We start from the raw sequence: 113,635 nt of genomic DNA on the forward strand, positions 1-113,635 counted from the left end.
GCTCGGTCGGAGCGTCACCGTCCCCGTCATCGACGGCGAACTCGACCTCGGGACCTGGCAGGCAGTGTTGCTCGTCGAGTGTGACGGGCCGCGGACTCGCACCGTGACCGTCGTCGTCGAGTGACCCCCGGTTTGATGTGGCTCGCGACCAAGGGATGGTAGACCGGTTCGCCGGTCGGTCGACCGATGACAGGAGACACCGCACTCGTCTGGTTCAGGAGCGATCGCCGGCTACACGACAACCCCGTGCTTTCCCGAGCAGTCGACGCCGCGAGCGCCGTCGTTCCCGTCTACGTCTTCGATCCGAGAGCGTTCGGCACGACCGAGTTCGGCTTCCCGAAGACCGGTCCTCGACGCGCCCAGTTCTGCCGCGAGAGCGTCCAGGACCTGCGTGACTCGCTGCGGGACCGTGGAGGCGAACTCGTGGTCAGGGAGGGACGACCAGAGGACGTGCTCCCCGACCTGGCGGCCGCGCACGACGCGGATACCGTCCACTGCCAGACGCTCCCAGCACCCGACGAACAGGGTGTCGAAGACGCCCTGGCGACCGCGCTGCGGGACGCGGGACGAGCGCTTCGAACGCGGTGGACGCATACGCTCGTCCATCCGGCCGATCTGCCGACGCCGATACCGAATATCGAGGACACGTTCACGCCGTGGCGCGAGGCGGTCGAAGCGACCATCGAACCGCGCGATCCGATCCCTGCGCCCGACAGCGTCCGGACACCGCCCGTCGAGGCCGGTAGCGTCCCATCGCTCGCGGAGCTCGGGTACGACACCGAGCCGACGACCGACGACCGGGCGGCCTATCGGTTCGCAGGCGGCGAATCCGCCGGCCTGGCACGCATCGAGGAGTACGTCTGGAAACGCGACCGCCTGCGGGAGTACAAGGAGACCAGAAACGGGTTGCTCGGGCCGGACTACTCCTCGAAGTTCTCCCCTTGGCTGGCGGGCGGCGGCCTCTCGCCGCGTCGGATCTACGCCGAAGTGACCCGGTACGAACACGAACGCGTCGAGAACGACTCGACGTACTGGCTCGGGTTCGAGCTCCTGTGGAGGGACTTCTTCCAGTTCCAGTTCGCGAAACACGGGGCCGCGTTCTTCCAACAGGGCGGCATCCGGGACCGCGACATCGACTGGCGGACCGACGAGACGGCATTCCGGCGCTGGGCGGACGGTCGCACCGGCGTCCCGTTCGTCGACGCCAATATGCGGGAGCTAAACGCGACGGGGTACCTGTCGAACCGCGGGCGACAGAACGTCGCGAGCTTTCTCGCGAACGACCTGGGACTCGACTGGCGGCGCGGTGCGTCGTACTTCGAGTCCCGGCTGATCGATTACGACGCCCCCAACAACTGGGGCAACTGGGCGTACGTCGCTGGCACGGGCAACGACTCCCGTGACCGGAGTTTCGACGTGCTGTGGCAGGCTCAGCGGTACGACCCGGACGCAGAGTTCGTCACCCACTGGCTACCGGAACTCGACGGGCTCCCCGCGGCGTACGCCCACGAGCCCTGGACGATGGACGACACGGCCCGGCAGGACCACGGCATCGAACTCGGTGTCGACTATCCGCGGCCGATGGTCGAACTCGACGGGGAAAAAGAGCGGGACGCTGACTCCTGAGACGGCCCGCCAGGGGTGGTGCCGCATCGCTGGCGGCAAGCGAGATGTGTGCCGAAACACATAATGTGACGGGTGTGAAAGCATCCGAGACACTCAATCGCAAGGGGGCTACATGAGGTATTTCGATTTCACGATCACACCGGAAGAGGGGGCCATTCATCCCGCGGGGAAGATCATCGCCGGGCACCCGGGGGTTTCTCGCGTATCGCTGATGCACGTCAACGGACTCGGCGACGGGACCGGTGTGCTCCTCTACCGACTCCGCGGTGACCACGAGTCACTGACCGACGAGATCGAGGAGAGCAACACCGTCCTCGCCTGGGACGTACTGGACGTCAAAGACGAGGTGTTCCATCTCTACCTCCACGTCCCGCCGGGCCAACCCGCCGGCAGTCTCATGGCGCTCGCCCAGAAGTACGCGCTCATCATCGACACGCCGCTGAAATACACCGACCAGGGCGGCCTCCGGACCACCGTCGTCGGGACCCACGACATGCTCCGGCAGGCCCTGGGGGAAACGCCCGACAGCGTTCGCTTCGCGGTCGAACAGGCCGGGCAGTACTCGCCCGACCGGGAGGACATCCTCTCGATCCTCACCGAGCGCCAGCACGAGGTGTTCGAGACGGCGATCCAGGAGGGGTACTACGAGATTCCACGCGAGGCGACCCACGAGGACATCGCCGACTCGCTTGGCTGTGCGCCAAGCACCGTCGACGAACACCTCAGAAAAGCCGAATCGCGCGTGTTGTCGGCGCTAATGCGGTAATAGAACCGGACCCGCTCAGTCGTCGGCAGTCGCCGCTTCACTCTGTTCGTCGTAGATCCGCTCGACTTTCTCCGCGAACTCGTCGGTGATGTTGCGACGTTTCTTCTTGAGCGAGGGCGTCAGCATGTCGTTTTCGGGCGTCCACTCCATGTGAACGAGTTCGAAGCGTTTGATCGTCTCGTGTTTCTCCAGGTTCCGGTTGACCAGTTCGACGTCCTCTTCGACCCACTCGTGAACCTGGTCGTTCTCACAGACTTCTTCTTTGGTCCCCGGAAGCGAGATATTGCGGTTCTCGGCCCAGCGACGGATCGCGTTGAAGTTCGGGACGATGAGCGCGCTGACGAACTTCTCGTTGTCGCCCATCACCATGATCTGCTCGATGCGTGAGGACGTGGAGAACTCGCTTTCGATCGGTTCCGGTGCGACGTTCTTCCCGGTCGAGAGCACGAGCAGGTTCTTCAAGCGGTCGTGGTAGACGAGGTAGCCGTCGTCACGCTGTTCGACGATGTCGCCCGTCTTGAACCAGCCGTCCGGCGTGAACGCCTCCTCGGTCTTTTCGGGCATCTCCCAGTACCCCTCGGTGACGTTGGGGCCTTTGATGTGGAGTTCACCGACGTCTCCCTTCGCCTCTTCGAACTGATCTTGCGACACCATCGAGTCGTCGATTTTCGTCTCGACGTCCGGAACCGGCGTCCCGAGCGTCCCAGGTCGCATGTCCTCCGGTGCCGCCGCGGAGACGACCGGCGACGCCTCGGTCAGGCCGTACCCCTCGTAGATCGGGATGCCCATCCCCTTGAACAGTTCCGAGAGCCGCTTGTCGAGGCTCCCGCCGCCACTGAGGAGGTACTCCGTGTTCCCCCCGAGCTGTTGTTTGACCTGTTTGTACACCAGTTGGTTCGCGACCCCGTGTTTGAGTTTGAGCGTCAGGCTCGGGTCGTTTGTCTTCCCGTACTCGCGGGCGATATCGACGGCCCACTCGAAGATGCGCTCTTTGAGGTCGGAGCCGCTCGCCTGGTCGCGCATCTGGTCGAAGATGCGCTCGTACACCCGCGGGACGCTCGCGGCCCCGTACGGTTCGATCTTCTTGATGTCCTCGCTGACGGTGTCCGGGCTCTCGGCGTACCCCACTGTCGCCCCCGAAGCGAACATGTAGAAGTGACCGACCGTCCGCTCGAAGACGTGAGCCAGCGGCAGGAACGATATCGACCGCTTGCCCGCGTCCATCACCGGAATGTCGTCTCCCCTGTCCGGTCGTGGACCTGCACGCTTGCGGATCTGGTTGACGTTCGCCCGGAAGTTGTGATGAGTCAACTTCACGCCCTTCGGTTTCCCCGTCGTCCCCGAGGTGTAGATGAGACTCGCCAGGTCGTGGACGTTCCGGGAGTCGACCATCGAGTAGTAGTCCGCCTCGTCGTAGTGCTGTTGCCCGAGTTCGTACACCTCGTCCAGCGTGTGGATCTGGTCGACGTCCTCGTACTTCGTGAGGTTGTCAAGTACGACGACGAACTCCAGGCTCAGGTCGTCCTGAACCTTGATGATACGATCCAGCAGGCTCTCGTTCTCCACCACGACGCCGATGGCTCCGGGATCGTTCAGCAGGTACTTGATCTGTTTCGGCGAGGACTCGGTGTAGACGGTCGTGACGACGCCCCCCGCGGCCAGCAGTCCGAAGTCACACAGCGCCCACTCCATGCGCGTGTTCGAGAACATCCCCACTCTGTCGTCGGGATCCATCCCCAGTTCCCGGAACCCGATCGCCAACCGCCGGACGATCTCGGACATCTTCTCGTAACTGATCGTCGTGTACTCGCCCGGTTTCGGCTCCGGGAGGATCTCCGGCGTGATCGCCCGCGGATAGATACCACCCTTGTACATCTGGGCGTCGAGATCGGCGTTTCGCTCCGCGCTCTCCTCGAACAACTGCGAGATCGTCGTGTTCCCGATGACTTCGTCCGTGTACTCCTTCTCGGCCTCCCGCCAATGTTGTGCAGTGTCGGGTGGTGACATGCTATCTGTTTTCGTATCTGTCGTTAAATATACCAGGGTTGGTACCCGCTCTCGAACACCCGCTCTCGCGGCCGCGATGAACGCTATACCACAGACATAGAGTTTATCGAGCGGTAGTGACCGGAACGGTAGCGGACCAGTTCGTCGGGACGATGTTCAGACCCCACAGTCGACGGTAGCAGTCACGACTCACGAGCAGTCACCACAGAAGGATGCACCGTCTGGGATTTGAACCCAGGTCCTCGGCTTTCTTCCAAAGGCGAGCCGAATGTCGCATCTTTGCCGAAAGGCCAAGATGATTGGCCGGACTACACCAACGGTGCGCACTTCGTTCTCCGAGTGGGTTGTTAATAAACCCTGTTTTTCGTCGCCGGATTGTGTGCCGTTGACAGTGTCGTTCTCCAGATGATTCGATGCCCGATTCGAGATCGATACGGCCGTAATCAAGCTATTGAGGACACCGACTACAGAGCGGTTCGGGATACGCAACCGGAGAGAGGTCCGCGCCATCGGCTAGATCAGTCCAGACATCCGCGATATACCCGTTCGTTTCGCTCTCCAAATCCACACTCTCACTGATCTTCGTGACGGTCGTGGTGACGTGGGACTGGTCTGCGGGCCGTATCAATCACAGTACTAAAAGAGAAAAAGGGCACACACCGGAACCGTCGTCTTCGGAGGCCCGGGTCGTGATCGTAACTCAGCAGCGTTCGACAACAACCCGTACAGTGTCAGCGGGAATCACGCAGCGGGTTCCGCCTGCAGGTTGCGCAGTTGGTCTCGCTCGAGAACGTCGAAGAAGTCCTGATACCGGTTCCTGATCGTGACTGCACTGATATCCGCCACCTCGCTCACGCTCTGTTGGGTGAGTTCTTCCTCGACCAGCAGACCAGCGGCGTAGATGGCGGCAGCTGCAAGTCCGACCGGACTCTTGCCGCTGTGGACCATCCGTTCTTTCGATTGCTCGAGCAGTTTCCGGGCCGTTCGCTCGACTTCCGCACTCGCCTCCAGTGCAGAGACGAATCGTGGCAGATACTGTGCCGGGTCTGCCGGCTGGATTTCCAGGTTCAGTTCCCGAACGATGTACCGGTAGGTCCGTGTAAGTTCCAGTTTCTCCACGCGCGAGACGCGCTGGAACTCGTCCAGAGACCGGGGAACGTTTGCCTGTTTCGCTGCCCCGTACAGCGCGGCTGTCGCCACGCCTTCGATGGAGCGCCCGGGCAACAGGTTTTCGTCCAGTGCGCGCCGGTAGATGACACTCCCGGTTTCACGGACGGTCTCGGGGAGGCCGAGCGCGGAGGCCATCCGATCGATCTCCCCGAGGGCCTGTTTCAGGTTGCGCCCTCTGGAGTCACGAGTCCGAAAGCGCTCGTCCCAGGTGCGCAACCGCTGCATCTTCTGGCGCTGTGCAGTGTCCAGCGTGTTACCGTAGCCGTCTCTGTCTTTCCACCCGATGTTCGTCGAAAGCCCCTGATCGTGCATCATATTCGTGACCGGGGCTCCGACGCGTGATTTCTCCTCGCGGTCGGCGGTATTGTACGCTCGCCACTCCGGGCCGCGGTCGATCTCCTCGTCGCGTACGACTTCCCCCGTTTCGGTGTTGATCCACTCACCGTGTTGCTCGTCGTATACGATCTCCTCGTCCGATCGCGTGGACGCTTCGGTTCTCGATTCCGCCGCCTCGTTGCTGGCGACGTCGTCGTCTCGGGTGTTCAGACGCCCGCGGGTTCGAGTCGATTCAGACATGTGCTGCGTGATAATAGAGAAGGGAGTCGGGACAATGGGAGTTCGTTTGGTACATCACGAACGGCCACGTCGGCCCGCTCTCGCGTCCGGCCCCACGTCGTTTACAGACCGCCCCGGTCCTACGCTTCCACCGGAACGTCGTCCGCGTCTCGCTGGTCTTCCGGGCGTGCGCTGAGCGAATTGGAGACGAACTCCGTGGCGAGCCACGCTTCGGCTCGCGTGATTCGGTACTGGAGGGTCGACGTCGGGACGTTGATCGCGTCCGCGATCGATTGCAGCGAGTTGCGTCGTGGCGTCTCGTAGTACCCGTACTCGACTGCGGCTTCGAGTGCGGCCTGCTGTTCCGGCGGCAGATCGTCGTCGTCCAACCCGTTGTCGGTCAAACACTCGGGATCACTCAACCGCTGGACGGTGATACTGAGCCCGTCACAGAGCCCGTTGCGGACCTCGTCGTAGATCGCCCCCACCGTGTCCTCGTCGTCGACGAGGAGTCGCCACTGGTACTGGTTTCCGCGGCGCTCCGCTTGCATCAGCAAGCCGTCACCGATGTGTTTGGCAGCCACGTGTGGAATCGAGCGAACGCCGCCACCCTCTTTCTGACAGGTGTAGACGACACGGTCGTTCGGGGCACTGGCCAGGATTTCGTAGTCCCACTCCACGACTGGCGAGCCGCACATCCCGGTGGTCTCCCTGCAGAACGTAATGCGGTCGAGCAAGTCGTCGAACTCGTCGAGCACTTCCTTCGGACCGGTGATGTGGTTGAGACGCCACATCGCCTCACTCGTCGCGTGGACCGCCGTCGTTTGGCCGTGGAGTTCCGGGTTCTCGATGAAGAGGTCCATCACCTCGTCGACCCCTTTCTCGTATTCGATCGTGAAGACGAATTCGCGCATAGAGGACGGTTGCGAACTGCACCCGTATAGCTTCGGTTGGTATGTACCAACTGCGACTCGAAACGCGCACGGTCCGGTGCGGCAGCGAAAGAAAAATCGACTGTCGGCGGGGGCGTTACGGAAAATCAAGGAGAAAGCCCCGTGCTTTAGCGCGGGGATGAGTCCGACACTCCACGACACAAACCAACGACGATAGCACGGCCTGATATTCCAACAGATACGTAATACAGCCCATCTAATTACCACTGTAATGGTCACGGTGACTGTCACCGCGAAGTTCCACAATCCATCCCTCTCACGACGGAAAGAGTGGCAACACGCCACCCGACTCTACCGTGATACCAAGCAGTTTTGTATCGACGGATGGGAGAGTGGCGACTTCGACAAGTCCGTGACCACGGCCAGCATCGACAACGACCTCTACTCGGCCATCCAGAACCAAGCCATCCGAGAGGCCAAATCTGACCACAGCAAGGATGGAGCGGTTCGCTACCGAGAGAGTCAACCGTTCGCCGTCAACAACCAGAACTGGGAACTCGACACGACCGAGAACGGCACGGTCGTTGTTGGATTCCCATGTGTCTCTCAATGGTGGTACACTCCAATAGAAGTGTACGACGACATTGCTGACCCCGTAGACAAGCTGGTTGATGGAGACGTTGACAAGACCCGCCTACAGGTCTACCGTCGCGGAGACGACTGGTACTGTACCTTCAACATCGAGTACGACACCGACACGTCGGGTGAAACGCCCATCGGTGTCGATATTGGGGAACGGCACATCCTCGCTGTGACGGCCTACGGCAAAGACGAGTCGATGCTGGTGTCGGGTGGTGAGGCGAAGTATGTTCGGCGCAAATATCGTTCCCTACGCGATTCGCTTTCACAAGCGGGTGCGCTTCGCGCACGAAACCGTGTGGGTGACAAAGAACAGCGTCGAATCAAAGACCTGAATCATAAACTCTCCCGTCGCCTCATCACGTTCGCGGACCAGTTCGAGAACCCCGTCATTCGGATGGAAGACCTCGAAGGTATCCGCGAGAACAGTTCGTGGGCGGGCGTTCATTCGTGGCATTTCCACCAACTCCAACAGTTCATCACGTACAAGGCCGAACGCGCTGGTATTCGCGTCGAAAAGGTCGATGCGTACCATACCAGCCAGCGGTGTTCGGCGTGTGGTTCGATGGGAACCCGTGATGGCGACCACTTCTCATGCTCGGAGTGTGACCGTGGACGCCACGCCGACCTGAACGCTTCGGAGAATATCGCACAACGAGAGGGAGAACCATGCACGGCCTAACACTTCGGGTGAGGCGAACCGTGCTACCTCGCTGGCTGAACAACCAGTCGTCGTCATCGGGTGGTTCGAGAGAGCAAAGCTCTCTCGTCATCACGAAAGGCGCTCCGCACCTTTCGAACGACTACGCCCGATTGCTCGTGGAACGTTGTTCCACGCTGTTGACGCCTGCTGTATGCAGGGAGGCAGGCCCCATTGACAGGGCTGTACGCGCTGTAACGCACGTCCCTGGTCACAACTGGACGGCTACCTCTGACGTTCCACGCGAAAGCGTACTTGAGAACCGAGGAAACGCGCAACCTGAATATCCCCTTCGGGGAATCCTCGCCCTTTAACGCGGGGAGGATGTCAATCGCCCTGGAAGTCCGGCTCGCTTCCGTCAGACCTCCGGTCTGACGACGTTCGCCCGATTATTTACCTTCGAAATCGGGCTCGCCGTCACCCATGAAGGCGGTCATGCCCTCCATGATGTCGTCGGTGCCGATGAGGTGGCCGAAGGCCTGGGCCTCGACTTCGAGACCGGCTTCCGTGTCGTCGCGACCCTTGAGCATCGCTTTCTTCGAGAACTCGTTGGCCAGCGGCGGGCCCTGCCCGAGTTCCGAGGCCAGCTCGAAGGCGCGGTCGTAGAGGTCGTCCTTGTCGACGACCTCGCTGACGAAGCCGTAGTCCTGCATCGTCTCGGCGTCGTAATCCTGGTCCGCGGTCAGGATGATCTCCTTGGCGCGGCCCTCGCCGATGATGTTGGAGAGGCGCTGCGTGCCGCCCCAGCCGGGGATCAGGCCGAGGTTGTGCTCGGGCTGTCCGAAGGAAGACCGCGGCGTCGCGATGCGGATGTCCGTACACATCGAGAGTTCCATGCCGCCGCCGTAACAGTAGCCGTCGATACCGGCGACAACAGGTGCAGAGCACGCTTCGAGTTTGCCGAAGGTCTCCTGACCCGTCCGTGAGAGGTCGATGGCGTCGATCGGGTCCGCGCTGGTCGCCATCGCCTGAACGTCCGCACCGGCGGAGAACGCCTTCTCGCCGTCGCCCGTGATGAGGACCGACCGAATCTGGTCCTCTTCCTCGACGATGTCGACTGCGTCCTGCAGTTCCTCGAGGATTTCGAGGCTGATGGTGTTCATCCGGTGGGCGCGGTCGATCTCGATGTGCGCGACCTGCTTTTCGCTGTGGCCTTCGGGGACGTCGATGTCCTTGCGCTCGAAGGTGATGACCTCGAAGTTCTCGCCGTCCTCGTCCTCGTCGCTACCGTAGAAGCCGCCCGCCTCTGCGGCCTCGTAGAGGTAGTCGTGGGCGTCGTAGCGTTCCTCGCCCGTCTCCTCGTAGAGTTCGTCGATCGTGTCGGCGAGGTTCTGCAGGCCGGCATCGTCACACAGGTTGGCCGGGCCGTCCGGGAAGCCCGCGCCGAGCATCGTCGCTTCGTCGACGTCTTCGGCCGGCGCGACGTCGTCCCCGACGAGGTAGGCGACTTCCTTGGCCATCGTGGCCATCAGGCGCTCCTTGACGTCCTCGCGGATCTCGTCGGTCGGCACGTCGGCACCGTCGCCGTCCTCGTAGTCGTAGAAGCCTTTGCCGGTCTTCTTCCCGAGGTTCTCGTTCTCGACGGTCTCCTCGAGCATCGGGCACGGCTCGTAGGCCTCGCCCTCGACCTCGTGCATGTACTCGAGGACGTGGTAGGTGATGTCGTTGCCGACCTGGTCGCCCAGCTCGAAGGCGCCCATCGGCAGGCCGATGTCGTACTTGGTGGTGGAGTCGACCTCCTCGATGGTGGCCGTGCCGTCCTCGACGATCCAGCAGGCCTCGTTCATCAGGGGAACGAGGATGCGGTTGACGATGAACCCGGGCGAGTCCTTGCGGACGCGGACGGGGGACTTCCCGAAGTCATCTGCGAGGTCCTCGATGACCTCGATGGTTTCCTCGGCGGTGTGTTCCCCGTTGATGACCTCGACGAGCTGCATGCGGATCGGCGGGTTGAAGAAGTGCATCCCGCAGAACTGCTCGGGACGCTCGGTGACCTCCGAGAGGTCCGTGATCGAAAGCGACGAGGTGTTCGTCGCGAAGATGGCGTGGTCGGGGGCGTACTCCTCGACCTCGCCGTAGACGTCTTTCTTGATCTCCATCTTCTCGGGAACGGCCTCGATGATGACGTCGGCGCTGCCGACGGCCTCCTCCATGTCGACCAGCGGTGTCACACGGTCTTCGGCCGCCTGGGCCTCTTCCTCGGAGATCTGCTCTTTCTCGGCGAGCTTTTCGAGGCTCCAGACGAGGTCCTCGTAGCCGTTCTGGACGAACTCCTCTTTGATGTCACGCAGTCGAACTTCGTACCCCGCGAGTGCAGCGACCTCTGCGATTCCGTGGCCCATGTTGCCAGCGCCAAGAACCGCGATGGTCTCGATGTCGTCGAGTTGCATAAGTCGAACATTGTTATTCTCTCTGTCGGGGGCTTTCAACGTTTTCGTTCTATATGCCAACGCTTGACACTGAGCTGCCTGTTTAAACGCAAATTCCTGTATTTAACATTGTTTAGCCGGTGGCCGACAACGACTTCCAAGTTTGGATACGATTACAAACTGTTATATGTCACGTTCCCTCATACCCGTGCATGGATTTCGAACTCCCCGACGAGCTGACCCAGATCCGCAAGGAGATCCGGAAGTTCGGCGAAAACGAGATCGAGCCGGTCGCTAGCAAGTACGACCGCGAGGAGAAGTACCCCCAGGAGGTCATGGACGAGGCCGCGAAGATGGGGCTGCTCGGCTCCCAGATTCCCGTCGAGTACGGCGGTGCCGGCTACTCGACGCTCGAAACCATCGTCATCTCCGAGGAACTGTTCTCGATCGACCCGGGTATCGGCTTCTGTATTTCGGCAGCCTCCTTCGGCTGTGAGGCCATCATGGAGTTCGGGACCGAGGAACAGAAAGAGGAGTACCTCGAACCCGTCGCGGCCGGCGACGCCGTCTCCGGTGCCGCCATCTCCGAACCCGACACCGGTTCGGACGTCTCGTCGGTATCGACCCAGGCCGAGAAAGACGGCGACGAGTGGGTCATCAACGGCAACAAGATGTGGATCTCGAACGGGACCGTCGGCGACTTCTTCGTCGTCCTCTGTCAGACCGATCCCGATGCTGACGGCCGGTACAACGGCTTCTCCCAGATCATCGTCGAGTCCGACCGCGACGGCTTCAAAGCGGACAAGATCACGGGCAAGCTGGGCATCCGGGCCTCCGACACGGCCGAACTCATCTTCGACGACGTGCGCGTCCCCGAGGAGAACCTCGTGGGTAACCGCGGGATGGGTTTCCTCCAGCAGATGCAGTTCTTCGACGAAACCCGGACCGGCGTCGCCGCACAGGGCGTCGGGATCGCGAAGGGCGCCGCCGATGCAGCCCTGGAGTACGCCCAGGAACGCGAGCAGTTCGGCCAGCCCATCGCCGAGTTCCAGGCCATCCAGCACAAACTCGCCGACATGTACACGAAGATCGAGGCGGCCCGCAACCTGACGTACAAGGCCGCCTGGCAGGTCGACCAGGGCGAAGACATCACCAAGCTCGCCTCCATGGCCAAGGAATACGGCTCCCGCATCGCCGTCGACGTGGCCAACGAGGCCGTCCAGATCCACGGCGGCGCCGGCTACGTCGACGACTTCCCGGTCGAGCGGTTCTACCGGGACTCGAAGATCACCCAGATCTACGAGGGGACCACCGAGATCCAGAAGAACATCATCGCCCGCGAACTCCTCGGCAAAGGCTTCTAAACGGAACGGTCCTCGACCGGATTCTGTTTTCTCGTTTATGCGTTTTTTGAGATAGCTAACGGAACCGAGATAGGGGCGTGCAGTCCGGCGATTCCTGTCCACAACATTATAAACAGTTTTTAACTCGCTAGTGCGAGATTGCAAAGAAGTATTATACTAATATTCCGAAGGGACGTACATGGATTTCGAGATCACGGAGGAACAAGAGCAGCTCCGCAGTGAGGTCAAGCGGTTCGCCGAGAACGAGATCAAACCGGTCGCCACGGAGTACGACGTCGACGAGAAGTATCCCCACGAGGTCATGGACAAGGCCGCCGAGATGGGGATGCTCGGCGCGAACATTCCGATCGAGTACGGTGGCGCGGGCTACTCGACGCTGGACGTCGCGATCCTCTCGGAGGAACTGTTCGCGGCCGATCCCGGTATCGCCCTGTGTATCCAGTCGGCGACGTTCGGCAGCGACGCCCTCACCGGCTTCGGGACCGAAGAGCAAAAAGAGCGGTTCCTCGAACCCGTCGCGGCAGGCGACGCCATCATGGGCGCGGCGATTTCCGAGCCCGACACCGGTTCGGACGTGTCCTCGGTGTCGACCCAGGCCGAGAAGGACGGCGACGAGTGGGTCATCAACGGCAACAAGATGTGGATCACCAACGGGTCCGTCGGTGACTACTTCGTCGTCCTCTGTCAGACCGATCCCGAGGCCGAGGGCCGATACAACGGCTTCTCCCAGATCGTCGTCGAGTCCGACCGCGACGGCTTCAAAGCGGACAAGATCACGGGCAAGCTGGGCATTCGCGCCTCCGACACGGCCGAACTCATCTTCGATGACGTGCGCGTCCCCGAGGAGAACCTCGTGGGTAACCGCGGGATGGGCTTCCTCCAGCAGATGCAGTTCTTCGACGAAACCCGGACTGGCGTCGCCGCGCAGGGTATCGGTACCGCCCGCGGTGCCGCCGAGCGCGCCCTGGAGTACGCCCAGGAACGCGAGCAGTTCGGCCAGCCCATCGCCGAGTTCCAGGCCATCCAGCACAAACTCTCGGACATGTTCACCGACATCGAGGCGGCGCGCAACCTGACCTACAAGTCCGCCTGGCAGGTCGATCAGGGCGAAGACATCACCAAACTCGCCTCCATGGCCAAGGAGTATTCCTCTCGGGTCGCCGTCGACGTGGCCAACGAGGCCGTCCAGATCCACGGCGGCTCCGGCTACGTCAACGACTTCGACGTCGAGCGGTTCTACCGCGACTCGAAGATCCTCCAGATCTACGAGGGGACCACCGAGATCCAGAAGAACATCATCGCCCGCGAACTCCTCGGCAAAGGCTTCTAACGTCGGCACACCACGCTTTTCTTTCGCGACTCGACCGGGAGCCGTGCGACCCGGCCACCTCGTTTCAGACACACTGTTAAGTTAACTCTCGAATTGCCGAACGTCGTTAGCAAGACCGAAAATTATGAATGGGTTTGGAAAGTAGTGGTGGGTACGGGATCACATCACATGAACTTCGAGATCACGGACGAGCAACAACAGATCCGCGACGAGGTGCGTCGGTTCGCCGAAAACGAGATCAAGCCGGTCGCCAAGGAGTACGACCGCGAGGAGAAGACGCCACACGACCTCATCGAGAAGGGGGCGGAGATGGGGTTGACCGGGGCGCAGATCCCCATCGAGTACGGCGGGGCGGGATACGACGCCCTCGACGTGGCGATCATCATCGAGGAGATGTACGCCGCCGATCCCGGGGTCGGCGGGGCGATCCTCGGAACGGCGTTCGGAAGCGAAGCAATCGTCGGCTTCGGGACCGAGGAGCAAAAGGAAAAGTACCTGCCACCGCTTGCCAACGGCGAGAAGATCATGGGGTCGGCGATCTCCGAGCCCGATACCGGCTCGGACGTCTCCTCCGTGAGCACGCGCGCGGAGAAAGACGGCGACGAGTGGGTCGTCAACGGCAACAAGATGTGGATCACCAACGGTTCCGTCGGTGATTTCTTCGTGGTGCTCTGTGAGACCGACCCCGACGCCGACGGCCGGTACAACGGCTTCTCCCAGATCATCGTCGAATCCGACCGCGACGGCTTCGAGGCCGACAAGATCACGGGCAAACTGGGTATCCGTGCCTCCGACACGGCCGAACTCATCTTCGACGACGTGCGCGTCCCCGAGGAGAACCTCGTGGGCAACCGCGGCATGGGCTTTTTACAGCAGATGCAGTTCTTCGACGAGACGCGGACGCAGGTGGCGGCCCAGGGCGTCGGGATCGCGAAGGGTGCTGCGGAGCGCGCCCTGGAGTACGCCCAGGAGCGCGAGCAGTTCGGCCAACCGATCGGGGAGTTCCAGGCCATCCAGCACAAGCTCTCCGATATGTTCACCCGGACCGAGGCAGCGCGGAACCTGACCTACAAGTCGGCGTGGTCGGTCGACCACGAGGAAGAACAGCTGACCCAGTTGGCGTCGATGGCCAAGGAGTACGCCTCCCGCGTGGCCGTCGACGTGGCCAACGAGACCGTCCAGATCCACGGCGGTGCCGGCTACGTCGACGACTTCGACGCGGAACGGTTCTACCGCGACTCGAAGATCACCCAGATCTACGAGGGGACCACCGAGATCCAGAAGAACATCATCGCCCGCGAGCTCCTCGGCAAGGGCTTCTGAGTCGGGCGTTCCCGATAGCTTTTAAGCACCAGGAGCCGCGAGTATTCAGTATCATGGGCCGTGGCCCCTCACGTTCGGTGCGCTGGAACGCGGGACAGTTGCTCGTCCGGCCGGGACGGCGCTGTCGGTGTCGCTGATTCTCTCCGCCACAGCCGAACTGGCTGGGGCTCGTGAAGGGCTCGAAATCGACCGAAAACACCACCGAACCGGCGACTACACTCACCAATGTTTGAACGACTCGACGCGATACGCACACACATCATCGAAGACGTCCGTACAGCACTCGCCAAAGATCCCGCGGCCAAAAGCGCCCCGGAGGTCGCACTGTTGTATCCGGGGATCCACGCCGTGTGGTGCTACCGTCTCGCCCACGTGCTCTGGCAGTGGGACCACCGCCTGCTCGCCCGCGGGCTCTCGGAACTGGCCAGTGCGGTCACCGGCGTCGAAATCCACCCGGCGGCGACCATCGGCAAGCGACTGTTCATCGATCACGGTACCGGCGTCGTCATCGGCGAGACGGCCGACATCGGCGACGACGTGCTCCTGTATCACGGCGTCACGCTCGGCGGCAAGTCGATGCGGCGGGAGAAACGACACCCGACCGTCGAGGACTGTGCGACGATCGGGGCGAACGCGACGCTGATCGGGCCGATCACCGTCGGCGAGGGGGCGACGATCGGGGCGGGAGCGGTCGTCTCCGAGGACGTGCCCAAGGGCGTCACGGTCGCGGGGAACCCGGCGAAGGTCATCGAAGGGGATACCGAGAACGTCGACGTGACCGAGGACGCGCCCGGCGACGAGTCGGTCGAACCGGAACAACCCCACTGGCTCGCCGACTGCTAGCGGAACCCCTTTTTCGATTCGGTCCCTGCCGTCGTTCGTGTCGGACCCACACGAGACGCTCGCTGCTGACGACTACCTGGGACCGCTCGTCGAGCGCCACGGCACGTTGACCATCGAACCAGCCGCGGACTTCTTCCAGCGGTTCGTCGTGTCGGTGCTGCGCCAGCAGGTGTCGATGGCGTCGGCCGCCGCGACGAGAGAGCGGCTGTTCGAGGCCGTCGAGGTGACGCCCGAGGGCGTTCTGGCGGCCGACGAGGCGGTACTGCGGGACGCCGGCCTCTCCCGCCAGAAGACGCGGTACGTCGAGAACATCGCCGAGGCGTTCGTCGACGGCAGGGCGAGTCGCGATCGCTTCGCGAGCATGAGCGACGACGCGGTCAGAGCCGAGTTGACCGAAATTACGGGTGTCGGAGCGTGGACCGCGGACATGCAACTCGTGTTCTCGCTGGGTCGCGAGGACGTGTTCCCGGTCGGCGACCTGGGCATCCGGAAGGGAATGGAAACAGTCTTCGGCGAGGAGATGACCCGGGCGGAGATGCGAGGACGGGCCGAGCGGTGGGCCCCGTTTCGGAGCTACGCCAGCCTGTATCTCTGGCGGGCCGAGGAGGACATCACCGAGAGCGTGGCGGAAGTCAACGGGCAGAAGTGACGACTGTCAGACCGTGAACACCGGCCGGCTGCCGTCCCTGACGACGCGTTCCGAGACGCTCCCGATCTTCTGTCTGTGCGTCTGGCCCTGATACCCCATCACGATCGCGTCGGCGTCGACATCTTCGGCGTAGTCGATGATCTCTTGGTGGGGGACGCCGTGACACACTCGCGTTTCGGTCTCGATACCGAGGTTGTCCGCGCGGTCGGCGAAGTCGTCGACCAGCGCGTGTCCCTGGTCTTCGAGTTCGTCGACGACGATCTCGGTACTACTGAGACTCGGTTCACCGTACAGCCGCGTGTCGACGACGAACATCGAGTGCAGCTCCGAATCGAAGCGGTCGGCGAGTTCGAGCGCGTGCTCGGCCGCTCGGTTCGCGCCGTCGCTTCCGTCCAGCGGTACCAAGAGCGTGTCGTACATGCGAAACCCGATGCCCGCATCGTCAATAGTAACTCTGTGGCTGTAGGTGCCTGCGGACAGGGAGTTCCCCGAAAGGTGAACTTACTCCTCTTCGAGTTCCCGCTCGCTCCGTTCGCCGCCCTGTTCGTCGGCGCGGCGGTTGATGTCGACGAGGTAGTGTTCGAGGATGTCCCGCCCAAGTAGCAGGGGGTACTCCATGTGATCGCGGTCCTCGACACTCGCGGTGACGGTGTGCTGGGTGCCGCCGACGCCGACGACGAGGTCGACGACCGGACGGGATTTGCCCGACTTGAGGCTCCCGGATTTCACTTTCACGATGTCCTTGATCGGACCAGTCCCGATATCGGCGGCCAGGCGAGAGTCGATGCTCGTCCGGGTGGCTCCCGTGTCGGATTTGGCCATCACCGTCTCGGAGCCGCGGGTGCCGCTGAGGACGACCTCCTCGATGTACCCGACGACGACCGGTTTCGATTGGGCGTTCTTTTTGGGTCGCGGCATACAGGCGGGTCGGGAATCGTCGAGCGACGCAGCCAGTCGTTCGACCGTCTCGTCGTCGACCTCGCCGCCGGCCCGCTCGATGGCCAGTTTCGCGATGTACGGCGCGGGGCTTCGGCCCGTCGCCTCGAATAGCCCCTTGAAGCCCGCGGTGGGATTGACTTCGAGGACCTTCCAGCCGTCAGCCCCCTCGACGATGTCGACGCCGGCGTAGTCGAGGCCGACGATATCGGCGGACCGGCGTGCCATGTCCGCCACCTCGTCGTCGATGCCGGCGGTCGCGTCCTCGACCGACCCGCCGAGCGCGACGTTCGTGCGCCACTCGCCGTCGGGCGCGTAGCGGTTCATCGCGCCGACGATGGTGTCGCCGACGACGTAGACCCTGAGGTCGCTGTGACGCTTCTCGTCGTGTTCGAGATATTCCTGGAGAAACGCCTGCCGGGAGCCGACCTGGGGGTTGACCGGGTCGTCCAGATCGACCTTCCAGGCACCGCCGCCGTGAGTGCCGATGGCGGTCTTGTAGACCGCCTGGTCGCCGAAGCGGTCGCGGTCGGCGTTGAGTCGGTCGCCCGAGAGGGCGAGCAGGGCGTCGGGGACGGGGACGCCGTTCCGGGCGAGTGCGACGCCGGTCGCGAACTTGTGCATCGCCGTCAGCGTCGCGCTCGGTGGGTTGAGCATCGGAGCGAGCTGTTCGAACGTCTGTGCCAGACCCAGTCCCTCAGCGGGATGTTCGTCCTTCGAGAGGAGGAGTCGGTTGGCGATGACGTCGACGTCCGGTTCGAGACTCGCGACGCCGTCCTGGATGTCGACGGCCGTGTTCTCGGCTCGAAGCCACGCCGTGTCGTACCCGAGGTCGGCCACCGCGTTGAGAATTGCCTTGGTTTCTTTGCTGTTGTGAAGGCTGAGGACCCCGACAGTGAGGTCCGCGTTGTCGGCCATAGACTGGGTAGAACCCTGCCCGGAAAAAGGGCTACTACTCACCCCGTAAAACATCGGGTAAACGCCATTTCGATCGAACGGAGCGTTATCGTGACCGAGCTAGGTCGACTGTTTTTATAGCTCCCAGTCCGAGGGCGGGCATGAGCGAATCACGGGCGTTCACCTACAGCGACGGCGAGGTGGCTCCCGGAGAGACCGCGGACATCCGGTACAGCGTCAGCCAGACGTATCTCGGTGATCCCATCCGAATCCCCGTGACGATCATCAACGCCGAGAAGCCCGGCCCGAGGGTGTTTCTCAGTGCGGCGGTCCACGGCGACGAACTCAACGGCATCGAGGTCGTCCGAGCGGTCGCACAGGAGTGGGCCCACGAGGGGCTTGAGGGGACACTCGTCTGTCTTCCCGTTCTGAACGTCCCGGCCTTCATGGCCCAGGAGCGGTACCTCCCGATTTACGACCGGGACCTCAACCGGTCGTTCCCCGGTGCGGAGGAAAGCACCAACGCCAAACGGATCGCCGCCCGCATCTTCGAGAACTTCATCGAACCCTGTGATGTCGGCATCGATTTTCACACGTCGACGCGCGGCCGGACGAACATGCTACACGTCCGGGCGGACACGAACGATCCGGCGGTCGGTCGGCTGGCCAAGGCGTTCGCCTCGAACGTCATCATCTCCAGCGAGGGTCCGAGTGGTTCGCTGCGCAGGGAAGCCAGTGACGCCGGCGTCCCGACCATCACCGTCGAAATGGGGGAGGCCCACCGGTTCCAGCGGAAACTCATCGACCGGGCGCTCGAGGGCGTCGAGAGCGTCCTCGCAGAGTACGGACTGCGCCCGGCAGAGGCCGTCCACTGGCCGGGGTGGCGGACGATCATCGACGGCAACGAGGAGAAGACGTGGCTGCGGGCCGACGCCGGCGGCCTCGTCGAGATGCACTACAGCCAGGGCTCGCTGGTCTACGAGGACGACCAAATATGCACCATCACGAACCCGTTCAAAGCCGAGACCGACACCATTCGAGCCCCCTTCACTGGTGTCCTCGTGGGAACGGTCGAGAACCCGCTGGTGTACCCCGGGAACCCGATCTGTCACCTGGTTCGACTCGACGAGCGAACGCTGCGAGCCGTCGAACGCGAAGCGGAGAACGGAGAGCGCTCGTAGTTCGTCCGAGAACGTGTTGTCAAATAACACATTAAGCCATATTAACAAACTAGCTAGAACTAGGGAAGAGTTTACAGAACGGTCGGGGAAAACTTCGACACGACATGCCATAATCCCAGCGGGGCCAGAACGCGGCGTCCGAGTTCTCCCGGGAACAAGCGGAGTCTCCCTCGCAGACGGGGAAGGGTGAGACCGAAACTGACACAGCGATCTCTCTCGACGAAACGTTCGATATCCGACGCAATTCGCGGCGACTGCGCGTGTTACAGTACCTGCTCGATTCGGACTCTGAGAGCGCAGAACTCGGCGAGGTCGCAGAGCACATCGCGGCGCAGGAGAACGACAAGCGGGTTTCATAGATCACCTCAACGGAGCGAAAGCGAGTGTACGTGGGGCTTTATCAGAACCACCTGCCACGGATGGACGCCGTCGGCGTCGTCGATTTCGACTCGGACCGAAAGCGGATTCAGGCATGTGACCGCGCACGTGAACTACAAACCTACCTCCAGACCGATTCATCCAGCGGGCGAACCGGCGGTAATCGGTGGCCGATATACGATCTCGTCGTCGCGGGGTGTGGCGGACTCGCGCTGGCGGCGAGCCTGCTACTCGAAGGACCCGCCGTGCTGAATCCAGTGTCGATCACAGCCGCCGTAGTCGGCAGCGTTCTCGCACTTTCCCTGGGCCAGTTGTATACCGAGTCGTGAGCGAGGAGGCACAGTTCGATCCCGACCGAATCGGATCGACTGGTCGCATTGTTCGGGGAACGATACACATCTATCCGGACAGTAGTCCGAAATTAACCTCGAAACGAACCAGTTAGTCACCGATTTACAACGATGGTGGGGTGAGCGCGTTCATCCGGGGGAGTGTGGAACCACCTCGATTGGTGGGTGGTGGTACCGAGAAACGTCGGTCCAGGCCGACGTTTCGACCGCCTTATTGACGTGCGGTACCCGTCGGCCACAGCGGTGGCCTGGCACGGAAGGAAGGCCCGAACATGAGCGGCTCTGCGGGCGATTTTAGCGGGTCGCTGCAGGACCATGTAGAAACTACTAAACACCCCCGGTCCTTGGCTCAGAACGTTATGAGTCAGTCGTACGACCGGGGCACCGTCGAGGACTTCGGACGGTGGAAAGAGTTCTCCGCCGGTATGTGGGCATGGATCTTCCACAAGTTCACCGGCTGGGTGCTGGTCGGCTATCTGTTCACCCACATCGCGGTGTTGAGCACCGCAACGCAGGGAGCGACGACGTACACGCAGACGATCCGGGGACTGGAAGCCCTGGCAATCGTCCGCGTACTCGAAGTCGGGTTGCTGGCCGTTGCGGTGTTCCACATCCTCAACGGCGTCCGACTGCTGTTCGTCGACCTCGGCGTGGGTCTAGAGGCACAGGACAAGAGTTTCTACGCGTCGCTGGTGCTGTCGGGCGCCATCGTCGTCGCAAGCGTCCCGACGTTCGTCTCGGGGGCGTTCTGAGATGGCAGAGCACTACTCCTCGTTCAACAGGGGCAACACCCGCTGGTTCCTCCAGCGAATTACGGCCGTGTTCCTGATCGGCGTGCTTGCGTTCCACTTCATGCTGTTGCACTTCGTGAATCACGCCGCCGAGATCACCTTCCTCGGGACCCAGGCACGGATGAGCCAGGTGGGCTACTTCGGGACGATGATCGCCTTTCTCGTGACCGCGACGTTCCACGGCGTCAACGGCGTCTACAACGCGCTCATCAACCAGGGCCTGGAAGGCACACAGAAGCAGGCCGTCAAGTGGGTGCTCGTCGTGGCCAGCCTCGTGTTGGTCGCACAGGGCTCCAGAACGGCGCTCTACATGGCAGGGATCATCGCATGAGTACCGGAATTCAGGAATCAGAAACCGAAGCCGACACAGAGGAACAGGACACTGCGGCCGAGGAGTCAGCGGCCCAACGACAGCGCATGGAGACGAAACGCCAGCGCGCCGCCGAGCGGGACCTCCAGGAGAAAGCCGAGGAGGAACTCGACGACTCCGAGAACGCGGTCGAGCTGAAGGTCTTCCGCTACGACCCCGAGGTCGAGGGCAAAGAGGAGCCGCGGTTCGACACGTTCCACGTCCCCTTCTTCAAGGGGATGACCGTACTGGACGCGCTCATCTACGCCCGCGACCACTTCGATTCGAGTCTGACCTTCCGACACTCCTGTCGACAGGCGATCTGTGGGTCAGACGCGTTATTCATCAACGGCAGGCAGCGACTGGGCTGTAAGACCCAGATGGTCGACCTCGACTGGCCGGTCCGCATCGAGCCGCTCCCACATCAGGACGTGGTCAAGGACCTCGTCGTCGACATGGAGCACTTCTACGACCAGATGGAGTCCGTCGAGCCGTACTTCGACCCCGAGGAGACGCCGAAGAAAAGCGACTTAGAAGAGCAGCGCCAGGACCGCGAGAACCGCGAGAAAATCAAGATGTCGACGCGGTGTATCTGGTGTGGCGCGTGTATGTCCTCGTGTAACATCGCCGCGGGCGACAACGAGTACCTCGGTCCGGCGGCCATCAACAAGGCCTACCGGTTCGCGATGGACGAGCGGGAAGGCGAGAACATGAAACAGCACCGGCTGAACATCATCGAGCAGGAACACGGTGTCTGGCGCTGTCAGACCCAGTTCTCCTGTACCGAGGTGTGCCCGAAGGACATCCCGCTCACCGAGCACATCCAGGAACTGAAACGCGAAGCCGTCAAGAACAACCTGAAGTTCTGGTAACCCCTAGCAACACCAATCACACATGTACGAACACGACGTTCTGGTCATCGGCGGCGGCGGTGCAGGCCTCAGAGCCGCGATCGCGGCCCACGAAGAGGGTGCCGACGTGGCCATCGTGACGAAGCTCCATCCCGTTCGGAGTCACACGGGTGCGGCAGAGGGCGGTATCAACGCGGCGCTCCGGGACGGCGACTCCTGGGAAGACCACGCCTACGACACGATGAAGGGGTCGGACTTCCTGGGCGACGCCCCGGCGATCGAGACGTTCGCGAAGACCGCTCCCGAGGAAGTCATCAACCTCGAACACTGGGGGATGCCGTTCTCCCGAGAGGACGACGGGCGCGTCTCACAGCGTCCGTTCGGCGGCCTCTCGTTCCCGCGAACCACCTACGCCGGCGCCGAAACCGGCCACCACATGCTCCACACGATGTACGAGCAGGTGGTCAAGCGAGGCATCGAGGTCTACGACGAGTGGTACGTGAGCCGCCTCGCCGTGACCGACCACGACGACCCGGAAGACCGCGTCTGTCACGGCTGTGTCGCCTACGACATCAAGTCCGGCGAGATTGCCGGCTTCAAGGCGACCGGTGGCGTGATCCTCGCGACCGGCGGGCTCGGACAGGCGTTCGACCACACCACCAACGCGGTCGCCAACACCGGCGACGGGCCGGCGATGGCGTACCGCGCCGGCGTCCCGGTTGAGGACATGGAGATGATCCAGTTCCACCCGACGACGCTCCCCTCGACTGGCGTGCTCATCTCCGAGGGTGTCCGCGGTGAGGGAGGCATCCTCTACAACGACGAGGGCGAACGCCTCATGTTCGAGTACGGCTACGCGAACAACGAGGGGGAACTCGCCTCTCGTGACGTCGTCGCCCGCGCGGAACTCACCGAGGTCAACGAGGGCCGCGGGATCGACGACGAGTACGTCCACCTCGACATGCGCCACCTGGGCGAAGAGCGCATCCTCGACCGCCTGGAGAACATCCTCCACCTGGCGGAGGACTTCGAGGGCGTCGACGGCCTCGAAGAGCCGATGCCGGTCAAGCCCGGCCAGCACTACGCGATGGGCGGGCTCGAAGTCGACGAGAACAGCGAAACCTGTATCAACGGCCTCTACGCCGCCGGCGAGTGTGCCTGCGTCAGTATGCACGGTGCCAACCGCCTCGGCGGGAACGCCTTGCCCGAACTGCTCGTCTTCGGTGCCCGCGCGGGCTATCACGCGGGCGGCCGAGACCTCGGCGAGGCGAAGATCCCGACCGGTCCCTCGGCGAAAAGCGAGGACGGCCACGTCGATACGCCCGTCTCGCCCGGTGCCGTCGATGCCGGCGACGGGGACGTCGCCGCGGACGGTGCCCTCGTCGAACCCCAAGAGGTCATCCAGCACCACGTCGAAGCGGAGGAGCGCCGCGTCACGGAACTGCTGGAGAAAGACGACGGCGTCAACCACGCGGAGGTGCGCGCCGACGTCCAGGAGACGATGACGGACAACGTGAACGTCTTCCGCAACGAGGAGAACCTCAAGGAAGCCGTCGAGGACCTCCGCGTCGCTCGCGAGCGTTATCAGGACGTCTACGTCCGCGACCCGTCACGGACGTACAACACGGACCTCATCCACACCATCGAGACGCGCAACATCATCGACGTCGCAGAGGCCATCACCCTCGGTGCGCTGGCCCGCGAGGAGTTCCGCGGTGCGCACTGGCGCGAACAGCACCAGGAGCGCAAAGACGACGAGTGGATCAAGCACACGATGGTCTCCTGGAACGACGGCCGGCCGGACCTCTACTACAAGCCCGTCGTCCTCGAAGGCGAGGACAAGACCTACGAGCCCAAAGAGCGGTCCTACTAACCTCCCTTTTTTAACGGGAATTTCCGCGCTTCCGCTCTACAGCACACAGACCCCACGCTACGCACTCTTTTGTACTACTCACCCTCTGAACCCCGTAGCGTCTGCTAGGTAACTGCTACGAACCGGAAGCCGACGAGTAACAAAACCGGTAGCGAATGAGGAGCAGCCACGGCCACTGCCGATCACCGCATTCGTTACAAACGATGACCGAGACGACTCACGCTTCGATTCTCGTATCGCTTCTCCTCTGTGCCGGTCTCGTCGCGACCGGCCCCGTATCCGGCGTCGCTCTCGCCGGCCACGACGACGGGGAGCACCACCACGACGGCTACGACTTCGACGCGAACCTCACGTCCAGTGTAGTGCACTGGCAGGGACAGGACCTCTACGTCCAGGGCAACGCCAGCGAGGTCACGTACGAACTCCATTCGGTGTCCGACAGTGGAGGGCAAGCTACCGTCGACGAGTTCGTCGACACCGTCACGCTCGACGAGCGCGCGTCGGCCGTCGTCGATTCGTCGTCCCTGGAACCCGGCGAATACGTCCTCCTCGACGACGAGGACAGAGTCGTCCGAACGAACGATCGGGGCGTCCAGACCGGGACGGCACCGCAGAGCGATACTGACGCGGTCGACGAGGCGGCGTTCAGAATCGCCGAGCAGGAGTTCAGTGTCACGCCCGAGCAGGACACGTCGGCCCCGGGCTCCAGTCTCGATTTCGACGTCGACTCGAATCGCGGGGAGTACGACGTGGAGATCACGGCCACGGACGTTTCCAGCGGCGAACTGCGGGAAATCTTCGGCGGGACGGAGACCGACGACGGAACGCGAGTTTCGGAGGTCTCCGACGAGATCGAAGCCGATCTGACGGACGTCGACACCGGCACGTACACGTTCACGTTCTCGGTGACCGACACCGACGAGGACTCGACAGCGACGATCACCGTCTCCGAAGCCGAGGAGATGGCGTTCGTCGACGACAACGTTCGGGCAGCCGCCGGCGATACGCGGACGATCGATATCAGCACGGAACCCGGCGACAGTGGGACCCTCGTCGTCGGATCGGCGGACAAGGGCTACCGGGCCGAAGTCGAGTTCGAGGACGGTGACGACGACGGCCGCGTCTCGCTCACGGTGAACACGTTCCTCGCCGGGAATCGCACGGGGAGCGGCGAGCGGACGGCCTGGAGCGCCGACGACGGCGACGTGATCACTGGCGTCGACCTGACGACCCCCGCGCTGGACGAGCACCTCGCGGCGACGGACTACGAGATGGCGGTCAATTCCGGCGGCGAACTACAGGACGTCGGGCTGTTCGATCTCCACGAGCCGTCGGTGTCGAACCTCACTCTTCGGACCGCGCCCGAGCGCCAGTACGAGGATTCGCTATCGGAGATGACTCGCACGCGGACTGACCGGGTCGCGGTCGACGACGTGCTGATCGCCGACGTGAACGCGACGGGCGTGTTCGGCCTGCTGGACGCCCAGCCCGGGGACGACGACACCGAGCGGTTCCGGTCGCTGGTCGGGTCGCGGAACGCGTCGTTCTGGCTCGAACTCGACGAGACCCTGGGGAACCAGCAACCCCGTCTGGACACCGCCGAGAGCTTCGAGAACGACGCGATTCGGGCGTATCCCGATCCGGAAAACGGAACGATTACTGTCGTGATGGACGAAGCGTCGCTGGCGTTCAGGAACGGCCAGTCATCGATACAGACTGGTGAACGCTACGAGGTCTGGTTCGAACTCGACGGGGACAGTGCGGTCGTCTCGTCGGACCAGCCGGTCAGTTCGACCGTCGAGTTCACCGAGCGAACTGCCACCATCGAGACGGGCGAGAGCGACCAGCTCTGGTTGCCGGCGACGCGCAACGCGACGGTCGACGGCTCGACGACGGTCGCCCCCGGCACGGAAATCGGGTTCAACTACCGACTGGACGGGCTCCTGAGCGGGGCCACGGAAACGGAGGTCCGGTCAAACGGGACCTTCGCTGCGCTGGTCGACCTGTCGGACACCGACCCCGGAACCAACGTGAGCGTCAGTCTTCGCGACTTCGATGCGGAAGCCGGCGGCGTCGTGCAGGCGGCCTCCGAGAAGCCGAGCGAGCCGATGACACCGATCACAGAATCGCCGATTACAACGACCGAACGCTCGACAGGTGACGCCACCGAAACGACGACGGAAGAGACGACCGAAACGACGGCAGAACCCGTCGAGCCGACGACCACCACGGCAGGGACGGTCACGGCAACGAACGCGAGCGACGAACCGAGGGACACCACCGCGGGGAACACGACCGAGGACGGGGCCGGCTTCACCGTCGGCGTGGCGCTTCTGGCGCTCCTCGGGGTCGTCCTGCTCGGAGTGCGACGACAGCCGTGACGGTCAGCCTGCGAACTCGCCGAGGCCGGTCTGTTCGGACTCGTCGGGTTCGATCACTCCCGGGGAGTCGTTGGTGGGGTCGTTGACGGCCGTCGAGATGGGGTACGCGTCGAGGTCGTCGTTCGGGTAGGGGCGACACAGCTCGGCGCGTTCGTCGGGGGAGGCCGTGAGCCACGTCGATTCCTCGTCCCGGGGCAAGACCACGGCCATCCGATGGTGGAGCGGTTCGACGAGGTCGTTGGGTTCCGTCGTCAGTACCGTGACGGTATCGCGCTGCCGGTCGTCTCCCTCCCAGCGTTGCCACAGGCCGGCCATCGCGAAGACCGGGTCGTCCTCGCGATAGACCCGATACGGCTGTTTCGGTCCCCGTGCCGTCTCTTTCCACTCGTAGAACCCCGAGGAGAGGACCAGGCACGGACGGGACTCCCAGGCGTCGCTGAACGCCGGTTTGTCGCCCGCGGTCTCGGCGCGGGCGTTGATGAAGCCCTCGTCGTCCGGATCGGCCCAACTGGGCCGGAATCCCCAGTCGAACCGCTGGATAGTGTCCGGCCGGTCGCTGGTGACGACCTCGACCGGGTCGGTCGGGGCGATGTTGTAGCGGGGCTCGTACGCTTCCGGCACGGCAGCGCCGAATCGGGATTCGAGTTCGGCCCGCGGGGCGAACAGTGAGGTGCGACCGCACATAGTCGCGTGTAGGGGTTCCAGGAGGTAGTGTTGTCGGTGGTGCGGACCGAGGAATTTTGAGCGCGAGTCCGGTAGTATCGAGGAGATGTTACTCCGGGGAACAATCGTCGTCGACGCCGAGCGGGTCATCGGGGACGGGGCGGTGGTCGTCTCGGGTGATCGAATCGAAGCGGTCGGACCGGCAACCGACCTCGAAGTCGAGTATCCGGACCGCGAGCGTCGGCGCTTCGACATCGTCATGCCGGGCCTGGTCGGCGGCCACGTCCACTCCGTGCAATCGCTCGGGAGGGGGATCGCCGACGACACCGCGCTCATGGAGTGGTTGGTCGACTACGTCCTGCCGATGGAGGCCGAACTGGACGCCGAGGGGATGCGACTCGCGGCGGAACTCGGCTACCTGGAGTGTATCGAGTCGGGGACCACGACGGTCGTCGATCACCTCTCGGTGAACCACGCCGACGCGGCCTTCGAGGCGGCGATCGAATCTGGCATCCGCGCCCGCATGGGCAAGGTGTTGATGGACAAAGATTCCCCGCCGGGCCTGTCGGAGTCGACCGACGCGGCATTGGCCGAGAGCGAACGGCTCATCCGCCGGTACCACGGGGCCGAGGACGGGCGGATCAAATACGCGGTCACGCCGCGATTCGCCGTGACCTGTACCGAGGCCTGCCTGCGCGGCTCGCGGGAGTTGGCGGACGAGTACGAGGGGGTACGGATCCACACCCACGCCAGCGAGAACCGCGACGAAATCGCCACCGTCGAGTCGGAGACGGGCAAACGCAATATCCACTGGCTCGACGAAGTGGGATTGACCGGCGAGGACGTGGTCCTGGCCCACTGCGTCTGGACCGACGACTCCGAGCGTGAAGTTCTCGCCGAGACCGGGACGCACGTCTGCCACTGCCCGTCCTCGAACATGAAGCTCGCGTCGGGTATCGCCCCAATCGCCGACTACCTCGACCGCGGGATCAACGTCGCCCTGGGCAACGACGGGCCGCCCTGCAACAACACGCTCGATCCGTTCACGGAGATGCGCCAGGCGAGTCTCCTCCAGAAGGTCGACCGGTTGGACCCGACGACGACGCCAGCGGGGACGATATTCGAGATGGCAACGCGGAACGGTGCACGGGCCGCCGGGTTCGACCGGGTGGGCGAACTCCGGGCGGGATGGAAGGCAGATCTCGTGGGTATTCGGACCGATGCGGCGCGGGCGACGCCGGTCCACGACGTCCATTCTCATCTCGTGTTCGCGGCTCACGGCGACGACGTGGCGTTCACGATGGTCGACGGACGGGTGGTGTACGACGACGGCGAACACGTCGCCGTCGACGCAGCGCGGATCAAGGAGCGAGCACGCGAGTACGAACTGCGGTCCACGCCGAGCAATGGCGCGAACACGGGGTCCCAATAGGGAGCATCGCAGGGTTGATACTGTTGCTACCCGTAGGACAGAGTGCTCGGAAGGGTGGCTCAGTGGTAGAGCGCCGACGGTCGGACGTGCCAGAAACCCGGCCGTGGGTTACCCCGCTCAGGGCTTCGCGTGGTTCAAATCCCGCCCCTTCCACTTCTGCACAGACCACGCGAGGCGTTTCATCGCCGAGCGGTACCTCTGTGCAGAAGTTGAGCAAGGGATTTGAAGTAGACCAGTCGCGCACAGCGAAGCGAGCACGTCTGGGCGTAGTTCAAATCCCGCCCCGTCCACTTTCTGTACAGCACCCGCGAGGTCGTGTCCGCCGCGGACACGAACACGTCGTATTTAGGACGGCTGGGACGAAATATCACCGGTACCGATGGTCCTGTATCCGAGCGAACAGTGGTTGCACGAGTACTGTCGGGCGCTCAACGAGAGCGACGATTTCGAGGCGTTCGGCTTCAGCGAGGACGTACTGCTCGTCGTCACCGACCTCCGCCTGGACGAATTCACGATCGGTGACCTCAGCGGGGACGCCCTCGATGGGGTTCCAACCGACGTGCGCGAGCGTCTGTCCGACATGACGCTGGCGGAGGCGGTCGATAGCCTCGACGGGAGCGTCCGGTCGTCGCTGCCGGAATCGGTGGGACAGCTCGTCGATCAGGCGGACCGGTACGTCGAGAACGGGACCATCTTCGTCTACATCGAACTGGACCGTGGCAGTTGTTTCGGGCCGGCACTCGTCGACGACCCGGCGGCACTCGAATACGGTGCGGTGTTTCGGGCCCCTGCCAAGACGTGGCAATCCATCGTCGCGGGACGGCCGGCCGCGGCGGCCGTGGCGAGCGGTGATCTCGAAATTTTCGGGAATCGATTGCTGCTGGTCAAACACCTGGCGGAGTTGCAACTGCTCTGTGATATCGCGGCCGAGGACGTCGATTCGGAGTTCCTGTTTCCCACCTACGATCGCTCGCTGTGCCAGTTCGTCCTCGACGAGTCGCTCCGCAAGCCGATTCACGTCCAGAAGGAACTCACGCGCGAGGCGGCGCTGGCGCTGCGATCGATCACGCCGTTTTGAGCGGTCGGCGGACCGAGCAGACGAGTACGAACCGCGTTTCGTCCGGTCGCGAGTCGAAGGCGGTCACTACGGCGGCGAACGGTCGGTAGGGCTTAGTGGGTGCCAGCGGACGGACCGACCATGCAAGCTGTGATTCTCGCTGCGGGCGAAGGGACGCGAATGCGTCCTCTGACCGAGTCGCTGCCGAAACCGATGTTGCCGGTCGCCGATAGGCCGCTCGTCGCCCACACCGCCGACGCGGCGGTCGAGGCCGGCGTCGACGATCTGGTCCTGGTGGTCGGGTACGAACAGCAGGTCGTCAGGGACTACTTCGGCGACAGCTACCGGGGCGTTCCCGTTTCGTACGCAGTCCAGGAGCAACAGCTCGGGACGGCACACGCGGTCCAGGCCGCGCGCGAGCACCTCGACGGGGAGTTCGCGGTGCTGAACGGCGACGATCTGTACGATCCGGCCGGGCTCGCCGATCTGTTCTCGGGCGGGCCAGCCGTCGGTACCTACGAGGTCGAAGATCCCCGGCCGTACGGCGTCTTCTCCATCCAAGACGGCGCGGTGACGGGCATCGAGGAGAAACCCGAGGACCCGCCGTCGAACCGGATCAACGTGGGCGCGTACGTCTTCCCCGCGGAGGCGCGGGACTGGCTGGACGTGCCCCGGAGCGAGCGCGGCGAACACGAGATCACGGACGTGCTGGAGCGGGTCATCGAGGCGTTCGAGGTCCGGACGGTCGACATCGAGCGGTGGATGGGCGTCGGGCGGCCCTGGGAGCTACTGGAGGCAAACGAGTGGAAACTGGCCGAGATGGAGTCGTCGGTCCGCGGCGAGGTCCGCGGCGACGCCGAGCTCAGGGGGACGGTCGTCGTCGAGGAGGGCGCGACGATCGAACCGGGCGTCGTCATCGAGGGACCGGTCCTGGTTCGCAGCGGTGCCGAGGTCGGTCCGAACGCGTACGTTCGCGGCGCGACGCTTCTGGACGAGGACACCGAGGTCGGGCACGGGGTCGAAGTGAAGAACACCGTCGTCATGGCGGGGACGAACGTGCCACACGTCAGTTACGTCGGCGATAGCGTTCTCGGACGGGACGTGAACCTCGGTGCGGGGACCCAGGTCGCGAACCTGCGACACGACGACGCGGACGTGACACTGATGGTCAAAGGCGAGCAGGTCTCGACCGGACGCCGGAAGTTCGGGATCGTCGCCGGTGACGGCGTCAAGACGGCCATCAACACGAGTTTGAACGCGGGCACGAAACTCTCGGCCGGCGCGGTGACGAAGCCCGGCGAGTCGGTCACTCGAGACCGCTGAGACCGCTGGAGTCGTCCTCGGATTCGGGCGCGAGCGTCCCGTTTTCCGGCGCGTCGATGTCGTCGCTCCGTGCCGCGCTCCATGCCCAGAGGACCCGACGGATGCGTTCGTGGGCCACCTCGTAGCTGACGTTCGCCGGCAGGTCGTCTGCCTGCCCGGTGTAGCTCCCGAACTGGGTGTGGTTGACACCTTCGAGAGTGATGACGGTGGCGTTCTCCGGGAGGTTCCGGTCGGTCGCGGTGGACTCCGCGCTCGTCACGACCCCGTCACGTGAGCCCAGGACTTGCAACGCCGAGAGGTCGGTCCCGTTGATGGACTGCTCGCAGTACGAGCCCGCGAGGACGACACCGTCGACTCGCTCGGGGTTGTTACTCGCGTACTGACAGGCCATCGAGCCGCCGAGCGAGTGGCCGCCGACGTACCACGTGCGGATTTCGGGTGCCTGTTCGCGGAAGACGCCGGCCCGGTCGGGGTCGAGGACCGACAGCGTGAATGGCATCTTCGGGACGTACACCCTGACGCCGGTTTCGGCGGCGTAGGGAGCCAGAACGGGGACGTAGGCCTCGGGGTCGACGTGACCGCCGGGATAGAAGACGAGGCCGACGCTCGCGGGTTCGTCGCCGGTCTGGGAGATGACGTAACTGCCGCGGCGTTCCTCGACGGTCACGTTCGCGTCGTCGGTGGCCGCCGCCACGGACCCCGAGCGGGGCTGGTGCGGGTTGGCGGCCCAGCCGACGCCCAGGGTCGCAACGACGACCATGACGGCGAGCAGCCAGACGATAGCGCGCTTTCCGTTCGACACCACGACAGTTCGCATACCGGGTGCTACTGGGGGAGGGGTAATACCGCTTTTCCACTCCACGTGGTAGCGTGCGCCGTTGCAGGAGTTATTAGTGAGTTGGGAGAGTGTGCCACTCACGGATGATTGATAAACCAGACCTGAGCGGGCAAACCGCCTTTATCACTGGAACGACGCGCGGCATCGGAAAGCAGTTGGCGCTCGCACTCGCCGAGCAGGGATGTAACATCGTCTCGACGGGCAAAACCGTCGACGACTCCGACTCGGACCTTGAGGGAACGATTCACAAGACGGCCGAGGAGTGCGCCGAGAAGGGTGTGGACACGCACGCCATTCAACTGAACGTCCGCGACGAGGACGTCGTCGACGCGGCCATCGAGGAGGCCATCGACGAGATGGGCGAGATCAACATCGTCATCAACAACGCTTCGGCCATCCAGATGGCGAACGTCGAGGAGATGCCGGCCAACCGGTACGACCTCATGAACGAGGTCAACGTGCGCGGCACGTATCTCGTCTCCCGCGGGTTCATCGACCACCTCCAGGACGTCGAGGAGGACGCCTGGATCCTGACGAACGCGCCGCCGGTCAAGATCGACCGCGCGCCGGGGAAGGCCGCGTACTCCTGGTCGAAAATGGGAATGTCGTTCATCACGCTCTCGCTGGCCCAGGAAGTCGGCGGCTACGACATCGGCTGTAACTCCTTCTGGCCGGTGACCGCGATCGACACGCGCGCGACCCGCTACTTCGGCATGGGCACGGAGGACGACTGGCGCACCCCCGAGATCGTCTCGGATACGGTCCTGGAGATCCTCAACCGCGACCCGGCCGAGTTCACCGGCGAGTACGTCTACGACGAGGAACTCCTCCGCGAGGCCGGCGTTTCCGACTTCTCGGAGTACAACCTCACCGAGGGTGACCCGGCACCGATGTCCGCACAGATATTCGACCCCGACTACTCCCGGTCGGAGTAACGCCACCGTGAAACATCGCTGTCTTCGGGGCCTCCCGTCGATGGCGATATGTGGGATTAAGTAGGTCGGTTGCACAGGTTCCAATAATGGTTGACCCGACATCGGATCTCGACGAGGACGTATCAGAGGACGACGCACCCACCTGCAGGACGTGCGGTGAACCGATCGTGGATTCACCGAACCACCGCGTTATCACGTGGGTCGAGGACGGCCAGGTCCAGTCAGCACACTTCTGTGACGAGGACTGCCGACTCGACTGGGACGGCGCCCAGTAATCTCTCTTCTTTCTCTGCTTCGGTATCGAACGGCGGCAACCGTTGCTGTTAGCGGTCCCGGCTCACAGATCCTGCTCTGGCACGGTACTATCGCCCGAAGAAGTGGGGAGAGACCCACTTGGAAACGAGTTGGGAGCGATGCCAGTGGCACGGATACTCGTATCGGGAGAGTCCGACCACCAGCAACTGTCCGTAAGTGTGTAGTTTGTATTGCAGTTTCGCCAGTCATACGAGGGGATTCATAGCGGATACAGCGCGGAAACCCACCCTTTAGGGGTGGGCTAGCTTACACATCTCGAACGGATCAAACCGGGGCCGCCCGGACAGGGGACTATCGACTGGCCGGCGACCGGGTCCGAGTGCCGCGTTTCCATCGCGCCCCCGGTACGGGTAGTGGAGACGTAGGCGGGGCCAACGGGGACACAGGTACGCGCAAACCCGTGTTCGCCCGGTGTTCGAAGCTCCGGTAGGCTGTACCGGTCACCGCAGTCGGGAACGGTTACTCGAACTCGCCGTCGGGAACGTCGGTTTCGGGCTGGCTCGCCATCTCCAGGCGGTGGTGTGGCAGGAAGTGCGCGAGGTCGGTCGTCGTGACGATGCCGACCGGTTCGCCGCCTTCGGTGACGGGGAGTTTCTTGACGCCGTTGTTCCCCATGCGGTCGCCCGCGTTCTCGACGGTGTCGCTGGGCCGGATGGTGACGACCGGGTCGGACATCAGTTCCTCGACCGTCGTCGACTGGGGGTCCTGCCCGTTTCCGATGCTCTTGACCACGTCGTGTTCGGTGATGATGCCCTCGATCGGGTTCTCCCCGATGACGAGCGATCCGACACCTTCCTCCGCGAAGACGCGAGCAATGTCGTCGATAGTGGTCTCCCGCTCGACGGTTTTGACCGGCGAACTCATGATCTCGCTGACTGGCGTGTCGTCTGCCATGACTACGTTGGCGGTGGTACGCCGCACTCTTAAGCGTAGCCCTCAACGCGACACACCCGAGAAAACCCACCAGCCGTCAAACTGCCGGACAGAAATGTTCGCAACCGACGGTTGTCGAGCGGGCAGCAAGCACGATAAGTCTGCCCGAGCATCGATCCGGTGTTCACGTACTTCTGTCCGAGAGTCTCAGTTCGTCCCGACCAGTGCGTCGAGGACCTTCGACTGGGCGATAGTGAGGTGCTCCGTGAACGTCGACAGGGAGATATCCAGGGTCTCGGCGATCTCGCTGCCGTTGGTTTCTCGCGGATGTTCGAAGTACCCCATCTCGTACGCGGTTTCGATGACCTCGCGCTGTCGCTCGGTGAGTCGGCCCCGGTCGACGAGGACGAGGTTCTCGCTGTCGAGGTCGCCCGACCGTGAAAGATGCTGGAGCTGGACGTCACCGTACTGCGCCCGGAGGTCTGCCACGAGCGACCGGACCACGTCGACGTCCGGCGCGTAGAAGGTCAGTACCAGGCGGCCGTTCTCGGCCCGGACGTCCTGGAGCGGACAGTCCCGGCGCTCGACGGCCTCACACACGCAGCTCCGGTCGCGCTCGCGTTCGAACCGGTACCTCGTCTCGGTGTGCGTCTCGAAGACCGGCGTCACGCCCTCGCGGTCGATCTCCGAGTCGGCAGTGAACTCCTCGGTGACCGGTCCCTCGCCGGTCGCGGCGTTCCAGGAGATGTTCGATACCTCGTCACCGGTCTCCGCCGAGATCTCGCCGGCCGGGCACGACCCCGGGGCCAGAACCGACATCGCGACCTGCAACCCTGCCGTGCCCATACGCCCCCTACGAAGCCCCCCAGTATTGAGGTTCTACCGAAGGTGTTCGCCTCGGCCGACCACGACCGCGCTGGTCGACGCCAGTCGACGACCTGTCCCGACGGGGATGGAAAAACACCCTCGATGTTTTGGCCCTGGATTGATTCCCCAGCGGGCGGAACCTACGGATGCAGCCGGAATCGACCAGCGGGTTTCGGTTGCGTGGACAGTTCGAGAGTCCGGCCGAGTCAGCGAGGCGGCCCGGCTGTCGGCAGGCGGCTCGGACAGTTCCCGACGCTGCTCGCCCCGTGGAACTGGACCGAAACGCATTGGTGTCCACTACCTGCGACAGCCGGCCAGTATCGGCCGTCTCGCGGGCGGTCCGACGGAAATAGCGGTATTTTTTGCGACGTATAAGTAGGGGTGACCGAATCTATTCGCGACAATTGCCATAGCGGTGACGCCGGAACACGCGCGTATCAATGGCTACAGCGTCGTGGATCAGTATCGCGGTAATGAGTGGACTCCTCTTCGCGGTGATGCTCTGGGTGACTCGGGTCGAGGACTGGCGGTCGTACGCGCTGTCGGTGTCCGGTGACCGCGGGTTCGGACGCGAGTCGGGGCACGGTCACGCCGAAAAGCCCAGCGGCATCACGCGGTGGCTGACGACCGTCGATCACAAGGACATCGGCCTGCTGTACGGCACCTTCGGCATCCTCGCGTTCGCCTGGGGCGGCATCGCCGTGCTGTTGATGCGCGTCGAACTCGCCGGCCCGGCCGAGGACATCATGAGCGCGAGCCTGTACAACGGGCTGATGACGAGTCACGGGGTCACGATGCTGTTCCTGTTCGGGACGCCAATCCTCGCCGCGTTCTCGAACTACATGATCCCGATACTCATCGGCGCGGACGACATGGCGTTCCCCCGCATCAACGCCATCGCCTTCTGGCTGCTCCCGCCGGGTGCCCTGCTGATCTGGGGCGGCTTCTTCCTGCCGGCGATCGAACCGGCGCAGACCGCCTGGACGATGTACACGCCGCTGTCCATCGAACAGACCAATCGCGCCGTCGACCTGATGTTGCTCGGGTTGCACCTGACCGGCGTCTCGGCGACGATGGGGGCGATCAACTTCATCGCGACTATCCTCACCGAGCGCGGCGAGGACGTGACCTGGGCGAACCTGGACATCTTCTCGTGGACCATCCTCGTGCAATCCGCACAGATCCTGTTCGTCTTCCCGCTCCTGGGCAGCGCGCTCATCATGCTCCTGCTGGACCGGAACTTCGGGACCGCGTTCTTCACGGCCGACGGTGGCGGCGCGCTGCTCTGGCAGCACCTGTTCTGGTTCTTCGGTCACCCCGAGGTGTACGTCCTCGTCCTCCCGCCGATGGGACTCGTGAGCTACATTCTGCCGAAGTTCTGCGGCCGGAAGCTGTTCGGGTTCAAGTTCGTCGTCTACTCGACGCTCGCGCTGGGCGTCATGTCCTTCGGCGTCTGGGCCCACCACATGTTCGCGACGGGCATCGACCCGCGGCTCCGGGCGTCCTTTATGGCGGTCTCCATCGCCATCGCGATACCGAGCGCGGTCAAGACGTTCAACTGGATCGCAACGATGTGGAACGGGAAGTTGCGGCTGACCGCGCCCTTCCTGTTCTGTGCTGGCTTCGTGTTCAACTTCATCATCGGCGGCGTCACGGGCGTCTTCGAGGCCTCGATTCCGATCGACCTCGTCCTCCACGACACGTACCACGTCGTCTCACACTTCCACTACGTCATCATGGGTGCCATCGCCTTCGCCGTCTTCGCGGGCGTCTACTACTGGTTCCCGCTGGTGACCTGGAAGATGTACCAGCGCACGCTGGCGAAGTGGCACTTCTGGCTCTCGATGGTCGGCACCAACCTCACCTTCTTCCCCATGGTCCTGCTGGGCTATCTCGGGATGCCGCGCCGCTACGCGACCTACGAGATCACCGCGGGACCGCTGAACGTGTTCACTATCCTGCACCAGCTGGCGACGGTCGGCGCGTTCGTGCTGGCCGTCGGCCAGCTCATCTTCGTCTGGAACATCGTGACCTCCTGGCTGGAAGGCCCCGACATCGGAACCGACGACCCGTGGAACCTCGAGGAAACGCGGATCTCCGGCCGTGAGTGGGCCTGGTTCGAGGAGCAGCGCGAGACCGCCATGCCGGACGGCGGTGAGCGAACGGAGAGTTCGCGATCCTCGTCTGTCCAGAGGTCAGACGGCGGTGAACGAACTGATGGTTCGGAGTCCTCGTCGGACTGACGGGGAGTCCCAGTAGTTTTACCCCGCGAGTCGCCAGTCCTCTCGTATGACAGAGGAACGAGACCCGGAGGCGACCCTGGACCAGTGGAAAGCGGAGATGCAGGCCGAACACGCCGAGGCCATCGCGAACCCCGACCCCGAGGAGGATCACCAGATCGAGGGTGTCGTCCAAGTCAACTACCGCGTCTACTACGAGTACGACGAAGACAGTGACGCGCTCGAACGGACGCGGGAAGAGCAAGTAGACGAGTTGACGGACCCGGAACTGCGCTCGTGTGCCTGCGGCGTCCGGGGGATGACGCCCGACGAAGCGCGAGAACACATGGCCGCGAGTCGCAACCAATCGTAGCGAGGACGCAAGCACCTATCGACTACGTGAAACGATTTAATTCATAACAGACCTGTGAGTATCGCCACTGACTGTCTTCCAGATGATAGATTCGCTCCTCCGCATCCTGATCGGTGTCGTCGTCAGTATCGTCGCAGCGGCGATTCTGATGCCGCTGACGTTTCTCATCGCGAAACTACTGCGCCGGATCATCGGCGGAAAGACGGCCCAATCCGTCTGTCAGCGCGTGGGGAAACCGAGCCTGAACACGGATCTGGCGGACAAGGTGGAGACGGCGATCATCGGCGGTCTCATCGGTGGCGTGGTGTTCGCGAGTCTCAGTCCGGCCCTCGCGCCGGCGATGTACGACTTCCACGTCGACAGCGGCATCGTCGATCAGCCGGAACCGGACCTTTCGGTCCACGAACTTCGCGGCGTCTCCGAGGAGACCATCTCCGAGGAGTTCGAAGTCCGCGCGGACGAGAACTACTCGGTGTACGTACTCGAACTTCACAACGACGACAACAGGGCCCTCTCGGATTACAACTTGAACGTCAGGTTCCCGGGATGTGTCGAGCGGACCTCGATGGGGGCGACGACGTTCGGGGCAGCCGTCGTCAGCAACGAAACCGAGCAGGTCCAGGTCGGCGAGTTCAGCAACCGCTCGGCCAACGCGACCTGTTACGGGGCGATCCAGATCGACGAGTTCTCGACGCAGAGTTCGACGGTCGTTACCTTCCTCGTCAACGATACTGCGGACGAGAGCCGAACGGAAATGTATCCCGCACCGGAAAACGAGAGCTCGGTCTACCTGTCCAATTCCTATACCTGGAAGTACAACAGCCGCAGTTACTACGAACCCGCCGAACTGACGAGCTACAACACGACGATCGCTAACAACAGCGCGGCCTGACGAGACTACTCGGTTGGGCCTGCGTCGGACTGTGATCGAAATCAGAAGCCTCTCGATTCCAGCGGTGTCCAGGCGGACCGAACGGAGTCCAGTTCACGGCTCGCTGTCGTACCGTGGCATCGAGAGCGTCGTCGCGAGCGGGAGGTAACAGAGTTGATGCTCCAGAGCGAGATCGCTGGCCCCCGGCCGGGTCGCACTCGCCGCGACCGACGCAGTCGACAGCGTCGTCGCCTCGGCATAACAGGAGGCGTAGTTCAGCCGGAAGAAGTCCTCGACGAGCGTCGTATCGAAGTGCCTCGTCATCGCATCGAACACGGCCCTGCCCCGTTCCCGGGCGGACCGACAGTCCGGTTCCGGAAAGAACTCGCGCGCGAAATACGCGTACGCGCGGTCCGACTCGAAATACCCGGGGAGAACCTCCTCGATGGAGTTTCGGCCGGCCTGGAGCGTGTCCTCGTCGACGCAGTCGGCAAGCGGTGCAACCGACCGCGCTTCCGGCCGGTCGCCCGCGCTCGCGCGCTCCTGAAACGCCTCGATACAGCAATCCGGGTACCCGTGTAGCGACCCCTGATACCGTTCGAACTCGGCACGCGTTCCCTCGACGACGGCATCGAGGTTCCGGTCGAGAATCGTTTCCGGGGCCGGCGCGTCGCCGGCACGGAAGAAATACACCCGGAGCCCCCACTCGACGGAGCGCCCGTATCGCAGCCACTCCGGGACGACGACGGTCTCTCCGGGGTAGGCCGTCCGGAGTAGCTCGACCTCGGGGAGCCGGTCGGCCACCTCGCGTATCCGATCGGCGGCGTCTCGTAACGAGGCTCGTTCCACCGCGTCGACCGAGACCTCCGTCGTCTGAAGGAGCAATCGGGACTGCGTGACGGTCTCGATTCGCTCGGTGCTTCGGCCGCCGTCCCCGCTGGCGCTCGCGTACGCGCGCGCTGCCTGTTCGATGCTTCGGAGGTACGAGCGGTCGATCGGGACGCTGGCACCGCGGCGGTGACCGGTACGCACCGACGCCGTCTCCAGGGCGATGATCGTGGGAAGGGAAGCCACTGCAGCACGGTTCATGCCGTGAGGCTCCACGTCCAGCACCCTCAATCATCCGCCGGCCGCTGTTCGCGTGGGATCCGCCGGGCCGACTACCCGTGGAACTCGTCCCAGCCGACCGCTTCCTGGTCGACGATGGTGTCACTCTCCGGCACATCGCCGTCCGGCGGCATACTCCCCTCGGCGGGGCCACCGGGTTCGTCGACCACGATCCGGCCGAGCATCCCCAGGGTCTTGTGAGGGATACAGAAGTAATCGTACGTCCCCGCCACGTCGAAAGTGTGTTCGAAGGTCGCCCCCTCCTCGGACAATGTTTCGCTGTTCCAGGGTTCGGCGTCCTGGGGGATCCGAGTCACGGTCGCACCTCCGTTCCCGTCCGCATAGGCTGTCGAGGAGTGTGCCCCGGACGCGTTCACCCACGTGACGGTCGTCCCGGATTCGACGAACAGCCCCATGGGATCGAAGATGTACTCCGAGCCGTCGGTCCGCATCTCGACGGTGTTTTCCCCGTCACCACCGCCGTCGGTCGGGCTACCGCCATCGCCACCGCCGTTTCCGCCACAACCAGCAAGCCCGATCAGTGACGCGGTCCCGATACCTGTAAGGAAGGTACGGCGACGCATACCGGAACAGTCCACGGCCAGCCCCAAGACTTCCAGTGAGAGCAGGATGTCCATTCGAAGCCGAGATGTCGCGCGACCGAACATGGGGCGTGAGGGCCCGTGACCGACAACGGTGTGTTTTTTGCGCCCCGGATTCCCACACCGAGTAATGACCGACACCGCGGAGTACGACTACGAGGAGTTGGGGCTGGTCGCCGGGCTGGAGATCCACCAGCAACTGGACACCGAAGAGAAGCTGTTCTGCGGGTGTCCGACGGCGCTGCGTGAACCCGAAGACGCCGTCCGGCGGTTCACCCGGTATCTGCACCCCACCAAGAGCGAACTCGGGGAGATCGACGACGCCGCCCTCGAAGAGAGCATGGTCGACCGCGAGTTCGAGTACCTCGCCTACGACACGACCTGTCTCGTCGAGGAAGACGACGAGCCGCCCCACCGCGTCGACCGCGAGGCCATGGACACCGCCATGGAGATCGCACAGCTACTCGATATGAACGTGGTCGACCAGGTCAACGTCATGCGGAAGATCGTCGTCGACGGGTCGAACACCTCCGGCTTCCAGCGCTCGATGATGGTCGCCAACGAGGGCGTCATCGAGACCGAGGACGGCCCGGTCGGCATCGAGGACATGCTGCTGGAAGAGGAGTCCTGCCAGCGCGTCGAGGAGACCGACGACGGCGTCCGCTTCAGCCTCGACCGCCTCGGCATCCCACTGGTCGAGATCGGCACCAAACCCGACATCCGCTCGCCCGAACAGGCCAAAGAGGCCGCAGAGCGCATCGGGATGTTGCTGCGCTCGACGGGGAAGGTCAAACGCGGCCTGGGCACCATCCGCCAGGACGTCAACGTCTCCATCGCCGAGGGGGCCCGCATCGAGATGAAGGGCGTCCAGAGCTTAGAGGACATCGACGACCTCGTTCGCAACGAAGTCCGCCGCCAGGTCGAACTGCTGGACATCAAAGACGAACTCCACGACCGCGACGCCGAGGTCGGCGACCCACAGGACGTGACCGAAGTCTTCGAAGACACCGAGTCGGGCGTCATCGGCGGCGCACTCTCCTCGGGCGGGAAAGTGATGGGACTGCCGCTCTCCGGGTTCGACGGCCTCGTCGGCCGGGAGATTCAGCCCGACCGCCGGCTCGGAACCGAGTTCTCCGACCACGCCAAGCGCCACGGCGCGGGCGGCATCTTCCACACCGACGAACTCCCGGCCTACGGCGTCACGGAGGACGAAGTCGCGGCGCTTCGGGACGCAGTGGGTGCCGGCCCCGAGGACGCCGTCGCCATCGTCGCCGACGACCCCGACACGGCGGAGTTGGCCATCGGAGCCGTCGCCGAGCGGGCCGAAACCGCGATGGACGGCGTCCCCGAGGAGACCCGGGACGCCACCGAGGACGGCACTTCCCGCTATCTGCGCCCGCTCCCGGGCGCAGCGCGGATGTACCCCGAGACAGACGTGCCGCCGGTCGAACCCGACCCGGCGGCGGTCGAGACGCCGGAACTGCTCACCGAGAAGGTAGAGCGATACCGGACCGAACTCGATCTCGGCGAGGGACTGGCCAATCAGGTCGCCTACGGCCAGCGCTGGGCGCTGTTCGAGGAGGCCGTCGAGACCGGGGTCGACCCCAACCTCGCGGCTCGCACGCTCGAATCCGACGTGACGGAACTCCGCCGCCACGACGTCCCCGTCGAGAACCTGACCGACGACCACTTCCGTGGGGTGTTCTACCTGCTCGCCGACGGCGAACTCGCAAAGGAGGGCGTTCCGGACCTGCTGACCGCGCTGGCCGAGGACCCCGAGTTGACCGCCCCCGAGGCCGCAGACCAGGAAGACCTCGGGAGCGCCGGCGAGGACGAGGTCCGCGACGCCGTCGTCGAGGTCGTCGAGCGCAACGCCGAGCAGGTCGCCGAGGAGGGAATGGGTGCCTTCTCCGGCCTGATGGGCGAGTGCATGGGCGCGCTGCGCGGCCAGGCCGACGGCGACCTGGTCAGCGAGGTGCTGCGCGAGGAGATCCAGAAGCGAGCCTGAGACCGACGGCCCCGGGATCCCACCGACCGTAATTCACTCACGGGAGCGCGTGGTAGACGGGGTCGGTGGGTCACGATCCTCTCGAAACATCATTTCCTCATCTCGACGGTCCTCGCGGTCGCGCTCGTTCCAGTCGTCGAACCGTCAGCCCCGTTGGTGATCGTCGGCTACGGGGCGGCTCTGGGCGTCCTGGTCGACCTGGACCACTTCCTGCTCGCTCGCTGGAACACCGGGAACTGGCGAGCGACGACCGACGTCGTCCGAAACCCGCGGCTGCTCCTCTTCGACCAGGAATCGATCTTCGAGCACGGTGAGGTCGGGGCGAAACAGCGACTCCGCAGTCACGTGGTCATCACCGGCTGCCTCGTCGCCGGACTCCTGCCGGTCAGCCAGCCGTTGGCCGTTGTCTCCGGCGTAGTGCTAGTCGGTCACATCCTCTCGGACATCGTCTGGGACTTTACCCCCGTCTTCGGGCCGCCCCAGGCGTCGGTGCGAAAGCAGCGAAAAGGCTGATACAGTCCACGGAGGGTGATTTCAGCGGGTTCGAGCACCGGCGACAGCTCCATCGCGGACGACGACTCGGTGCGTCACGCTGTGATCACTACGCTGACCGTCGTCTCGGCGCGGTCTCGTCGACTCTTACTGCAGTTCGAGCGCGCCGCGGTCGACGGCCCGCTTGACGTCGTCGCCGTGGTACGACATCGTGCTGGTGGCGATGGTCCCCGTCACCGGGCCGTCCAGTCGGAGCGTGAGTTCCGCGGGGTACTCGCCCTCGGCCGTCGTCTCGTCGGTAGCGTCGACGACTTCGACCCCCTGACCCGGCGTCAGGCCGAGGAACCGCTCGCGAACCTGGAACCGCTCGCCCGTCTCGATAGCTGTGCTGTCGTCCTCGTCGGCCGGCCGCTGGAGCATCTGAGGCATTTCGTTTCGTTTTACAACTTCCACCTGTTTAGAGTTTATAGTAGATATGCCCGGTCTTTTATATCCCCTAACGATTTCGGGGGAAGACTGGTACCTATTGACAACACCGGCATCGGCCCGAACACACGGGCTCCTCGAAATCAACGGCAGCGATGCCAGAGGGCCAGTTTCCGCAAAGACGACGAGACGCGATGTAGCGCCGGCGGGAGAACTCAGCGGTCGTCGCGGTCAGATCGCTCGCCGGTCGCGCGCTGGGCGGCCTTGCGGAACAGCCCCCGCAGGGTGCGGGCCTCGCGGCCGGTCGGGTGGGCGCGACCGAGGAGGCGACGCCAGAGCCGCCGTACTTTGGGCCGTTTCTCCTCGGGGTGGTCGATCGCGACGAGGAAGTCCGCGAACTGGTCGTGGAGCCCCTCGATGGCCGCTTCCTCGGCCCGTTCGTGTCGCTGGTCGGGATGCTGGGTCGAGTCGAGCGTGAGCGTCCGCAACTCGTAGAGGACGATGGTCGCCGCCTGGCCGAGGTTCAACACGGGGTAGTCCTCGCTGGCCGGGATCGAACAGATCTCGTCCAACTCTGCCAGTTCGTCGTTGGTCAGGCCGACCCGTTCCCGGCCGAAGACGATGGCGGTGTCGGCCTCGACGCCGTCGAGACCGTCGGCGAGTTCCCGGGGCGTCGAGAACGGATACCGGGTGTGTTTCGTCGGGTCCTCGTTCGTGACGGCCGTACAGCCGACGGTGTGGTACTCGGCGACCAGTTCCTCGAACTGGATAACCCGTGCGTTCGGCAGGACGTCCTCGCGGGCCTGGCCGGCGAAGCCGTACGCCTCCCCGTCGGGGTCGAGTTCGGGCGGGTCGACCAGCAACAGCTCCGAGAAGCCGAAGTTCTTCATCGACCTGGCGATGGTTCCGACGTTCCCCGGTTCCGTAGCGTCGACGACGGCGACAGCGAGCGACATCTCAGAGGTCCAGGTCGTCCAGGTTCACGTCGAGGGCGTCCAGGTCCTCGTCGTCCAGTTTCTCCAACTCCTCTTCGAGCGTCGGGATGTCGTCGCTGATGTCGGGCTCTTCGGGGAGGTCGTCCGGGTCGGTGTTGACGTGGTCGAGGCCGCCGTACCCCTCGGGGGCGCGGCCGCCGCCGGCGAACCACTCCTGGAACTCGTCTTCGAGAACGGTGTCGCCGGCGTACTCCGAGCCGCCCTCCTCGCGGAACCAGTAGAGGAAGTCCGCCTCGTGGTCCGGACAGAGCAGGACTTCGCCCAGCGGTTCGCCGTAGATGACGCGGGCGACGTTACATTCCTGGATGTTCTCTTCGCCGTGAATCAGATAACACGCGTCGCAGGGTTCGCCCATCATCGTCGACAGCCGGACGATTCGGTCGCGCGTGTCCGGTTCCATCATCTCCAGCGGGCGCAACTCCCCGTTCTCGTCGAACACTTCCGCTTCGTCGAACCGCCAGCCGCGCAGCCCGATGTTGACCTTGCCCATACGTGGTAGCTAGCCGACTGACCGACATAAGCAGCATGGACTCGGGGTCGGCGCCGAATCGGATTGTTTTTCAGAATTGAAAGCTAACGGCCAAAACACTTAATTATCGATATGACCGTCACACCGCGCATTCGAGTTTTATACGTCGGGTCGGACGCCGATTTCGAAAGCGCAGTTGCCAGTGATATCGATACTGAGACTGAGGTCGTTCGGAAACGGCAGACCGTTTCCGGCGAGTTGGACGAGCTATCCGACGGGTCGTTCGATTGCGTGGTTTGTGACTCCGAGTTACCCGAGGACGACTGGACGGCGGTACACCGGGCAGTGCAGGAAACAGCACCCGCCACGCCGTTCGTCCTCCTCGCGTACGACGACAGCGTCGTCAGCTCGGCACTCGACGCGGGGATCACCGAGTACGTCCTGGTGAACTCGGACCCGGAGCCGTACATAACTGCAGCCAGGCGGATCTCGCATGCGGCCGAGCGGTACCGAGCCACGAACGGGTCGGCGAACGACGAGTGGGGCCAATCGTTACTGGCGGAAACGACGGACACGATCTGCGTCGTCGACGATGGCGGAACGATCCAGTACGTCAGCCCGTCCGCGAACCGGCTGTTCGACGGTGCCGGTCGAGACCTGAAGGGAGAGACGATCGAATCGATCGTCCACCCCGACGATACCGAGCGGGTTCGCGAGGCCTTCGAGACAGTGCTCGCGTCGCCGGACCGGGCAGTGACAGTTCAGTTCCGAACCCGGTGTGGCGACGGGGAACGGAACTGGGTCGAGTGTCGGGCTCGCAATCGGATCTCGAACCCGGATATAGGGGGCGTCGTCGTGACGCTCACCGACATCTCCGAACACAAGCACCGTGAGCGTGAACTCCGACGGTTTCGGGCAGTGATCGAGCAGGCCGGACACGCGATTTACATCACGGACACCGACGGGACGATAGAGTACGTCAACCCGGCGTTCGAGGAATCGACCGGCTACAGCTACGAGGAAGCAGTCGGAGACTGCCCGAACATCCTGAACTCCGGCGAGCACAGTAGCGAGTACTACGCGTCGCTGTGGGACACGATCCTCTCGGGCAACGTCTGGAAGGGGGAAGTCATAAACGAGCGAAAGGACGGCCATCGGTACGTCATCGAGCAGACCATCGCACCCGTCGAAGACGCCGAGGGGAACATCGACCGGTTCGTCGCGATCAACACGGACATCACCCAGCGGAAGGCATACGAACAGAAGCTAGAACAGTACGAGCAGATAATCGAGAACCTGCCCGTCGGCGTGTTTCGGACGACGCCCGGCGAATCCGGGGAGTTCGTCGAGGTGAACGCCACGCTGGTATCGATGTACGACGCCTACTCGAAAAGCGAGCTATTGGACCGGAACGTCAGCGATTTCTACGCCGATACCGACGACCGCACCGCGTTCAGTCGTCGGCTTTGCGAGGAAGGCTCCATTACCGGACTGGAAGTCGAACAGGAAACGCTCGCCGGCGAACGGCTACAGGTGTCGCTCACGGCGATGAAGACCGAAGAGGACGGCGACGTCTACTTCGACGGCGTCCTCCAGGACATCACCGAGCGGAAACGCCGCGAACGGGAACTCGAACGGAAAAACGAGCAGCTCGAACAGTTCGCCAGCATCGTCACGCACGACCTCCGGAATCCGCTCAACGTCGCCCAGTCGCGACTCGAAATAATCGAGCAACGGTGCGAGAGCGAGGAGTTCGGCGAGAACGTCGCTATCATCGACGAGCAACTCGTCCGGATGGAGGAACTCATCGAGGACGTCCTGGCGATCGCGCGACACGGCAAACGTGTCGAGGAGACCGAGCCGATGGATCTGGGGGCGCTTGTCGAGAGCTGCTGGCAGACGGTCGAGACGGCCGAGGCCGAGATCATCGTCGACACGGACCTGACCGTCGAGGTCGATACCAGCCGGGCACAGCAACTGTTCGAGAACCTGTTCCGAAACGCCATCGAACACGGCGGGCGGGACGTCACCGTCCGGGTCGACACGCTCCCAGACGGCTTCTACGTCGAAGACGACGGCCCCGGCATCGACCCTGCGGAACGGGGTTCCGTCTTCGAGCACGGTTTCACGACCAACGAATCCGGAACCGGGTTCGGGCTCAGCATCGTTCAGGAGATCGTCGACGCCCACGGCTGGGACATCAACGCCACGGCGGGCACGCGTGGCGGCGCACGGTTCGAGATAACCGGTCTCGACACCGATCACGAATAGCGCGGGGAGGCCAAACATGCCCTCGATCGAGTGGCGCCGAACGACCGGGAACCGACAGTTTTTGTCCGTCCCACCCAACCGGAAGACATGCGCAACGTCGACGCGGCCGGGCTGGGCATCGGCGACGATCACCCGCCCCGCATCATGGGCGTCCTTAACGTCTCCAGCGAATCACCGTACGAACCCAGCGTCTTCGACGACGCGGGGGAAGCCGCCGCCTACGTCGACGAGCAACTCATCGACCAGGGGGCAGACATCGTCGACGTCGGCCTCGAATCCGCCAACAAGAAGTTCGAGGTCCTCTCAGCGGAGGGGGAACTGGACCGACTCGACACCGCCGTCGAAACCATCGAGAGCGTCAGCGGTGACGCGGTCTTCTCGATCGAAACCCGCTATCACGAGGTCGCCGAGGCGGCCCTCGATCGGGGGTTCGACATGGTCAACGACATCTGTGGCTTCGCCGACCCCGAGATGCCACGGGTCTGTGAAGCGTACGACGTGGCCGTCGCGAAGATGGCCAGCCCGCCGGACCTCGAACGCCCCGGCGCGGTCGAAAAACCCGACGACATCTACGACGCCCTCGAACTGAACGGCTTCACCGACAAGACCATCCTCGATCCGGCCTTCGGCGGGTGGAGCGAGGACAAGACCCTCGAAGACGACCGCGAGACGTTCCGCCGACTCAGGGAGTTCCGGGGCTACGGCTACCCGATTTTGGTCTCGATCAACCGGAAGAACTTCCTCCGGGACCTGGCGGGCCGCTCCACCGAGGCGGCGCTCCCGGTGAGTCTCGCGGCCACCTCGATGGCCGTCGAGCGCGGGGCCCACGTGATCCGAACCCACGACGTGGCCGAAACCCGGGACGCCGCGATCATCGGTGACGCCTTCACTCGGGACCGACTCCGCGACGCCGACGCAGGCGTCGAAGAACTCGACGTGAGCACCACCGGAGAGGTCGAACGACACGCCGAGCGCCTGGGAGTCGACGCGTCGTACCCCGAGGACGCGGTCTGCAAGGTGTTCGAACTCTCCGGACTCGACGCCGCTGCTCGCGACCAGCTTCGGACCCAGGCCGGCACCTACGGAGCCACCGTCGCCGAGGGAACGGGCGACCGGTTGCTCCTGTTCGGCACCGTCGGAACCCTCGACCGTCTCGCCGACGGCTTCGACGGGTCGGATCGGATCGAACGTGCCCTCGAACGAATCGGAGATTCACTTAAATGAGAGGGTCCCGTCCGGCGAATACGCCGAGAGATCGAATCGCAGGAGGGCGACGGTCCGGGGTGTCTGACGGAGAGAGAAAACTTATGCCAGATGCGCCAGAACACTCAGGTGAAGGCCGAAAGGGCACCCGGGTAGGGGTACCAGGTTGTGCCATTTCGGCTCGTCCCGATTTATCTGGACCTACGTGGTGAGCGACAGGTATGGAATTCGAGAGCTGGAACCCCGTCTACGAGCGCATACTCGCGGACTTCGGGTTCGACCGCGCCGCCGACGAACGGGCACGTGACGTCATCGCGACGTTGACCGATCCCTTCGACCTTTCGCGTCTCTCGCTTGCCGACCGTCGGGTCGCCATCGCCGGCGCTGGTCCGTCGCTCACCGGCGAAATCGACCGAGCGGCGTCGGCCGACGCCGTCCTCGCCGCGTCGACGGCGGCCGATCGGCTGCTGGCGAACGGCGTCGACGTGGACTGTATGGTTACGGACCTCGACAAGACGCCCGAGACCGCCCGGAGACTCACCGAGCGGGGCGTCCCGGTTGCAGCACACGCCCACGGGGACAACGTTCCGGCGGTCCGCCGGTACGTTCCGACCTTCGAGGGAGCGTGGGTGTTGCCGACGACGCAGGCCGAGCCGGTCGGTCCGGTTCTGAACGTCGGCGGGTTCACCGACGGCGACCGGGCCGCCTTCCTCGCCGATCACCTGGACGCCGCCGAACTGGTGTTCGTCGGGTGGGACTTCGACGACCCGGACGTGACTCCGACGAAGCGCCGGAAGTTGGTGTGGGCCGAGCGACTGCTGTACTGGCTCGAACGCCGACGCGGCGAACGGTTCGACGTACTCGACGGCCGCCGCGAGGCGCTGGACACGGCGGCGCTACCGGTGGACTAGTCGAAGCGGCGGTCGACTTCCTCGAGCACCTCGTCGATGGTCCGTCGCTCAGCCTCGACGAGGACGCGCCGGACCTCGTCGGTGTAGTCGAGCGTCACGGACGGTGTGGGCATCCCGAGCGCCAGCGGGCCGGCCAGCAGTTCCCCGGTGTCGACGGTCTCGGTGAACCGGAAGGCGTCGGGGTACTCGCGGAGCGGTTCGGTAAAGGCGAAGTGCTCTTCGACGAGTTGCTCGGCCTCGGACCGTGAGAGCGTCGCCTCGACGGCCGGCCAGAACTCGTCTTCCTCGGCCTCGACGATCGGTCTGGCAGCCTCGGCCAGACGGCGCTGTTGCTCGACCAGGCGCTCTCGGATCTCGCCTCGGCGCTCCTCGGAGAGGTCCTCGCGCAGCGACTGGTAGAACGTATCGTGAGACAGCGCCTCGTCGCTGTAGTCCTCGAACTCCGCGTCGGGGGTTTCCGCGTAATCCAGCAGCACCTGTACCTGATCGAGCACGTCCTGTTCGTACGATTCAAGGGCCGGTTTGACGACGTGACGGTCCAGCAGGTAGTTCTTCTTGACGAGTTTGCTGACGACCCGACCGCCCTGCGACGTGCCACCGGCGAACGCCGCCGTCACGTCGAACCGGTCGTAGGCCGCCGTCATGATGTCGTCGACGTACGTCTCGAACCCCGTTTCGAGGGCCTCTCTGGTCATACTACCGACGTTCGATCGACCCCGACCTAATTCTGTCGGACGTTCAAGGGATCGAGTCGGCCGGCGGGTTGGTCCAGCCGGCCAGCGGAGCGACGCCGCCTCCCCGCTAGTTCCCCCGTGTAACCGCTCAGGGCTTCAGGACGACTTTCCCGCTGGATTTGCGGTCCTCGATGAACTCGTGGGCCTCGGCAGCCTCGTCCAGGGAGAACTCGTGGCCGACGATGACTTCCAGGTCGCCGGTCCCGAGGGCCTCGGTGAGCTTCGGCACGGCCTGGAAGACGCGACCCGGATCGCGGTACATCGCCTGCCCCAGGTGGTAGCCGATGACGGTGTGGTTGTTGAAGAGGAGGTCGCTCGTGTTGGGCTTGCCCGGCTCGCCGCTGGCGGCCCCGAACGAGACCATCCGCCCGAAGTGTTTCAGGCACTTCATGCTCTCGGTGGTCGTGTCGCTGCCGATGCCGTCGAGCACGAGATCGACGCCGTCGCCGTCGGTGTGGTCGTTGACAGCCTCGACGAAGTCGACTTCGGTGTACTGGATCGGGTGGTCACACCCGAGGTCCTCGGCGAGCCCGAGTTTCTCGTCGGTGCTCGCGGTGCCGTACACTTCGGCACCGGCGTTGCTGGCGAGCTGGACGGCGGCGGTCCCGACGCCACCCGCGGCAGCGTGAATCAGCACGGACTCGTCCTCGGTGAGGTCGCCCCACTCGAACAGGCAGTTGTGCGCGGTGAGGAACTGAACGGGGAAGCCAGCGCCCTCCGAGAAACTCATGTTCTCGGGCAGGTCGAACACGCCCGAGGCGTTGGCGATGGCGTACTCCGCATAGCCGCCGTGGTTGACGAAGCCCATGACCTCGTCGCCGACCTCGCGGCCGACCCCGTCACCGACGGCGTCGACGACGCCCGCGACTTCCATCCCGGGCGTGTAGTTGGGCTCCGGCCCGCCCTGGTAGTGGCCGCGGCGCTGCATGATGTCCGCGAAGTTGATCCCCGCAGCCTTCACTTCGACGCGGAGTTCGCCCGCATCCGGTTCCGGTTTCTCGGTGTCGTTGACCTCGATGACCGAACTGTCGCCAAACTCTGTTACCTCTACAGCTTTCATGATTTACCATTGTAAACAGATGGGCATAAATCACACCCATCCGGCACCACGGACCGGAAGCCAAAGGGAAACCGACCACGCTCGAACGGCGAAGTCCGACGCGACCCACGACGGACCGCCGTCGTGTGTCCCGGTCGGTATGAACCACCTGTCGTTTGCGGCGTAAGTTTAAGCCACCGGGGGCGTGCCATACTGGACATGGGATACGATTGCGAGTTCCTCACAGACGTCGTCGAGGACGGGTCGGTGTCGTTCGGCGACTCGGCGCGGGAGAGTCACGCGGCGGACTGGGCCGCCGACGAGGCCGGTACCGGCGTCACGCCCGACGCCGTCGTCTGGCCCGAATCGACGGCCGACGTCTCGGCAGTGCTCGACGCCGCCAACGACCGCGGGATCCCGGTGACACCGTACGCCGCCGGAACGAGCCTGGAGGGCAACGCCGTGCCCGAGTACGCGGGCATCAGTATGGACCTCACGCGCATGAACGACGTGCTGGAGGTCCGAGCGGACGACTTCCAGATCGACGTCCAGCCCGGCGTCATGGGCACTGCCATCGACGAAACGGTCAACGCCGAGGGCCTTTTTTTCCCGCCGCTCCCCTCCTCGGGCGGCATCTCGACGATCGGCGGGATGATCGCCAACGACGCCAGCGGGATGCAGACGGTCAAGTACGGCGAGATCGCCGACTGGGTGCTCGAACTGGAGGCGGTCCTCGCGGACGGGTCGGTCGTCACCGCCGGGTCGAAGGCCGTCAAGACCTCCAGCGGCTACAATCTGAAGGACGTACTCATCGGCAGCGAGGGCACCCTCGGCGTGGTGACCCGAGCGACGCTCGAACTCGAAGGCATCCCCCAGCAGATCCGTGGTGGGCGGGCGATCTTCCCGACGCTCGACGACGCCGCCGAAGCCGTCTTCGACGCCGTCCGGTCGGGCGTCGACGTGGCCAAGATCGAACTGGTCGACGCGATCAGTGCCGAGATGGCTAACGACTATCTCGGGACCGACCTCCCCGACGCGCCGATGACGTTCGTCGAGTTCCACGCCAACCACGGCGTCGAGGAGGAGATCGACTTCTGCCGGACCATCTTCGAGTCCCACGACGCGGAGCGCTTCGAGATGGCCGACGAGGACGCGATGGACGAACTCTGGGAGGCCCGGAGCGAACTCGCCTTCGCCCTCCAGACCTGGGACCCCGATAGAAAGCCGCTCCATCCGGGCGACGTGACCGTCCCCATCAGCAAACTCCCCGAGATCATCCGCTACGCGAAGGACCTCGGCGCGGAACACGACACGGTCGTTCCCTGCTTCGGACACGCCGGCGACGGCAACGTCCACTATACGCCGCTGGTCGACCACAGCGACCCCGACGACGTCGCGACGGGCGAGGAGATCTACACGGCTGTCGTCGAGAAGGCCATCGAACTGGGCGGGACCTGCACCGGCGAACACGGCGTCGGTCGGGGCAAACGGGAGTACCTGGAACTCGAACACGGTGCCGAAAGCGTCGAGGCGATGCGGGCGGTCAAGCGCGCACTGGACCCCAGGGACACGCTCAATCCCGGGAAGATCTTCCCCGAGACCGCACAGGGAGAGCGCGTCCAGGCCGAACCGACCGACGACTGACGACGCGGTCCGGGACGGTCAGTCGTGGACGAGCACGTCGAGCACGTCGACGCCGTCGGCATCGAGCGCCCGTTCTAACGCCGGGCCGATTTCCTCGGGCGTCTCGACGCGCTCGGCGTCGGCCCCGTGACTCTCCGCGTTTTTCACCAGGTCGACCGGCGGGTCGAAGTCCATCCCGACGTAGTCGTGGTCCTCGTCCGTGCCGCCGAAGATCGCCTGGGTGTTGTCCTTGAGGATGCGGTAGTTGCGGTTGTCCGGGACGACGACCGTCAGGTCGAGATCGTGGCGGACGGCCGAGTAGATCGAGTGGGGGTAGTAGAGGTACGAGCCGTCGCCGACGTAGCCGATGACCTCGCGCGGGTCCTCGCGCATCGACTCGGCCAGCGCCGCGCCGACCGAGGCCGGCAACCCGTAGCCGAGGCCGCCGCCCTTGTTCGAGACCATGCCCTCGGCCTCCATCTCCCAGCGGATGAGCAGCGGGTACTTCGAGGTCACCCCTTCGTCGACGACGTACGCGTCGGGAGCCGTCTCGCGCATCGTGTCGACGAGTTCGTGTTTCCCGGCGCGGGTGTCCCCCTCCGGCCGTTCGTCCACGCTCATGCCCTCGATGGTGTCGGCGAGCGAGGCTTTCATCGTCTCGACCGTCTGGAGGCGCTGCTCGCGCGTCTCGGCGGCCAGGCGGTCGTCGAGTCGCTCGGTCAGTTGCTCCATGACCAGGCCGGGGTCGCCGACCACCGCGGCGTCCGCCGGCTGGTTCTTTCCGACCTGCCAGGCGTCGTCGGAGACGTGGATGCAGGTGGTGTCCGAACCCACCAGATCGTCGTCGTGGCGCAGCAGCGTCGTGTTGGTCGAACACCCGACGAACACGACCGTGTCGCTGCTCATGAGCATGCTCGCCAGCCCCTCGTCCGGCGGGATGTAGGAGATCCACTGGTCGTGCCCCGTCGGGAAGTTGACTTCGCAGGCGAGGATTTCGCCGTGAACGCGCGCACCGACGGTTTCGGCGAAATCGACGGCCGCGTCGACGGCGTCGGCCCCCGAGCGCGCGACGTGGTCGCCCAATACGAGAACCGGGTCGTCGGCCTCGACGAGCAAGTCCGTCGCGTGTTCGACCTGAGCGGGGTCGCCCCGGCCGGCATTCGGAATCGGGCCGAGCGGTTCGATCTCCTCGGGGTCGGTCTCCTCGAGCATGGTGTCCATGGGCAACCCGAGGAAGACCGGGCCGGTCGGCGGTGTCAGGGCGACGCGGAACGCCCGCCGGAGCATCGTCGGCAGCGCCTCGACGTCGAGGACTTCGGCGGACCACTTCGTGAACTGATCGACCATGTCGACCAGATCGCCGTACAGCAGCGGTTCCTCGTGGCGGAAGTCCCGCTCGTGGTTCCCGGCGGTGACGACCAGCGGCGTCCCGGCGAAGGAAGCGGCGTAGATGTTGCCGAGGCCGTGGGCCAGCCCTGGCGTGATGTGGAGGTTCACGACCCCGGCGGGCATCACATCGTCGTCGTGGTGGCTGTGATATCGGCGGGTGCTGGCGTAGCCCGAGGCCATCCCGACCGCGATGTCCTCGTGGAGGCCCAGGACGTACTCTAAGTCGCTATCGCTGATCGATTCCAGGACGGGGAGTTCGGTCGTGCCGGGGTTCCCGAAGACGTGTTCGACGCCGTACTGTTCCAAGGCGTCGACGAACAGGTCCGCGCCCGTGTACTCGTCTGGCATGGTGATACCGTGACTGGGCCGGCCATCCCTAAAATAGTTCACCCATATCCCACAGGTTCTTCATCTGTTGTCTCTCGTACGGTGAGGGTGAAGATTGGAAAGAATATCGCCCATCCATGACTGGCAGCCTACGGAGTCGCCTCGCCCGCCTGCCCCTCACGTTCGTAGAGATAATACGAGTAGACAGTCAGTGCGAGCGAGGAAACGACGACCGGGCCGACGGCCAGATAGACCGCGTACTGGCCGGAGAACCCGCCGACGAACGCGATCACACCGGACAGCTTGAACAGCGGTGCACCGACCTCGTGTGTGCGATCCCACACGTCCTCGTCGCTCAACGTCCAGGGCGTCCGAATGCCGACGAACCAGTTCTGTTCGGTCCGTTCGAGCAGGGTGCCGATGAAAAAGACGAGAAACCCGACGCCGCTGAACACGACGGCGTCGACCGCCACGTCGTATCCCACGTTAACCGCGAGGACGACGGCGTGGACCATCGCGAGAAAGGCCGTCAGGACGACGACGAACTCGTCGTACACGTCACGGAACGCCTCGATGTTCGCCCGGTTCGGGTCGATCCGAGGGACGGCGAACAGGAACCCGACGAGGACGGCGGTGAGCAGCGGGAGGAAGAACTGCCCCCAGACCTTCGGCGTCGTGTCGTTCGGATTCCCGGCTGCGTCCCAGTGGACGACCATTGTCTCGGGGAGCCGTGGGTCGACCAGGACGCTGGCGACGGCCATCCCGGCGACGAGGGTTCCAGCCAGGGCAGCGGCGGATTTCGACCGCATACGTGATACTCTAGTGAATAGAAACTAAAACGCTGGGTGTCGGGGTTACTGTGGCGCGAGCGCTTCCATCGTCTGGAGGATCTGGTCGTGGTCGGCAGCCCGGGGGAAGGAGATGTTGATCGCGTCGAGCCCGTCGATGTTCGCGAAGGCGTCGAGTTGCTCGGCGGCCTGCTCGGGCGTCCCGGCCACGGCAATCTCCCCGATCAACTCGTCGGGCAGTGCGTCCATCGCCGCCTCTCTGTTGCCGCTGGCCCACTGCTCGGACACCTCGTAGGCCTCGTCCTCGTAGCCCTGGCGAGCCAACGCGTCGCGATAGAACGTGCCCATCCCACCTATATAAAATCCGATATGTTGCCTGACGAGCCGTTCGGCTTCCTCGGGGTCGTCCAGTGCACAGCAGTTCAGCGAGAGCGTCACCCGCTGGTCCTCTCGGTTGCGGTCGCCCATCTCGGACCCGTTGTCGAAGTCCTCCATGCGGTCGGCCAGTCCTTCTCGGGTGAGCATCAGCGCGTGCCAGCCGTCGGCGAACCGGCCGGCGAGTTCGACGGACTTGGGGCCCATCCCGGCGGCGTCGATCGGCGGGACGGGGTCCGGCGGATCACAGCGCAGTTTGAATCCGGACAGCTGGAAGTACTCGCCGTCGTACTCGACTTCCTCGCCGGCCATGACCTGTTTGACGATGTCGATCGTCTCGCGCGTGCGCCGGAGCGGGTTGCCGAACTCCTCGCCGTGCCACCCCTCGATGACGATGGGGCCGCTCGGGCCGATCCCCAGGCGGAAGCGACCGTCGGAGACCTCCTGGAGTGTCGTCGCGGTCTGGCCCATCAGCGACGGCGTCCGCGAGTAGATCGGCATGATCGAGGTCCCGATCCCGATCTCGTCGGTTTCGGTCGCGATACGCGTCAGCGTCGTGACGGCGTCCCGACCCCACGTCTCGGGCAACCAGGCGCGCTCGTACCCAAGTTGCTCCCCACGCTCCGCCTGTTCGACAAGCGTCTCGACGCTGGGCTGTGCAGCCACCGGCAGGTACACGTCTCGTGTTACCATGCTTTCGACGCCTCCCTCGCGATACTAATACGTTTACCCTCCGGTGGACAGTGAAACGAGTCCAGCGTCCCTCCCACCGTTCTCCCACGGCGCAACCCATATTTGAACAAAGTGACATAAACTTACTATTAGTTTTAATCGTAGCTCATGTACTCACCATATCTATATATGAGTATTTCTTGTTTAAACCCATAATTCACCAGATATACTATGATCTTACGGCATTATTTTTATTATCTCGTTTTATTGGCACTCTTTTTCAAAATCCAGGAGTGATTTTTAACAGAGGATCCAATATTGGCCAGTCATATATTTACCAGCGGAATATAGAATTTATAGGCACATTATCGGTTGTTTTCTGTCCATCTCGAATTGTGATTGCATTTTCCCCCAACCATCACCCGACTACATCTGTAGTATAAAACTTTTATTAAGTTTATTAAGAGGTCGGCTAAGCGGTGACGGCCGGGACATCGCGGATTGGTTGAGCGGCAGACAACAGAATAACACTGGTATTTATGTTATTAACAGCAATTATTGCCACCACGCACTGTTCGTCATTATGAAACGCATTCTTCTACCCATCTGTACGATAATATACGAAATATATTGCTCTTAGAAATATCTATAGCGATAGAGTGAATCATATAACGAGATTATACACTGGTATTCGGACGAACATTCGGCTGTGTATTCTTTTGCACTAGCAGAGGACGAGCCTCCGGCCCAGTCCACTGTATCACGTGACGGACCCTCGAGAATGGTCAGGAGTGTGCGAGGTTGAGTTCGAGTTCGTTGACGATGCGGTGGAGGAGTTCGGGAACGTCCTCTTCCAGTCGTTCACCTTTCATTCGGTGGGTCGGCCCGGCAACGGCGAACGCGCCGAGGACGTAGTCGTCCGGGTTCATAATCGGAACGGCTACCGCACGGAGTCCCTTCGTGGTCTCTTCTTCGTTCAGCGCGAATCCGCGCTCCCGTATCCGTTCGAGTTCGGCGAACAGTTCGTCTTCGTCGGCGATCGTGTTCTCGGTCGCATCCGGGAGCCCGTAGGTCTCGACGATGTCATCGACCGTCTCGCGAGGTAACTCCGCCAGAATCGCCTTCCCGGCCGCGGGCTGATGGATGTGGAACCGCTTGCCCACGCGGCCCTTCGAGAACACACCGTGACTCCCGGCCTCCCGATACAACACGACGGCGCGGCCGTGCTCTCTGACGGTGAACTGGGCGGTTTCGCCCGATTCACGTGCGAGTTCTCGGAGTTTCTCCTGGACGAGCGTGTTCCCCTCGATCTGGCTACGGACGTGCGCACCGAGATCAAGGAAGCGGAGGCCGAGACGGTATTCGTCACCGTTCTTCGTGACGAAATCGCCGGCCCGAAGCGTGGTTAGATGCTTGTGGACGGAACTCTTCGAGAGCCCCGTCGCGTCTGCGAGTTCCGTGACCCGTGCGCCCTCGCGCTCTTTTAATTCCGTAATAATGCCGAACGACCGTTCCAGGCTCTTCAGCGTCCGGCCGTCGACCGAGGCCCCCGTCCCGTCCGTTTGCGAGTCTTCCATCGTGTGTCCCTATCCCTCTCCACCCTAATAACATTCACTAATAAGAAACGATCGAGCGGCACCGGACCGGTTGTGTGCCGAACCTACCGACCGGAGAACTCGGGGTCGCGGCCGTCGAGGAACGCCTCGATGCCCTCGTCTTTGTCCTCGGTCGCGAACAGCTGGACGAACAGTTCTGACTCGTATTCGACGCCGGCATCGAGCCCCATCCGGGAGCTCTCCCGGATCGCCTTCTTCGCGAGTTCGAGCGCGACGGGGCTCTTTTCAGCCATCCCGCCAGCCAGCTCGTAGACGCGGTCGTCGATCGTGTCCTCATCGCAGACCTCGTCGACGAGCCCGATGTCCGCCGCTTCCGTGGCGTCGATGAGCTCGCCCGAGAGGATCAGCCGCATCGCCTGTCCCTCGCCGACGAGGCGCGTGAGTCGCTGCGTGCCGCCACCGCCCGGAATCAGGCCAAGGTTGATCTCCGGCTGGCCGAGTTTCGCGCCCTCCTGGGCGATGCGCACGTCGCAGGCCTGGGCGAGTTCACAGCCGCCGCCGAGCGCGTGCCCGTTGATCCGCGCGATGACCGGGATGGAGAGTTCGTCGACGGTCTCGTAGACGCGGGGTCGCTCGCTGGCCTCGCGCTGTTCGACCAGGTCGCGGTCCTTGAACTCGGTCACGTCCGCGCCCGCGACGAACGCACCGGAGCCGTCGCCGCCGGTGAGCACCAGCACGCGCACCTCGTCGTCGGCCTCCGCGGTTGCCAGGGCGTCTTTCAGTTCCCTTCGGACCTGTTCGTTCAGTGCGTTCCGCGCGTCCGGGCGCTCGATTGCCACGGTGGCCACGCGGTCCGCGTCGTCACCGACCGTCACCGAGAGGAGGTCGTAGGACTGGTCGGCCAGTGACTCACTCATCGTCCTCGCCCCAGTCGCCGCTCATCCCGACCTTCTCGCCGTCCTCCCAGACGTAGAACCCCTCGCCGGACTTCTTCCCGAGGTTGCCCGCGCGGACCTTCCGGCGGAGCGCCTGCGGCGGCTTGAACCGCTCGCCGAGTTCCTCGCGCAGGTGTTCGGCGATGTGGAGTCGCACGTCGAGGCCGACGTGGTCGCCGAGTTCGATGGGGCCCATCGGGTAGCCGTACCCCTTCCGCATCGCGGCGTCGATGTCCGCCGGGCTGGCGACGCCCTGCTCGACCATCCGGATGGCCTCCAGACCCAGCGCGAGGCCGAGCCGCGACGTGGCGAACCCGGCGCTGTCTCGGACGACGACGGCCTCCTTCTCGATGCCCTCGACGTAGTCGACGGCGCGGGATTCGACCGCGTCGCTGGTCTGCTCGGCGACGACGATCTCGACCAGGTCCATGATGTGGGGCGGGTTGAAGAAGTGGAGACCGACGGCCCGTTCGGGGTGGTCCAGGACGGACGCCATCTCGGTCACCGAGAGCGAGGAGGTGTTCGACGCGATGATCGCGTCGTCGGGCGCGGACGCCTCCACGTCGGCGAATACGTCCTGTTTGATGTCCATGTCCTCGGGGACCGCCTCGACGGCGAGGTCGGCGTCAGAGACTGCTTCCGAGAGGTCGGTCGTGCCGGAAATCCGGTCGAGCGTCGCGTCCATCTCGGCTTCGGTCACCTTCTCGCGCTCGACACCCTCCGCGAGGTTCGACCGGATGCCCTCGATGCCGTCCTCGACCAGTTCCGTCTCGATGTCCCGCAGGACGACCTCGTGGCCGGCCATGGCCGACACCTGCGCGATTCCGTGCCCCATACTACCTGCTCCGAGTACAGCAACCTGCATACGGGGAGAAACAGACAGTGCAGTCAAAAGCGTTTCTTCCTGGCAGTGTGGGAGGGTGGCGCAAACAGAAAACGGTAAACCGCACGTAGCGCAAGCAGTGGTATGCGAGACGCCTACCTCGTGGGAGCCGCGCAGACGGACTTCGGCGCGTTCCCGCGCGAATCGTATCGATCACTGTTCTCGACGGCGTTCGAGGGGGCCGTCGACTCCGTCGACGGCGAGTTCGACAGGACGGAAGTCGACGAGGCCTACGTCGGCACCCTCGGCGTCGGCGGCCGCCAGCTTGGACTCAGCGGCCCCGCAGTCACCGAGTTCGTCGGTCTCGACGGCGCGTCGTGTACCCGCGTCGAAAACGCCTGTGCGGCCAGTGGTACCGCGCTCCGGCAGGCCACGCTCGCCATCAGGGCGGGCGCGGCCGACATCGCCATCGCCGGCGGGTTCGAGGTGATGACCGACATGAGCGGCGACCAGACCCGCTACTGGCTCGGCGTCAGCGGCGAGACCGAGTGGGAGCGCATGTCCGGGACCACCTTCGCCGGCGTCTACGCCCAGATGGCCGACGCCCACATGGCCGAACACGGCACGACCCGGGAACACCTCTCGCGAGTCGCCGCCAAGAACCACGCCAACGGCGCGAAGAACCCCCACGCCCACCTGGGCTTCGAGTGTTCCCTCGAAGACGCGATGAATGCGCCGGGCGTCGCGGACCCGCTCAACCTCTACGACTGCTGTCCGACCTCAGACGGGGCCAGCGTCGCCATCCTGGCCAGCGAGGAGGCCGCCGAGGAACTGACCGACACCCCGATCCGCGTCGCCGGGGCCGGTCAGGCCAGTTCCCGCGTCGGCCTGTTCCAGCGACCCACGCTGACGGGCATCCCCGCGACCACCGATGCCGCCGAGCAGGCCTACGACGAGGCCGGCGTCGAGGCCGACGACATCGACTTCGCGGAGGTTCACGACTGTTTCTCCATCGCGGAACTCATGGCCTACGAGGACCTGGGCTTCTGCGAGAAGGGCGAGGCCGGGCCGTACATCACGAGCGGCACGACGGAACCGGACGGCGAGCGCCCCGTGAACCTCTCGGGCGGACTGAAATCGAAGGGGCACCCCATCGGCGCGACCGGCGGCGGGCAGGCCGTCGAGGTGTTCAAGCAACTCCGGGGTGAAGCCGGCGACCGCCAGGTTTCGGGCCTCGGCCGCGGTCTCACCCACAACGTCGGTGGATCGGGCGGAGCCGTCGCCGTCCACGTCTTCGAGGAGGGATGGGCGTGACCGACGCCATCGAGAGCGCGGGCGCGTACACGCCGCGATACCGCATCGACGCCGACGCCTTCGCCGAGGCCTGGGGGACCTTCGACGCGCCGGGCGTCCAGCGGAAAGCCGTCCCCGGCGCCGACGAGGACGCGGTCACGATGGCCGTCGAGGCCGCCAAGACCGCCCTCGACGGGTCGGCTCACGACCGCGAGGGCCTCGCGGGACTGGCCTTCGCCTCGACCACGCCACCCGTCGACGAGGGCGACGTGGCCGCGACCGTCGCGGAGATACTCGGACTCGACAACACCGTCGAAACGGCGGCGTTCACCCAGTCGACCGGCGCTGGCGGGAGCGCCATCCGCTGGGGGACAGAGGTCCCCGACGGCCCGACGCTCGTCGTGGCCGCGGACGCCCCGCTCGGCGACCCCGACGACGCCCTCGACCACGCCGCCGGCGCGGGGGCCGTCGCCTTCCTGCTGGCCGAGGACGGCCCAGTCGAGATCAGAGAGACGGCGACCTATACAGAGGAGTTCCCGGGGACGCGGTTCCGCGAACGCGGCGCCGACGCCGTCGACTCCTACGACGCCACCGCCTACGAGCGGGACGCCTACGGGACCGTCGTCGCGGGCGCGGTCGACGCGCTGGACGAGGCCCCACCGGCCATCGCGCCAACGGCACCGAACGGCAAGCGGCCCTACCGCGCCGCCCGGCGACTCGACGGCGACGCCGACGTGTACGAGACGGCCGGCGACCTCGGGGACACGGGCGCGGCCGGTCCACTGTTCGGCCTCGCTGCTGCCTGGGCCGACGGCGAAGACGACGTGGCGCTCGTGGCTTTCGGCGACGGGGCTAGCGCGGTCGCCGTCCGCGTCGTCGGGACCCTCGACGCCTCCTGGGACCGGGAGACCGTCGACGTGTCCTACGCGGAGTACGCGCGCAAGCGTGGCCACGTCGTCGAGACGGGAGGTGACGACTGATGGGAGCGTACCTGAGCGTCCCGTCGTGGTGGCGGAACCTCGACGGCCGGTATCGGCTCGAACTCGGCCAGTGTCCGGACTGTGGCGCACACACGTTCCCCGCCGAGGGGGCCTGCGTCGAGTGCAACTCCACCGCGGACTTCGAGACCGTCGAACCCGAGGGGACCGGCGAAGTCGTCGCAGGGACGACCATCACGGGCGGAGCGCCGCCGGAGTTCGCCGACCTCCAGACCCAGGAAGGGTCGTTCGGCGTGGCCGTCGTCGAACTCGACGAGGGCGCTCGCGTGCCCGGCATGCTGACCGACTGCGACCCGACCACAGTCGAGCGGGGCGACCGCGTCGAGGCGGTCGTCCGACGGATCTACGAACAGGAGGGCATCGTCCGGTACGGTGTCAAGTTCCGACCGATGGACTGACGGGCGGGAAACCCCGAACCAGTTTCTCTCGGTTTCGTACCGAACTATTAATGTCACTCCGCCCGACTGCTATTGTATGCTCGATTACGTGGGCCTAGAGAGCGATTTGACCGAAGAAGAGCGCATGGTGCGCGACACCGCGCGCGAGTTCGTCGAAGAGAAGGTCAAACCCGACGTCGGACAGCACTGGATCGACGGCACGTTCCCGAAAGACCTCATCCCCGAGATGGGCGAACTGGGATTCTACGCGCCGAACCTCGACGGGTACGGTCTTCCGAACCTGAGCGAGACAGCGTACGGCCTGCTCATGCAGGAACTGGAAGCCGGCGACTCGGGGCTCCGTTCGATGGCGTCAGTGCAGGGCGCGCTCGTGATGTACCCGATTCACGCCTTCGGCAGCGAGGCACAGAAAGACGAGTGGCTCCCCGCACTCGGCGCCGGCGAGGCCGTCGGCTGTTTCGGCCTCACCGAACCCGAACACGGCTCGAACCCCGCGGCGATGGAGACCCACGCCGAGGCAGACGGTGACGGCTACGTGCTCAACGGCGCGAAGACCTGGATCACGAACTCCCCCATCAGCGACGTGGCGGTCGTCTGGGCGAAGGATCGCTCGACCGACGGCAACCCCGTCCGTGGCTTCCTCGTCGAGACCGACCGCGACGGCGTCGGCACGAACAAGATCGACGAGAAACTCTCGCTCCGGGCCTCGATCACCGGCGAGATCAGCCTCAACGACGTGCACGTCCCCGAGGAGAACGTCCTGCCCGGCGTCGAAGGGATGAAAGGACCGCTGTCCTGTCTCAGCCAGGCGCGCTACGGGATCGCCTGGGGCGCGGTCGGCGCGGCGATGGACTGTTTCCAGGTGGCCAAAGATTACGCCACCGACCGCGAGCAGTTCGGCAAGCCCATCGGCGGCTTCCAGCTCCAGCAGGAGAAACTCGCCGAGATGGCGACCCAGATCACGAACGCCCAACTGCTGGCCCACCGGATGGCCGAGTTGAAGGAGCGGGGCGACCTCGAACCCCAGCACATCTCGATGGGCAAGCGCAACAACGTCCGGATGGCTCGCGAGCAGTCCCGGGTCGCCCGCGAGATGCTCGGCGGCAACGGCATCACGGCCGACTACTCGCCGATGCGTCACGTGACCAACCTCGAAACCGTCTACACCTACGAGGGGACCCACGACATCCACTCGCTGATCATCGGCCACGACATCACCGGCATCCCGGCCTTCGAATAGATGACGGCGGACACCGATCCCGTCGTCGTCGCCGCTCGCCGAACCCCCCAGGGCAAGCAGGACGGCGTCTACGCCGACGTTCGGAGCGAGGACCTGGCCGTGCCCCTCGTCGACGAGTTGCTGGCCGAGACCGACCTCCACGGCGACGACGTCGACGACCTCCAGTGGGGCTGTGCCAAGCAGGTCAAAGAGCAGGGGAACAACCTCGCGCGAGTCATCGCCCTCCTCTCCGACCTCGGTGAGAACGTCCCGGGCACGACGATCGACCGCCTCTGTGGCTCCTCGGCCCAGGCCATCGCGGCCGCCTCGGACGCCATCCGGGCGGGTCAGCGCGACTGTCTCATCGCGGGCGGCGTCGAGAACATGTCCCGGGTGCAGCGCGACCAGGGCATCGACTCCTACCCCGGCATCCGCGAGCGCTACGACACCGACGCGCTCCAGATGGGCATGACCGCCGAGGCCGTCGCCGAGCGCTTCGACGTCGCTCGTGAGGCCCAAGACGAGTACGGCGCTCGCTCTCAGCAACGCGCCGTCGCGGCCACCGAGGAGGGACGCTTCGACGAGGAGATCCTCCCCATCGACACCGGCGAGGAAGTCGTCACCGAAGACGAGGGGCTCCGCCCCGGCACGACCGCCGAGAAGTTGGGTGACCTCCCCACGGTGTTCAAAGAAGACGGCACCGTCACGCCCGGCACCGCCAGTCAGATCTCCGACGGCGCGGCCGCCGTCATGCTGACCTCCCGGAAGTTCGCCGAGGAGCGCGGCCTGGAGATCATGGCCGAGGTCGGCGCCCACAACGTCGCGGGCGTCGACCCCGAGATCATGGGCATCGGTCCGGTGCCCGCCGTCCGCGGACTCATGGACCGCGCCGGAACGACCATCGACGACTACGACCTGGTCGAACTCAACGAGGCCTTCGCGAGTCAGACGCTGTATTGTCAGCGAGAACTCGGCATCGACGACGAGAGATTCAACGTCAACGGCGGGGCCATCGCCATCGGCCACCCGCTCGGGGCGTCCGGCGCGCGCCTGCCCGTGACGCTCATCCACGAGATGCACCGCCGCGACGCCGACCGCGGGCTCTCGACGATGTGTATCGGCTACGGCCAGGGCATCGCTATCGAGTTCCGGGTTCCCTGAGACATACTGCCGTCACTGGTTTCGGATTCGACCGCCTGACAGCGTGCGCTCACCCGGAAACGTTCTACAGTAATCAATCTGAGCCGAGGCTCACCGTTCGGATTCACAGAAAAAGTGGGACAGACGTCTTGTCCTACGAGAAGTCGTGTCCCTACAGGAGGCGGTCGGAGATGATGTTCTTCTGGATCTCGCTGGTGCCCTCGTAGATCTTCGTGATCCGGGCGTCCCGGTAGTAGCGCTCGACCGGGTGATCGGAGACGTAGCCGGCACCGCCGTGGACCTGGATGGCCTCGTCGGCCACGTCGACGGCGTGTTCCGAGGCGAACAGCTTCGCCATGCTGGCGAACTTCGCGGCGAGGTCGTCGTCGCCGTTCTCGACGGCCGAGGCCGCGCGGTAGGTCAGCGACCGCGCGGCTTCGACGTTCGTCGCCATCTCGGCGAGTTTGTGCTCGATGGCCTGGAACTCGCCGATCTTCTGGCCGAACTGCTCACGCTCGCCGGCGTAGTCCAGCGCCGCGTCGAGGGCCGCCTGTGCGGCACCGACAGCCTGGGACGCGACACGGGTGCGACCGTGAGCGAAGAAGTCCATCAGCTGGTAGAACCCTTTGTCGACCTCGCCGATGACGTTCTCCTCGGGGACGCGCACGTCGTCGACGATGACCTCCGCGAGGTCCGAGGCGCGGATGCCGAGCTTGTTGTCGATCTTCTCGGTCTTGAACCCGTCCAGATCAGTGGGCACGAGGAACGCCGTGATGCCGCGGTGACCCTCGTCGGGTGAGGTCTTGGTCATCATGACGCCCACGTCGGCCACGGTGCCGTTCGTGATCCACATCTTGTTGCCGTTGATCACGTACTCGTCGCCGTCCTTCTCCGCGTGCGTCTCGATGCCGGCGACGTTCGAGCCGTGGGCCGGCTCCGAAATGGCGGAATAGGAGGCCGATTCCCCGTTGGCGATCTTTGGCAGCCACTCCTCTTTCATCCACTCGTCACCGTACTCGACGATCATGTTCGTCCCGAACCCGGCGCTGCCGACGGCGCTCCCGATGCCGGGGTCGGCCCGCCAGAGTTCCTCGGTCACGAGAACCGCTTCGAGCAGGTCCATCCCCGCCCCGCCGTACTCGACCGGGATGTGCGGTGCGACGAAATCGAACTCCGCGGCCTGTTTCCGGAGGGCCTCGGGATAGCTGCCTTCCTCGTCGTGTTCCTTCGCAACCGGTGCGATCTCGTTCTCGCCGAACTCGCGGACGGCCTGCCGAATAGCGCGGTGCTCGTCCGATAGTTGAAACGCCATACAACGCAATTAGGATTGGTCTGTAAAATATATTCTGATAGTTCCCAAACCCGTTAGCTGATGGTTAGCAACGCGTGAAAAATGGTAACCGAGTTGTCCGTTCCAACCCGGGCCGTTCAGCTCTCTTTCCGGAGTTCGTACTTCTGAACCTTCCCGGTTGTCGTCCGGGGGAGTTCCTCGCGGAACTCGACCTGGCGGGGGTGTTTGTACTCAGCGATGTTGTCGAGCGCGTACTGTTTGATCTCCTCGGCGGTCACGTCCTCGCCGGGTTCGTACCCTGGCGCGGGGACGATGAGCGCTTTGACCGTCTCGCCACGGCGGTCGTCTTCGATGCCGACCACGGCGGCGTCGGCGACCGCCTCGTGTTCGTAGAGGAGTTCCTCGACCTCACGCGGGTAGACGTTGTAGCCGCCGGTGACGATCATGTGTTTCTCGCGGTCGACGACGAAGAAGAAGTCGTCCTCGTCCCAGTAGCCCAGGTCCTCGGTGTGGAACCAGCGCTTGCCACCTTCCTCGGTGAAGGCCGCCTCGTTCGCTCCCGGAAGCTCGTAGTAGCCCTGCATGACGTTCGGCCCGGAGACGACGAGTTCGCCGACGATCTCGTCTAAGTCCATCTCCTCTTCGTCGACCGGTCCCTCCGCGACACGGGGCATCTCCTCGAAGTCCTGGTCGACGATCTTGGCGTCGACCGCCTCGATCGGCTGGCCGATACTCCCCTTGCGCCGGGCATCGGGGCGGTTCGCGTGCGTGACCGGACTCGTCTCGGTCAGCCCGTAGCCCTCGAACAGTTCGACGCCGAACAGGTCCTCGAAGGTCTCTAAGACCTCCATCGGGAGACTCGACCCGCCGGAGTTGACGAACCGGAGACTGGAGAGGTCCCGCGACTCGGCGTCGGGCTGGGTGATCATGTCGTTGAACATCGCCGGGACGCCGTACATTACGGTGATCTCTTCGTTCTCGATCAGGTCGAAGACGACCTGCGGGTCCCACTCGGCGACCGGGTAGTACGTCGCGCCCGTGAACACGGCCGCGTTCATGACCGCGGACATCCCGTAGATGTGGAACAGCGGAAGCGTCCCGACCAGCTTGTCCTCCGGTCCGATCGGCGGGTCGAGCAGCGTCATGTTCGACCGGGTGTTCGATGCGAGGTTGTGGTGGGAGAGGAGCACGCCCTTCGGCGTCCCCGTCGTCCCCGAGGTGTATGGCTGGACGGCGGTGTCGTCGTCTGCCCGCTCGACGAGGGGCAGCGTCTCGTCGGCCAGGAACGCCTCGAAGTCGGTCGCGCTCTCGGCGGGTTCGCCGACGCTGACGACGGTGTTCACGTCGGTGTCGGACTGGACCTCCGCGACCGCCTCGGCGTTCGCCGAGAGCGTGACGACGGCCTTCGCGCCACTGTCCGAGAGGAGGTGGCTGATCTCCCGGGCCTTGTACTGCGGGTTCATCGGGACGACGATGCCACCGGCGCGCAGCGTTCCGTAGAAGGCGGTCACGAACTGCGGGAGGTTCGGCAGGTAAATCCCGACGCGGTCGCCCTCGCCGATGCCGCGCTCGTCGAGTGCAGCGGCGAACTGACCGGTTCGCTCCCAGAGCGTCTCGTACGTCTGTTCGTTTCCGTTGAAGGAAATAGCAACCGACTCGGGCGTCTCCGATACCGTATCCGCGACTTCCGTAACGAGATTCGTCATGACAGTACCGTAGCATTGCCACCTCGATACAAAAGCCTTCTCGATTGTGACCTCTCCACAACCCAGGACCGACCACCGGCCGCGTCAGTCGTGGACGAGCACGTCGAGTACGTCGACGCCGTCAGCATCGAGTGCGCGCTCTAACGCCGGTTCGATAGCCTCGTGCGTCTCGACGCGCTCGGCGTCGGCCCCGTGACTCTCCGCGTTTTTCACCAGGTCGACCGGCGGGTCGAAGTCCATCCCGACGTAGTCGTGGTCGGCGTCCGAGCCGCCGAATATCTTCTGTGTGTTGTCCTTGAGGATGCGGTAGTTGCGGTTGTCCGGGACGACGACGGTCAGATCTAGATCGTGGCGGACGGCGGAGTATATCGACTGCGGGTAGTAGAGGTACGAGCCGTCGCCGACGTAGCCGACGACGGTCCGGGGCTGGTCGTGCATCGACTCGGCCAGCGCCGCACCGACCGAGGCTGGCAGCCCGTAGCCCAGGCCGCCGCCCTTGTTCGAGAGGAACTGTTCCGGGGCCATCGGCCAGCGCAACAGCATGGGATACTTCGCGGTGATGCCCTCGTCGACGACGTACGCGTCGGGAGCCACGTCACGCAAGGCGTCGACGAGTTCGGCTTTCGAGGCGCGGGTGTCGCCCTCCGGGGCCTCGTCCTCGCTGATGCGTCGCAGCGTCCCGCTGAGCGAGTCCTTGGTCTCGCGAACGGCGTCGAGACGACGGTCGCGTTCGGCCTCGGACAGGCGGTCGTCGAGGCGTTCGGCCAGTTGTTCCATGACCAAACCGGAGTCGCCGACGACGGCGGCGTCCGCCGGCTGGTTCTTCCCGACCTGCCAGGCGTCGTCGGAGACGTGGATACAGGTCGTATCCGATCCAACGAGTTCCTCGTCGTGGCGCAGCAGCGTCGTGTTGGTCGAACAGCCGGCGAAGACGATGGTGTCCGTGTCCATCAGCGAGCGGCCGAGCCCCTCGTCCGGCGGCATGTGGGAGACCCACTGCTCGTGGTCGCCAGGGAAGTTGACTTCGGAGGCGAGCATCTCGCCGTGGACGCGCGCGCCGACTGTCTCGGCGAAGTCGACGGTCGCCTCGACGGCGTCGACCCCTGCACGGGCGATGTGGTCGCCGACCACCAGGAGGGGTTCGTCGGCCTCGACGAGCAAGTCCGTCGCCTGTTCGACCTGGGCGGGGTCGCCCCGGCCAGCGTTGGGGATGGGTCCCAGCGGTTCGATCTCGTCGGGGTCAATCTCCTCGAGCATCGTGTCCATGGGCAATCCGAGGAAGACCGGGCCGGTCGGGGGCGTCAGGGCGACGCGGAAGGCCCGCCGGAGCATCGTCGGCAGTGCCTCGACGTCGAGGACCTCGTCCGACCACTTCGTGAACTGGTCGACCATCTCCGCGAGTTCGCCGTGCAACAGCGGTTCCTCGTGGCGGAAGTCCCGCTCGTGGTTCCCGGCGGTGACGACCAGCGGCGTCCCAGTGAAGGACGCCCCGTAGATGTTACCGAGGCCGTGGGCCAGCCCCGGCGTGATGTGGAGGTTCACGACGCCCGCAGGCATCACGTCGTCGTGGTGGCTGTGATACCGGCGGGTACTGGCGTAGCCCGAGGCCATCCCGACCGCGATGTCCTCGTGGAGGCCCAGGACGTACTCCAGGTCGCTGTCGCTGATCGACTCTAAGACTGGGAGTTCGGTCGTGCCGGGGTTGCCGAACACGTGTTCGACGCCGTACTGGTCCAGCGCGTCGACGAACAGGTCGGCGCCGGTATAGCTGTCGGTCATGCGGATATCCGTACTGCGTCGGCCCGGGTCAAAACAGTTGCATTCTGCGACCGAACGGAAACCGCGATGGCACAGCGACTTACCGCTCTCGAAGCTCTGCGGCCGGCGTGACCAGCTTCGGGAGGCGGTCGAGTTGCACCAGTGCCAGCCCGGCGAGTGCAATCGCCGCAGTGGCTATCTGGAGCATCGTCGCGGTGCTCCCGCCGATGTACGTCGACAGCGCGGGGCTGTACATCGCGCCGAACGACAGGACGAGATACGCGAGTCGGTGAGGGATCCCGAGCACGTGTCGACCGTCGAAGCCGATGGTGACGGCCGTCAGCGCGACGACGCCGACGAACACGCACGCCGTCGCGATGGGTGTTCCCGTCACCGTCCAGGTGACGAGGCTCTCGTTGGCCACGAGCGCGTAGGGGATGAGAAATCCGGCAGCGCCGATCCGCATGGCCTGTTTGGCCGAGAGCAGGAACCCGCTGTCCGCGATCCGCGAGGCGACGGCGACGCCGACCGCGACCGGCGGCGTGATCGCCGACAGCATCGCGAAGTAGAACACGAACAGGTGGGCCGTGATCTCGGTGACGCCCAGTTCCTGGAGCGGCGCGGTCAGCAGCGCCGCGACCAGCACGTACGCGGCCGGCGTCGGCATGCCGAGACCGAACAGGATGCTCGTGATCATCGCCAGGACGAGCGCGACCAGCAGGACGCCGCCCGCCAGCGCGACCATCCGGAGGCTGATCTTCCCGGAGAGGCCGGTCTGGGTGAGCATCTTGATGATGACGCCCATCGCGGCCAGCACGCCCACGAGCGGGGCCATGTCGAGGGCCCCCTTCTTGAACCCGCGCAGGGTCTTCACCGTCGTGACGAACCACTGCTTGGCGACGGTGAGGCCGACGAACTGCCCGGACGCCGCGTCCGAACCGTCCGTGCCGGTGACCCACGCCGCTTCGGGTTCGTCGCTGAGGAACAGCAGTGCGGTGTCACGGACGTACATCACGGCGATCAGCGTCAGCACGGTGTAGAAGCCGGTCGCCAGCGCGGCGAGTTGCATCACTGCGAGGGCGTACACCAGCACTGCCATGGGAATCAGGAAGTAGCGACCCTGGAAGAACTGTTCGAGGCTCGCTGCGAACTCGTCGCCAGCGCTTCCGTCGGTCGACTGGACGGCTGCCTGCAGGAACCGCGCCGCGAGGAGCGCGACCATCGTCGCACCGCCCGACACGAGAAGCGACAAGCCGGCGACGGTCCGCGTTGCGTAGAAGGCACCGACGCCCAGCAGGGCGTAGCCCACGACGATCAGCGCCTCTCGACTGAACAGGACTTCGGCGATGCCGCCGGTGTCCTCGCCGCGGTCGCTCGTCCAGCCGTACCGGAGGACCGCGAACTGGACGGCCACGCCGACGCTGAAGTAGAACAACAGCGCCGGGATGAGGCCGGCCTGGATGATGCGGACGTAGGGAACGCCGATGAAGTCGGCCATCAGGAACGCGGCGACGCCCATGACCGGGGGCATGATCTGTCCCCCGCTGGAGGCGACGCTCTCGATGGCGGCCGTGTAATCTTTCCGGACGCCCTGTTCTTTCATCATCGGGATGGTGAAGCTCCCGGTCGTCGCGGCGTTGGCCGCCGCGCTCCCGGTGATCGACCCCATCGCCATCGAGGAGATCACCGCGACGTGGACGATGCCACTGCGGAGTCGTTTCCCGAGTTGTCCGCTCAGACTCAGGATGACATCGAGGATGCCGTAGGCCCGAGCCAGCCCGGCGAACATGATGAAGATGGCGACGTACTTCGCGCCGGCCTGGGTGATGAAGCCGTACGCACCGGAGTTGTTGATCTGCGTCGCGCCGTACAGTGCGATGTCACGCGTGCTCTGTCCGGTGTGCTGTAAGAAGCCGGGGAACACGGAGCCGAACAGCGCGTAGAGGACGGACGCGACGGCCACGAGCGCGATCGACCAGCCGTAGGCGCGTCGCGTCGCATCGATGACCATCGCGACGACGATGATCCCGAGCGTGAGTTCGAGGTTCGTGTACCCGAGAATGATCTTCGCGTCGCCGGTCAACCGCTCGTACCCGGTCACGAAGAAATAGCCCGTGCCCGCCGCCGCGACGGCCGTGCCCAGGCACAGGACGGTATCCAGACGAACGTAGACGCGTTGGATGCGTTTGCTGAGCCTGCTGGCGATCGGCCCGGTGGCCACGGCGGTCCCCTTCGAGATCCCTTCGTACGCGAGAAACAGGTAGTACAGGGTCAGCCCGAAGTGCATGAAGAGGATGCTGTGGATGATCTGTGAGAACGGGCGCTGCCACGCGTAGTAAACGGTGTACGCCGTGAGCGCCACAGCCAGCAGTGCAACGAGCGGGAACAGGAGTTGCTCCGGGAGCGACCGCTCGGCGAAGGCGGCCCTGAGATCGCTGGGCGACGTGGGTTGTTCGTCGATTGTCTCAGTCATTGGTTAGTCGGGAGGCGGTCTACTGCTCCTCGCCGCGGACGAACTCGTCGGACCAGAGGCCCTTGTCCTCGTAGAAGTCGGCTGCCGCCGGGTGGAACGGGATATCGGTGTAGGCGTTCTTGGTCCACGCCTCCCCCTCGGCCATCGGTGCCAGCAGGCCGGTGTCTTCCTGAAGTGCCTCGCGCTGTTCCCACAGCGTCTCGAGGAACGACGTCAGGGTGTCGTAGTCGTGGTCCTCGCGCACGATGAAGTTGTACGCCAGCGTCGGCGTGCTGAGCGTGTCCGGCGTGTACCCGTAGTCCTCGAACTGGCTCATGTCGATGTCCGAGACGACGATCGCCGGGTCGTCTTCCAGTTCCGAGACGATCTCTTCGGGCCAGTTCAGCACCCGGAGATCGACGGTGCTTTTCATCTGCTGGAGCCAGCCAGGCTCGACGGAGAGGTTGACGTAGGTTGCGGCACCCGCGTCGAGTCGCCCCTCGCTCATCGCACCGGCCTGGTCACCGTACTGAACGCTGGTCCGCTCGTAGTCGTCGACGGCGAAACTGAGCGCGTGTTCGAGCATTTCCGCCGTTCCCGAACCGCTCGGCGTCGGCGACACGGCGCTGTCGGATTCGATGTCCGTGACGGTCGTCCACTCGTCGTTCGCCGAGGCCAGGAACCACGCCAGGTCGTACAGGTGGAACACCTGATACGGCTGATACTCGAGGTCCCCGAACGGCTCCTCGCCCTCGCGGATCTTGTTCGCCGTCCAGTTCTGGATGTACGCGATCTCCGTTTTGCCCTGGACGACCTCGGAGACGTTCCGGTTCGTCCCCTGGCTCGGTCGAGCGTCGACGGACACGTCCGAGTTCTGGCTGACCGACGAGGAGATGACCTGACTCATCGAGTAGGCCGCCGTCGTCTCGCCCGAGGTCTTCATGATCATCTCGCCGTCCGAGCCGGGGGCCTCCGAACTCGCACCACCGTCATCACCGAAACAACCGGCGAGTCCGGCGACACCAGCTAGTCCGAGGGTGCCTGCGGAGCGTTTGAGAAACGAACGTCTGACTACACCAGTGGGTTGCTGCTTACCACGCATGGAAACCCAATTAACATTCATTTCGTATATATCCTTCTATCCTAACTGTGTTATCTATAATCTGCTAAAATATAACAAGAGAACAGAAACGAAGCGTTCGGAACTTGTTTCACAGCTATTCGAAGGAGAATTATCCCGCCGCCACGACTGAAACAACTCGATCAACAACTCTTGGGATGGTGGATTCGTACTACCTGATTCGGTGACCACTTCTCCAGTTCTCCGACCAACAACCGATCTTCGATTCCCGATAGTTATCTGTTTTAGTACCGAGTAGCAGACAGTTATATTAGAAATATTTCAATAGTTGTGTTTGTTTTTATAGACTAAAAGGACAACGAGGTGATAGGGCTGCGGATCTCCGGCACCGAACTACTCTCGTCGTCTCAGAGCGGCTTCGCAGTTGCGCTTTACACCGACTAGAGCGCCTCTGTTCCGAGGAGAGAGTCGTATGCGTACACAAATATTTCACCACCGATATCGGGTAGCTGTCATCAGAGCAGAATATCAGTCGGAGCAGAGTTGGACATGGTAGCTGGTGGAAAACCGGATTTGTAGCCGTTTGTAGTGGGTTATAGATCAACAACGAGAATTCAACTAGCGAGACCACCCTGCGGACTTCTATAATAAATTTGATGTAGTTTATTCTATCAGACTTATATTTTAGATTTCGAATGTATACCTCGTTCAAGGCTATTGATGGAACTAGGTGAGAAGGCAAACCGTGGTCCGAAAAGAATGGCCGACTCAGATCTCCGGCGATTCGTCGATCTGCGGGACGCCTTTCGCGGTGATGGTCTCGCCGGTCATGTACGACGACGCCTCGCTGGCGAGGAACTGCGCGATGTCGGCGATCTCCGCTTCCAGGCCGATACGCCGATGGACGTTGTCGCGTTCGATTTCGTCGGCGGAGACGCCCATCTGGCTCTCGACGCCGGGCGTGGCGACGTAGCCGGGCGCGATGCAGTTGACCCGGACCTGGTCGTCGGACCACTCGAAGGCCAGCGACTGGGTGAGGTTGACGACGGCTGCCTTCGCCGCCGCGTAGTGGCTCATCCAGGGCGCGCCCATCTGTCCGGCAACGCTGGCGAAGTTGACGATCTGACCGCCGTCCGATTCCCGCATGACTTCCCCGGCGGCCTGGGTCGCGTGGAAGGTCCCGTGGAGGTTGATATCCACGATCGTCTTCCAGCCGTTCTCGCTGATGCCCTCGAAGTTCGCCATGAACGACGCGCCCGCGTTGTTGACGAGCGTGTCGACGCCGCCGAACTCCTCGACGGTCGCCTCGACGAGCGCGTCGACGGCGTCGCGGTCGGTCACGTCGCACTCGATGGGGAGACACTCGCCGCCGTCCCCCTCGTTGATGGTTTCGGCCACGTCGTCGACTTTCTCCTGTTCGCGCGAGCAGACGACCACGTCGGCCCCGTCGTCGGCGAACCGCTCCGCGATGGATCGGCCGATGCCCTGCGACGCGCCCGTGATGATGACCGCCTGGTCGTCGACACCGAACTGCGACCTCATCGGTTCCCCCCGCTCCGTCCGAACGAACTGCGCATTGTGTTTTCCATTGTTAATCTACAACTGCACTATTGAGTTTACCGTTAATAAATATGGGTGCCCCGACCCATGTCGGAAAGCCGTCTTACGAAATACGGTCGGCAGTTTCACGATTGCATGAAGCGTTAGCCTATGCTCTATTCAAACATCGATTGTAAGTTTATTTCTGTTTTAACTCGTCCGTTGGAAACCAAACTCTTAACGGGCAGAAGGGTGTTCTGTGCGCTAATGAGCGAACAGAACGCCGAACAGCGAGCGGAGGCGGTTGGCGTCCATCGAATCGAATTCAGCGTCGACTGGCCGCCCGGGCACGTGGCGGCGTATCTGGTCGACTGTGCGGAGCCGATCCTCTTCGACGCCGGCATGGCCGGGGAGTCGGCCCACGACGAACTCGTCGCGGCCCTGGCCGAGCACGACTACGAGGTCGCCGACATCGAGCATCTGGTCGTCACGCATCCCCACGTCGACCACATCGGACAGGTCCCGGCTATCGTCGAGGCCGCCGACCCCGAGGTGTACGCACCGGAGGGGGTCGGCGAGCGGTTCGAGCGGGACGTCGACGACCTGGCCGAGACCGTCGAACGGAACGCGACCGCGGCCGGACTGCGCGGCGAGTACCTCGAAGACGCCATCGAGATGTCCGTCGAATCCCTCGAACGCGACGGGAGTCTCCTCGACCCCGACTACGTTGACCACTGGGTCGACGGCGGGACCGACGTCGATATCGGCCCGATCAGTTTCGAGACGACACATACGCCGGGCCACCAGGCGGACCACCTCGTTTTCCTCGCGGCGTTCGACGGCGAGCGACGGCTGTTCGCCGGCGACACCGCGCTGGGCACGTTCCGGCCGGTCGCGATGCACACCGGCTTCGACGACGGCTTCGACGACGCCATCGACGCCTACTACACCGCCCTCGATCGACTCGGCGAACTCACCGTCGACCGCGTCTATCCCGGCCACGGACCCGTTCATACGGAGTTCCAGGAAGCGATCGCCGACGACGTCGAGAGTCTCGATCACCTGCTGGAGCGCACCGAGGCGATGCTCGACGACGACGACAAGACCGCCGTCGACGTGGCCTTCGAGCGCAACGGGGACAGGGACATCCGGTATCTCGTCATCGAGACGACCAGCGCGCTGGCGAAACTCGACCGCGACGGCAGGGCCGACAGCACGCTGACCGACGGCGTCCGTCACTTCACACGAGCATGACCGGACAACAGGTCCCCGACGAGTGGGAGGCCGTCTTCTTCGACATCGGCGGCGTCATCGTGAACCTCCCGTCGATCCGCGCCGGCTACGCGGCGTACCTCCAGGAGTTCGCAGCCGAGTACGATCTGGACCCCGAAGCAGCCATCGAGACCTGGCGCGAGACGCTCGGCGAACACTTCAAATCAGCCGAGGGCAACGAGTACCGGACCGCGAGCGAGGGGTACACCAAGGCCTTCGACGCGCTCGTCGACGCGGACCTCACGGAGGACGATTGGCGACCCGGATTCGAGGACGCGACGCGCGAGGCGATGGAAGCCGAACCGAACGTCGTCGAGACCATCCGCGCCCTGGACGACGCGGGCCTGTATCTGGGCATCATCTCGGACATCGACACCTGGGAGGCCCACCGGATGCTCGACATCTTCGAACTCGACGACGCCGTCGACGGGATCACCACCTCGGAGGCCGTCGGGTACAAGAAACCGGACGAGCGGATGTTCCGGACGGCGCTGGCGGCGGCCCCCGTCGATCCGACGCGGTCGCTGTACGTTGGCGATCGCTACGAACACGACATGGAGGGCGGCGATCGGGTGAATCTCTGGACCGTTGCCTACAACGGAACCGCGGCCGAAGCAGTCGCAGACGCCAATCGAGACGGGTATCGGGTACTCGACGACCCGGTTGTCGACTTCCACCTCGAAGACCACCGCGGACTGCTCGACATCGTCGGCGTCGACGGGTAACCGACTGCCGGCTCCCGGGAGTGTTCACGAAACGTTAAGTCGATATCGGGGGACAGTCCGGTAGATGGAGAGCAGGCATCGTATCGTCACCGGTGATTCCCGCTCGCTCTCGGAGATGGACGACGATTCCGTCGAGTTGGTCGTCACGTCCCCGCCCTATCCGATGATCGAGATGTGGGACGAGCTGTTTGGCCGACTCGACGCCGAGATCGGCGAGCACCTCGAAAACGGCGACGGCCAGGCCGCGTTCGCCCGGATGCACGAGGAACTCGACAGGGTATGGGCGGAAGTCGGCCGCGTGCTCGTCGACGGGGGAATCGCCTGCATCAACGTCGGTGACGCGACGCGAACAGTCGACGGCAGCTTTCGCGTCTTCCAGAACCACTCCAGGGTCATCGACGCCTTCGAGGAGTTGGGGTTCGAGCCGCTCCCAGAACTCCTGTGGCGGAAACCCGTCAACTCGGGCGCGAAATTCATGGGGTCGGGGATGCTCCCGCCGAACGCGTACGTGACGCTCGAACACGAGTACATCCTCGTGTTCCGGAACGGGACGGAGAGCCGGCAGTTCGAACCGGGGTCGGACCGTCGGTACAACTCGGCGTACTTCTGGGAGGAGCGAAACCGCTGGTTCTCCGACGTGTGGGAGGAGATCAACGGGGAAACCCAGTCGCTCGGAGGGGGCGAACTCAGAGAGCGGTCCGGGGCCTTCCCCTTCGAGATTCCCTACCGCCTCATCAACATGTACTCCGTCTACGGTGACACCGTACTGGACCCCTTCTGGGGAACGGGGACCACCACGTTCGCGGCGATGGTCGCCGGTCGGAACTCCGTCGGATACGAACTCGACGAGGAGTTCGTCCAGGTGTTCGACGACCGGGTCGAGGCAGTCCCCGAGCACTCCCGAACCGTCGTCCAGCAGCGCCTGGACGACCACGAAGCGTTCGTCGCCGAGCGGAGAGCAGAGGGAGAGACGTTCAAATACGAGGCGGACAACTACGAGTTCCCCGTCACCACGAAACAGGAGCAACCGATCAGGTTCTACGCCGCTTCGACCGTCGAGGAAACGGGCGACGGATACCGGGTCACCCACGAACCCGTCGAGGGAACCGACGTTCGGACCGAGGACGGGACGGGAACGGACGACGTCGCGTCGTCCTCGAATCGCTGAGCGAGCGTTGCACCCCCTTCGCCCCGGGTCATTAGCCTCGTTTGTGAGGGAGAACCGTTAACACACCGGCTAGTGAACGGTCGGACGCAATGGATTTCGGATTCGACGACAAGACGGCCCTCGTGACGGGGGGAGCGGGTCGTATCGGAAGCGAGGACTGCCGCGTACTCGGCGAGGAAGGCGCCGAGGTCGTGATCCTCGACGTGGACGCGGACGGTGCAAAGGAGGTCGCCGACGAGATCGAGGAAGACGGCGGTGACGCCATCGCGCTCGAATGCGACCTGACCGACCGCGACGAAGTCGGCGAGACGGTCGAGGACTTACAGGACGCGACCGGCGGCGTGGACATCCTGATCAACAACGCGGGGATGGTCGACGCCGTCGGTCGCACGGGCGATCTCGACCCGAGCACCTGGGACCGCGACATGGAGATCAACCTGACGGGGACGTTCAATATCACCCGAGAAGTGTTCCCCAACATGTGCGACCGCGGGTGGGGACGGGTCATCTCGATGTCGTCGATGGCCGGCGCGTACGGCGGCTACGGACAGATCTCCTATTCGACGACGAAAGCGGGTCTCATCGGCCTCGGGAAGACCCTGGCGCTGGAAGGCGCACCAGAGGGCGTCACCTCGAACGTCATCGCGCCCTCGATCGTCGTGGGCGACCTCGCGGACCTCCCGGTCGACCAGATCGAGAACATCAACGAACACTGGGCGGACATCGCCCGCGCGACGCCGATGGGTCACCTCGGTCGCGAGGAAGACGTCTCGAACCTCATCGCGTACCTGGCCAGCGAACAGGCCAGTTACATCACCGGCCAGGTCATCGGCGTCACCGGCGGCGTCGACCTGTTCACCTACTGAACGGGACAGGCCCACTGCAACGAATATATTTCGCCGTTTCACAACGGAGCCAACCATGTCAATGTCCACCGCCCGATGCCCGCAATACCGGTCGACGAATCGATGAGTGGAGAGCCTTCGACCGATGCGACGGTGTTGGTCGTCGACGACGAGCAGCGAGCGGCCGACACGTACGCGTCGGCGCTCGGTGAGGAGTACGAGGTACTGACGGCGTACGGGGGGCGGGAAGCGCTATCGATCGTCGACGACGACGTCGACGTGGTGCTGTTAGACCGCCGGATGTCGGAGCTGTCCGGCGACGAGGTTCTAGAGGAGATCCTCCACCGGAAACTCGACTGTCGGGTGGCGATGGTGACGGCAGTCAACCCGGACTTCGACATCCTCGAACTCGGGTTCGACGACTACGTCGTCAAGCCCGTCGGCAAGGACGGCCTGCTCGCGACCGTCGAGCGCCTGCTCGCGATGGCGGAGTACGACGAAACCCACACGCGACTCAGTTCGCTGCAGCTCAAACGCAACGTCCTCGCCCTGGAGAAATCAGACGCCGAACTCGACGAAAGCGAGGAGTTCGAACGGCTCGAAGCGCGTATCGACGAGTTGGAGGCACAACTCGACGACATCGAGTCGACGACGGACATCCCGGATCAGCGCACGCGGTGAATCATACCGACTGCTGTCGCTGGGTACCGATACGACCGCACGCCGTCGTGCGGTCGATCCGGGACTGTTCGACAGTAATCCGTATCAGGCCGGCGCGAGCGCCTGAATCGTTTCGAGCGCCAGTTCGTCCGCCGCCTGTGCCGGAACGGTGAGTATCGGCAGGTCGACGAACCCGTCACGAATCGCCGCCAGTTGTTCGGCGGCCTCGTCAGCCGACCCGGACACGCCGAGCGCGGCGACCATCTCGTCGGTGACCGCGGCCGTCGCCTCGTCCCTGTCGCCGGCCTGCCAGTAGTCTGCGACGGTCTCGGCTTCGTCGGGGAACCGCTGGGCGACTGCACGGCGGTATCCCTCGCCGCTTCCGACGTAGTAGGCGACGTGACCGCGGATGGCGTCCCTCGCGCGGTCGGGGTCGTCGTCGCTGACGGCGGCCGGCACGTACGGTGCCACGGTGATTTCCTCGGGATCTCTCCCGGCCCCCTCTGCGGCTTGCGCGATCTCCTCGAAGGCGTCGTCGAGGTCCGGGAACGGGACGTTGTGCGGGATCCAGCCGTCGGCGAGTCGTCCGACCACCCGCCGGTTCGCCGGCCCGAGCGCAGCGTGGTAGATCGGGACCTCGACGCCGAGCGGGTCGAAATCGGCCACCTCGAACAGTTCGCCCTCGTAGGACACGGGCTCGTCGCCCGTCGAGAGGTAGCGCTGTGCGATGGCGATGGCCTCGTGGGCGCGACGGACCGGCCGGTCGTACGCCATGCCGTGGAGGTCCTCGACGGCTTTCGGCGTGCTGGCACCGGTGCCGAGGATCATCCGCCCGTCGGCGAAGCGGTCGACGGTGGCCGCGGCCATCGCGATGACGGCCGGGGACCGCGAGAAGACGTTCGTGATGGCGGTCCCGATGGTCACCTCGTCGGTCTCGTGGGCGACGACGCCGAGCTGGACGAACGCGTCGCTCCCCCAGAGTTCGGGCATCCAGACCGAGCTGTACCCCAGGTCCTCGGCAGTCGTGGCGATACCGACGGGGTCGATCACGTCCGCGGGCGGCAGGAGCAGTCCGGGTTTCATGGACCGAAGGGCGGCCGCCGGAACCAAAAAGGTCCGCTCGGGCGAACCCTTCAGACGATCCGAACCTTTCGTGCGGTCACGCGATGACGCCCTCCCGTCGCAACTCCTCTAATTCCGTGGGGTCGTAGCCGACGGCTTCGAGAACGTCGTCGGTGTGTTCGCCGTGACCGGGAAGCGGACCGCCCGTCCCCGCCGGAGCCTCCGAGGACAGCGCCGGGAACCCGACCCGCGGATTGGTGCCGTCGCGCTCGATCAGATCGCGAGCGCGAGCGTGCTCGCTATCGACAATTTCCGAGAGTCGCTGGACCGGTGCGACCATCGCCTCGACGTCCCCGAGCAGTTCCTCCCACTCCCCGCGGGTTCGGTCGGCGAAGACATCGGCGAGTTCCGCCCGGAGCGCCTCCCGTTCGGCCGGATCCTCCGTCATGTGGGCGTCGGCCAGGTCCTCGCGGTCGACGGCCGCACAGAAGGCCGACCAGAACTTCGGTTCCAGCGCCGCGAAGGTCACGTACTCGCCGTCGGCCGTCTCGTACACGTCGTACCAGGGCATGCCCCCGGTCAGCGGCGACTCGCCGGGCCGCGCATCGTCGCCGCCGAACGCGTCGTCCGCGACGGCGTGGGAAAACGAGGCGACCACGTCGGTCATCGCCACGTCGACGTACTCGCCGCCGGTGTTTCCGAGTTCCCGCGACAGCAACGCGCCGACGATGCTGAAGGCCGCGAACAGCCCGCCGGACATGTCGCCGATCGGATAGCCCGGGATCTGTGGCTGACTCTCCTCGTCCTCGCGCGTCAGGTCGAGCAAGCCTGCCATGCCCACGTAGTTCAGGTCGTGGCCGACTCGGTCGGCGTACGGTCCCGTCTGTCCGAACCCCGACAGCGAGCAGTAGACCACGTCCTCGTTTCGCTCCCGGACTGACTCGTAATCGACGCCGAGGCGGTCGACCACGCCGGGCCGGAACTGCTCGAAGACCACGTCCGCGGTTTCGGCCAATCGCAGGAGGGCCTCGCGGCCCTCGTCGCGTTTCAGATCGAGGGCGACGCTCCGTTTGCCCCGATTGATGGCGTCGAAGATGGCGCCGACGCCGTCGTCCGTATACGGTGGCATCAGTCGGGCGTAGTCGCCGGCGTCGGTGTCCTCTATCTTGATTACGTCCGCGCCGGCGTCGGCGAGCAACTGCGTCGCGTAGGGGCCGGGGAGCAGTCGCGAGAGGTCGAGAACGCGTATCCCGTCGAGTCGCATACTGGCCGTCTCTCACGGGACCACAATAAGTGTCCGGCGGCGTCCACGCCGTCGGAACCGTGTCAATCTCGACCGCTGACCAGTCACGAACGGTTCCTGACGAGTTGTCGTGAGGTTTGTCCCACCGTACGGGTGTCGCGCCGAGTTCGCGGCCGTCACCGCGTCTTGAGGCCAGCGAGTGCCCGAAACCAACTCAGAGACGACCGGGTAAGTTCGGCCTAGCCGGGACGGTTCACCGAATCGACACACTGTTCGTGGGCGGGCGCGGGTGGTTCGGCAACGAACGGTCGCTCGGGTTTATTCCCCGATTTGTGGAAGCCCAACCGCCACCGCGGCACGGTCGCCGCGAGTGGCGGGGAACCAGTATGTACATACACGTCACGACAACACAGACGGAGACAGAGGGATCTTCAGGTCACCGGGGGACGCCATGAGATCGCGGCTCGTGTTCGCCCTCGCGACCGTCGTCGTCCTGAGTGCCGTTTCGGCACCGGCCGCCTCGGTACAGGACGGATCCGACGGGACAGTCTCGGCCCAGGACCAGTCGGCAATTACGGAGTACAGCGAGACTGCAGCGGAGTTAGCGGCGTTGGCGCGCGCCTCCCCCGATCAGGAACCCGAGCTTTCGGCCCAACAACAGGAGGCGGCGATTCGGGGCGCTCGTGAGGGTGCGCTACTCGCACAGGAGCAGGGCGTCGACATCACGCAGGAACAACGACAGGCAGCGATCGACGGCGCGATCGAGGCCGCAGCCCAGAACCAGGAGGCATCGGTCGAACAGATCCAGGCGGCGACCAAAGGCGCGGCACACGGGGCGCTGATACAGAACCAGACGGCCAACGTCACCCAGCAACAGGCCGGCGTCTACGGTGGGGCGGCCGGTGCGCTCACACAGTCACAGGACGCGACCGTCACGCAACTCCAGAGCGCGGGCTACGGTGCGGCACACGGGTCCGTCGCCCAGTCCCAGCGCGCGAACGTCACGCAGATCCAGTACGCGGCGATCGGCGGCGCCGCCGGCGCTGCCAGTGAGATCGCCCAGTCCCAGCGTGCGACCGTCTCGCAGGTACAGGAGGCGGCCCAGGGCGGGACGTACGGGTCGCTGACACAGGTCCAGTCGGCGAGCGTCGAGCAGATCCAGGCCGCCGCCTACGGCGCGGCGGGTGGCGGTGTCTCCGACCACGACGCGACCGATCCGAAGAAAGTTCAGGAGGCAGCAGTGGGTGCCGCTTCGGGGTCGCTCATGCAACAACAGGACGCGACGGTCGAGCAGGTTCAGGCGGCCGCACGCGGGTCCTGTGAGGGATCGCTCCAGCAGAGCCAGGCGGTCTCGATCGTACAACTCCAGCAGATCTCCGTCGGCTCGGCCCACGGTGCGATCTCCCAGTACCAGGACGCGTCGGTCGAGCAGATCCAGGCCGCCGCGACCGGCGCGGCCAGGGGCGGCGTGACACAGGTCCAGACTGTCGAGATCACCCAGATCCAGACCATCGTCTTCGAGGCGGCCGCCGAGTCGGCGGACGAGGCCGCACAGTCGGGGACGACCGACCCGACCGTGATCATCCAGCAGACCGAGACGAACGTGGAACAACGAGTCACCGTCGAAATCGGCGACGACGATGACCAAGACGACGAGGAACCGTCGGAGCCAGAGAGCCTGAACGTCTCGGTCGAGAACCAGACGGTGACGTTCGAGAACCCCAACGACGAGGTAGTCGTCGCCACGGTCGACGGGGACCGCTTCGGCGAGCGTAACTTCACCGTCGACGCCGACGGGACGCTCAGCGAGGAGTTCGCCCACGGGTTCTACACCGTCACCGCCCAGACCGAGGACGGCCAGCGGGTTTCGGTCAACGGGGAGTCCGAATACGATCTGACCGTCGAGCCGTCGGTCGAGAGCGTGAACGTCTCCACCAGCGACGGCGTCGTCACCCTCGAGAACCCGAACTCGCTGTCGGTGGTGGTGACCGCGCAGAACGAAACCGGTGAGAACAGGACCGTCATAGTCGGGTCGAACGACTCCCGGACGACCACGTTTGCGCCGGGTGAGTACACCGTCACGGCCGCGACCGAGGAGCGACGCTTCGCAGTCCCCGTGAACGGACAGGACGAAGCGACGATCACGGTCGAGCCACTGCCCTCGGCCAACGCGACGGTCGAGGATGAGGCCCTCACCGTCGAGAACCCCACGGCGGTTCGGCTGACGCTCCTGTTGACACGCGAGGACGGCGAGACCGACCAGTTCCTGGTGCTGGCCGGCGAAAACGAGACGCGCGATCTCGATCCCGGGAACTACACCCTGACAGCCGAGACCAGGGACGACGTGACCGTTCGGATCAACGACGAGGACGAGTTTACCTTCAGTGTCGAGGAACCCGAACCGGAGGTAGAGAGTCTTTCGACCGACACAGACGGCACCGAACTGTCCATCGAGAACCCTAACGACGTGCGGGTCATCGTCACCGCGACGAACGAAACGGGTGAGAACCGAACCATCGAGGTCCCGGCCGAGGGGAACACCACTGAAGAATTCGAGCCTGGGGAGTACTCGCTCACTGCCGAGACCGAGGACGGCCGGCCCGTGCCGGTCGACGGGGCGAACGAGACGACCGTCACCATCGAGGAACCCGAGGTAGAGATCGAGAGCCTCAGCGCCAGTTCCGACGGAGACGAGTTGACCGTCGAGAATCCCAACGACGAATCGGTCGTCGTAACCATCACGAACGAAGCGGGCGAAAACGAGACCCTCACGGTCTCGGGAGCCGAGACGACCACGTTGGAACTCCAGCCAGGTGAATACACCGCGTCCGCCGAGACTGAGGACGGCCAGACAGTGCAGATAAACGACGAAGACGAAGTGAGCTTCACCATTGACGCGCCCGAGACGGCCTTCGAGAGTCTCTCGGCCAGTGTCGAAGACGACGAACTGACAGTCGAGAACCCCAACGACGAGACGGTCGTCGTGACCGCGGCGAACGACACCGAGGGCGATCAGACGATCGAGATTCCGGGTGACGACACCGTCACGGACGAACTCCCGGCCGCGGTGTACACCGTGACCGCCGAAACCGAAGACGGTGACCAGGTCGACATCAACGACCAGGAATCGATCGACATCGAAATCGAAGAACCAGCAGAGGAGACTGAACCCGTGACTGACACACCCACAGAGACACCGGAACCTGAGGATACGCCCACAGAGACACCAGAACCGGAAGATACGCCCACCGAAACGCCGGAGCCTGAGGATACGCCCACAGAGACACCGGAACCAGAGGACACACCCACCGAAACGCCAGAACCCGAGGACACGCCCACAGAAACGCCAGAACCCGAGGACACGCCCACAGAAACGCCAGAACCCGAGGATACGCCCACAGAGACACCGGAGCCAGAGGACACACCCACCGAAACGCCGGAACCGGAACCGGAAGACACGCCAACAGAGACTCCTGAGCCCGAAGAAGAGTAACCTGAAGACGCAGGCGGAACGGCCGAGACGCCGGACGCGCACGGAATCTGTCGTCGCAGGGTGACGAGTCGGCGTCCGGGACGCCATGCTGATTCTTTTCCGAACCTGGCGGTCGACGATCCCGGAGAGGCGCGGGATTAATGCACCAGTGGACAATTTATCGTGTCATGGCAACACAAGACTCGGCCCGGACCGGGGGCGTCAGTTTCGAGACCGACGAGGAGACGCGGCTCATCCTCGACAGTCTGGACGAGTTCGTCGAACAGGAGGTCGAACCGCTGGAGTCCGAGCTCGGAGAGACGTGGTCGAACCCGCGACTTCGCCACGAGGACGACGGCAGGCTGGTCGACGAGGTGGTCGACGCCATCGAGACCATCCGGAAGAAGAGCGCCGAGGCGGGCTTCTACGCCATGAACCTCCCCGAGGACGTGGGCGGGGAGGGCGTCTCGAACGTCACCTGGTACCGGGCGAAGAAACACGTCGCATCCCACGGAACGGGGCTGTCCGAGTTCGTCCTCGCCGGCCCCGAAGGCCCCAAACCCCTCCTGATGCAGGCCGAGGGCGAGCAGGTCGAGGCGTACCTGGAACCGGCCATCCGCGGGGAGAAATCGACCGCGTTCGCCCAGACCGAACCGGGCGTCGGCTCTGACTCGCCGAGCATGGAGACCAGCGCGGCAAAGGACGGCGACGAGTGGGTCATCAACGGCCAAAAGCAGTGGATCACGAACGCACCCTACGCCGACTTCGTGCAGGTGTTCGCGCGCACGACGCCCCAGGACGAGGCCGGTCGCTACGGTGGCATCACCTGTTTCATCGTCGAAGACGACGAGTTCGAACTCGGGTCGATGAACAACGCCGTCGGGATGGAGGGGTTACAGGCGGAGTTGCTGTTCGACGACGTACGCGTCCCCGAGGACCGCGTCCTGGGTCAGCCCGACGCGGCCTTCTACAACGCGATGGACTTCCTGTCGCTCGGTCGGCTGGAACTCGGCGCGGAAGCCATCGGATACGCCGAGCACCTCATCGAGAAAGGCGTCGAGTACGCCAACGACCGCGAGGCCTTCGGCCGACCCATCGGGAAGTTCCAGGGCATCTCGCACAAACTCGCGAAGGGGCGTGCCAGGACCTACGCCGCCGACGCCGCCGGCCTCCGACTGGCCTGGCAGATGGACCAGGGCGAACAGGCCATCGAGGAAGCCTCGATCCTGAAGTGGTTCGCGACGAACGCGTTCTGGGAGGTCGCCGACGACGTGGTGCAGGTCCACGGCGGCAACGGCCTCGCCGAGGACAACCCGTTCATGGAGCACCTCCACGTCGCGCGCATCCTGCGCATCGTCGAGGGGACCGACGAGATCCAGCTCAACACCATCGCCAAGCAACTGGGAATCTCGTAGCGGCACTCAATGCCGGAACATCAGGATGCGATCGGCCTCGTGACGGATGCAAAACGGCGTCACCGAGGACGGATCGAACGTGTTGTGTCGCTTCTCGGAGGTGAACAGTTGCTCGAAGGGCTTGCCACAGGCAGGGCAGGCGTAGCCTTTCTTGTTGGTCCAGAGGCTCGTCTCCCTGGTCTCCTTCAGGAGTTTCAGCCCGTGGCGGTAGTCGTGGATGTCGATGGGGCCGTCGCCGTCACCCAGCGTTTCCATGGCGAGGAGATGAGAGGGGTCGGTAAAAGACCCTCCGGACGGTTCGGCGGTCGACCGGACGGGGCGAACCGTTGCCGGGTTCCCCGCGGTTAAGAAACCGGACGCCGAATTCGGGGGTATGACACTGCTGGTTCCGTTCGACGGGTCGGGGCTCTCGAAGACGGCCCTCGAACGAGCGACCGAGTTCGCAGACTATCGCGACGAGGAGGTCGTCGCACTCAGCGTGGTCCCAGACGACCCCGAATACCTGCAGAACCGAGGCCTGCTCGACGAGGGCGAATCGCTCGACGTCGACGCCCTCTGTGAGGAGTTCGAGCGGGAGATTCGGGAGATAGCACCCGAGGCGAGGTTTCGCTGTAAGACGCCCGGTTCGAGCGATTCCATGGTCGCGACGGTCATCGACGACGTAACCCGAACGATACGGGAAGTCGCGGACGAAATCGACGCCTCAATCGTGTTCATCGGCAGCGAGAACGCCGGCCGCGTCTCGACGCCGGTGACGAGCGTCGGCAGCCCCATCTCCGAGGACCCCCGATACGACGTCCACATCGTCCGCCACGCGTAGCGACTCGGGACCTACCGACGGGCACCGATCCCGCGCCGAGAGCTTGATATATGTGACGCCGTTTTGTAAACGGAGAGACAGCCGTGAAGCTCGGACTCATCGGGATCGGCGGGGCCGGCGGACGGGTCGTCGAGTCCCTCCTGCAGTACGAGGACGGGTCGCGAGGGGAGTTCATCGCGGACGCGGTCGCGATACACACCGCGACGGCCGACCTGAAGCGCCTCGAACGGGTACCGGTCGACAATCGCGTCCCGATCGGCCAGACGCAGGTAAAGGGGCGGGGAACCGGCGCGGACAGCGAACTCGGGGCCGAGATCGCAACGGCGGATATCGCGGAGATCAGGGGCACGATCGACGATGTTCCAGTCGGCGACCTCGACGCCTTTCTCGTCGTCGCCGGCCTCGGCGGTGGCACCGGGGGCGGCGGGGCACCGGTCGTCGCCCGCGAACTCGGCGAGAGCTACGCGGAACCGGTCTACGGCCTGGGCGTCCTGCCAGGCGCGGACGAGGGACGCGTCTACGCGCTCAACGCCGCCCGATCCGTCCGGACGCTCGTTCGGGAGACGGACGCGCTCGTCCTCGTCGACAACGACGGATGGCAACCCAGGGACGAGAGCGCTGGTGCCGGCTACCGACGCGTCAACGCCGACGTGGCACGCCGGCTCGGCGTGCTGTTCAGTGCGGGCGAAACCGACGGTCACGGGACGGTTCCCGAGAGCGTCGTCGACGCGAGCGAGATCAGCAACACGTTCGGGACGGACGGGGTGGTGACCGTCGGGTACGCGGCCTCGCGTATCGAGAGCCCCGAGAGCGGATTCCTCTCCCGGATTTCGGGATCGGAACCCGAGGAGATCGACACGGGGAATCAGATCACGAGCACGGTCCGGATGGCGACGCTGGGACGGCTGTCCCTGGCGTGTGACATCACCAGCGCCGAGCGCGCACTGGTCGTCGTGGCCGGCCCGCCGGAGCATCTCGACCGCAACGGGATCGAGCGCAGTCGGACCTGGCTGGAGGAGGCCACCGGCACCATGGAAGTCCGCGGCGGCGATTATCCGGTTCCGGATTCGAGTTACGTGGCCGCCGTGGTCGTCCTCGCCGGCGTCTCGGACGTGCCACGCCTCGCGGAACTGCAGCGGACTGCGGTGAAAACGCAACGTTCGATGGAAGAAGCGGCGGATGAAAGCGAGCGCAACCCGACCGACTGCACCCCGAGCGGTGACAACGACATCGAGCCACTGTTTTGAGTTAGCTCGGTATACATCCGCCCCTACTTAAGTACCCGATAATATCACGAAGAAGACTCATCGAAACAACGGTCGGAATAGAGAGTGCAGTTCGCTCCCAATCCAACGCCCGATATTTCCCTCCCCGAATCCATCGGGCGTTTCCCACACGCGACTCCGCGCCGGGGTCTCCGGCTCGGAATTACCTTCTGACGTCCGTGAGTCGGCGAGCCGTGACGGTGTCGCCTCGTGAATCCTAAAAACCTCCTCACATCCCAGGCAGAATTCTCACACGACAGGCAGGAGTACACCGGACCGGCCAGTGAGTGCCAGGACACCCCACTCCAGACGCTCACTGGTGTGACTCCCAACTGCAAGACGCCACTCGGCAGCACCCGGCCGTGTTCGGCCGGGGTTTGCCACCTGCATCCTCCCCGATACCGACCTCGCATTGTGAGTACCGAAACCGGTAGAAGCGTGAGGGCTAATGGCGACGTATGGGGGAACACGTCGACTCACTGACCCAACAGGACGGCTGGCACGCCGAGGACCGCGCCGCACGCGTCCACTACCAGGGCGGCAGTGACCGCTACAGCATCGAGTACTACGAACCGAGCGACTGCGTCGTCTACTGGAAGGTCGCTCCCGACGGCGACATCGCGGTCCCGGTGAGCCGTGACACGGTTCCAGACCCGCTCCGCGAACGGATCCGACAGGACCTCACGACCGCCGACATCGACCCGGCCGTCGAATCCCGGACGCTGTGAGACGGTGTCCGACCGGCACAGACACCTGGGGAATGCTCACGATGGAGACGACAGTGCGTTTTAGGGAGTCGATGCCCTGCACAGAGATATGAGTGTCTCGGACGCGGACATCGAGGCTGTCGCAGCGGCCGTCCGGGCTGCCGAAACGGTGGTCGCGATGACGGGCGCGGGCGTGAGTACGGCGTCGGGGATCCCGGACTTCCGCGGCGAGGGCGGCCTCTGGGAGCGCCACGACCCGATGGACTTCCACATCGACCGGTTCCGGTCGGACCCGGCCGGGTTCTGGACCGACCGGGTCGACCTCCAGGCAGCCATCTTCGGGGACGAATCGATCGCCCCCAACGGCGCACACGAGGCACTGGCCGATCTGGAGTCCGCCGGCCATCTCGACACCCTCGTCACCCAGAACATCGACGGCCTCCACCAGGAGGCAGGCTCGGAGGACGTCGTCGAAATCCACGGCTCGGCCGCCCGCGTCAGTTGCCGTGACTGCGGGGAGCGCTTCGACGCCGACCCCGTTATCGAACGGGCACGGGACGGCGAACTCCCGCCGACCTGCGCGGACTGTGGCGGGACGCTCAAACCCGACACGGTGCTGTTCGGGGAGCAACTCCCCGAGCACGCGCTCGCACGCTCACAGGCAGCCACACGGAACGCCGACCTGTTCCTGGTCGCTGGGTCGTCGCTCACCGTCGAGCCAGCAGCCACGCTCCCGCAGACCGCCGCAATGCGTGGGGCGACGCTGGTTCTGGCCAATCTCGAATCGACGCCGCTGTCGGACCGCGCAGAGTTCGACCTCCGGGCCGACGTGACCGAGGTCCTCCCACGGATCCGTGACGAACTGGGACTCTGAAGCGGGACGAAACGCATGGGGCGTCCGTCGAATCGGACTGCTCGCTACCGTCGGCCTGTTTTTCGTCGCGTTCAACCCCCTCACGAAGCCGACGAAGGAGCACATCGAGCGGTGGAGAACGTGTGAGTCCCCACCACACTTAAGAGACGGGCCGGCGACTCTTTCCCCGCTATGGACTACGAAGTCATCGACACGGAGGACGTGCCGGTAACCGACCTCTCGGAGATCGAGGACGTGCCGCCGGATCTGGACATTCGGCCCATCGGCCGCCAGATGGGGCTTAGTAACATGCACGTCACGCTCTGGTACTTCGAGCCGGGCGAGGAGATCCAGTATCACGCCCACGCCGAACAGGAGGAGTTGTACTACGCCATCGAAGGCGAGTTCTCGCTGAAGATGGGTCGTTCCGGCGAAGAAGAGACGATGGAAGTCGGTCCCGGCGCGTTCTGGGTCGCCGAACCCAAAATCGGCCACGGCCATCGGTACGTCGGCGACGACACCGGCGTCGTCCTCGCGGTCGGCGCGCCCGCCACGGAGGACCCGGGACTGGACCCCCACGGGATCGACGACGAGGAGATCGACGACGAATAATCAGGCGTAGCTTTTGTCGAGGTACTCCAGGATTCGCTCGGACTCGGCCATCGTGACGCCGCGGTCCTCGTCGACGACGACCGGGACGGCCCGCTGACCCGAGACGCGGCGGACCTCGTCGCGCTGGGAGTGCAGCCCCTCGACCCAGACGCTCTCGTAGTCGACGTCGAGTTCCTCCAGTCGGTCGACGACGAGTTCACAGTACGGACAGCCTTCGAGCCGGTAGAGTGTGAGTGCCATGTCAACCGCTAGGTCCCCGGAGGGTAAAGTAATCGGGGCTCTCGGCCGCGCCGGGGAGAGTTTTTTGTGGCCCCCGGGAGTTGTCGGGGTATGCCACCGACCGAAGGGGAGCGAGTCCCCGACTTCGAGGCGTTGCTCTGTGACGGGGAGACGTTCCAGTCGACTGGGTTGTCCGAGGCACTCGGTGACCGCGGGGGCGTCGTCGTCGCCACCGGCTTTGCCTTTTCCGCCATCGCACGCAACTGGTGGAAACGCTTCGAGAAGTACGGCTGGGAGGAGTTCGAGGACGTGCCAGTTCTCGGCGTGAGCCGCGACGGCCCATACGCCCAGAACGCCTTTCTCCGTCGGCTCGACGAGCCGGCGTTCGAGTTCTTCGCCGACGTGAACGGCGGCGTCACCGACGCGCTGGATCTCGAAACGGATCGGGACCACATGGCCAACACGTCGACGCCGTGGCGGTCCGTGTTCGTCCTAACGCCGGACCGTGAGGTACAGTTCGCGTACGTCGCCGACGAGTGGATCGGCCCGCTACCGCACGAGGACGTTGAAGACGCGGTCGCGGCGTTGTAGCGACGACTGCCGTCAGTCGTCGCCGTAGATCCGGTCGACCTTCCCGGAGAACTTCTCTAAGATGTTCCGCCGTTTGAGCTTCATCGAGGAGGTGAGCATGTCGTTTTCGGGCGTCCACTCCATCGGGATCAGCTCGAACGTCTTGATCCGCTCGTGTTTCTCGAACCGGTCGTTGACGTCCTCGACGGCCTCCTCGATCCACTCGTGGACGCGCTGGTCCTCACAGATTGCGATCTGCTCGGACGGGATGGCGATGTCTTCCTCGTCGGCCCAGCGTTCGATGGCCTCGAAGTTCGGGACCACGAGCGCGCTGATGAACTTCTCGTTGTCCCCCATCACCATCACCTGGTCGACGCGCTCGCTGGTGGCGAAGGCGTCCTCGATGGGGCCCGGCGCGACGTTTTTCCCCGTCGTGAGGACGATGAGTTGCTTGAGGCGGTCGTGGTAGACGAAGTACCCGTCGTCGGTCTGTTCGATGATATCGCCGGTTCGGAACCAGCGTCCGTTCTCGTCCTCGGTGAACGCGTCCTCCGTCGCCTCCGGGCGCTCCCAGTACCCCTCGGTCACGTTCGGGCCCTGGACGAGCAGTTCACCGATCTCGCCCTCGGCTTTCTCCTTGCGGTCGGGACCGATGACGGTGTCGTCGAGTTTGACGTCGATGTCGTGCATCGGCGGCCCGAGCGTCCCCGGTCGCGGGTCCTCGGCAGGGTTGATGGAGACGACCGGCGAGGTCTCGGTGAGCCCGTACCCCTCGTAGATCTCTAAGCCCATGCCGCGGAACAACTCGGCGAGTTCCTTGTTGAGGCTGCCCCCGCCGCTGATGAAGTACTCGATACTGCCGCCGAGCTTCGATTTCACCGACTGGAAGACGAGTTTGTCTGCCGCGTAGTACTTCATCTTCAGCGAGTTGCTCGGGTTCTCCTGTCGGCCGTACTTCCGGCCGACCTCCAGCGCCCACTCGAAGATGCGCTCTTTGATGTCCGAACTGGCGGCCTGTTCGCGCATGGCGTCGAAGATGCGTTCGTACACCCGTGGGACGCTGGTCGCCATCGTCGGCTGGACCGCCTGCAGGTCCTCCTGGATGGTGTCCGTGCTCTCGGCGTAGGCGACCGTCGCCCCCGAGAAGTACATGGTAAAGTGCCCCCCAGTTCGTTCCAGGACGTGTGCGAGCGGCAGGAAGGAAAGCGTCTTGACGTGTGAGTCCAGCACCGCCGTGTCGGGGTCCTTGTCCGGACGTGGCCCGAACCGCTTGCGGATCTGCGTGAAGTTCGCCGTGAAGTTGGCGTGGGTCAACTTCACGCCCTTCGGTTTGCCCGTCGTCCCCGAGGTGTAGATCAGACTCGCCAGGTCGTCGGGGTCCTGTTCGTCGATCCAGGACTCGTAGGCCGACTGCTCGAAGTTCTCGACACCCAGTTCGTGGACCTCTTCCAGCGTGAGGATGTCGTCGCGTTCCTCGTAGATGTCCACGTCGTCCATGATGACGATGAACTCCAGGTCGAGGTCGTCCTCGACGCCCAGCACCCGGGCCAGCAGTTCCTCGTTCTCGACGACGACGCCCATCGCGCCGGGGTCGTCGAGCAGATACCGGACCTGTCGTGGCGAGGACTCCGTGTAGATCGTCGAGACCACGCCACCGGCGCTGAGCAGACCGAAGTCGGCCTGTGCCCACTCCATCCGGGTGTTGGCGAACATCCCGACCCGGTCCCCGTGTTCGACGCCGAGTTCCCGAAAGCCCGCCGCCAGGTTCTTGACGATGTCGTGCATCCGCTCGTAAGTCAACAGCGCGAACTCGTCGGCCGGCGGCGACGGGACGATATCGTCCGTCAGCGACCGGTGGTACACCCCGCCCTTGTACTGCTGGGCTGGCTCACCGGCGTGACGCTCGGCGCTCTTGGCGAACAGTTCCGGCAACGTCCCTTCCCCCGTCATGTCGTCGGTGTACTCAGCCTCCGCGGCCAGCAGTTCCTCCGTCGATCCCATTACCAGGACAGATTACAGGAACCTAATAATAGCTTCGGGAATCTTTATACTGCGATTCGCGTTCATACCTACGAAGGTAGGACATCTGCCCGCGAGAACTCGCGACCGCAATCCCCGCAACGATACGTCCCGATCGCCACCTTCCGAACTGGCCGGGTCCGATCACAGGACGGACAGCTGATATCGACCACGAGTGTCATCGGTTGTCGCTCGTCGCGCACCCACTTGAGTCTCCCGGCGCCGTCAGTCGTCCCCGACTGCGGCCGACCCGTCTCGATCCGCCTGCGCGTCCCAGAGGCCGGCGTACTCGCCGTCGCTCTCGACCAACTGATCGTGCGTGCCCGTCTCGATGATCTCGCCGTCGTCGAGGACGACGATCCGGTCGGCGTCCTTGATCGTCGAAAGTCGATGAGCGATGACGAAGGCCGTGCGCTCGTCGATGAGTCGGTCGAGGCTCTCCTGGATGAGGTCCTCGGTTTCGGTGTCCACGTCGCTCGTCGCCTCGTCGAAGACGATGATGCTGGGATCGTTCAACAGTGCGCGGGCGATGGCGATGCGCTGACGCTGGCCGCCCGAGAGCTTGATCCCACGCTCGCCGACCTGGGTGTCGTAGCCGTCGGGGAGGTCCCGAACGAACTCGTGGGCCTCCGCGGCTTTGGCGGCGTCGACGACCCGGTCTCGCGTCTCGATATCGGTGTCGCCCGCGGCGGTTTCAGCATCGAGTGCCGCCCCGTCGCCGTACGCGATGTTGGCGGCGACGGTGCCCGAAAACAGGTACGGGTTCTGCTCGACGATGGCGATCTCCTCGCGGAGCGCCTGGAGGTCGTACTCGCGAACGTCGGTCCCGTCGACGCGCACAGCTCCGGAGTCCACGTCGTACAGCCGTGGAACGAGTTTGACGAGCGTGGACTTGCCGGCACCGGTACTCCCGGCCAGGCCGATCGTCTCGCCGGCGGTCACGTCGAGCGAGACGCCCCGAAGCACCGGATCGTGGTCCGCCTCGTAGCTGAAGGTCACGTCGTCGAAGGTCACGTCGCCGTCCACCGAATCCGGCACGTGCGGATCCGCAGGTGAGGTGACGTCGGGGGCTCGACCCAGGAGGCCGAACACGCGCTCGGCGCTGGATTTGGCGAGCTGGTACTTGTTGGCCGACTTCCCGACCCGGCGCATCGGCGAGTACAGGCGGCGCAGATAGAGGAAAAAGAGGGCAAAGGCACCAGTCGAGAGCGCGCCGGGATTGCCGAGGATGATGTCGCGGCCGCCGACGTAGAGGACGAGGACGAACACCACGCCCGTCAGGAGCCGGAGCGTCGCGAAGAAGGCCCGCCGGATGCGGAGGGCACCGACCTTCTCGTCGTGGTAGGTCTGGCTCTGGTCGGCGACCCGGCCGCGCTCGAACGCGTGGCGATTGAACGCCTTGACGACCGCGACGCCGCCGAGGTTGTTCTCCAGACGAGTGTTGAGCCGGGCGACGGTCTCCCTGATGGACTTGTATCGCGGTTCGATCCAGGTGAGAAACCGCCCGCTGGCCAGGCCGATGAGCGGGACCGGAGCCAGCGCGATGAGTGCGAGTTTCGGCGAGTACGTCGCCAGGACGACGGCGATGCCCCCGACGGTGGCCACGACCCGAATCATCTGGCGGAACTCGGTGTTGAGGAACTTCTCCAGGCGGTTGATGTCGCTGTTGAGGATGGACATCATCCCGCCGGTCTGATGGTTGGCGAAGAATCCCATCGAGAGGTGCTGGAGGTGGTCGTACGTGTCGTTCCGGAGGTCGCGCTGTATCTTCTGGGCCGCCGACTGGATGAGATACCGGGAGACGAACCGGGTGGCCGACCGTATCAGGTAGGCGAGTGCGGCGATGACGACCAGCCGTTCCAGCAGGGCGAGCCGCGCCGCCTCGCCGGCGATCGCTCCCTCGGGGACCAGTCCGGCAGTCGCCAGGAGCCCGGGGTCACCGGACCCGAGGACGACCCGATCGATGGCCGTCGCGACGATGATGGGGGGCACCAGACGGGCGAATCGCGTCACGAACGACGCGACCACGCCGACCGCGAGGACCAGCCAGTTCGGGCGAGCGTAGGAGAGCAGATTCCACATCGGGTGGCCGTCGACGTTCTCCCGGACGTTCTCGAACCCGCCGTGTTCGTCGGCCATGTCACTCCCCAACCGTTCCAGCCTTGAATATCGACCGAAACGGGACTGTACGAGGGGTCGGTCGCATAAGAGGTATATCGTTCGGCTGCATAGGGAGGGTGTGGCGAAGCCTCTCCGTTTTCGACGGTCCACCGAGCGCTGGACCGACGGCCGCGTCCGCTCGGAACTCCTCCAGCCCCTGCAATCGAAGTTCGGCGCGACCAAGCGACGCACGTGGTACAAACCCCCAGACGCCTACGAAGCCTGCCGGCTAGAGATGGACAACGGCGACACGGCCCTCTTTTGCTGGACCGACGACGTGGCCTTCTGGATGGGCAACACCGAAACCCCGAAGACGCTCTGGCGTACCGAGAAGTACACGTTCGAGGAAATCCCCGACGGGGTCGCAGACTGGGCCGAGCGGGAACTGCTCGCCCAGTTGCACGACGAGTCCCCGTGGCTCGAAGCCTACCCGAACATCTCGTGGTTCTTCCTCCCCGTGCTGCTCTCGAAGGACGGCCGGCACACGAGCAGGGAGTTTCTCAAAGACCACGCAGCGGGGTTCCCCGACGCCGACGCCGACGAGGCGCTGGCGTACTACGAGGAGTTGCTCGGCCGGGAACTGTTCGACGACCGCTACGAGATGGCGGGGAAACTCGGCACCAGCGAACAGCTCAACCTCGATCGGATGCGGTCGGCCATGAGCGAGTTCACCGTGGCCCGACTGCTGGACGACGCCGGCCACGAGGTCACGCCGGAGATCGAGGTCACGACCGGCCACTCCATCGACTTCCGGGCCGACAGCAACGGCACGGGACGGCTCGTCGAAGTGACCAGACCCCGGCCGCCCTCGCGGCGGTCGGCGTCCTCACCGGTCGCTTCGATTCGGGAGACCGCCGAGACCAAAACCAGCGGCCAGCTACAGGCCCACGACGGCGGCGTCACGCTGTTCGTCGACTGTTCTTCCTTCGCCGACGACGACTGGGCCACGCTCCTGGACGCACGGCCGGACGTGAGACACCGGCCCGCCGTGGTCTTCCGGGCGCGTCCCGACGGGAGTTTCGAGGGCTACACGAAGGGGTCGGTCCCCATCGGCCTGCCCGACGGGATTCAGTAGGCTCTTTCGTAACTCAGTGGCATAGCTGTCGAACTGGTGAACTCGTCAGAGGTTATCGTGCAAGATGGCAGGTATCTTGCACGTCGCAAACCGAGAACTGGGGTCGTCTGATTCGGTCAGTACAAAGCGCGTATGCAGCACGTGACACAGCGAGAATCGGGGTCGTCAAATTCAGTCAGTACAGAGCAAAGGCTACACAATCATTATTTTAACAGGCAACCACTCACTATGTATGACGAGGATAATTTGGGCACTCGCAGCAGCATATGTTCTTGTTGGACTCGGTTTATTTTACAGTTTAGCAATAGATTCTAGCGAGCTATTTTTGGGAATGACCGCACTCATTTATCTTCTAATGAGTCCGTTAGCATATCTTATTTACAAAAAGCGAGTGGTGAACGAGTGATCGGTCAATCCGCACACGCGGTGAGCAGCCGATTCATTCGAAAGAGCGTAAAATGAAGGTGGGCTCCATGCTGACTTGATCCTCTATGTGTCGCACCGCGATACCCGACAACTTCTGAACAGATGGCGCTGTTTCGCTGTCTTCGGTAAGAGCCATTCAGATCAGTCAGCGTCGCCGAAATTCGAAATTAGCTCTCGTCTCCGTCGTACTCGTACTCGCGCAGCGTCGACGGCGGGACGCTGGAGAGCGCCGACTCAGCGGTCGCCTCCAGCACGACGGGCGGGGCCTTGCCGTCGTCTTCGGCTTCGAGCCAGCGGTCGACACAGACACACCAGTGGTCACCCGGCTCCAGGCCGGGGAACTCCAGTTCCGGGCGCGGCGTGACGAGGTCGTTGCCCCGCGCCTTGCTGTATTCGAGGAACGCCTCGGTCATGACGGCACAGATCTCGTGACGGCCGGTGTCCCTGGGATTCGATCGGCAGCAGCCGTCGCGTTCCCACCCGGTCACTGGGTCCTTGCTGCAGGGGAGCAGTTGGCCGCCGAGGACGTTCGTGTCGTCGGTCATGTGTCGCTCTCGCTGCTCTCGTCGCTCGTGTCACTCCCCTCGATCTCTCCGGCCGGGACGATCTCGTAGGAGCGTTCGCCCATCTCGTTTTCCTCGAAGACGAACACGCGACCGTCGACGGTCTCCAGGTTCGCCTCGACGGTGATGCGGTGTTTGTCGTTCTCGACCGACACGCCCGGGAACACCGTCGTCTCCTCGACCGTGTCGAGCAGGACGCGACCGACGCCGGAGTCCCTGAGGATGTCGTCGTTGGTTTTCTGGTCGTTCACGTACGTGAGGACGCCTTCAGTCTCCGTCGGGTCGGTGACGAGGACGTGGACGTCCTTGCCGGGCGCCGTTCGAACGCTCTCCTCGCGCTTGGCCGGAACGCCGCGGTAGTACACCGAGCGTCCGTCCCTGTACTCGACCCTGATACCGTCGGCCTGGAGTTCGACGGGCAGCGAGTCCGGGGAGATCTCCTCGCGGATGGTCATGCTCGACTCTATCCGTGGCGGGCGGAAAAGCGCTCTCTTTGGCGGTGGCAACGGGCGCCGAGGGGCGGGCGCGGCCTGCGGGGAACCTGGCGGCAACCATCAACGGTAAGTATCGAGGTATTCGAGAGGAATGCGATGGAAGGTCGGGCAGACGCACCCGCAGCAGGGACCGTGTTGAACGCGCTGGCGACCGGCACCGGGTCGGCGTTCGCTATCGACGTCTACACCACAGCGACCGTCGAGTTGACCGACGCCGACGGGGTCGAGGGGACCATCGACGGCGCACCCGACGCGGACACGCGACTCATCGAGCGCTGCGTCGAACTCGTCACCGAGCGGTTCGGCGACGGCGAGGGCGGCACCGTCGAGACCGAGAGCGACGTGCCGATGGCTTCCGGCCTCAAAAGTTCCAGCGCGGCCGCCAACGCGACGGTGCTGGCGACGCTCGACGCGCTCGACGCGACCGACGAGATCTCGCGAGAAGACGCCTGTCGACTCGGCGTCGAAGCCGCGCGGGACGTGGGCGTCACGATCACGGGCGCGTTCGACGACGCGAGCGCGAGTATGCTCGGCGGCGTCACCGTCACCGACAACACCGACGACGCGTTGCTCGCCCGCGACGAACCCGACTGGGACGTCCTCGTCTGGACGCCGCCGGAGCGGTCCTTTTCGGCGGACGCCGACGTCGAGCGCTGCAAGCAGATCGCCCCGATGGCCGAGTTGGTCGCCGACCTGGCGCTCGACGGCGAATACGGGCGCGCGATGACGGTCAACGGCCTCGCCTTCTGTGCGGCACTGGGATTCCCGACCGACCCGCTCGTCGAGGCGATGGACCACGCAGCGGGCGTCTCCCTGTCCGGGACGGGACCGAGTTTCACGGCCATCGGCGAGCGAGCGGACCTCGAGCGGATCGAAGCGATCTGGAGCGAACGAGAGGGTACGACATGGTTGACGACAACACAGACCGACGGCGCACGGACGAGATGAGCCTGGACGAACTCCGCGAGGAGATCCGGACGATCGACCGGGACATCGTGGAGTTGATCGCCCAGCGAACCTACGTCGCGGAGGCGATCGCCGACGTGAAAGACGAACGGGGCCTCCCCACGACCGACGAGGAGCAGGAACAGGCGGTCATGGACCGGGCCGGCGAGAACGCCGAGCAGTTCGACGTCGATTCCAACCTCGTCAAGGCCGTCTTCCGCCTGCTCATCGAGTTGAACAAGGTCGAACAGCGCGAGAGCCGGTAGGACGCCACACTCGCGGACACTCGCCTACGCCACCGAATCGGGCGGAGAACGCGACCGGCCAAACTGATTTATTACGACCACCTCTATCTAGCCATATGGGAAGTTACGCAACGCCGCCGGATTGGTCGACGCCGACCGACGAGGACGACCAGTCGGCGGTCAAACTCGGCGACCTGCTGTCGGGACGACTGGCTGACGTCGACATCGACTCCGTGGAGGCGGTGCGCGAAGCGCGAGAACGTCGATGAAGGTATTCGTCGACACGAACGTTTTCATCGCCAGCATCACAGACGAGCCGGGTCGCGGTGACGTAGCGACTGAACTGCTGAACGAGAATCACGATTTCTGCACGTCGATTCTCAATCTCATGGAGATTCGGTCAGTGTTGACGAAAAAGAAGCGCGTGGAACAAGAGCGAGTCGAGGAGGTACTGTCGGATATCTACGGACGCGTTGATATCTACGCGCCGGAAATCAGCGACCAGATTTCGGCGTACAGTCTCCAACAAGACACGTTACTGTACACGCTCGACTGCGTTCTCCTCGCTCTCGCCGAGGATATCGACGCCACGCTGGTCACGTTCGATGGCGAACTACTGGAGAACGGTGCCGTCTCGCCAACCGAGTTGAGGGAATAGAGTGGCATCTGAGGATTTACGCAGATAGCGGCACTCTGTGTTGTCTCTGTTACACCAGTTGACTACCTGAACAAGGTCGAACAGCGCGAATCACGCTGAGCGGTGCCCTGTTCCAACAGTTACTCACCAACGAGCGACGCAGCCGAATTTTCCGCTCGTACTCTCCTGACCGTGACCGCAGGAACGTACGATTCGAGACATGTGATGACCTGTGACACACAGTTCTTCCACCTCGGTCCCGTATGACTCGGTATGGTTCGGTCCGAGAAACGGACATCCAGCGAAACGTTCCCGGGAGACAGGTAGCGTGGGGGAATCAGAGCAAGCAGTATCGGCGTCCGAAGAGCAAACCCCATCCACTGAGGTGCTGAAATCGCTCATCGAAGACGGCCAACACGAGATGGAACGCGAGACGGGCGGTCTCTTCCTGTCGGGGTTCTCGGCGGGACTGGACATCGGGTTCGGGCCGCTGCTGATGGCAGTCCTCCTGACCCTCACTGCGGGCGGGTACGGCGACGTCGGGGTCGAACTCCTCCTGGCCAGCGCCTACGCAGTGGGGTTCATCTTCGTCATCATCGCCCGCTCGGAGTTGTTCACCGAACACACGACCCTGGCGGTGATGCCAGTACTCGACGATCGATCGTCCCTCGGCGCGTTAGCTCGGCTCTGGGGAATCGTCTGGGCCGGAAACATTGTGGGTGGTGCGATATTCACGGCGTTCGTCGTCACCCTGATGCCGAATCTCGGCGTCGCCTCGCCGGAGGCGTTCGGAACCATCGCGCACAAGCTGGTCGACCACGACGTCGGGTGGTTGTTCGTCGCTGCGATCCTCGCCGGCTGGCTCATGGGGTTGTTGGCCTGGCTCATCACCGCCGCGCAGGAGACGATCAGCCGCCTGCTCATCATCTGGCTGGTCACCGCGTCGATCGGGATTCTCCATCTCCCACACTCGATTGCTGGCAACGTCGAGGTGTTGTTCGGGTTGTTCGTCTCGCCGCGCGTCTCGCTGGCCGACTATGGGACCTTCCTCGCACTGGCGACAGCCGGGAACGTAGTCGGTGGGGTCGTGTTCGTCGGGTTGTTGAAATACGGTCACGTCGTCCGCGGTGGCAGTTGAGCGGGCTGTGCCGTTGGCATCGACTGTGCTCCCTCGACGACTTGCTCTTGAAATATAGCCCCCAGGGCGCTGGGACGGGACGGTCAGTACTCCCAGAGCCTGTCGATCCGATCGTCGATGTCCGGATGGTCGTCTCGCAGTGTATCGACGGCAGTCTCACCGTTGACGTTGATGACGTGGACCTCCCCGCGACGCCCGCCGTACACGTCCTGGAAGTCGTAGACGACGCCGACCACGTCGACGGCCTCTGGTATGTCGTTGCTCTCTCTGAGGAACTCGACCTGTCTGTCGACGTTGTACTCGACGAGTCGGTTGATCGCGTCCGCCCGGTCGAGGCCATCGGGGAGCGATTCGACGCCGGCTTCGAGGAAGGGTTTCAACAGCCCGATACAGTGTTCGATGCCGGCGGGTTCGTCGATTCCACCCGTCAACTCGTCGAACGTCGCCGTGACTGCGCCACACCCCGTGTGGCCGACGACCACGACGGTTTCGGTGCCGGTGTGTTCGACCGGATAGAGGACATCACCGGAGACGGCGTCGCCGGCCTCGGTCCGCTGGACGACGCGGTTGCCGATGTTCCCACACGTGAAGACGTGTCCGGGCCAGTCGTTCCCCCAGATGTGATCCTGGAGGACGCGCGAATCCGAACAACAGACCGTGACCACGTCGGGTCGCTGGGACTCCTGTACGTCATCGAACCGGGATTGGAACTCGGCGGCGTGGGCAGCGTTTCCCGCGAGTAACTCGACGAGCGTTCGGCGCATGCTCGACTAGAGACGACTCACCGAATTAGTACCGATGGTTCAGACGGTCGCGATTCGACCGGGTTTTATCGCTCGCGACGCAACCGGCGGACAATGACTGACGAATCCAGCGACGAGCAAGCGACGGTCCCGATCGTCTGTGCGGAGTGTGAGACCACGACACGCGTGCCACTGTCGGAGTTGGCGACGACGCTGGAGCGCCACAACGACAACCAACACGACGGAGACCAGGTCGCGCAGGTCGACCCGGACATCGCCGATCAGGTCGCGGACCTCGTCGCCGAGGACCTCGGACTGCTCGAGGAGTGATACGGTTTGCTGTAACTGTTTCCCGCGACGCCCGCCCGATGTCGGGCGGTTGACGCGGAAACGACGTACAGCAGTCCGTATGAGACAGCCCCGAGCTCCGTCCCCACTGCTAGCGTAATTCCCTCAGAAGCGTTCCATCCACATGCCGGACGCGGTCGACATACTCCCCGTCAGCGGGGGACCTTTCAGGACCGTTCCGGTAGGCCCCGTGATGGTACCAGAGGACAGTTCCCGGCCGGACCCCGATCACGAGCGCGTACAGGAGCGAGCTAGAGACCGACAGCACGACCGAACGGAGTCGGTCGAAGACATGCTCGGCGAGGTGGGAATGCTAGAGGCGGACAAATATCCCACCACGAGCGAGGAACTCGCCGTCGAGTACGCCGACGAGACCGTCGACCTTCCGAACGAAACCGAGTCGCTCGGCTCGGTGTTCGACCGACTCACCGACGTACGGTTCGAATCCCCCGCCGAGGCTCAAGAGGCCGTCCTCAACGAGCTCACCGGTGAACAAGCCGGTCCCGAGGAGTACAACGACGAGCGCGCGCTCGACGACTTACAAGACGAGGACGAGCGGAGCGACCCGCTGGAGTGAAAGCTACAATAGCCCAAGCCCCGTCTCGACCGAACAGAATTCCGTCGCTCGCGAGTTTGCGAGCGACAGCAACTGTGGACTCGCCGGGACTCCCGCGAGCGGAGCGAGTGGGAGGTCGGCGAGTCCATTGACCGACCGAGCGTAGCGAGGGAAGGAAATGGACTCGCCGGGATTTGAACCCGGGGCCTTCCCCGTGCCAGGGGGATGATCTACCGCTGATCTACGAGCCCGCGCACTTCTCGCTTTCCGGTGGGTTTTCTTAAACCCATCGAAGCCAGCCGCCGACACCACCCCGAACGGAGCCCGGCTCCCAGTCCTATCAAATCAGCGGCCAAAACTAATATATGGTGTAAGAGTCCGCTCCGTCCGGGATTCGGCCACAAACGATATATTTGGTACCGCCGGATATCTGGTGACAAACACGTATGCTGAGGACGGGGTCGGCGGTTCGTCGAACAGGTTGCCAGTCGCAGGACGATCAGAGACAGTGACAGGGGAGACGCCTTCACCGCCGATCGACGGGGACTCGGCCGAGAAGCCGCGCGAAGAACGAGGGTCGAGCGGCGGGTCCGGGCTCGATTCGAACGGTCGGTCCGTGGTGGCATCCGACGAGGGCCGACGGCGTGGGCAGACGACGCTGGATTTCGCGACCGGGATGAGCGTCTTTCTCATCATCCTCATCGCCGTGCTGTTGTTCATTCCCGGGTCGCTGGAACCGTTCACCAAGGGGGCACAGGACAACATCGTCACCTCGAACCGGGTCGGTGACCAGCTCTCGGAGGGCTTGCTGGGCGACCCGTCGAGTCCACACGTCGTGAACGCGAGCTGTACCATCGCGTTCTTTGAGGACAGGACGCCAGGGCACGGCGAGTGCCGGTTCACGGGCTCGACGTTACAGGAGCGAATCGGCGTGCAGGACCGGCGACTGGTCAACGTCTCCGTACAGGGGAACCTCTCGGCGAACGGCGGGCAGGAGGGCATCCTCTGTTGGGACGAAAACGGGAACGACCCGGGCCTGCTCGTCGAACAGAGCAACGCATCACAGAGCTGTGATACACAGTTGGCGATTGGGTCGACGCCGCCCCAGCAGGCGGACGCGACCGTCACCGCGCGGCGCGTCATCTCGATCAACGAGAGCGCGAACTCGACCGAGAAGGTCGACGTGGCGCTCATCGTGGAGGTGTGGTGACGATGCGAGGACAGGTGCACACGCTGGAGGCGATCGTCGGCGCGCTCCTGTTGTTGACGAGCGTGGTGTTCGCCTTACAGATGACGGCAGTGACGCCGCTATCGGCGAGTACCTCCAGTCAGCACATCGAGAACCAGCAGCAGGCGAGCGCGGAGGGGGTCCTGGCCAGCGCGGTCGAGAGCGGCGCACTGCGTCGGGCCGTGCTGTTCTGGAACGAAACTGACGGGAGTTTCAACGGGACGACGTCCGAGGAGTTCTACACGGTCAACGCACCGCCCAACGAGTTCGGGGAGAAGCTCGAACGCCAGTTCGGCGAGCGCGGGATCGCGTACAACGTCAGGATCTACTACCGGACGGCGAGTGGGAACGTTGCCGAACAGCTGATGGTCCACCAGGGCGAGCCCAGCGACAACGCCGTGATGTCGGCGCGGACCGTCGTAATAACCGACGATGCCCGGTTGTACAACGAGACCGGAGCTCGGTCCGGTACCTCGGTGCGCGACTCGTACATGTCTAACGACGTCACCACTGACAGTCCGGTGTACAACGTCGTCCGCGTGGAGGTGATTGTATGGCGCATCTAAGTAACGAGAATCGCCGAAGTCGGGGCCAGCTCATCCTGGTGACCGCCTTCGCACTGGCAGTATCGTTCGTGGCGCTCGCGCTCGTGTTGAACTCAGTCATCTACACGGAGAACCTCGCGACGCGAAGCGAGTCCGCGAAGGCCTCCGACGCCGTGAAGGTCAAATCCGACATGGTCGACGGGACGGCCCAGATCATGACCTACGTCAACGAGTACAACGCGAGTGAAGCGGACACCTACTCGGATCTGGTTGACGAGATACGCGTCGGCGTCAGCAACACGACACAGTTCGCCCGCGAGTACCAGAACGTCAACGGACAGGCGATAAACACCACGCTCGTGGCCACCGAGAAGGGGACCTGGATCAACCAGACGTTCTCGGTCGAGAACAAGAACTTCACCGACGCGAACGGCGACCCCAGCTGGACGCTTGTCAACGACACCGAGGGTACCCGGCGGTTCCGCATGAACGTGACTGACCCCGATGCACTCGCGGACACCGGGGACCTCGCGGCAGGAGAGACGAGAAGCGACCTGGACAACTTTACCGTCGTCGCCCGAGACCGGTCGGTATCGCCGGCGAAGACCTGGAAGATGGAATTGTTCCACGACGACGCCGACCTGATCGGCTCCGGTTCCGAGTACGTCCTCTCTGTCGTCGTTGACGGGGACCAGCGGCCGACGTGTACGGTCCCGAACGGCGTCGAGCACTTCTGGGTCAACGTCTCGGCGGGTACCGTCAGCGGCGAGGACTGCCGGGCACTGCGGTTCGCGGAGAACACCGGAGGCGTCTACGACATCAGTTACTGGAACGGTGACAAGATAAACGGGACCTATCGGCTCATGGTGAACAACCAGAGCGCGCTCGACCCCACACACTACAACAGTACGGTCACCGCCGGGCCGCCGGTGCTCGACAAGGCGATCTGGGGTGGGAAGATCCTCGTCGACTACGAGGAACAGCGCATGGTGTACGAGACGGACGCACGGGTCGTCCCGGGTGAGAGCGATGACTGACCGGCCCACCAACCGCGGACAGGCCATCACGCTCAACTACGCGTTGGGACTCGGCATCAGCGTCATCCTCATGACGGGGTTGTTGATAACCGGCGGGGCGTTCGTCAACGACCAGCGCGAGAGCGCCATCCGGACGGAACTGCGCGTCATCGGCCAACAGGTGGCCGCCGACGTCGCGACGGCGGACCGACTCGCCCAGTCGACGGAGGACAATTCGTCGGTCACGCTCGAACGGGACATGCCGGACACTGTCGCCGGTGGCACCTACGACATCGAGGTCGTGGCGACAGCGGACGCACACTTGATCCTCACCACGAGGAACCCCGATGTGCGCGTCAGGGTCGACCTCGTCAACGAGACGGTCATACAGGAGACCTCGATAAACGGCGGGCGGCTCCGCATCAACCAGACGGAGAGTGGTGAGCTGGAACTCGTCAGCGGCGGTGGTAGCGGATGATCCGCCGTGACGAGCGAGCGGTGACCGACGTCATCGGCTTCATCCTCGTCTTCGGACTGGTCGCGACCACGGTGGCCATCGTTTCCGTCAGCGGACTGAGTACACTGCAGGACGCCCGTAACGCGGAACAGATCAACAACGCCGAGCGGGCGTTCGACGTGCTGGCCGACAACATGGCCGACATCTATCAGGAGGGAGCGCCCCACCGGGCGACGGAGGTCAGCCTCGATGACGCCACGATGAACACGGCGACGAGCGTCCGGATCAACGTCAGCGGGGAGGAGAAAAGCAGCGGTGACCTGGAGACGATCACGAACGTCCAGTCGCGACCCGTCCTCTGGAGGTCCACACAGAGCGCAGAGACCGAGATCGCCTACTCGTTGGGGGCAGTGGTCCGGGCCGACCGGGAGAGCGGTGTGATGGTCAACGAACCGCCGTTCGTCCTCCAGGATGACAGGATGTTGCTGACGATCGTCAAGACCCGGACCGATAACCCGAAGAGTCTGAGCGGCACGACGGTCCGGGTCCGGGGCAACCAGGAACGGTCGTCTAGTAGCGTCCTCACCGGCGTCGACGACAGCTACGACGAAGTCAAGATCAACATCACGTCGTCACGGGCCGGCGTCTGGGAGCAGTACTTCGAACGGAAAGCGATCACCAACTCCTGCTCGATAGACGAGGAGACGGGTCGAGAGCGCGTGAGCTGTACCCTGGATGCGCCCAAAGAGATGTACGTCACGGTCAACGGCGTCAACGTCGAACTGGAGCGCTGACAGCTCCCAGGACTACAGTCTTACCGCGCTACTGGCTACAGACCCCGACCGTGAACTGGTGAGCGTTCGTGCTGCATACGCTGTAGCGTCGTCACCATCTGTGAGGAGGTCAACGACCGTTCGGACGACGGGACAGGCGATGCCTGCTGCCCGACGACCGTTCGGACGATTGGACTGGCGATGCCTGCTGCCCGAAGTCAGTTGCGTGGGCAGCGACGCGCTGTTTCTCGGCCAGATCCCACGACCGGGCGCGACCGGTCACTCTAGAAAGCGGTGGCGCTCACTCGAAATCGACCTGGACGTCGTTTTCGGTCACGTGGAGGAACGCGATGAACTCCGTGCCTTTCGTCTCCTCGTAATCGAGCGATGCACTGGAGGTCGGTTCCTGGATGCGGTCACTCGTGCCCGGGCCGCCCTTGACGATGAGATCGACGTCAGGCCCCATCAACTGGAAGTAGTGGTTGATGACCTCGTCCATCTGCTCTTCGTCGCCCTGGGTGTAGCTCGAGGGCTCGTCGGTGACAGTCGGGGAGTGCTGATCCCACTTGGCCGTGCTGTTCAGCGACCAGCTCCCCTCCTCCCGGATGTGGTCGTTGAACGCCCACCTGTTCCCGAGCGTCGAATCGTCTGCGGTACCGCTGCTGGGTTCCAGCTTACTAGTGAAGCCGGGGTCGACGTGGCCGTCCTTGCCGAGTTTGTCGTAGGTCATCTGCCTGGAGTTCAGGAAGTCGATGTTGAGCTTGGCGTCGCTGCTACAGTCCCAGTCCATCCAGGACGCCTGGTCCGGGTCGATGGCCGTGCGGTTCTCGAACGCTTCGTAGTTCGTCGTCCCATCACCATCGTGGTAGTAGACACCGACGTAGACCTTGCCGTCCGGATCCGGACACGGATTGTTCTTGACGTCCGAGTAGACGTAGATCTCGAACTCCTTGCCGTCCTCGGTCGCGTAGAACGAGAAGCGAGGATCGCTTTTGTCGACGTCAAGGGACACGTCGAACTCCTTCAACGGATGCCCCTCGCCGACGCCACCGGCTTCGATGTCGCCGCCAGGATCCGGCAGCGGTGCGACGGTCCCGGGTGCACCGCCGAAGGAGACCAGTTCCAGCCGGACCGTCTGGTTGTGGTCGTATTCTGTCACGTTCCCGGTGGTGCGCTGGCGGAAGTACTCCGCCCACCCCTCGTAGTAGTCGCTGTGGACCCAGGCGTAGACGGTCCCGTTCTCGATGGGGTTCTCGTACTGTGCGGGATCGTCCTCGTAGTCGTACGGTGCCCCAGTCCCGTTGCTCGTGCTGGTCGTCTGGTTCGGATACACTGGCGCTTCAGGACCCTTCTGGCTCACAGTCACCTTGGCCGTACTGGACCCTTTGGTGTCACTCCGGACCCGGATGATCGGGAGCGTCAGGGTCGCCCGGCGGTAGTGGAACTCGGGCGGTGAGACCATCAGCGCGTCGCCCTGCCCGTCCTTCCGCCAGACCCCACCGCCTTGGTACGCGATCTCTGTCTTCCCGTTCGTATAGAGCATCCGACCCAGCGACTCGTTGTAGATTACCTCCACGTTCTCGCCGCCCGAATAGTTGTGGTGCTCGATGGCGATCCACCCGGATTCCGGGTCGGTCGTGAACGACCCGCTGTCCTGCCCGAATGAGATGGTCTGGGTGTTCGACGCGCCCAGTGCGACCATCGCGGTCCGCGAATCGAACAGCGTCATCGAGTGTTCGGCCCGCTGGAGTTCCGCCTGCTCACGCGTCGAATCCAGCGCCGACGTGCCGAGCGCGACGATAGTGATCGTGCCGGCAAGCACGACTGCGATGACGAGCAGGTACCCAATCGGGCTCGATTGGCCACGCGAGTCTCCCGACAGCCACCGGCGGACCCCGCCTACAGTCATGATAGGTCACATTTAGAAGGTTCTAATATAAGCGCACTGGCCAACTATCGAGTGGTTTACCATTCGACCCGAGGCCGTCGATCTTCGGGCGAGGGGGAGTCGACCCGCCGTCGCGAGTAGCAACCGTTTAGTGTCCCAAGGAGGACGTTGAACTGGGAACAGCACGGCCGCAACTCCGACTCGCCGCTTTGCGTGGCTCCCGGGCCTTGGCCCCGAGTCACCGACCTTTCCGCGGCTTGGGATTGCGGTAGTGTTTCGGCGAAACGCCGGTTTGCGGGCTGGCCCACCAGCCAGCAGCACCAGCCGGACCCGCGCCGGACAGCGGTCGATGCGGTTCCAATTTCAGAACAATGGCACGAATGCACACACGCCGCCGCGGGTCGTCCGATTCGGACAAACCCGTGGCAGACGAGCCGCCGGAGTGGAGCGACGTCGACGATGCCGCCATCGAGGAGCGCGTCGTCGAACTAGCAGAACAGGGACACGACCCGAGCGTCATCGGACTCAAACTCCGTGACGAGGGGGTTCAGGGAACGCCCGTGCCGGACGTCAAGCTGGCGACCGGCAAGAAGATCACCGAGATCTTGGAGGAGAACGACGCCGACTCGGAGTTCCCCGAGGACCTGCACAACCTGATGGAGCGGGCCGTCCGCCTGCGCGAGCACATGGACGAGAACCCGACCGACCACCAGAACAAGCGCGCACTCCAGAACACCCAGTCGAAGATCCGTCGCCTGGTCGATTACTACCGCGGTGACGAGATCGACGCCGACTTCACGTACTCCTACGACACCGCCAAGGAACTCCTGTAGATGTCCACAGCCGACCGTCCCGCCGGGCCAACCACTGCCGCGAGCGACGTCGCCGCCGCCTGCCGCGACGCCGACTTCGTTCGCCTCGTCGCCACCGCCGACGGCGACGCGCTGGCAGCGACTGGTGTCCTCGCCCGCGCCCTCGACGCCACGGACCGGCCGTTCCAGGCCAGCGTCGTCGCGCCGGCGGCCGACACCACCCGCGAGACGGAGGCAGACCTCACCGTCACCATCGGACACGCGACCGCGACGGCCGATCGCTCGATCGAACGCGGCGCGACGCCGCTTTCGGAGATCGCCAACGCCGCCGCGAGGGAACTCGCCGGCACCGGCGACCCCGTACTCGCACTGGCCGGTGCGACGACCGCACCGGCGACGCCGAGTGGCGACCTGCTCGAGGGCGCCACCGAAGCCGGCGCAGTGCAACAGCCCGGCGTCGCGATCCCGACAGGGAACGTCGCCGACGGCCTGGCACACAGCACGCTCGTCCACGCGCCGTTTTCGGGCGACGCGGACCGAACCGACGAGGTACTCCGCGAACTCGGAGTACCCGAGTCGGCCGACGAGCTGGGAGCGGACGACCGCCGGCGTCTCGCGTCGACGGTCGCTATCCGGACGGTCAAACCCGAGTCCGCGACAGCGCGAGGAGCCGAACGTGTCGAGCGGGCGCTACGTCCGCACGCACTCGACGGCCCGTTCGCGACGGTCGAGGGCTACGGAGACGTCCTCGACGCCGTCGCTCGCGAGCAACCGGGCACCGGCGTCGCGCTGGCACTCGGTCACGACACACGCGAGGCTGCGCTGTCGGCCTGGCGAACCCACGGCGACCGCGCCCATCGCGCGCTCCGGTCGGCGACGACCGGGCGCTACGACGGGTTGTTCGTCGCACGCGGCGGCGTCGAAGACCTCGGCGTCAGCGACGTGCGCGACGTCCCCGTCGGCACGGTCGCGCGACTGCTCGGCGACTTCCGGTCGCCGGAACCGGTCGCGCTGTTCGTCACCGACGGTCGGGCCGCCGCCACGGCGACCGACGGTCGGGACCTGGCGACGACGATGGAGGCGGCCGCCGCGGCCGTCGACGGCCGGGCAGGCGCGACGAGCCACGGCGCGCAGGCGACCTTCGAGACCGACACGTCGGACCTCATCATGGCGTTCAGGGAGGCACTATGACGCGGCGAGCGACGATCACGACGACCCACGACGACGCCGAGCGGGCGACGCGCGTCGCTGCCGCCCTGACCCCGGACAACACCGCGGAGATGGAGACGACGGTCGACGGCGAGACGGTTCGGACGGACATCGAGCGAGAGACGACAGGTGGACTCCACGCGACGGTCGACGACTACGTGGTCAACCTATCGATTGCAGACGAGCTGACAGACACGACACAATCATGAGCGAACGATCAGTTTCACGACAGAAGCAGGGCAAGCAGTGGTACGACGTACTCGCACCCGAGATGTTCGACCGCGAGGAACTCGGCACCACGCCCGCAGAGGAATCGGAACAGGTCCTCGGACGGACCATCGAAACGACGCTGGGCGACTTACAGAACAACGCCAGCGAGAACAACAAGAAGCTGAAATTCCAGGTCAACGAGGTCGCGGGCAAGTCCGCCTACACCGAGTTCCTGAAGTACGAACTCACACGGGACTACAAGCGGAGCCTGGTCCGCCGCGGCTCCTCGAAGATCGAGGCGTTCATCACCGTCCTGACGACGGACGACTACCGCCTGCAGATCCAGCCGGTCGCACTCACGACCAAATCCGCCGACGAGAGCCAGGAGAAGGCCATCCGGCGCGAGATGATCGACATCGTCGAGGAAGCGGCCAGCGAGCGCACCTACAAGGACCTGGTCGACAGCGTCGTCTCCGGTCGCATCTCCAGTGCGATCTACAACGAGGCGAAGCTGATCTACCCCGTCCGGCGCGTCGAGGTCCAGAAGACGACCCTCGAAGCCCACCCCGAGGAAGTCGCCGAAGAAGAGGAAGTCAGCGTCGACGTCGACGAAGAGGACGTCGCCGTCGAAGGCGCCGACGAGGAGTAACGCGTTACTCGCCGTCGCCTTCGGTCGCCGATTCAGAACTCGCGTTCTTTGCGGTCGTCGCGTTCGTGACGGTCACCCGGCCACCTTCGGGTGTGCGCGTCGCGTCCTGGGTCACCTCGATAACGCCTGTCATCCCGTTCGGTTCGTGCGGGATACAGAAGTAGTTGTACGTGCCGGGGACGGTGAACTCGTTTTCGAAGGTCTCGCCCCCGTGAATGGACCCCTGGGTGCCCGACTGCCACCCTTCCCGGGCGGCTTCGGACGAGGAGAAGCCGCCGGAGGCGAAGAAGTCGGCCTCGTCGGGGATCCCGCTCTCGTAGGCGGTCACCGTGTGCGCGTGGGAACTCGTGTTCCGCCAGACGACGGTCGTGCCGGGAGCGACGGCGAACGAGTCGGGCTTGAACGCCGAGGAGGACATACCGATGTCGTGGTCGTCGCTGTCAGTCGGGCCACCGGCACCGAGACAGCCCGCGAGCGCGACCGTACTCCCGCCGACCGTCGCGAGGAAGGCTCGTCTGTCCATGGTCGGCTGTCAGGACTCGACCATCAAATGTCGCGCGGTTTCACCCGGAGTAGGCGGACTTTTGTCGGAGGGTCACCCATCGACGAGTATGGGAACGGATACGTTCGGCTACGGGACGCTGGCGCTGGCGGCCGTCGTGGTCGCCATCGCAATAGGCCAGCTCCGAGTGGAGATTCCGCGACTGGCTCCGGTCGGCGTCGGACTCGGCCTCGTCCTCGCCGCCGTCGGCGTCGCGACGCTCGCGGGGCGGGGCTACGGCTTCGACGCGGACCGCGATCGGCCACTGCTCGGGCTGGTGACAGTGTTCGGGACCGTCGCTGGCTTTGGATTCATCGTGACCAGTCTCATGCTCCTGATCGGGTGACGGTGACTCGTTCGGGGACGGCCCAGTATCGAACGGACTAAGACGGCGGTGGTCGGACCGGGTGGTATGCAGCCGCGGTTCGTCGGCCGGCTGGGACCGGCAGACGCGATGACCGTTGCCAACGCAGCGCTGGGCTTTGCGGCCGCCGTCGCCGCCACCATCGACCCCAGCCTGGGCGCGCGGCTCATCCTGCTGGCCGCCGGCACCGACGGACTCGACGGCGTCATCGCCGCGAAATACGGCGGGACACCCGTCGGGGAGTTCATCGATTCGCTGGCCGACGTGGCCTCCTTTTGCGTCGCGCCGGCCGTCTTCGTGTTCAGCGTCGCCAGCACCGAGTGGGGACTGACCCTGACGGCCGCCGACCCGCCGCTGAAACTCGCGGCGGCCTTCGTAATTCCTGCCCTGTTCGTCGGCTCGGGCGTCGTCAGACTGGGGATGTACACCGCCTACGACATCGGGAGTGACTCGACCGAGGGCGTCCAGACGACGCTGGCCGCGACGCTGTTGGCCGTCGTCTACCTCGCCGGCTTCCAGGGAGCAGCCCTGCTCGTCGGCCTCACCGCGATCTTCACCTATCTGATGGTCACCACCATCGAGTACCCCGAACTGAAGGTGAGCCACGTCCTCGGGATGGCGGTCATCCAGCTCGGAGCGATCATCGCGCCGACCGCGTTCAATCGCGTCTTCCCGCGCGCCCTGCTGTTCATGGCTGTCCTCTACCTCATCGGCCCGTGGTTCTACCGGCGGTATCTGCGGTGAGGGCGTCTTTTTCCTCGCCAGAATGCTACACGTTCTGGTTTGCTCACGAGACCCGACCCGTCTCGTGAGCCCCGAAAAGCATGGGCGAAAGGGTCTAACTCGGCCACAGGCTCCGATTCAGTGACCCGCGGCGGGCAGCGTCAGGGATGCCGGTACTCAGTACAGAAAAAATACTTATCGGAGGGCTATCACCATCTGCGTAGACGTACTATGCCCTCCAAGCAATCCCTGTCCGCATCAGCTGTTCAGTCACGCTAGCACATGGACCGTCGCACCGCACTCAAAAGCCTGGCGACAGTTGGAAGCGTTACGCTCGCGGGGTGTTCATCCGTCCCCGGGTTCGGCCAGTCGGGGACCGTCCTCGGAAAGATCGAAGTCATCAACTCCTCGTTCGTGCCGAACCGGATTCGCCTGCTAGTGGTTCGCGGTGAGGACGATCTCATCGACCGGGAGCACTCCCTGGCCGCAATCGACGCTGAAAACGGCACGCGTGGCACGATAATCGAACCGTCGTGGTCCGATACACGGGGCCAGTATACGATTCACGCGCACCACGTCGAGGAGTCCGGTGATCGGGAATCCAGCTCCCGGGAGTATACGGTTACGGGAAAGGACTACGACCGGTACTACGGCGATAGTCAGGAAGACCCGGGCTGTATCGGGGCCGTCGTCAAGATCGGGAGTCTCGCCGAGACCGAAAACGCCGCGATCGGAATCAGTCCCACGTACATGGAAAACCCCTGTGACGCGTCGGATTCCGAATAAGGTGGGAGCATCCGCCGACCGAAGGGAGGCGGTTCACTCCAGGCGAGCGTAGCGAGTCTGGAGCATGTTTTAGTCCAGTTTTTGCGAGGAGTGGTTCGAGCGCGGCTTTGCCGCGACTCGAACCCGACGAAGTAAAAAGTGGAAAGGAAACACCTTTTGTGGGGACTCGCGCAGGACTAGGTATGTTTATCGGGGACGACGAGCCGGACTGGCGACCCGTCGTCGAGGACCTCAGCACTCGACTCGACGCGGTCATCGAGCGCGTCGACGACGTCGAGACCGAGGAGGAAATCGTCGAGATCGAGGAGGAACTTGACGACGTCGAGAACACGCTCGAGACGTCCGACGTACCCGCCGACAGCGACGAGTACGAGACGCTCGAGGAGTGGATCGAGGAAGCACGCAACCGACTCCCGCCGGCGTGGCTGCCACAGGCAGGGACATTCGAGGACAGGCTCGACGAGGTTGAGAGCGAAATCGAGACCGTCGAGACAGCCGACGAGATCGACGCCGTCGAGGCGGACCTCGCGGCCGTCGAGTCCGACCTCGAGGACTCGGACGTCCCCGAGG

Annotated in this window: 108 protein-coding genes, 3 tRNA genes and 1 pseudogene (2 of these 112 running past the window's edge); 70 read left to right on the forward strand and 42 right to left on the reverse strand. The window is 64.3% G+C overall.

What is annotated here, in order from left to right; translation table 11 throughout:
* The 3 genes from E2481_RS02935 to E2481_RS02945 all read left to right on the forward strand — a co-directional run.
* On the forward strand, positions 1-124 hold the final stretch of the coding sequence (locus E2481_RS02935; RefSeq protein WP_136715622.1) for a secondary thiamine-phosphate synthase enzyme YjbQ. Its footprint begins 269 nt before the window's first position; only the last 124 of its 393 coding nucleotides appear in the window; its start codon lies beyond the left edge, outside the window; its stop codon occupies positions 122-124.
* A gap of 62 nt (positions 125-186) precedes the next feature.
* Positions 187-1,626: a DASH family cryptochrome gene (locus E2481_RS02940; RefSeq protein WP_136715623.1), complete on the forward strand. Its 1,440-nt coding sequence runs from the start codon at positions 187-189 to the stop codon at positions 1,624-1,626.
* A gap of 112 nt (positions 1,627-1,738) precedes the next feature.
* Complete coding sequence (locus tag E2481_RS02945; RefSeq protein ID WP_136715624.1) at positions 1,739-2,392, forward strand: helix-turn-helix domain-containing protein; 654 nt, start codon at positions 1,739-1,741, stop codon at positions 2,390-2,392.
* A gap of 15 nt (positions 2,393-2,407) precedes the next feature.
* Here E2481_RS02945 and E2481_RS02950 read toward each other — a convergent pair whose 3' ends face one another.
* From E2481_RS02950 to E2481_RS02965, 4 genes are all read right to left on the reverse strand, one after another.
* Positions 2,408-4,399: an AMP-dependent synthetase/ligase gene (locus E2481_RS02950; protein ID WP_136715625.1), complete on the reverse strand. Its 1,992-nt coding sequence runs from the start codon at positions 4,397-4,399 to the stop codon at positions 2,408-2,410.
* Positions 4,400-4,612: 213 nt separating this feature from the next.
* Positions 4,613-4,722 (reverse strand) — tRNA-Glu (locus E2481_RS02955).
* Between the two features lie 418 nt (positions 4,723-5,140).
* Positions 5,141-6,145, reverse strand: a complete 1,005-nt coding sequence (locus E2481_RS02960) for a transcription initiation factor IIB (protein ID WP_136715626.1) — start codon at positions 6,143-6,145, stop codon at positions 5,141-5,143.
* Between the two features lie 119 nt (positions 6,146-6,264).
* Positions 6,265-7,038 (reverse strand): helix-turn-helix domain-containing protein, encoded by a 774-nt coding sequence (locus E2481_RS02965; protein ID WP_136715627.1) that lies wholly within the window; start codon positions 7,036-7,038, stop codon positions 6,265-6,267.
* 250 nt (positions 7,039-7,288) lie between these two features.
* Here E2481_RS02965 and E2481_RS02970 point away from each other — a divergent pair, with 250 nt between their 5' ends.
* Positions 7,289-8,338 carry an RNA-guided endonuclease TnpB family protein gene (locus E2481_RS02970; protein ID WP_136715628.1) on the forward strand — a complete coding sequence of 350 codons (1,050 nt, stop codon included), beginning with the start codon at positions 7,289-7,291 and terminating at the stop codon, positions 8,336-8,338.
* 407 nt (positions 8,339-8,745) lie between these two features.
* Here the strand turns inward: E2481_RS02970 and E2481_RS02980 are convergent, their stop codons facing one another.
* Positions 8,746-10,746, reverse strand: coding sequence for a 3-hydroxyacyl-CoA dehydrogenase/enoyl-CoA hydratase family protein (locus E2481_RS02980; RefSeq protein ID WP_136715629.1), 2,001 nt, complete (start codon positions 10,744-10,746; stop codon positions 8,746-8,748).
* 191 nt (positions 10,747-10,937) lie between these two features.
* Between E2481_RS02980 and E2481_RS02985 the strand changes: the two genes are divergently transcribed.
* The 5 genes from E2481_RS02985 (at position 10,938) to E2481_RS03005 (ending at position 16,234) form a co-directional block, all read left to right on the forward strand.
* Positions 10,938-12,089, forward strand: coding sequence for an acyl-CoA dehydrogenase family protein (locus E2481_RS02985; protein ID WP_136715630.1), 1,152 nt, complete (start codon positions 10,938-10,940; stop codon positions 12,087-12,089).
* A gap of 178 nt (positions 12,090-12,267) precedes the next feature.
* Positions 12,268-13,419 (forward strand): acyl-CoA dehydrogenase family protein, encoded by a 1,152-nt coding sequence (locus tag E2481_RS02990; RefSeq protein WP_136715631.1) that lies wholly within the window; start codon positions 12,268-12,270, stop codon positions 13,417-13,419.
* Positions 13,420-13,587: 168 nt separating this feature from the next.
* Entirely contained in the window at positions 13,588-14,742 is a 1,155-nt protein-coding gene (locus E2481_RS02995; protein WP_136715632.1) for an acyl-CoA dehydrogenase family protein, read from the forward strand.
* 225 nt (positions 14,743-14,967) lie between these two features.
* On the forward strand, positions 14,968-15,585 hold the full coding sequence (gene cysE / locus E2481_RS03000; protein WP_136715633.1) for a serine O-acetyltransferase: 618 nt from the start codon (positions 14,968-14,970) through the stop codon (positions 15,583-15,585).
* A 37-nt stretch (positions 15,586-15,622) separates the two neighbouring features.
* Complete coding sequence (locus E2481_RS03005) at positions 15,623-16,234, forward strand: DNA-3-methyladenine glycosylase family protein (protein WP_136715634.1); 612 nt, start codon at positions 15,623-15,625, stop codon at positions 16,232-16,234.
* A gap of 6 nt (positions 16,235-16,240) precedes the next feature.
* Here E2481_RS03005 and E2481_RS03010 read toward each other — a convergent pair whose 3' ends face one another.
* Entirely contained in the window at positions 16,241-16,654 is a 414-nt protein-coding gene (locus tag E2481_RS03010; protein ID WP_136715635.1) for a universal stress protein, read from the reverse strand.
* An 81-nt stretch (positions 16,655-16,735) separates the two neighbouring features.
* Positions 16,736-18,088 (reverse strand): RimK family alpha-L-glutamate ligase, encoded by a 1,353-nt coding sequence (locus E2481_RS03015; protein WP_136715636.1) that lies wholly within the window; start codon positions 18,086-18,088, stop codon positions 16,736-16,738.
* Positions 18,089-18,228: 140 nt separating this feature from the next.
* On the opposite strand from E2481_RS03015, the gene E2481_RS03020 reads away from it, so the two are divergent.
* The 7 genes and pseudogenes from E2481_RS03020 to E2481_RS03050 all read left to right on the forward strand — a co-directional run bounded on the left by E2481_RS03020 (position 18,229) and on the right by E2481_RS03050 (position 26,221).
* Positions 18,229-19,248 carry a succinylglutamate desuccinylase/aspartoacylase family protein gene (locus tag E2481_RS03020; RefSeq protein WP_136715637.1) on the forward strand — a complete coding sequence of 340 codons (1,020 nt, stop codon included), beginning with the start codon at positions 18,229-18,231 and terminating at the stop codon, positions 19,246-19,248.
* 233 nt (positions 19,249-19,481) lie between these two features.
* A pseudogene (locus E2481_RS03025) lies at positions 19,482-19,955 on the forward strand (DUF7344 domain-containing protein).
* A 380-nt stretch (positions 19,956-20,335) separates the two neighbouring features.
* Positions 20,336-20,728 carry a succinate dehydrogenase, cytochrome b556 subunit gene (gene sdhC / locus E2481_RS03030; RefSeq protein ID WP_136715639.1) on the forward strand — a complete coding sequence of 131 codons (393 nt, stop codon included), beginning with the start codon at positions 20,336-20,338 and terminating at the stop codon, positions 20,726-20,728.
* A gap of 1 nt (position 20,729) precedes the next feature.
* On the forward strand, positions 20,730-21,098 hold the full coding sequence (locus E2481_RS03035; protein WP_136715640.1) for a succinate dehydrogenase hydrophobic membrane anchor subunit: 369 nt from the start codon (positions 20,730-20,732) through the stop codon (positions 21,096-21,098).
* Positions 21,095-21,988, forward strand: coding sequence for a succinate dehydrogenase/fumarate reductase iron-sulfur subunit (locus E2481_RS03040; protein WP_136715641.1), 894 nt, complete (start codon positions 21,095-21,097; stop codon positions 21,986-21,988). The genes E2481_RS03035 and E2481_RS03040 overlap by 4 nt, the downstream gene beginning before the upstream one ends.
* Before the next feature lie 22 nt (positions 21,989-22,010).
* Positions 22,011-23,840, forward strand: coding sequence for an FAD-binding protein (locus tag E2481_RS03045; RefSeq protein WP_136715642.1), 1,830 nt, complete (start codon positions 22,011-22,013; stop codon positions 23,838-23,840).
* 203 nt (positions 23,841-24,043) lie between these two features.
* Complete coding sequence (locus tag E2481_RS03050; RefSeq protein WP_136715643.1) at positions 24,044-26,221, forward strand: DUF7827 domain-containing protein; 2,178 nt, start codon at positions 24,044-24,046, stop codon at positions 26,219-26,221.
* 3 nt (positions 26,222-26,224) lie between these two features.
* On the opposite strand, the gene E2481_RS03055 is transcribed toward E2481_RS03050, so the two are convergent.
* Positions 26,225-26,905, reverse strand: a complete 681-nt coding sequence (locus E2481_RS03055; protein WP_136715644.1) for an SOS response-associated peptidase — start codon at positions 26,903-26,905, stop codon at positions 26,225-26,227.
* Positions 26,906-26,990: 85 nt separating this feature from the next.
* On the opposite strand from E2481_RS03055, the gene E2481_RS03060 reads away from it, so the two are divergent.
* The 4 genes from E2481_RS03060 to glmU all read left to right on the forward strand — a co-directional run bounded on the left by E2481_RS03060 (position 26,991) and on the right by glmU (position 30,696).
* A complete protein-coding gene (locus tag E2481_RS03060; RefSeq protein WP_136715645.1) occupies positions 26,991-28,316 on the forward strand; it encodes a 5'-deoxyadenosine deaminase in 1,326 nt (441 codons plus the stop codon).
* Positions 28,317-28,364: 48 nt separating this feature from the next.
* Positions 28,365-28,469 (forward strand) — tRNA-OTHER (locus E2481_RS03065).
* A gap of 226 nt (positions 28,470-28,695) precedes the next feature.
* On the forward strand, positions 28,696-29,394 hold the full coding sequence (locus E2481_RS03070) for a hypothetical protein (protein WP_136715646.1): 699 nt from the start codon (positions 28,696-28,698) through the stop codon (positions 29,392-29,394).
* A gap of 120 nt (positions 29,395-29,514) precedes the next feature.
* Entirely contained in the window at positions 29,515-30,696 is a 1,182-nt protein-coding gene (glmU, locus tag E2481_RS03075) for a bifunctional sugar-1-phosphate nucleotidylyltransferase/acetyltransferase (RefSeq protein ID WP_136715647.1), read from the forward strand.
* Here glmU and E2481_RS03080 read toward each other — a convergent pair.
* On the reverse strand, positions 30,680-31,513 hold the full coding sequence (locus E2481_RS03080; protein WP_136715648.1) for an alpha/beta fold hydrolase: 834 nt from the start codon (positions 31,511-31,513) through the stop codon (positions 30,680-30,682). The two genes, glmU and E2481_RS03080, sit on opposite strands and share 17 nt — an antisense overlap.
* Positions 31,514-31,617: 104 nt before the next feature.
* On the opposite strand from E2481_RS03080, the gene E2481_RS03085 reads away from it, so the two are divergent.
* Positions 31,618-32,469, forward strand: coding sequence for an SDR family oxidoreductase (locus E2481_RS03085; protein WP_136715649.1), 852 nt, complete (start codon positions 31,618-31,620; stop codon positions 32,467-32,469).
* An 86-nt stretch (positions 32,470-32,555) separates the two neighbouring features.
* Entirely contained in the window at positions 32,556-32,744 is a 189-nt protein-coding gene (locus tag E2481_RS03090) for a DUF7576 family protein (RefSeq protein WP_136715650.1), read from the forward strand.
* 499 nt (positions 32,745-33,243) lie between these two features.
* On the opposite strand, the gene E2481_RS03095 is transcribed toward E2481_RS03090, so the two are convergent.
* Positions 33,244-33,678, reverse strand: coding sequence for a CBS domain-containing protein (locus E2481_RS03095; protein ID WP_136715651.1), 435 nt, complete (start codon positions 33,676-33,678; stop codon positions 33,244-33,246).
* 186 nt (positions 33,679-33,864) lie between these two features.
* Positions 33,865-34,503 (reverse strand): helix-turn-helix domain-containing protein, encoded by a 639-nt coding sequence (locus E2481_RS03100; protein WP_136715652.1) that lies wholly within the window; start codon positions 34,501-34,503, stop codon positions 33,865-33,867.
* Between the two features lie 494 nt (positions 34,504-34,997).
* Between E2481_RS03100 and E2481_RS03105 the strand changes: the two genes are divergently transcribed.
* From E2481_RS03105 to E2481_RS03115, 3 genes are all read left to right on the forward strand, one after another.
* The gene (locus E2481_RS03105) at positions 34,998-36,767 is read left to right on the forward strand and encodes a cytochrome c oxidase subunit I (RefSeq protein WP_136715653.1); all 1,770 of its coding nucleotides are present in this window, start codon (positions 34,998-35,000) and stop codon (positions 36,765-36,767) included.
* Positions 36,768-36,813: 46 nt separating this feature from the next.
* Positions 36,814-37,116, forward strand: coding sequence for a hypothetical protein (locus E2481_RS03110; RefSeq protein ID WP_136715654.1), 303 nt, complete (start codon positions 36,814-36,816; stop codon positions 37,114-37,116).
* A gap of 82 nt (positions 37,117-37,198) precedes the next feature.
* Positions 37,199-38,008 (forward strand): hypothetical protein, encoded by an 810-nt coding sequence (locus E2481_RS03115; protein WP_136715655.1) that lies wholly within the window; start codon positions 37,199-37,201, stop codon positions 38,006-38,008.
* Between the two features lie 93 nt (positions 38,009-38,101).
* On the opposite strand, the gene E2481_RS03120 is transcribed toward E2481_RS03115, so the two are convergent.
* Both E2481_RS03120 and E2481_RS03125 read right to left on the reverse strand, forming a co-directional pair.
* Positions 38,102-39,076, reverse strand: coding sequence for a hypothetical protein (locus tag E2481_RS03120; protein WP_136715656.1), 975 nt, complete (start codon positions 39,074-39,076; stop codon positions 38,102-38,104).
* A 71-nt stretch (positions 39,077-39,147) separates the two neighbouring features.
* Entirely contained in the window at positions 39,148-39,678 is a 531-nt protein-coding gene (locus E2481_RS03125; RefSeq protein ID WP_136715657.1) for a plastocyanin/azurin family copper-binding protein, read from the reverse strand.
* Between the two features lie 148 nt (positions 39,679-39,826).
* Here E2481_RS03125 and gatE point away from each other — a divergent pair, with 148 nt between their 5' ends.
* Both gatE and E2481_RS03135 read left to right on the forward strand, forming a co-directional pair.
* Positions 39,827-41,704, forward strand: a complete 1,878-nt coding sequence (gatE, locus tag E2481_RS03130; protein ID WP_136715658.1) for a Glu-tRNA(Gln) amidotransferase subunit GatE — start codon at positions 39,827-39,829, stop codon at positions 41,702-41,704.
* A 156-nt stretch (positions 41,705-41,860) separates the two neighbouring features.
* Positions 41,861-42,217, forward strand: a complete 357-nt coding sequence (locus E2481_RS03135) for a hypothetical protein (protein WP_136715659.1) — start codon at positions 41,861-41,863, stop codon at positions 42,215-42,217.
* Between the two features lie 126 nt (positions 42,218-42,343).
* Here the strand turns inward: E2481_RS03135 and E2481_RS03140 are convergent, their stop codons facing one another.
* The 3 genes from E2481_RS03140 to E2481_RS03150 all read right to left on the reverse strand — a co-directional run bounded on the left by E2481_RS03140 (position 42,344) and on the right by E2481_RS03150 (position 44,107).
* Complete coding sequence (locus E2481_RS03140) at positions 42,344-42,625, reverse strand: hypothetical protein (protein ID WP_136715660.1); 282 nt, start codon at positions 42,623-42,625, stop codon at positions 42,344-42,346.
* A gap of 212 nt (positions 42,626-42,837) precedes the next feature.
* A complete protein-coding gene (locus E2481_RS03145) occupies positions 42,838-43,578 on the reverse strand; it encodes an RNA methyltransferase (protein WP_136715661.1) in 741 nt (246 codons plus the stop codon).
* A 1-nt stretch (position 43,579) separates the two neighbouring features.
* On the reverse strand, positions 43,580-44,107 hold the full coding sequence (locus E2481_RS03150) for a hypothetical protein (protein ID WP_136715662.1): 528 nt from the start codon (positions 44,105-44,107) through the stop codon (positions 43,580-43,582).
* 270 nt (positions 44,108-44,377) lie between these two features.
* Here E2481_RS03150 and E2481_RS03155 point away from each other — a divergent pair, with 270 nt between their 5' ends.
* The 3 genes from E2481_RS03155 (at position 44,378) to E2481_RS03165 (ending at position 48,471) form a co-directional block, all read left to right on the forward strand.
* The gene (locus E2481_RS03155; RefSeq protein ID WP_169302359.1) at positions 44,378-46,357 is read left to right on the forward strand and encodes a PAS domain-containing sensor histidine kinase; all 1,980 of its coding nucleotides are present in this window, start codon (positions 44,378-44,380) and stop codon (positions 46,355-46,357) included.
* Between the two features lie 87 nt (positions 46,358-46,444).
* Positions 46,445-47,581 carry a dihydropteroate synthase gene (locus tag E2481_RS03160; protein ID WP_136715664.1) on the forward strand — a complete coding sequence of 379 codons (1,137 nt, stop codon included), beginning with the start codon at positions 46,445-46,447 and terminating at the stop codon, positions 47,579-47,581.
* 200 nt (positions 47,582-47,781) lie between these two features.
* The gene (locus E2481_RS03165; protein ID WP_136715665.1) at positions 47,782-48,471 is read left to right on the forward strand and encodes a 6-hydroxymethylpterin diphosphokinase MptE-like protein; all 690 of its coding nucleotides are present in this window, start codon (positions 47,782-47,784) and stop codon (positions 48,469-48,471) included.
* Here the strand turns inward: E2481_RS03165 and E2481_RS03170 are convergent.
* Together E2481_RS03170 and E2481_RS03175 are read right to left on the reverse strand one after the other, a co-directional pair.
* A complete protein-coding gene (locus E2481_RS03170) occupies positions 48,468-49,166 on the reverse strand; it encodes a hypothetical protein (protein ID WP_136715666.1) in 699 nt (232 codons plus the stop codon). The two genes, E2481_RS03165 and E2481_RS03170, sit on opposite strands and share 4 nt — an antisense overlap.
* Before the next feature lie 127 nt (positions 49,167-49,293).
* Positions 49,294-50,265: a quinone oxidoreductase family protein gene (locus E2481_RS03175; protein WP_136715667.1), complete on the reverse strand. Its 972-nt coding sequence runs from the start codon at positions 50,263-50,265 to the stop codon at positions 49,294-49,296.
* A gap of 198 nt (positions 50,266-50,463) precedes the next feature.
* On the opposite strand from E2481_RS03175, the gene E2481_RS03180 reads away from it, so the two are divergent.
* A complete protein-coding gene (locus E2481_RS03180) occupies positions 50,464-51,888 on the forward strand; it encodes an FAD-binding oxidoreductase (RefSeq protein WP_136715668.1) in 1,425 nt (474 codons plus the stop codon).
* A gap of 18 nt (positions 51,889-51,906) precedes the next feature.
* On the opposite strand, the gene E2481_RS03185 is transcribed toward E2481_RS03180, so the two are convergent.
* The 6 genes from E2481_RS03185 to E2481_RS03210 all read right to left on the reverse strand — a co-directional run bounded on the left by E2481_RS03185 (position 51,907) and on the right by E2481_RS03210 (position 58,774).
* On the reverse strand, positions 51,907-53,604 hold the full coding sequence (locus E2481_RS03185; protein ID WP_136715669.1) for a thiamine pyrophosphate-binding protein: 1,698 nt from the start codon (positions 53,602-53,604) through the stop codon (positions 51,907-51,909).
* 128 nt (positions 53,605-53,732) lie between these two features.
* Entirely contained in the window at positions 53,733-54,392 is a 660-nt protein-coding gene (locus tag E2481_RS03190; RefSeq protein ID WP_136715670.1) for an SdpI family protein, read from the reverse strand.
* A gap of 45 nt (positions 54,393-54,437) precedes the next feature.
* Complete coding sequence (locus tag E2481_RS03195) at positions 54,438-55,439, reverse strand: TIGR04024 family LLM class F420-dependent oxidoreductase (protein WP_136715671.1); 1,002 nt, start codon at positions 55,437-55,439, stop codon at positions 54,438-54,440.
* Positions 55,440-56,203: 764 nt separating this feature from the next.
* A complete protein-coding gene (locus E2481_RS03200; protein WP_136715672.1) occupies positions 56,204-56,995 on the reverse strand; it encodes an IclR family transcriptional regulator in 792 nt (263 codons plus the stop codon).
* Positions 56,996-57,078: 83 nt separating this feature from the next.
* Entirely contained in the window at positions 57,079-57,891 is an 813-nt protein-coding gene (locus E2481_RS03205) for an enoyl-CoA hydratase/isomerase family protein (protein ID WP_136715673.1), read from the reverse strand.
* Positions 57,884-58,774 carry a 3-hydroxyacyl-CoA dehydrogenase family protein gene (locus E2481_RS03210; RefSeq protein WP_136715674.1) on the reverse strand — a complete coding sequence of 297 codons (891 nt, stop codon included), beginning with the start codon at positions 58,772-58,774 and terminating at the stop codon, positions 57,884-57,886. The genes E2481_RS03205 and E2481_RS03210 overlap by 8 nt, the downstream gene beginning before the upstream one ends.
* A 102-nt stretch (positions 58,775-58,876) precedes the next feature.
* On the opposite strand from E2481_RS03210, the gene E2481_RS03215 reads away from it, so the two are divergent.
* The 5 genes from E2481_RS03215 (at position 58,877) to E2481_RS03230 (ending at position 63,801) form a co-directional block, all read left to right on the forward strand.
* Complete coding sequence (locus E2481_RS03215) at positions 58,877-60,046, forward strand: thiolase domain-containing protein (RefSeq protein WP_136715675.1); 1,170 nt, start codon at positions 58,877-58,879, stop codon at positions 60,044-60,046.
* Entirely contained in the window at positions 60,043-61,005 is a 963-nt protein-coding gene (locus E2481_RS03220; RefSeq protein ID WP_250137708.1) for a hypothetical protein, read from the forward strand. Before E2481_RS03215 ends, E2481_RS03220 begins: the two co-directional genes overlap by 4 nt.
* Positions 61,005-61,421, forward strand: a complete 417-nt coding sequence (locus tag E2481_RS18900) for a Zn-ribbon domain-containing OB-fold protein (protein ID WP_250137709.1) — start codon at positions 61,005-61,007, stop codon at positions 61,419-61,421. Before E2481_RS03220 ends, E2481_RS18900 begins: the two co-directional genes overlap by 1 nt.
* A 76-nt stretch (positions 61,422-61,497) precedes the next feature.
* Entirely contained in the window at positions 61,498-62,661 is a 1,164-nt protein-coding gene (locus E2481_RS03225) for an acyl-CoA dehydrogenase family protein (RefSeq protein WP_136715676.1), read from the forward strand.
* Positions 62,662-63,801: a thiolase family protein gene (locus E2481_RS03230; protein WP_136715677.1), complete on the forward strand. Its 1,140-nt coding sequence runs from the start codon at positions 62,662-62,664 to the stop codon at positions 63,799-63,801.
* Positions 63,802-63,952: 151 nt separating this feature from the next.
* On the opposite strand, the gene E2481_RS03235 is transcribed toward E2481_RS03230, so the two are convergent.
* From E2481_RS03235 to E2481_RS03260, 6 genes are all read right to left on the reverse strand, one after another.
* Positions 63,953-65,092, reverse strand: coding sequence for an acyl-CoA dehydrogenase family protein (locus tag E2481_RS03235; RefSeq protein ID WP_136715678.1), 1,140 nt, complete (start codon positions 65,090-65,092; stop codon positions 63,953-63,955).
* Between the two features lie 116 nt (positions 65,093-65,208).
* Positions 65,209-66,777 carry a long-chain-fatty-acid--CoA ligase gene (locus tag E2481_RS03240; protein ID WP_136715679.1) on the reverse strand — a complete coding sequence of 523 codons (1,569 nt, stop codon included), beginning with the start codon at positions 66,775-66,777 and terminating at the stop codon, positions 65,209-65,211.
* Positions 66,778-66,861: 84 nt separating this feature from the next.
* Positions 66,862-68,556, reverse strand: coding sequence for a thiamine pyrophosphate-binding protein (locus tag E2481_RS03245; protein ID WP_136715680.1), 1,695 nt, complete (start codon positions 68,554-68,556; stop codon positions 66,862-66,864).
* 79 nt (positions 68,557-68,635) lie between these two features.
* Entirely contained in the window at positions 68,636-71,008 is a 2,373-nt protein-coding gene (locus tag E2481_RS03250; protein WP_136715681.1) for a TRAP transporter permease, read from the reverse strand.
* 19 nt (positions 71,009-71,027) lie between these two features.
* Positions 71,028-72,089 carry a TAXI family TRAP transporter solute-binding subunit gene (locus tag E2481_RS03255; RefSeq protein ID WP_136715682.1) on the reverse strand — a complete coding sequence of 354 codons (1,062 nt, stop codon included), beginning with the start codon at positions 72,087-72,089 and terminating at the stop codon, positions 71,028-71,030.
* A gap of 747 nt (positions 72,090-72,836) precedes the next feature.
* Positions 72,837-73,610, reverse strand: coding sequence for an SDR family NAD(P)-dependent oxidoreductase (locus E2481_RS03260; RefSeq protein WP_136715683.1), 774 nt, complete (start codon positions 73,608-73,610; stop codon positions 72,837-72,839).
* A 264-nt stretch (positions 73,611-73,874) separates the two neighbouring features.
* On the opposite strand from E2481_RS03260, the gene E2481_RS03265 reads away from it, so the two are divergent.
* The 5 genes from E2481_RS03265 to E2481_RS03285 all read left to right on the forward strand — a co-directional run bounded on the left by E2481_RS03265 (position 73,875) and on the right by E2481_RS03285 (position 78,298).
* Positions 73,875-74,861 (forward strand): MBL fold metallo-hydrolase, encoded by a 987-nt coding sequence (locus tag E2481_RS03265; RefSeq protein ID WP_136715684.1) that lies wholly within the window; start codon positions 73,875-73,877, stop codon positions 74,859-74,861.
* Positions 74,858-75,604, forward strand: a complete 747-nt coding sequence (locus E2481_RS03270) for an HAD family hydrolase (protein WP_136715685.1) — start codon at positions 74,858-74,860, stop codon at positions 75,602-75,604. Before E2481_RS03265 ends, E2481_RS03270 begins: the two co-directional genes overlap by 4 nt.
* A 64-nt stretch (positions 75,605-75,668) precedes the next feature.
* Positions 75,669-76,772, forward strand: a complete 1,104-nt coding sequence (locus E2481_RS03275) for a DNA-methyltransferase (RefSeq protein WP_136715686.1) — start codon at positions 75,669-75,671, stop codon at positions 76,770-76,772.
* Positions 76,773-76,861: 89 nt separating this feature from the next.
* On the forward strand, positions 76,862-77,638 hold the full coding sequence (locus tag E2481_RS03280) for an SDR family NAD(P)-dependent oxidoreductase (protein ID WP_136715687.1): 777 nt from the start codon (positions 76,862-76,864) through the stop codon (positions 77,636-77,638).
* A gap of 102 nt (positions 77,639-77,740) precedes the next feature.
* Complete coding sequence (locus E2481_RS03285) at positions 77,741-78,298, forward strand: response regulator (protein ID WP_136715688.1); 558 nt, start codon at positions 77,741-77,743, stop codon at positions 78,296-78,298.
* An 84-nt stretch (positions 78,299-78,382) separates the two neighbouring features.
* Here the strand turns inward: E2481_RS03285 and E2481_RS03290 are convergent, their stop codons facing one another.
* Together E2481_RS03290 and E2481_RS03295 are read right to left on the reverse strand one after the other, a co-directional pair.
* A complete protein-coding gene (locus tag E2481_RS03290) occupies positions 78,383-79,360 on the reverse strand; it encodes an LLM class flavin-dependent oxidoreductase (protein ID WP_136715689.1) in 978 nt (325 codons plus the stop codon).
* Between the two features lie 76 nt (positions 79,361-79,436).
* Complete coding sequence (locus tag E2481_RS03295) at positions 79,437-80,603, reverse strand: CaiB/BaiF CoA transferase family protein (RefSeq protein WP_136715690.1); 1,167 nt, start codon at positions 80,601-80,603, stop codon at positions 79,437-79,439.
* Positions 80,604-81,033: 430 nt separating this feature from the next.
* Here E2481_RS03295 and E2481_RS03300 point away from each other — a divergent pair, with 430 nt between their 5' ends.
* Both E2481_RS03300 and E2481_RS03305 read left to right on the forward strand, forming a co-directional pair.
* Complete coding sequence (locus E2481_RS03300; RefSeq protein WP_136715691.1) at positions 81,034-84,075, forward strand: hypothetical protein; 3,042 nt, start codon at positions 81,034-81,036, stop codon at positions 84,073-84,075.
* A gap of 167 nt (positions 84,076-84,242) precedes the next feature.
* Positions 84,243-85,469 carry an acyl-CoA dehydrogenase family protein gene (locus E2481_RS03305; RefSeq protein ID WP_136715692.1) on the forward strand — a complete coding sequence of 409 codons (1,227 nt, stop codon included), beginning with the start codon at positions 84,243-84,245 and terminating at the stop codon, positions 85,467-85,469.
* Between the two features lie 6 nt (positions 85,470-85,475).
* Here the strand turns inward: E2481_RS03305 and E2481_RS03310 are convergent, their stop codons facing one another.
* Complete coding sequence (locus E2481_RS03310) at positions 85,476-85,724, reverse strand: DUF7385 family protein (RefSeq protein ID WP_136715693.1); 249 nt, start codon at positions 85,722-85,724, stop codon at positions 85,476-85,478.
* Positions 85,725-85,842: 118 nt separating this feature from the next.
* Here E2481_RS03310 and E2481_RS03315 point away from each other — a divergent pair, with 118 nt between their 5' ends.
* The 5 genes from E2481_RS03315 to E2481_RS03335 all read left to right on the forward strand — a co-directional run bounded on the left by E2481_RS03315 (position 85,843) and on the right by E2481_RS03335 (position 89,726).
* Positions 85,843-86,289, forward strand: a complete 447-nt coding sequence (locus E2481_RS03315) for a universal stress protein (RefSeq protein ID WP_136715694.1) — start codon at positions 85,843-85,845, stop codon at positions 86,287-86,289.
* An 83-nt stretch (positions 86,290-86,372) separates the two neighbouring features.
* Positions 86,373-87,536, forward strand: a complete 1,164-nt coding sequence (locus tag E2481_RS03320; RefSeq protein ID WP_136715695.1) for a tubulin/FtsZ family protein — start codon at positions 86,373-86,375, stop codon at positions 87,534-87,536.
* Positions 87,537-88,012: 476 nt separating this feature from the next.
* Complete coding sequence (locus E2481_RS03325) at positions 88,013-88,282, forward strand: DUF7538 family protein (protein ID WP_136715696.1); 270 nt, start codon at positions 88,013-88,015, stop codon at positions 88,280-88,282.
* 88 nt (positions 88,283-88,370) lie between these two features.
* Positions 88,371-89,135, forward strand: a complete 765-nt coding sequence (locus E2481_RS03330) for an NAD-dependent deacylase (protein WP_136715697.1) — start codon at positions 88,371-88,373, stop codon at positions 89,133-89,135.
* A 171-nt stretch (positions 89,136-89,306) separates the two neighbouring features.
* The gene (locus tag E2481_RS03335; protein ID WP_136715698.1) at positions 89,307-89,726 is read left to right on the forward strand and encodes a cupin domain-containing protein; all 420 of its coding nucleotides are present in this window, start codon (positions 89,307-89,309) and stop codon (positions 89,724-89,726) included.
* Here E2481_RS03335 and E2481_RS03340 read toward each other — a convergent pair whose 3' ends face one another.
* Complete coding sequence (locus E2481_RS03340; RefSeq protein ID WP_136715699.1) at positions 89,727-89,966, reverse strand: glutaredoxin family protein; 240 nt, start codon at positions 89,964-89,966, stop codon at positions 89,727-89,729.
* Between the two features lie 90 nt (positions 89,967-90,056).
* Here E2481_RS03340 and E2481_RS03345 point away from each other — a divergent pair, with 90 nt between their 5' ends.
* On the forward strand, positions 90,057-90,536 hold the full coding sequence (locus E2481_RS03345) for a redoxin domain-containing protein (RefSeq protein ID WP_136715700.1): 480 nt from the start codon (positions 90,057-90,059) through the stop codon (positions 90,534-90,536).
* 12 nt (positions 90,537-90,548) lie between these two features.
* Here E2481_RS03345 and E2481_RS03350 read toward each other — a convergent pair whose 3' ends face one another.
* Positions 90,549-92,516, reverse strand: a complete 1,968-nt coding sequence (locus E2481_RS03350) for an AMP-dependent synthetase/ligase (RefSeq protein ID WP_136715701.1) — start codon at positions 92,514-92,516, stop codon at positions 90,549-90,551.
* Between the two features lie 243 nt (positions 92,517-92,759).
* Complete coding sequence (locus tag E2481_RS03355; RefSeq protein ID WP_136715702.1) at positions 92,760-94,673, reverse strand: ABC transporter ATP-binding protein; 1,914 nt, start codon at positions 94,671-94,673, stop codon at positions 92,760-92,762.
* Between the two features lie 100 nt (positions 94,674-94,773).
* Between E2481_RS03355 and E2481_RS03360 the strand changes: the two genes are divergently transcribed.
* The gene (locus E2481_RS03360) at positions 94,774-95,769 is read left to right on the forward strand and encodes a DUF5784 family protein (RefSeq protein WP_136715703.1); all 996 of its coding nucleotides are present in this window, start codon (positions 94,774-94,776) and stop codon (positions 95,767-95,769) included.
* Between the two features lie 593 nt (positions 95,770-96,362).
* Here the strand turns inward: E2481_RS03360 and E2481_RS03365 are convergent.
* Positions 96,363-96,740, reverse strand: coding sequence for a DUF2237 family protein (locus tag E2481_RS03365; RefSeq protein WP_136715704.1), 378 nt, complete (start codon positions 96,738-96,740; stop codon positions 96,363-96,365).
* Positions 96,737-97,213 carry a DUF5796 family protein gene (locus E2481_RS03370; protein ID WP_136715705.1) on the reverse strand — a complete coding sequence of 159 codons (477 nt, stop codon included), beginning with the start codon at positions 97,211-97,213 and terminating at the stop codon, positions 96,737-96,739. Before E2481_RS03370 ends, E2481_RS03365 begins: the two co-directional genes overlap by 4 nt.
* Before the next feature lie 135 nt (positions 97,214-97,348).
* Between E2481_RS03370 and E2481_RS03375 the strand changes: the two genes are divergently transcribed.
* The 5 genes from E2481_RS03375 (at position 97,349) to E2481_RS03390 (ending at position 100,217) form a co-directional block, all read left to right on the forward strand.
* Positions 97,349-98,200 (forward strand): shikimate kinase, encoded by an 852-nt coding sequence (locus E2481_RS03375; RefSeq protein WP_136715706.1) that lies wholly within the window; start codon positions 97,349-97,351, stop codon positions 98,198-98,200.
* The gene (locus E2481_RS03380) at positions 98,158-98,463 is read left to right on the forward strand and encodes a chorismate mutase (protein ID WP_136715707.1); all 306 of its coding nucleotides are present in this window, start codon (positions 98,158-98,160) and stop codon (positions 98,461-98,463) included. The genes E2481_RS03375 and E2481_RS03380 overlap by 43 nt, the downstream gene beginning before the upstream one ends.
* Positions 98,464-98,558: 95 nt before the next feature.
* Positions 98,559-98,711 carry a hypothetical protein gene (locus E2481_RS18535; RefSeq protein WP_169302360.1) on the forward strand — a complete coding sequence of 51 codons (153 nt, stop codon included), beginning with the start codon at positions 98,559-98,561 and terminating at the stop codon, positions 98,709-98,711.
* Positions 98,708-99,100 carry a type II toxin-antitoxin system VapC family toxin gene (locus E2481_RS03385; protein ID WP_136715708.1) on the forward strand — a complete coding sequence of 131 codons (393 nt, stop codon included), beginning with the start codon at positions 98,708-98,710 and terminating at the stop codon, positions 99,098-99,100. Before E2481_RS18535 ends, E2481_RS03385 begins: the two co-directional genes overlap by 4 nt.
* Before the next feature lie 307 nt (positions 99,101-99,407).
* A complete protein-coding gene (locus tag E2481_RS03390; protein WP_250137710.1) occupies positions 99,408-100,217 on the forward strand; it encodes a formate/nitrite transporter family protein in 810 nt (269 codons plus the stop codon).
* 83 nt (positions 100,218-100,300) lie between these two features.
* On the opposite strand, the gene E2481_RS03395 is transcribed toward E2481_RS03390, so the two are convergent.
* Positions 100,301-100,981, reverse strand: a complete 681-nt coding sequence (locus tag E2481_RS03395) for a carbonic anhydrase (protein ID WP_136715709.1) — start codon at positions 100,979-100,981, stop codon at positions 100,301-100,303.
* Between the two features lie 93 nt (positions 100,982-101,074).
* On the opposite strand from E2481_RS03395, the gene E2481_RS03400 reads away from it, so the two are divergent.
* Positions 101,075-101,290 (forward strand): hypothetical protein, encoded by a 216-nt coding sequence (locus E2481_RS03400; RefSeq protein WP_136715710.1) that lies wholly within the window; start codon positions 101,075-101,077, stop codon positions 101,288-101,290.
* 211 nt (positions 101,291-101,501) lie between these two features.
* Positions 101,502-101,885 (forward strand): DUF5789 family protein, encoded by a 384-nt coding sequence (locus E2481_RS03405; protein WP_136715711.1) that lies wholly within the window; start codon positions 101,502-101,504, stop codon positions 101,883-101,885.
* 158 nt (positions 101,886-102,043) lie between these two features.
* Here the strand turns inward: E2481_RS03405 and E2481_RS03410 are convergent.
* Positions 102,044-102,115 (reverse strand) — tRNA-Ala (locus E2481_RS03410).
* Between the two features lie 257 nt (positions 102,116-102,372).
* On the opposite strand from E2481_RS03410, the gene E2481_RS03415 reads away from it, so the two are divergent.
* The 5 genes from E2481_RS03415 to E2481_RS03435 are packed head-to-tail and all read left to right on the forward strand — an operon-like array spanning position 102,373 to position 105,904.
* Positions 102,373-103,074: a DUF7287 family protein gene (locus E2481_RS03415; protein ID WP_136715712.1), complete on the forward strand. Its 702-nt coding sequence runs from the start codon at positions 102,373-102,375 to the stop codon at positions 103,072-103,074.
* A 2-nt stretch (positions 103,075-103,076) separates the two neighbouring features.
* Positions 103,077-103,658 (forward strand): DUF7288 family protein, encoded by a 582-nt coding sequence (locus E2481_RS03420; RefSeq protein WP_136715713.1) that lies wholly within the window; start codon positions 103,077-103,079, stop codon positions 103,656-103,658.
* Positions 103,646-104,674 (forward strand): DUF7261 family protein, encoded by a 1,029-nt coding sequence (locus E2481_RS03425; RefSeq protein WP_136715714.1) that lies wholly within the window; start codon positions 103,646-103,648, stop codon positions 104,672-104,674. The genes E2481_RS03420 and E2481_RS03425 overlap by 13 nt, the downstream gene beginning before the upstream one ends.
* On the forward strand, positions 104,667-105,131 hold the full coding sequence (locus tag E2481_RS03430; protein WP_136715715.1) for a DUF7266 family protein: 465 nt from the start codon (positions 104,667-104,669) through the stop codon (positions 105,129-105,131). The genes E2481_RS03425 and E2481_RS03430 overlap by 8 nt, the downstream gene beginning before the upstream one ends.
* The gene (locus E2481_RS03435; RefSeq protein ID WP_136715716.1) at positions 105,128-105,904 is read left to right on the forward strand and encodes a DUF7289 family protein; all 777 of its coding nucleotides are present in this window, start codon (positions 105,128-105,130) and stop codon (positions 105,902-105,904) included. Before E2481_RS03430 ends, E2481_RS03435 begins: the two co-directional genes overlap by 4 nt.
* 280 nt (positions 105,905-106,184) lie before the next feature.
* Here the strand turns inward: E2481_RS03435 and E2481_RS03440 are convergent, their stop codons facing one another.
* On the reverse strand, positions 106,185-107,792 hold the full coding sequence (locus E2481_RS03440; protein WP_136715717.1) for a DUF7289 family protein: 1,608 nt from the start codon (positions 107,790-107,792) through the stop codon (positions 106,185-106,187).
* A gap of 350 nt (positions 107,793-108,142) precedes the next feature.
* On the opposite strand from E2481_RS03440, the gene E2481_RS03445 reads away from it, so the two are divergent.
* From E2481_RS03445 to E2481_RS03460, 4 genes are read left to right on the forward strand one after another with little or no spacing between them, the layout of a single operon-like run.
* The gene (locus E2481_RS03445) at positions 108,143-108,604 is read left to right on the forward strand and encodes a 30S ribosomal protein S15 (RefSeq protein WP_136715718.1); all 462 of its coding nucleotides are present in this window, start codon (positions 108,143-108,145) and stop codon (positions 108,602-108,604) included.
* On the forward strand, positions 108,605-109,774 hold the full coding sequence (locus E2481_RS03450) for a hypothetical protein (RefSeq protein ID WP_136715719.1): 1,170 nt from the start codon (positions 108,605-108,607) through the stop codon (positions 109,772-109,774).
* Positions 109,771-110,001 (forward strand): KEOPS complex subunit Pcc1, encoded by a 231-nt coding sequence (locus E2481_RS03455; protein ID WP_136715720.1) that lies wholly within the window; start codon positions 109,771-109,773, stop codon positions 109,999-110,001. The genes E2481_RS03450 and E2481_RS03455 overlap by 4 nt, the downstream gene beginning before the upstream one ends.
* Positions 109,998-110,651, forward strand: coding sequence for a 30S ribosomal protein S3ae (locus E2481_RS03460; RefSeq protein WP_136715721.1), 654 nt, complete (start codon positions 109,998-110,000; stop codon positions 110,649-110,651). The genes E2481_RS03455 and E2481_RS03460 overlap by 4 nt, the downstream gene beginning before the upstream one ends.
* A 4-nt stretch (positions 110,652-110,655) precedes the next feature.
* On the opposite strand, the gene E2481_RS03465 is transcribed toward E2481_RS03460, so the two are convergent.
* On the reverse strand, positions 110,656-111,174 hold the full coding sequence (locus E2481_RS03465; protein ID WP_136715722.1) for a plastocyanin/azurin family copper-binding protein: 519 nt from the start codon (positions 111,172-111,174) through the stop codon (positions 110,656-110,658).
* Between the two features lie 88 nt (positions 111,175-111,262).
* Here E2481_RS03465 and E2481_RS03470 point away from each other — a divergent pair, with 88 nt between their 5' ends.
* The 4 genes from E2481_RS03470 to E2481_RS03485 form a co-directional block, all read left to right on the forward strand.
* On the forward strand, positions 111,263-111,538 hold the full coding sequence (locus tag E2481_RS03470) for a hypothetical protein (RefSeq protein WP_136715723.1): 276 nt from the start codon (positions 111,263-111,265) through the stop codon (positions 111,536-111,538).
* Positions 111,539-111,604: 66 nt separating this feature from the next.
* Positions 111,605-112,300 carry a protein sorting system archaetidylserine synthase gene (locus tag E2481_RS03475; RefSeq protein WP_136715724.1) on the forward strand — a complete coding sequence of 232 codons (696 nt, stop codon included), beginning with the start codon at positions 111,605-111,607 and terminating at the stop codon, positions 112,298-112,300.
* A 261-nt stretch (positions 112,301-112,561) separates the two neighbouring features.
* Positions 112,562-113,065 (forward strand): hypothetical protein, encoded by a 504-nt coding sequence (locus tag E2481_RS03480; RefSeq protein WP_136715725.1) that lies wholly within the window; start codon positions 112,562-112,564, stop codon positions 113,063-113,065.
* Between the two features lie 182 nt (positions 113,066-113,247).
* On the forward strand, positions 113,248-113,635 hold the start of the coding sequence (locus tag E2481_RS03485) for a HEAT repeat domain-containing protein (RefSeq protein ID WP_136715726.1). 1,283 nt of this gene lie beyond the right edge of the window; 388 of the gene's 1,671 nt are visible here — the first part of the coding sequence; it begins with the start codon at positions 113,248-113,250; its stop codon lies off the right edge, out of view.

It is taken from the genome of Halorientalis salina, from assembly GCF_005049285.1.
GTDB classification, from domain to species: domain Archaea; phylum Halobacteriota; class Halobacteria; order Halobacteriales; family Haloarculaceae; genus Halorientalis; species Halorientalis salina.

Bases quoted from the DNA above. Each gene is read 5' to 3' on its own strand.
- E2481_RS02940 (WP_136715623.1), top strand. From the start codon at position 187: ATGACAGGAGACACCGCACTCGTCTGGTTCAGGAGCGATCGCCGGCTA.
- E2481_RS02945 (WP_136715624.1), top strand. From the start codon at position 1,739: ATGAGGTATTTCGATTTCACGATCACACCGGAAGAGGGGGCCATTCAT.
- E2481_RS02950 (WP_136715625.1), bottom strand. From the start codon at position 4,399: ATGTCACCACCCGACACTGCACAACATTGGCGGGAGGCCGAGAAGGAG.
- E2481_RS02960 (WP_136715626.1), bottom strand. From the start codon at position 6,145: ATGTCTGAATCGACTCGAACCCGCGGGCGTCTGAACACCCGAGACGAC.
- E2481_RS02965 (WP_136715627.1), bottom strand. From the start codon at position 7,038: ATGCGCGAATTCGTCTTCACGATCGAATACGAGAAAGGGGTCGACGAG.
- E2481_RS02970 (WP_136715628.1), top strand. From the start codon at position 7,289: ATGGTCACGGTGACTGTCACCGCGAAGTTCCACAATCCATCCCTCTCA.
- E2481_RS02980 (WP_136715629.1), bottom strand. From the start codon at position 10,746: ATGCAACTCGACGACATCGAGACCATCGCGGTTCTTGGCGCTGGCAAC.
- E2481_RS02985 (WP_136715630.1), top strand. From the start codon at position 10,938: ATGGATTTCGAACTCCCCGACGAGCTGACCCAGATCCGCAAGGAGATC.
- E2481_RS02990 (WP_136715631.1), top strand. From the start codon at position 12,268: ATGGATTTCGAGATCACGGAGGAACAAGAGCAGCTCCGCAGTGAGGTC.
- E2481_RS02995 (WP_136715632.1), top strand. From the start codon at position 13,588: ATGAACTTCGAGATCACGGACGAGCAACAACAGATCCGCGACGAGGTG.
- cysE (WP_136715633.1), top strand. From the start codon at position 14,968: ATGTTTGAACGACTCGACGCGATACGCACACACATCATCGAAGACGTC.
- E2481_RS03010 (WP_136715635.1), bottom strand. From the start codon at position 16,654: ATGTACGACACGCTCTTGGTACCGCTGGACGGAAGCGACGGCGCGAAC.
- E2481_RS03015 (WP_136715636.1), bottom strand. From the start codon at position 18,088: ATGGCCGACAACGCGGACCTCACTGTCGGGGTCCTCAGCCTTCACAAC.
- E2481_RS03020 (WP_136715637.1), top strand. From the start codon at position 18,229: ATGAGCGAATCACGGGCGTTCACCTACAGCGACGGCGAGGTGGCTCCC.
- sdhC (WP_136715639.1), top strand. From the start codon at position 20,336: ATGAGTCAGTCGTACGACCGGGGCACCGTCGAGGACTTCGGACGGTGG.
- E2481_RS03035 (WP_136715640.1), top strand. From the start codon at position 20,730: ATGGCAGAGCACTACTCCTCGTTCAACAGGGGCAACACCCGCTGGTTC.
- E2481_RS03040 (WP_136715641.1), top strand. From the start codon at position 21,095: ATGAGTACCGGAATTCAGGAATCAGAAACCGAAGCCGACACAGAGGAA.
- E2481_RS03045 (WP_136715642.1), top strand. From the start codon at position 22,011: ATGTACGAACACGACGTTCTGGTCATCGGCGGCGGCGGTGCAGGCCTC.
- E2481_RS03050 (WP_136715643.1), top strand. From the start codon at position 24,044: ATGACCGAGACGACTCACGCTTCGATTCTCGTATCGCTTCTCCTCTGT.
- E2481_RS03055 (WP_136715644.1), bottom strand. From the start codon at position 26,905: ATGTGCGGTCGCACCTCACTGTTCGCCCCGCGGGCCGAACTCGAATCC.
- E2481_RS03060 (WP_136715645.1), top strand. From the start codon at position 26,991: ATGTTACTCCGGGGAACAATCGTCGTCGACGCCGAGCGGGTCATCGGG.
- E2481_RS03070 (WP_136715646.1), top strand. From the start codon at position 28,696: ATGGTCCTGTATCCGAGCGAACAGTGGTTGCACGAGTACTGTCGGGCG.
- glmU (WP_136715647.1), top strand. From the start codon at position 29,515: ATGCAAGCTGTGATTCTCGCTGCGGGCGAAGGGACGCGAATGCGTCCT.
- E2481_RS03080 (WP_136715648.1), bottom strand. From the start codon at position 31,513: ATGCGAACTGTCGTGGTGTCGAACGGAAAGCGCGCTATCGTCTGGCTG.
- E2481_RS03085 (WP_136715649.1), top strand. From the start codon at position 31,618: ATGATTGATAAACCAGACCTGAGCGGGCAAACCGCCTTTATCACTGGA.
- E2481_RS03090 (WP_136715650.1), top strand. From the start codon at position 32,556: ATGGTTGACCCGACATCGGATCTCGACGAGGACGTATCAGAGGACGAC.
- E2481_RS03095 (WP_136715651.1), bottom strand. From the start codon at position 33,678: ATGGCAGACGACACGCCAGTCAGCGAGATCATGAGTTCGCCGGTCAAA.
- E2481_RS03100 (WP_136715652.1), bottom strand. From the start codon at position 34,503: ATGGGCACGGCAGGGTTGCAGGTCGCGATGTCGGTTCTGGCCCCGGGG.
- E2481_RS03105 (WP_136715653.1), top strand. From the start codon at position 34,998: ATGAGTGGACTCCTCTTCGCGGTGATGCTCTGGGTGACTCGGGTCGAG.
- E2481_RS03110 (WP_136715654.1), top strand. From the start codon at position 36,814: ATGACAGAGGAACGAGACCCGGAGGCGACCCTGGACCAGTGGAAAGCG.
- E2481_RS03115 (WP_136715655.1), top strand. From the start codon at position 37,199: ATGATAGATTCGCTCCTCCGCATCCTGATCGGTGTCGTCGTCAGTATC.
- E2481_RS03120 (WP_136715656.1), bottom strand. From the start codon at position 39,076: ATGAACCGTGCTGCAGTGGCTTCCCTTCCCACGATCATCGCCCTGGAG.
- E2481_RS03125 (WP_136715657.1), bottom strand. From the start codon at position 39,678: ATGCGTCGCCGTACCTTCCTTACAGGTATCGGGACCGCGTCACTGATC.
- gatE (WP_136715658.1), top strand. From the start codon at position 39,827: ATGACCGACACCGCGGAGTACGACTACGAGGAGTTGGGGCTGGTCGCC.
- E2481_RS03140 (WP_136715660.1), bottom strand. From the start codon at position 42,625: ATGCCTCAGATGCTCCAGCGGCCGGCCGACGAGGACGACAGCACAGCT.
- E2481_RS03145 (WP_136715661.1), bottom strand. From the start codon at position 43,578: ATGTCGCTCGCTGTCGCCGTCGTCGACGCTACGGAACCGGGGAACGTC.
- E2481_RS03150 (WP_136715662.1), bottom strand. From the start codon at position 44,107: ATGGGCAAGGTCAACATCGGGCTGCGCGGCTGGCGGTTCGACGAAGCG.
- E2481_RS03160 (WP_136715664.1), top strand. From the start codon at position 46,445: ATGCGCAACGTCGACGCGGCCGGGCTGGGCATCGGCGACGATCACCCG.
- E2481_RS03165 (WP_136715665.1), top strand. From the start codon at position 47,782: ATGGAATTCGAGAGCTGGAACCCCGTCTACGAGCGCATACTCGCGGAC.
- E2481_RS03170 (WP_136715666.1), bottom strand. From the start codon at position 49,166: ATGACCAGAGAGGCCCTCGAAACGGGGTTCGAGACGTACGTCGACGAC.
- E2481_RS03175 (WP_136715667.1), bottom strand. From the start codon at position 50,265: ATGAAAGCTGTAGAGGTAACAGAGTTTGGCGACAGTTCGGTCATCGAG.
- E2481_RS03180 (WP_136715668.1), top strand. From the start codon at position 50,464: ATGGGATACGATTGCGAGTTCCTCACAGACGTCGTCGAGGACGGGTCG.
- E2481_RS03185 (WP_136715669.1), bottom strand. From the start codon at position 53,604: ATGCCAGACGAGTACACGGGCGCGGACCTGTTCGTCGACGCCTTGGAA.
- E2481_RS03190 (WP_136715670.1), bottom strand. From the start codon at position 54,392: ATGCGGTCGAAATCCGCCGCTGCCCTGGCTGGAACCCTCGTCGCCGGG.
- E2481_RS03195 (WP_136715671.1), bottom strand. From the start codon at position 55,439: ATGGTAACACGAGACGTGTACCTGCCGGTGGCTGCACAGCCCAGCGTC.
- E2481_RS03200 (WP_136715672.1), bottom strand. From the start codon at position 56,995: ATGGAAGACTCGCAAACGGACGGGACGGGGGCCTCGGTCGACGGCCGG.
- E2481_RS03205 (WP_136715673.1), bottom strand. From the start codon at position 57,891: ATGAGTGAGTCACTGGCCGACCAGTCCTACGACCTCCTCTCGGTGACG.
- E2481_RS03210 (WP_136715674.1), bottom strand. From the start codon at position 58,774: ATGCAGGTTGCTGTACTCGGAGCAGGTAGTATGGGGCACGGAATCGCG.
- E2481_RS03215 (WP_136715675.1), top strand. From the start codon at position 58,877: ATGCGAGACGCCTACCTCGTGGGAGCCGCGCAGACGGACTTCGGCGCG.
- E2481_RS18900 (WP_250137709.1), top strand. From the start codon at position 61,005: ATGGGAGCGTACCTGAGCGTCCCGTCGTGGTGGCGGAACCTCGACGGC.
- E2481_RS03225 (WP_136715676.1), top strand. From the start codon at position 61,498: ATGCTCGATTACGTGGGCCTAGAGAGCGATTTGACCGAAGAAGAGCGC.
- E2481_RS03230 (WP_136715677.1), top strand. From the start codon at position 62,662: ATGACGGCGGACACCGATCCCGTCGTCGTCGCCGCTCGCCGAACCCCC.
- E2481_RS03235 (WP_136715678.1), bottom strand. From the start codon at position 65,092: ATGGCGTTTCAACTATCGGACGAGCACCGCGCTATTCGGCAGGCCGTC.
- E2481_RS03240 (WP_136715679.1), bottom strand. From the start codon at position 66,777: ATGACGAATCTCGTTACGGAAGTCGCGGATACGGTATCGGAGACGCCC.
- E2481_RS03245 (WP_136715680.1), bottom strand. From the start codon at position 68,556: ATGACCGACAGCTATACCGGCGCCGACCTGTTCGTCGACGCGCTGGAC.
- E2481_RS03250 (WP_136715681.1), bottom strand. From the start codon at position 71,008: ATGACTGAGACAATCGACGAACAACCCACGTCGCCCAGCGATCTCAGG.
- E2481_RS03255 (WP_136715682.1), bottom strand. From the start codon at position 72,089: ATGCGTGGTAAGCAGCAACCCACTGGTGTAGTCAGACGTTCGTTTCTC.
- E2481_RS03260 (WP_136715683.1), bottom strand. From the start codon at position 73,610: ATGAGGTCGCAGTTCGGTGTCGACGACCAGGCGGTCATCATCACGGGC.
- E2481_RS03265 (WP_136715684.1), top strand. From the start codon at position 73,875: ATGAGCGAACAGAACGCCGAACAGCGAGCGGAGGCGGTTGGCGTCCAT.
- E2481_RS03270 (WP_136715685.1), top strand. From the start codon at position 74,858: ATGACCGGACAACAGGTCCCCGACGAGTGGGAGGCCGTCTTCTTCGAC.
- E2481_RS03275 (WP_136715686.1), top strand. From the start codon at position 75,669: ATGGAGAGCAGGCATCGTATCGTCACCGGTGATTCCCGCTCGCTCTCG.
- E2481_RS03280 (WP_136715687.1), top strand. From the start codon at position 76,862: ATGGATTTCGGATTCGACGACAAGACGGCCCTCGTGACGGGGGGAGCG.
- E2481_RS03285 (WP_136715688.1), top strand. From the start codon at position 77,741: ATGAGTGGAGAGCCTTCGACCGATGCGACGGTGTTGGTCGTCGACGAC.
- E2481_RS03290 (WP_136715689.1), bottom strand. From the start codon at position 79,360: ATGAAACCCGGACTGCTCCTGCCGCCCGCGGACGTGATCGACCCCGTC.
- E2481_RS03295 (WP_136715690.1), bottom strand. From the start codon at position 80,603: ATGCGACTCGACGGGATACGCGTTCTCGACCTCTCGCGACTGCTCCCC.
- E2481_RS03300 (WP_136715691.1), top strand. From the start codon at position 81,034: ATGAGATCGCGGCTCGTGTTCGCCCTCGCGACCGTCGTCGTCCTGAGT.
- E2481_RS03305 (WP_136715692.1), top strand. From the start codon at position 84,243: ATGGCAACACAAGACTCGGCCCGGACCGGGGGCGTCAGTTTCGAGACC.
- E2481_RS03310 (WP_136715693.1), bottom strand. From the start codon at position 85,724: ATGGAAACGCTGGGTGACGGCGACGGCCCCATCGACATCCACGACTAC.
- E2481_RS03315 (WP_136715694.1), top strand. From the start codon at position 85,843: ATGACACTGCTGGTTCCGTTCGACGGGTCGGGGCTCTCGAAGACGGCC.
- E2481_RS03325 (WP_136715696.1), top strand. From the start codon at position 88,013: ATGGGGGAACACGTCGACTCACTGACCCAACAGGACGGCTGGCACGCC.
- E2481_RS03330 (WP_136715697.1), top strand. From the start codon at position 88,371: ATGAGTGTCTCGGACGCGGACATCGAGGCTGTCGCAGCGGCCGTCCGG.
- E2481_RS03335 (WP_136715698.1), top strand. From the start codon at position 89,307: ATGGACTACGAAGTCATCGACACGGAGGACGTGCCGGTAACCGACCTC.
- E2481_RS03340 (WP_136715699.1), bottom strand. From the start codon at position 89,966: ATGGCACTCACACTCTACCGGCTCGAAGGCTGTCCGTACTGTGAACTC.
- E2481_RS03345 (WP_136715700.1), top strand. From the start codon at position 90,057: ATGCCACCGACCGAAGGGGAGCGAGTCCCCGACTTCGAGGCGTTGCTC.
- E2481_RS03350 (WP_136715701.1), bottom strand. From the start codon at position 92,516: ATGGGATCGACGGAGGAACTGCTGGCCGCGGAGGCTGAGTACACCGAC.
- E2481_RS03355 (WP_136715702.1), bottom strand. From the start codon at position 94,673: ATGGCCGACGAACACGGCGGGTTCGAGAACGTCCGGGAGAACGTCGAC.
- E2481_RS03365 (WP_136715704.1), bottom strand. From the start codon at position 96,740: ATGACCGACGACACGAACGTCCTCGGCGGCCAACTGCTCCCCTGCAGC.
- E2481_RS03370 (WP_136715705.1), bottom strand. From the start codon at position 97,213: ATGACCATCCGCGAGGAGATCTCCCCGGACTCGCTGCCCGTCGAACTC.
- E2481_RS03375 (WP_136715706.1), top strand. From the start codon at position 97,349: ATGGAAGGTCGGGCAGACGCACCCGCAGCAGGGACCGTGTTGAACGCG.
- E2481_RS03380 (WP_136715707.1), top strand. From the start codon at position 98,158: ATGGTTGACGACAACACAGACCGACGGCGCACGGACGAGATGAGCCTG.
- E2481_RS18535 (WP_169302360.1), top strand. From the start codon at position 98,559: ATGGGAAGTTACGCAACGCCGCCGGATTGGTCGACGCCGACCGACGAG.
- E2481_RS03385 (WP_136715708.1), top strand. From the start codon at position 98,708: ATGAAGGTATTCGTCGACACGAACGTTTTCATCGCCAGCATCACAGAC.
- E2481_RS03395 (WP_136715709.1), bottom strand. From the start codon at position 100,981: ATGCGCCGAACGCTCGTCGAGTTACTCGCGGGAAACGCTGCCCACGCC.
- E2481_RS03400 (WP_136715710.1), top strand. From the start codon at position 101,075: ATGACTGACGAATCCAGCGACGAGCAAGCGACGGTCCCGATCGTCTGT.
- E2481_RS03405 (WP_136715711.1), top strand. From the start codon at position 101,502: ATGGTACCAGAGGACAGTTCCCGGCCGGACCCCGATCACGAGCGCGTA.
- E2481_RS03420 (WP_136715713.1), top strand. From the start codon at position 103,077: ATGCGAGGACAGGTGCACACGCTGGAGGCGATCGTCGGCGCGCTCCTG.
- E2481_RS03425 (WP_136715714.1), top strand. From the start codon at position 103,646: ATGGCGCATCTAAGTAACGAGAATCGCCGAAGTCGGGGCCAGCTCATC.
- E2481_RS03430 (WP_136715715.1), top strand. From the start codon at position 104,667: ATGACTGACCGGCCCACCAACCGCGGACAGGCCATCACGCTCAACTAC.
- E2481_RS03435 (WP_136715716.1), top strand. From the start codon at position 105,128: ATGATCCGCCGTGACGAGCGAGCGGTGACCGACGTCATCGGCTTCATC.
- E2481_RS03440 (WP_136715717.1), bottom strand. From the start codon at position 107,792: ATGACTGTAGGCGGGGTCCGCCGGTGGCTGTCGGGAGACTCGCGTGGC.
- E2481_RS03445 (WP_136715718.1), top strand. From the start codon at position 108,143: ATGGCACGAATGCACACACGCCGCCGCGGGTCGTCCGATTCGGACAAA.
- E2481_RS03450 (WP_136715719.1), top strand. From the start codon at position 108,605: ATGTCCACAGCCGACCGTCCCGCCGGGCCAACCACTGCCGCGAGCGAC.
- E2481_RS03455 (WP_136715720.1), top strand. From the start codon at position 109,771: ATGACGCGGCGAGCGACGATCACGACGACCCACGACGACGCCGAGCGG.
- E2481_RS03460 (WP_136715721.1), top strand. From the start codon at position 109,998: ATGAGCGAACGATCAGTTTCACGACAGAAGCAGGGCAAGCAGTGGTAC.
- E2481_RS03465 (WP_136715722.1), bottom strand. From the start codon at position 111,174: ATGGACAGACGAGCCTTCCTCGCGACGGTCGGCGGGAGTACGGTCGCG.
- E2481_RS03470 (WP_136715723.1), top strand. From the start codon at position 111,263: ATGGGAACGGATACGTTCGGCTACGGGACGCTGGCGCTGGCGGCCGTC.
- E2481_RS03475 (WP_136715724.1), top strand. From the start codon at position 111,605: ATGCAGCCGCGGTTCGTCGGCCGGCTGGGACCGGCAGACGCGATGACC.
- E2481_RS03480 (WP_136715725.1), top strand. From the start codon at position 112,562: ATGGACCGTCGCACCGCACTCAAAAGCCTGGCGACAGTTGGAAGCGTT.